Here is an 89,539-nt window from a genome sequence, read left to right as displayed (position 1 = left end):
CAGTGCTGCCATCACTAATCGTGACAGTAACAACGGTATCTTCGGTACTTGGGTTGCTGATGCTGACTGTATAAGTCGCTTCATTAGGAGTACCGTCAGCAGCCATTTCATTCAGACTTGCTGTACCAGTGATGCTTACTATTACTGGATAGTCAACGGCGATGGTCGCTTGGTTAGATTTCTCGCCCGTTTTATCAGACACCACATAGTCCACTGGCGTTGGATCCGCTGTAAAGCCTGACACTGGTGTGAAGATCACTTTGCCTGTACTGCCATCAACGGACCAAGTACCTTCGCCATCTACCACTACATTGGTGACTTCATTGCCTGTCACAGGGTCGATCAGCTTGACTGTCGTTGGGTCTAAGTCGTTTTCAGGGTCGCTGTCATTCGCTACCACGTCGATGATGACGGGCTGACCTGTTTCACCTTTAGCAACATCATCGGTAGCAACAGGCGGCTTGTTAACAGGAGGGGCTACTGGTGTTTTATCACTACTACTATTACTATTGCCAGCTATTAAACCGACCAGTCCTAGACCAGCAGCAGCCGGTATCCACCAAGGTATAATAGTAGCATACTCTTGGCCACCCAAAGCCTGCCCTTCTACCGCACCCTCTTCTAGCTGTGTTACATAATCATAGGTTTCGCCAGTATCTGGAATATAGTAATAGTACTCTCCATCTTCAGCGATTCCGAGCAAGGCACTATCTGTATTATCATAAAACCCTTCTATAATCAGGTCGCTTTCTTGACCTTCTTTTTCAAATGAGACATGCAAGTCGTTCTTGACACGTTTAGTAATAATATGGTTAGGCGCACGACCAATAGCAGTATCGTGAAACTCATAGTTCACTTTGTTCGTAGCAGTGATTACCGTAGGGACACCATCTTTGGTGACAACAGATATTTGGTCAATGGTCTGAGTAGCATCATTTATTTTTACGATGACAGTATTCATTGGGTTACCTTTTTTTAATGATAGCAGTACCATTTTAGATTTTATATGGCACGGTTTCAGTGGTTATGAAATTTATTTGATATTAATTATTTGGTCGCTCTTCAATAATGGCAATCACACGGCGATTAAGCTGACGGCCTTCTACAGTATTATTGCTGGCTCTTGGCTGTAACTCACCATAACCAATGGCATTCAGACGCTCAGGTGCAGTCCCAAATTGAGTGATTAACACTTCTTTTACAGCATCTACTCTACGTTGTGATAATACTTGGTTATATTTTTCACTAGCACGGCTATCAGTATGTCCCTCGATAGTAACTAACGTATTAGGATATTGCGCCATAAACTCTGCTACTTCAGAGATCTTAGAATAGTAGTCTGGTTTTACTATAGATTTGTCGGTGTCAAACAGTACTTCGAGTTCAATAGTCATTTTTTCAGTTAATACGGCTGGTTGTTCTACTACTGGTGCTGGCTGCGTTACTGGTGGTATTGCAATCACTGGTGTAGGACAGTTGGGGACGACACGACTAATTTGGTGCGTTTGATAGCGTTTGGTTGCTAATAATGGCAATGCACTCTCTGTTGTTATCTGATCCAGTGTTCCTTGTCCACTTTCGTCCATGTCTACGTAGAAGAAGTACGTTTGACCACTAGCTAATTGGTAATCTTTTTGCTCAGCGAGCAAGTTATTGTCTTTAAAGCCAGTGGCATGAGCGCTTAGTTGGTTTGTGCCTACACAAGAGTTGACGGCGGTGTAGTTACCAGGATGCAGGCTGACTTGAAATCTGTCGTTGATTGCGATGTTGGCACTGGTTTGCTCAGGATCATTATCATTTTTTCGGATGAATATCAGGCGAGTTTCGTCATTAGCCACTTGTTCTGCTAGCATCTTACTAATATCAGTATCTACTTGGTTATTCCATGCGACTTTGCCAACACGTCGGCTATCTCCATCGTTATCAATACTATTATTGCTAGTAGTAGCACAGGCAGATATACCAAAAAAAATCGTTGGTAGCATAATAGTAGTGATGGCCTTTTTAAATACCTTTTCCATAGTAGATTCCTAAATATAAGTTTATAAAATAATGGTCACTTTAAGATTTTAAATCTCTTAGTCGTGAGAATCACGTCAGAGTCTTATTATTATGAAGTTAGCCATTTCTGATTACAGAGCATACGAAATTTCAATGCTTATACTAAATTTTAGTCATGGACACAAAGCCAACATAAATAGCAGATACTCTTTGCTTTACTAAATATTTAGGGGCTGTCCTAGATAACTAGTTCAAACCCTGTTTAACCCATTGTTTTAATTGTAGTAATTGCGACTTTGGGTCACTGTGATTAAAACGCCACTCACATTCCTTTAAATAGAAGTGAAAATGCTCTTTTGGAACTCCGTTAAACTTACGTAGATGTCGTTTAGCTTGGTTCCAGAAGTTCTCTATACCATTAATGTGATTCTTGTCATTAACAAAGGTTTTAGAGTGGTTGATACGATAATGAGTAAACTCACTGACATCTAATGCGTTATAGCTTTTAAATGAGTCAGTATAAACAATGCTATCAGGCTTCACTTTTTCTCTTATGATGGGGATCAAAGTATCTGCTTTAGCATTGGGTATCATACAAGCGTAGACCTTGCCATTACGCTTTAATAGACCAAACACGGGCACTTTGCTACCAGCACCTCGCCCTCGCTTGCCTTTACGAGTGCCACCAAAGTATGATTCGTCTACTTCGATTTCGCCTTCAAATAGACCAGGGGCTTGACTATTCTCGTAAATAAGCACTCGTAGCCTATGAAAGTAATAACTGGCTGTCGCTTTATTAACACCAATTAGGCTTGCTGCTGTTCTCGCGGTAGAACCGGCAACAAATAACTCGATTAGTCTGCTTTGTTTATACCAACTTAGTTTACTCTTTCTCATAGTGCTATCCTAAATAATTTTACTTATCTAGGACAGCCCCAAAATTTATTTACTCAATGTCCTTAGCCAATCATCCAATCCCTCGATATCAAATGCTTGTGCGCCGTAACCCATATCAAGCAATTCATCAGGTAGATATTCATCAAATTTTTCGATCATTTTGTTAGGAACAGTTTTAGCAAGTTCAGTGGCAGTCGGTACTGGGCGCTGGGCGATCTTCTGTAAAAACGCATAGACTTGAGCAGAACTGGTTTTGAGTACGCAAATAACCCCAGCGTAACTCTCAACCGTAAATCCATGTTGTAACAGTAGCGCTACCAACGTATTAACCACGCTATCGCCGCGCCACATAAATATATAGCAACTGCCGTCTTTATTGACGAGTGATTGATGACTTAAGTCATATCTTTCAAACGTTTTGATACTGTCTAAAAACAACTGCTTTGCGACTGTATCGGCAAAGTCTATGTACTCACTACCAACTTGAATTCGGTAGTCTTTTTTGTTCAATATACCAATCATCTCTTGGCGAACTTTGTCATGTATGGACATACTGCTGTCACCAAATGTTGGTGGCTTACCGCCGCCTTTGACTTTGATGACATCAACGATTTTTTTCTCAACATCAACATCTTTGACCTGCCAGCGCTTACCGCCAAAAATAATATATTGGTCGGGCAATATCATGGTGTCAATGGGCAGTGTTCCCAGCGTCTTATTGCCAGCCACGATACGGTACTCTTCTGGAGTCTTAAACACGGCATAAAAAGTATAATGACTGACTATACGCTCACCCATCACGCCTAGTACGAGTTGATTGTTGCCCAATTGGGTCAGCAGTTGCGCTGCCCCCATTTGAATGAGCAACAATTTAAAGTGCGCAGGTTTCACCTTTTGAAAAGGACCTTGGTTGCACAGGAGCACGTATATTTGATCAGCACGAATGCCGCCCCATTGTCCAACTAGGGCAAGTACTTGATGCAATAATGTTGAAAAATGATATAAAGACGTGTTGGCAGGCTCAAACCACTTGTCGGTAATGAGTAGCCTTATCATCGCGAGAGATTGAATCAATTCAAGCCGCAAGTCATCGATTAGGCTACTGTCTTTATTGATTTCATGCTCGGTAATCAGCATTCTAAGTACCGCTGATCCGCCGCGTCTGCCTGAGCGTCCAAGTCGCTGGCGAAGGCTTGCAACCGAATGTGGGGCGGTGACTTGAATGACGGTGTCAACCTTACCAATATCAATACCAAGCTCTAAAGTCATGGTGCAAACGGCAGTGGTTGGCAGCGCCTCTTTTTGTAATCGACTCTCTAAGCTTTCTCTTAGCTCTTTTGAGAGCGAGCCGTGATGCGGAAAGAACTCATTAGGCACGGTGTTGTACTCACACAGATCACTCAGTCCTGCGGCAATCAGCTCGGTACGCGCGCGACTGTTAGCAAATACCAAATGATTGCCGCCGCGGCACAATCGATAGAGATCAGCGCAGACTTTTGTCTCAGCAGTGTCAAGAACATCGATACCTTCAAAGACGTGATATTCAGAATCCGCCTGTTCTTGATTCGTGTTAAGTGTTAATTGGCTGGGCTGAACATAGCCCTTTACCTGAACTTTGACACTAGCGCGGGCATTACTGTCTTCTATGATGGTGCAAGGCAGCGACTGGTTGGGTCTGAGTGACCGCGGTACGCTTTGCAGCTCTCCTAAGGTGGCACTCAATGCCACTCGTGGGATGGGCGAGGTGATACGATTGGTCACATGTTCAAGCCTTGTCAATAACGACAATAAGTGCTGACCGCGCGCGCCTCCCAAAAAAGCATGAAACTCATCAATCACAATATATTGTAAGTTGCTAAATGCTTGTTTGACCCAGCCCATATCACGCACAAGCAGCGACTCAAGCGATTCAGGCGTGATCAAAATAATACCGGATGGTGATTTTTTCTGTTGTCTCTTTTGACCTAAAGAGCTGTCAGCATGCCAAGGCGTCACTTGCAAATCAAGCAGCTCAGCCAAGCTTTCAAGCCTGCGATACTGATCGTTAATTAATGCTTTGAGTGGGCTGATATATAAGATACCGACGCCATTATCGCGCTTATCTGAGCGCATAAGCGCACTACAGGCAGGCAAGAAAAACGCTTCCGTTTTGCCCGCTGCCGTTGCCGCACTGATCAATACATCTGTATCACCTGATAAAATGGGCACTATCGCTTGGGCTTGAACGTCACGTAACCCTTGCCAGCCTTGATTAAATATCCAGCGCTGTACCTGATGATCAAGCTGAAAATGCGCGTCTCTCAAAAGTTATTTCTCTTATTGTTATGAGTATTATCGAAAGCTTATAGTTTAAAATCAGCCAATTCATCCTCTACATCCATCCCGCTCATATCGATATCCATATCAGACGGATGTTCTGGATCAATGGCGACCGCGCTTATGAGCTGATCCCAAGATACGTCTGGATTTTGATCAATGACGGCAAGCATATCCAAAAACGCCTTAATTGTATTGCGAGGTGTTCTGAAATAAGCGTCACCAATGGTTTGGCTACAATGCTGCAAAAAAGCTTGCAAGGACTCATCTGGTACTAAGTATTTGGTTTCATCGCCACCTGCATAAACGTGACGCAGATTTTTGAGCAAGATATATAACTCTTCTGGCGTAAGGCTCGCTAAGTGCAGCGCAGGGGACGTGTAATCAATCACGCCTGCCCGCTTGGCAAAGCTATTGTCTGCAAGCCGTGTTTGTAGCGCGTCATAGCTGTAGAGTCCTTTACGCGGATCAAGTAAAAATTCCGGCGTACCGCCCAGTAAAAAGCCCAAATGGGCGGCTGATCCTTGCAAGCAGTCGTTTAAAATACGTAGGATTTGCTCATAATTGGCTTGACGGGCTTGAGTGCTATTGAGTTTATATAAGTTGACCATCTCATCTAGATTGACTAATAAGCCTTGATAACCCGCTTGACGTACAAACAGACTCATAATCTTTAGCGCGTCATAAAATGAGGCGTCAGAGATGATCGTACGCACGCCCAGATCGCGTCTGGCATCGGTTTTGGTTGAGTACTCTGCCCGTAACCAACGAATGGCATTGGCTTTTAGCGCATCATCGCCTGATTCGTGACCTTGCCAATACGCTTCGATCACTTTAGCAAAGTCATAACCGCCCACCAGTTCTGTCAGCTCAGCCAACTTATCTTGAATCACCTCACCAATGGTTTCATCCGTGCTATCAGCGCGTTTGCGAGCTTCGGTAATAAAGCGCTCGACAACGCTTGCAAGCGCATTGCCGTCTGGTTTATTACGCGTCGATAGGTTACGCATGAGCTCAGAATATAAGTATCTTGCTTGCCCGCTTGATGCTTGAATGCGTCTGTCAGGTGATAAGTCAGCGTTTACTGTGACCAGCTTACGCTCAAGCGCAATCGCTCTTACCACACTCAAAAAAAAGGTTTTGCCTGACCCATACTCACCAATAATCAATCGAAAGGCGGAACCACCATCCGCCACGCGATCAATATCATCGATCAGCGCTTTGAGCTCATGAATACGCCCTACTTGAATATGCTGAATACCGACCTTTGGGGTCACCCCAGCCTTTAGCGATTGAATGATGGCATCGCGCTCTTTGGTTCTGATTTTTTTGCTTGTCATGGCTTATCCTTACGCTGTCATTACATTGTTATTATCGTTATTGTCAGAATTATCGTGACTGTCTGTCAGACCAGTGTTTTTAATTCATCGACGATTTCAAAATCAATTACAAGGTTATCATCATCGTCTAACACAGGCGCATCAACATTATCAAAAGCCCAGTCATTAATAGTCTCAATAGCCCCATTAATCATAAGGTTTAGTGACTCACACAAGACTTCAGCCTCTTCACGCTGCCAAACCTCTTTGCTAATAAGCTGCTGATAAAGCTGACTGTGCGTGGTATCTAACCCTTTTACTAAAGTATTATGAGCGGTGTCGTCATCTACAGGCACATCTGACAATACACCACTGTCTTCATCTGCGTCATCTGCTATGTCCTCATCTGCAAATATGCTTGCCAGCATGGCTTTGGCATCCCCAGTATCGCTCTCATAAGCAGCTAATAATTCTTTATCAAAAACAAACGGCTGATGTGAGCTGTCTTTAACAGCTGTACTTATAGCGTCACCCATAATATCTGCTTTTTGATTCAGCGCAGTTGTGGTTTTTGATAAATTTCTATTACTGGTGATGTGATGAATGTCACTAATAACGGCTTGCTTATCAAGACCTAACGCCTGATATAGCTTTTCAATTTGCTTAACTTGGTTTGGTTTTACCTGACCATCTGCTAAGGCAACGCTAATAATAAAATGGCTGATAAAGCTGACGTGATCCTCACTTAAAGCGCTAAGTTTTGATTTTAATCCTGCCATATTGGATGGCGTGTTTAATCGCCATAGTAGGTATGCCTTTAATGATGACTTCTCAATGCTTGACAGTGACTGGTCCTGTTCAGTAATTGTCAATAGCGTATCTACTTCTTGCTTATCAACATGACCATCTATAGTGGCAACCATTGCTCCTAATCTGAGCGCTAAGCTGATTTGATAAAAAGCGGCGCTTGGCTCAAAGTCATGACCGTGACCGCCGCGAAATATAACGACATACCCATCCGACTTTAGCTTAGCCTGATAATAACGCGGATCAGGTACGACACCAAAGCCTACCCGCTCGGCTAAATTAATAATACGCTCATGATGTTTTTTGGTTAATGACCGAGGCAACGCATGGGATGATGCAGGCGCGTTGGATGACCGCTCATGAATACAACGCCACAATGCATCAACTGTCGTCAGTCCTTCATTGTTTAAAACAATAGACTCCGCCCATAGTTTAAAGTCTTTTATGGCAGGATATTTATTTTGATAATCTGGTCGCTCAGTCAATACCTCTGGCAATAGCAATATGGCATCGATGTCCATTTTGTCGTTATTATCACGACCCAAATAGCGACTATAAGCATCTAACGCCTCGTTGCATTGCTCAGCAATAGCCGTCAATTTTTTAACCGGTGCTTTTAAAACACTGGCATCTTGCAAGTCATCAAGCGTTAGATCAACATAACCAATGGCACGACTGGCAGCATTATAGTTTAATTTTAATTTGGTTTTATTAGGGGCAACCATAAAACCTTTGGGATAGGCTTTTTGATATAAAACATCAAACAAGTCTTTGAACTCTGATGCGCAGCGCCTTGCAGGCGTTTTAAAATGATACTCATTAGAAAAAACCAGCCACTCCCACGCCAATGTCGTAGGAACAGGCTGTTTTAAAGTTACGATTTTTGCCAATTGCATTTTAAAGATGAGATTATGGCTGTTGGCAGGTGGCGGTGACACTTGGTTGGCTTGTAATCGTTCTTCGAATAGTGGTGAGCGCACCAGCGTCATAAACTCTAAAAGACGGGCGGAATAATTATAAAAAGAGGACTGCTCGCCATAAATCGTATGCAAACGATACACTTCATTATAGAGGCTAATGAACTCATCGTCAGAGACATTATCTTCACTGATACTTTCAATCACGCGGCGCTCAAGCCCGTTGAAGTAAATAAACACGTAACCGATGGGTATATTAGGATGGGTACGATCTGACGCCAACCAGTCTAAATAAATGCCGCGGCATGCGGGTGAAAGCTGCACGTAAGATGGCCAGTATCCAAGCGACTCATCACTATAAATGGTGGTCATGCTATGTATGAATTTCGGCGGACTGACTGATAAGCGCTCATCTATTAATGAGGGCTCAATACCATAGCCGACCAATGTATCAAGCTGCGCACCCACATAAATAAATCCCCGTTCAATTGTGCGACCATGAATCGTTATGGACTCGTACTGAGTGACCCAGCGTCCTTTTTTGAGGTTTTGATTTGAGGGTATAATTTGGTCATTTTGACGGCTTGTTAAGTCGTCTGATGAGAGGACAAACGTCGCTAGGTTATCGATATCATCTGAGTCACTGTTATCGTATTGGCTCGTACGACTTGACTGTTTTATATCAGGCGGCAAATCGATAAAAGTGGACTTTGTATCATTGTCCTTGGCATCGTATTTCTCTTTAAACCGTGCCATGACGTTATCAATGAAGTTTTTCATTATCTATGAAGCCCATTATAAAAAACAAAGAATCAAACTATAGTTTTAGTATTTTAAGAAACTCATGCTCTGTAATAATACTGATATCACTACCTTCTGCTATCAACGCCTCAGACTTGCGCTGTTTACTGCTTTTATCATGTCCATTTAGTACGGCTAAGTCGGGCGTTCCCACAACCAAGTAATCAAGCTTTTTGGACACACCTGCCTTAACATGGAATCCTTGCTTTGCAGCAATCTCAGTAATTTCGGCCCGCTTTATGGACAGCTCACCTGTAAAACAAATATTTAGTCCAAAAAACCGCCCCTCTTTATTGCCTGCTATCGCTCGATTTTGAGGGAATCGCGGCGGCGTATGTTTGTTTTTTGATTGAGATGAGGCGTCTTGTAACCACTCTGTAATGCAGGCGCTATTTTCTCTAAGAATCGTAGTTGTCACAAAACCGCATGCCTTAGCATCTTCTAAGGCGTCATGATGGTTAAAATCATATCGCCACTCGCGGCACACATTGGCAAGGTTATATACTGAATCCTTAAAGCGCTGACAAGTATCACGTACCATGCGTGAGGCGTCTACCCATTGCCAAGAAGGTAGCGGTAAATTATGATCATCTAAGCATTTGGTTATCGCTCTTTGATCAAAATCGGTGTAACTGACCACCATATTGTTCCCAACAAACTGAATGATATTGCCATAAATATCAAACATAGACGGCGCGTCTTTAACTTGCATGGTATCGATACCGTGAATGCCTGTATTTACTCGACTAAAGCTAGACGCTGGTCTGATAAGATGACAGTAAGTATCTACCAGCTTACCCTTGATATATTTCGCCATTCCTATTTGGCAAATAGAGCCGACATCTGAGTTAGCAGTTTCCACATCAATAGTCACGAAATTCATCATCTATCCTTGCACAAATGGTATGTAATATATCTGAATCGCTAATAACAGTAAACTAAAATTGACATCCCAACCTATCTGACTGATAAATATGAATAGAGCTCTATTGAAACTCTGACGATAGCCTTGCGACATCTTCTTGCTTCACAAGCGCTATACTTTAAAGGGTTAAAACTATATTTTAATATTTTCCGCATGATTCATGACACTAAAGATGAGTGCTAGAGCAATATAATTTGCTGTCAACTTATTACTTATATACACCATCATTCATATTTGAGTCTTTAAATGCTATAATAGCACTTAAACATCCAATTATGAGCGATTAACATAATATGCGATTTGATTTTTATACGCCAAGTGAGATAGCTGTCATTTTGGGTGAGCGCCTAAAAACGCAGCGATTGGTACTCAATCTAACCCAAGCTACTCTAGCAGAAAAAGCAGGTGTTGGTGTCAGTACAGTGGCTCGCATTGAGTCGGGACAAGGTGGCACGCTAGATAATGTAATCCGGCTTGCCATTGCACTTGGTATGATTAATCATTTTGCCGAATTGTTTGACATCAAACCTAGCAGTATTGAAGACATTATCGCTAAACAAAACCCACGCCTGCGAGCATCAAATAAAGCTAGCGAGTAACGCTATGTACCAACCAATATCTGTTATTAATGTCTATTATAAAGGCTTTGGATCCAAACGTCTTATCGGTCAGCTCACAATGGACGGACGCCGCCCTGTATTTGGCTATGATGCGGCGTGGATTGCTGATGGTTTAGAGATATCGCCTATCGAGATGCCACTACGCAGTGCGCTTTATTATGGCAGTCATGCGTCCAGTCATTATCTTTGCGGTCTGTTGTCAGATAGCTTGCCTGATGGTTGGGGCATGCTGCTGATGGATAGGTTTTTTCGGAAGGTTATGGACAAACCTATACAGCAAATTAATGTTTTAGATCGCTTGGCTTATATTGGCGATTCAGCCATGGGCGCCCTGAGCTTTGAACCTGAGCATGATTTATCTGATGCTATTGATATGCCGGAGCTGACTTTAGCGAAGCTTGCGGCTGCCAATCAAACCATTCTATCGGGTCAAGACAGTGACATATTGGCTGAGCTTATCGTTATTGGCGGCTCCCCTCAGGGCGCTAGACCAAAAGCGTTGGTTTTATATGATGAGGCAAGTGATTTTATCACTACTGATTTAACCCGCGCAAACCCACCGGCAACACCTTGGCTTATCAAGTTCCCTGCTCAGTCTGAGCACAAAAGCGTCTGTCTATTAGAAGCGCTTTACGCTGATATGGCAAAACAAGCAGGTCTTAACATGCCAGCGCATCACTATTTTGATATTAATAACGACTATGCCGCGTTTGGGGTTGAACGTTTTGACCGAATAGGCGATCAGCGCGTGCATACTCATACGCTGGCAGGCTTATTAGACATTGATTTTCGCATCCCATCGCTAGATTATCTGCAGTATTTGCGCTGTGTGCGTATGTTAACTGGGTCACAAGCCGCGGTAGAAGACGGTTTTAGACATGCGGTATTTAATGTGATTTTTAATAATAAAGACGACCATAGCAAAAACTTCTCTTTTATGATGGACAAAGCTGGCAGGTGGTCATTAGCGCCCGTTTATGATCTTGCTTATAACTCAGGAATGAATGGTTATCATCAAATGGATGTGATAGGTGAAGCGAAGCACCCTACTCGATCTGACTTACTGAAACTGGCTAAAGCAGCTGATATTAAGAAAAATAAAGCTCAAGCAATGATTGATCAAGTAGCATCAGTCGCTGAAGCGTTTTTAACTATCATTGACAACTATGATATTGAAAAAGAGTTATCAAATAAGGTCGCTTGTGATATAAAAGATAACATTGAGCGGATGGCAAGTTGATGGCGTTATATAAGTTGTTAAATTTGTTGTTAAAATTAATAAAACAAATCCTATAGACCTTATATTTTAAGGATTAAGGTGTATTAGTCGATGCGCTGTGGGCGCACCAATCTTAGTATACTAATCACTGTATTTAGACATCACCTCGCATTACCTCAAACCCTTTAGCTCGAACCCTTTATTTTAAAGAATTAAGAGCTCATAAATCTGAGCGCACGAACGCTATTGAACAACATCAGTTTCCACCACTGATATCTCTATTCATGACATGAATTATCAGCAAGCGCGTTTAAGATGCCACATGACACCGCTGGTGCACTACTGGCACATTTTTGCCGCAAAAACGTGAGATGTTGCTTTAACTGCATCAACTCTTTTATACGAACTTCCACCGCCTCAATATGCTCGTCCAACAACGCATCCACATCGCCGCAGTCTTTATCAGGTTCATTCCAATACTGCAGCAGCACCCTTACTTCATCTAACGCCATATCAAGCGCGCGACAGTGCAAAATAAATTGTAGATGCTCAATGTGTTCTTCATTATATAAACGATAATTGCCTGCACTGCGAGAAGGCTCGGGCAACAAACCCTCCTTTTCATAGTAACGAATGGTTTCCACTGTCGCTCCTGTGCGTTTGGCGAGCTCTCCGATTTTAATCAACATAATTGCCTCTTTAAAATTAAACATTAAACATTAAACATTAAAGTAACTATAAGGTTAAATATAGAGGAAATCAAATTTATCCAGTTGCATGTAAATGCCCTTGACTCTGAAGCCACTACAGGGTTCATAATAAGTTTATTGAAAGAATTCTCACAGCAAGACAAGTTATCAGGACAACGCATTAGGAAAAATAGTTATGCAATATCATATTGAAGGTATGGACTGTGCCAGCTGCGTCGGCAAAATCGAAACGGCGCTTTCCCGTATGCCTGACGTCTCTGACATACAGCTTAACTTCACCACCGAAAAGTTAACGCTAACACTAGCGCCTAATGGGTCTACGCAGTTTAGTGATGTCGAGAAAACCATCAAACGTCTTGGTTTTGGTATATCTGCTATGACAAATCAATCAACGGCATCAAATAGCAGCCGTCAATCAGTTATAGCGCAGCAGCGCTGGTGGCAAAGCCGTAAAGGCAAGCAAGTGGTTGGTGTTGGTATTTTGATGGGTGTTGCCTATGCGCTGTCGTTACTTTTTCCCGATTATGGTATGTGGGCATTTGCTGTTGCAGTCATTGTGGGTGTTTTCCCCTTTGCTCGCAAAGCTTTAGCCTTGGCGATGACTGGCACACCTTTTTCGATTGAGATGCTGATGTCGGTTGCGGCAATCGGTGCGCTTATCATTGGTGAGCCTGAAGAGGCAGCAGCAGTGGTTTTTTTATTCTCGGTCGGTGAGTTATTAGAGAGCGTGGCTGCTGATCGCGCGCGTGCTGGCATTAGAGCATTGGCGTCACTGGTTCCAAAAACTGCCATTTTATTAGATGCACAAGGTGGGCAGCGTGATGTTCCTGCAGACTCGTTGCAAATAGATGACTTAGTACTGGTGCGCCCTGGCGATAAGGTATCTGCCGATGGTGTTATTACTCAAGGCGCATCCAGCCTTGATGATTCGCCGGTCACCGGAGAGTCTATCCCTGTTGCCAAAACGATAGGCGACAAAGTGTTCGCAGGGTCGATCAATATGGAGGGCGCGATACAAGTCCGCGTAGAAAAAACAGCCGCCGATAATACTATTGCGCGTATTATTGATTTGGTGGAACAAGCACAAGCCTCCAAAGCACCCACTGCCCGCTTTATCGAAAAATTCAGTCGCTACTATACCCCAGCAGTAATGGCGATTGCCGCTTTAGTTATCATCATCCCACCGTTAGCGATGGGAGGAGAATGGGCAACTTGGCTATATCGCGGGCTAGCACTATTACTCATTGCCTGTCCTTGCGCACTCGTACTCTCAACACCAGCCGCTATCGCATCGGGTTTGGCTGTCGGCGCGCGTCGCGGTTTGCTTATCAAAGGCGGTAGCGCTCTTGAAATCATTGGTCGCGTCAATACCGTTGCTTTTGACAAGACTGGTACGTTAACTGAAGGCAAACCTCGCGTTACCGACGTTGTCGCCTTTACCCAACAGCATACGGATTCTCAAGGTGAAGATGCGATATTAGCGCTGTTTGCCAGTATCGAGTCCGCCTCTAGTCATCCGCTTGCAAAAGCCATCATTGATCACGCCAAAGCCGCTAACATTGCCATACCAGTCGCTTCCAAGGCTTATGCTACTGCTGGTAAAGCTGTGCATGCAACGGTAGCCGGGCGCTCCTTAGTCATCGGTTCTCCTGTTTATGCCGCTAATGAAACTTCAATAACCCCTAAACAAAATACCCAAATTGAAGCGCTACAAAATGAAGGGAAAACGGTTTCGGTACTGTTCGATGAGCAAAGCCATGAGGTGATAGGCTTGGTAGCGTTACGAGATGAGTTGCGAGAAGATGCGCAACAAGGTGTGGCACAACTTAAAGCGCTGGGCGTGCGCTCTGTTATGCTGACAGGCGACAACCGTCTAACTGCGCAGGCGCTTGCCAATCATTTAGATGTCGAATGGCAAGCAGAGCTGTTGCCCGAAGATAAACTGCGTCTGCTAAACGAGATGAAGGATAATCATAAAATAGCAATGATAGGCGATGGTATCAATGACGCGCCAGCGCTAGCGACTGCCGATGTCGGTATTGCGATGGGCGGTGGTACGGATGTCGCTATTGAAACGGCTGACGTAGCCTTGTTGAAAAGTCGCGTGACCGATGTCGCTCATTTGATTGCCCTGTCGCGCGCAACACTCTCTAATATTCATCAAAACGTGATTTTTGCGCTGGGATTGAAAGCTATATTCTTAATCACTACAGTACTCGGTATCACTGGTTTATGGATCGCGGTGTTGGCTGACACCGGCGCAACGGTGCTGGTCACGCTTAATGCTTTGCGATTATTACGCTTTAAAGGTGCTCCGTCACTTGATGAAAGGGAATAATTGCCAGGTTTTTAAACAATCACTCGCACCTTTTCTCAATGCAGCCATCATTAGTATTTAGAGGCACTACTAAGTATTAATTTATTTAGTAATCTACAGTGTAGCTCAAGCCGTAAGTTGTACCCGAGGCAGGCAGACGATTCAAGTCGCCATAGGTCGTTTGATGATAGATCGTTAGATAATCCTTATTGAGTAAGTTATAAACCCCGTAGTCTACTCGCCCTACTGGCATTTTGACTTGTTCCAAAACGTCTAGTGTCTGTAGTAGCATAATAAACTTGGACAGCGCATAAGAGGTTTATACTAACCTAAAGAGGAAAATAGTATAACCACCAAACGCAATCAATATACCCGAGAATTTAAACTTAAAGCCATCAGCTTAGTTGTTGACCACAAACGTAAAATACCTGACGTGGCCAATTCTTTAGGAATAGGTAAATCCACTCTACAGAAATGGCTGAGTCAGTACCGTCAAGAAATGACTGGCCAAGCACCTAAAGTCGGCAACGCCTTAACGGATGATCAGCGCGAGCTTCAAGAGCTGCGTAAGCAGGTTAAGCGGCTGACTATGGAGCGCGACATTCTAAATGAGGAGGGATAAAGCGAAGCACCGCTTCGCCCCGACGCAAGACGAGAGCTATGCTCGAGTGAGGCTTCCGCTCTGCTAGCCTTGGACAGCCTGAACGGCTATCGCTAATCAGTCAGCTTGCAGAGCAAGACAAACAGGTCAGTAAAAGCCTTCTGTGCAAACTGTTTGGCGTGATAAAAAGCAGTTACTACTATGGCATGCAGCCCAAGCCCATCAGTCTTGAAACCGTCAAGCACAAGGCATTAATTCGTCAAATATTTAACGACTCAAAGCACTCAGCAGGCGCTCGCAGCATTGCCGCCATAATAATGAATGAACACAACATCAAGCTATCACGATATATGGTAGGTAAACTTATGGCGCAGATGAGGCTTAAAAGCTGTCAATTGAAGACGCACAAATACAAGCACGCTGACGAGGCGCATAAAACGCATGACAATATCCTAGCTCGCAACTTTAGCCCAACAGCGCCCAATCAAGTCTGGACGGGGGATGTGACTTACATTCGTATCAAGGGTGGCTGGTGCTACCTAGCCGTTGTTTTAGATTTATATGCTCGGCGTATTGTTGGCTTTGCGGTGTCAGATTCGCCTGACAGTATGCTGACAACCAAAGCGCTGCAGATGGCATATCAGACGCGCTTACAGCCAATTGGAGTGCTGTTTCACTCCGATCAGGGAACCCATTACACCAGTAAGACATTCGCTGAATCCGTTGCCAGTTGTGAGGGCATGACGCAAAGTATGAGCCGTCGCGGAAACTGTTGGGATAATGCCCCAACCGAACGATTCTTTAGAAGCTTTAAAACAGAATGGATGCCCAAGGGCGGCTATGAAGATATTACTGAAGCTAAAAGCGCCATTATTGATTATATCTGGGGCTACTATCAAATCGTGAGACCGCACAGTTTTAATGATTATTTAACACCGCTAGAAAAAGAGAAGCGCTACTTTAATAAAAACCTCTTATCAGGTGTCCTAAATTAGTTGACCACTACATTCTTACTTTCTTGGTCATAGTAAACTCCTGTTAATACGCTTAGTTTACCAAGTTTATCTCTACGGTTTCTTCATCATAGCTCAGCTTATAAAGTGTTGAAATGCAATGGCTTAATAACTGATGAGTAGGATGAGGAATCCTTCTACTTTTTAGCATAAACTTTATCCATTACAAATAAAATCACAACTTCCTATTTATAAATACATTGACAGTCAGCCTTATTAACGTAATAATAATCTAGATGTTAATGATTATCAATAACGCTTAGGTGTTTTTAATTCATATCATCGATTACTAATTCTATCGCCTTGCTTGACTCGCAATACTTATTGATTAAACCTTTGTTATTTTTATCTCTATTCTCCGCTACCTTATATTTTCAGATGCCATTTACTTGACGGTTATATGAATGAACCATTATGTGATTTTTTGGCTTGGATGACCCTTTATGGCTGAAACGCTTACTCGTTACGACATCGATAAAACTCCATTAGCCTTTGCTGATAAAGCCATGTTTATTCATCATCTTAATGAAGAGCATCAAGATGAACTTGCGATGTTTATCAATGCCTTTACCCCTGCTTCAGTCGGCGAGTACGATATAGTATCGATAAAAGAGCTGTATCCCGACGGCCTTTTGCTAGATGTTATGACGATGAATCGGTATCAAAATAACTCTAATACGTTAAAAGATGGCAGTTCTACCGATAACAGCCTCGCTGAAAACCTTTCTAGTGTTAATCATCAATACTTTATCAACTTTTTTGTGCCTATTAGTAACGCTGAGACAATACATGAGCAATATATAGCATTATTGCAGGCATCCGCTACTAAGCTTGGTAAGCGTACGATCAAGCTTCAAGAACAGTACTTTAGCGTGATTGATGGTTATTATGTCAGTCCTAATATGTATCGACTGGTGGTCACAGCACCCGATAATATCCCACTCAATCATCCAGGCTACGCGTATTTATTTGAGTTAAATGCTGATGTTTTATCTACCATAAATGGTGAGTCAGAAAATAACGATAAACCTTTACAGCGCTACTACACCCTACGAAAAGCATGGCGAGATCCAATCCGCTCGTCTGTTCAAGCTTGGATAGATGTTTATATCCATGGCGACACGCCAGGTGGTAATTGGGCACGCTCTCTCGTCTGCGGTATGCCAATAAAAACGGTGCGCGATTATCCTGAGAAAATAGAACACCTCAGTGAGGGACAATGCTTATTAATTTGCGATGAAACCTCTCTACCTACCGTCGCCAATCTATTAGAAAACTGGCAAAATCCGTTGCCGCCCCTTGTCATTGCTATTACCGAAGATCCAGAAGACATCAGTTATTTACACACTCTCAATCTCTGTCAGCACTTAGGTCATGATGAGCGTTTTCTACAAGACAATCTACTTCATATCATTAAAACGCCAACAACCGATCTTTCTGAACAAATCATGAGCTTATTACATGCAAGATTAATAACATTACCTCTTAAGATTGGCAAGGTATGGGGCGCGCTTGAAGCGGCGGACATCAAGTCATTAAGACAACGATTAAAATCCACCCTTGCTTTATCTCGTCAAGATATGGTCATAAAAGTCTATTGGCGCGCTCAATAACTGCTTCAATTCCATAAATAAAATGAAAATCATTTGCATTAACCAGCTATTTTTCTTTAAAATGCCCCATTTACTTTCGACTGCTCACTATGATGCACATCAATAATCTAAGCCTAATTCGTCAAAAAAAAGTTTTGCTTCACCCGACTTCTTTTATCATCGAACCAAATAAACTGTATGCCCTCATTGGGCATAATGGTTCGGGAAAATCTAGCCTTATAAAAGCCATGGCAGGAGAAATGACGCCCACGCAAGGTGGCATTGAAATAGAACGTCAAGATTTGCGTAGCTTTTCCGCTAAAAGACTGGCCACGCATCTTGCCTACTTACCGCAAAATCTACCTGATGCGGGTGCTTTTACAGTCTATGAGCTTGTGATGTTGGGCAGATACCCTCATCAAAAATGGCTGCAAAAGCCGACTGCCAACGATCATCAACAAGTAGAAAAAGCCATCGCCCTCACTCAAGTTGACGCCTTTAGAAACCGCCAAGTATCAACGTTGTCAGGTGGTGAGCGAGCGCGCGTCTGGTTGGCGATGTGCCTTGCCCAGCAAACAAAGTATCTGCTATTGGATGAGCCATTAGCGGCGCTGGATGTGGTCTATCAAATAGAAGTGTTAAAACTGATTCGTCAATTGGTCGACGAGCAAGGCTTAGGTGTTGTCATTATCCTGCACGACCTAAATTTAGCAGCAAGGTTTTGTGATGAATTTATCGCTTTAAAACAAGGCAAGTTGTGCCATATGAGTGATGTAAAACGCACGATGGAAAAGGATGTACTGCGCTCGATATTTGGTGTCGATTTTACCCTACTAACCCATCCTACCACTACTCATAAAGTCGCAGTTATATGAAAGCGCTCACCTTTTCGTTCGGGCTATGTGTGGCATTATGCTCAAGTTTATTGTTAAGCAGTTGCCAGTCGTCTGACGCTACATCACAAGCGCCACAAGCAATGTCGCCTCAAGAAAGTCAAAAAACACCTAAAGTCATGACGCCTGATTGGGGTATTGCGGCGACGCTGACTGCCATGGGATACCCACCAGTTGCTATGGGTGATAAACCTTTCTATAGAGAATGGGTCGGTAAGCCTCTTATACCTGATACGACTCTCGACGTAGGAACACGCTATCAGCCCAACCCTGAAATGTTCTCTCAGTTAGATTTGGATTTGGTCATAGACAACGATTTTTATGCGCACCTGCGTCCTATGTACGGCGATTTGCCTATCCACTCTATTGAATTGACCAGTCCTAACAAAATTGCAAAGTGGGAGGACTTTATAGAACCAACGTTAGAATTGGGCCGATCTATCAACAAACCGCAAGCCGCACAAGATTATCTAGACACCAGTAAGAAACAAATCGCACAAGCGGGACAGACTTTCCACGCGCGTTATCCTCATATTAAAAAATTGGCTGTCGTGCAATTTGCCGATACCAATAATTTGCGTATGTTTTCTTATAACAGCTTGTTTCAACCTGCTTTAGAGACGATGGAACTACAGCTAGTGGCGTTGGCAGATGGCAATCAATGGGGGTTTACGCCCATTATGCTAGGAGATTTAGCGCAGCTTGATGACGATACTTGCCTTGTGGTCGTTGAACCTCTTAGTGACCTTCTCAAACTTGAATTAGAAGACAGCTTAGTGTGGCAGCGCTTGGGTTATTCCTTTGATCAAGCGCATGCATCTAGCAAAAAAGGCCGCTGTATCACCTTACTGCCTGCGACATGGAACAATAGTGGCGTGGCTTCTATGAATGTTTTAGCCGATCGCTTAACGAATGTCACTTTTGTAGGCAGTACCGATTTATGATAAATAAAAATAATTTTTTGTCTGCTAACCGTATTTATATGATGGTCGTTTTCTTAATGCTGCTAGCAGTAGTCAGCAGTTATGCAGTCGTACATCAGCTATGGTCTCTCACTTTTTTAGAATTGTTCACCCCCTCTTTTGACCTATCACTTTCGGACATGAGTATCCAGCTACAAATCCTACCGACTATGTTGGTAGCATTAACCGCTGGCGGTCTTTTAGGATTGGTCAGTGTGTTATTACAACAGCTGGTAAAAAATACACTGGCCTCAGACACGACATTGGCAGTCGGTAGCGGTGCAAACATGGCGCTGCTCATTGTCACGTTATTTCTGCCTAGTTTGGCATTAGGGGGAAGTTTTTGGGTCGCCTTTATTGGCGCGCTTGGTAGTATGGCGATTGTGTTTCTTATAGCTGCGCCTAGTCGCATGAATCCTTTGGTATTAGTGCTTGGTGGACTGGTGACAAATATTTTATTGGGCGCTATTACTGCTTTATTATTGATTTATTATGCTGAAGAAACATTAAACGTTATGGTTTGGGCGGCGGGTAGTCTCACGCAGAATAACTGGCAAGTATCTGTCATATTACTCATCGCTAGTGTGGTCGCCTTTATTAGCTTAATGCCCTTATTAAAGCCATTAGAAATAATGAGCTTAGATGATAGGCAAGCCAAAAGTTTGGGCGTTCCTATCAACCTCATTCGTGGATTGGTGGTGGGATTGGTGGCCCTACTGACCGCCCTTGTCGTCAGTCGCGTGGGCCCTATTGGTTTTATTGGCTTAGGGGCTGCCACACTGGTGAATGTGTTTTCGGTACGGCGTATTGGTTACCGCCTGCTTTTGGGTTATGTGTTTGGGGCGCTGTTGTTATGGATCACCAGTAATGCCACGACGCTATTACAACATTATTTAAGCCTAAATATTCCTGTTGATGCAATGACGGCCATCCTTGGTGCGCCATTGGTAATATGGTTAATTGTGAGCCAAAGTCGTCAACATACCGATGAGATTATTCCAACCTTGATTTCAGAACGCCGTGACACTCATTTAATAGGTTGGGGAATCGCCTTAATACTGTTGATCATAGGCGTACTTATCTTTACGGCGACTTCAAATGGCTGGCAGCTTAGTACGCTAAGACATTTAATTATTGACTTTAGATTGCCTCGCACGTTAAGCGCAGCCGCCACTGGCGTAATGCTAGCCACTGCTGGCGTGCTGCTACAAACCTTGACTCGCAATCCTATGGCTAGCCCTGAAGTACTCGGTATTAGCTCAGGCTCAGCAATAGGCGTGGTATTGGCCTTTGTTTTCCTACCCAGTTTTGGCTATACAGGTATTATATTATCAGGATTGTTGGGCGCTTTTATCGTCCTTAGTTTGATCTTATGGCTTGCCCGTCGAATCAATCCAGCTTATTTATTATTGGTTGGTGTGGCCATTGCCGCATTGATGGGCGGTTTATTAAGTCTGGTAAAAATATCTGGCGATCAACGGTTACAAGCGGTGTTAAGTTGGCTATCAGGTTCTACGTACCTTGCCAGTCCAGAAACGGCATGGATTTTAGTAGGGTTGGCTTTTATACTTTTCCTATTAAGCTTTATGGTGATCAAACCATTAGAAATATTGAGCCTAGGTAGCGGGATTGCCCGTGAGCTTGGGGTATCTTTGAGATTGTATCAAAGCTTGATACTCATTCTTGTAGCATTACTGAGTACGATATCAACGTTGGCAGTGGGTCCGCTCAGTTTTGTGGGTCTGATGATTCCTCACCTTGCCAGCACATTAGGCGCGGTGAAGCTCAAACGTCAAATTCAATTGTCTGCCATCTTAGGCGCAGGCTTAATGGTCATAGCGGACTGGATCGGGCGCTATCTTATATTTCCCTATGAGATACCTGCTGGCACCATCGCTGCTATCATTGGCGGCGCTTATTTTCTATATTTGATGCGGCGTATTAGAGCGTAACCTATATGGTTAATACTTCAATAACGACATGACAACATTATCGCTATTTAGGGCTTTGAAAATTTTTAAAATTAATAACGCGCCACTATTGTAATGAAAATGCTTATCATTATAATAGTGATTTAACTTACATATTGGTAACATTCATGCAACTGTCTCGCCTTTATTCTGCTCTATTTTGCCTCAAGGCAACTAACAGAGCACGTCACCCATTTTCAGTAAAATCACTGTCTATCTTTCATCTTTCTACTTCAGTGGTTTTACTTGCTGCAAGCCAAGCAGCGTGGGCACAAACCGATATAAATAATGACAGTCAATCAGATGTGCCAAGTGCGGTACTTGATACGATTGTAGTGACCAGTAGTGCGGATGCGTCAGCAGATGGATTGCCCGATGCTTACGAAGGTGGTCAAGTGGCGACCGGAAGTCGCGTAGGGATTTTAGGCAATCAAGACATCATGGATACGCCATTTTCTACCACTTCTTATACCAACGAGTATATTGCCAACCAACAAGCCCAAAGTGTGGGTGATCTGCTCAAAAAAGACCCAACCGTCCGCGTGGCCAGAGGTTTTGGTAACTTCCAAGAAGCTTACTTTATGCGCGGTTTCATCACCACATCAGATGATACGATGTTTAATGGCCTATATGGTATTTTGCCCCGACAGTATATCGCCACCGAATTATTTGAGCGTGTTGAAGTCCAACGCGGCGCATCTGCTATGCTAAATGGTGCAGCACCTAGTGGCGGCAATGCTGGTGGTACGATTAACCTATTACCAAAACGTGCTAGTAATGACCCGCTACGTCAATTGACGCTTGGTTATGGTCAAGGTGACCAAGGTAAAATTGCCGTCGACGTGAGTGACCGTTTTGGCACTGAGGATGCATTTGGCGTGCGCTTTAACGCCGCTTATCAAGATGGCGATAGTGCCATCGATAATGAGTCTTCAACATTAGGATTGGCAGCGCTGGGTCTAGATTATACAGGCGAGCAATACCGATTATCAGCAGATTTGGGCTGGCAAGACAACAAACTCAAAGAGACTCGCCCTAGTGTCAATCTTGGCGGTGTTGCTAGCGTTCCAAAAGCGCCAGACGGTTCAAAAAATTGGGCGCAGCCTTGGACGTACTCAGATGAAAAAGATGTCTTTGGTACCATTCGAGGAGAATATGATTTTAATGACAATCTCACCGCTTATGGTGCTTACGGCATACGAAGTGGCGAGGAAGAAAACTCACTAGCCACCTTAACCGTCAACAATGCTGATGGTGCGGGCACGATTTATCGTTTTGATAACTCTAGAGAAGATTTGGTGCAAAGTGCCGAGCTTGGTCTACGTGGTAAATTACAAACCGGTGAAGTGACTCATAACTTGGTGTTGGCCGCAAACCTCTATGATCAAGAAGAAAAAGGCGCATTCGCATATGATTTTGGCAATCAGCTAGCGACCAATTTTTACCGCCCTACCGACTACACGGAAGTCCCTTTTACAAGTACAACTACGTTTGGCAGCAACTTAGACGATCCAAAATTAACCAATGAAAAGCAACTCCAAAGCTTTGCGCTGGCTGACACCATATCGCTGTTCGATGACAAACTGAAAACCACGTTAGGGGTGCGTCATCAGAATATAAAAACGACTAGCTATGATGCCAATACCCAGGCAGAAACTGGTCATTACGATAAAAGTGAGTGGACACCAAGTATCGGTATTGTCTATCAACCGAACATGGACTGGTCGTTCTACGGTAACTACATCGAAAGCTTAGCACCAGGAAAAACGGCCCCTCAAACAAATAATAGTGCCCCTGTCACCAATGCGGGTCAAGCTTTGGACCCTTACGTGAGCGAACAAACTGAAATTGGCGTGAAATATGACAACGGACTTATTGGCAGTAGTTTAGCCGTGTACCGCACTGATGCCGCACGTGACTATATCGATGATTCAAACACCTTTATATCTGCTGGTAAAAACCGTCACCAAGGCGTAGAACTGACCGTATTTGGTAGCCCTAGCGAAAATACGCGCCTAAATGCTGGCGTGAGTTATTTAAGTGCCAAACAAAAAGATACCGGTAATGCGGCGCTAGATGGCAATAAAGTCATCGGTCTGCCTACCTTACAAAGCAATGTCAATCTAGAATATGATGTTGCGGCACTCGAAGGATTAACTTTAACAGGTGACATCATTCATACGGGCCCACGTTATGCTGATAATGCCAACACCTTAAAGGTTGACGGTTATACGACGCTAGATCTTGGTGCTCGCTATAAAACCATGCTAGCCGGACAAGATGTTACCTTAAAAGGCATGGTAACCAATGTCACAGGCGAAGATTATTGGCAGTCAGTCGGTGGCTATGCAGATGCTGGTTATTTAAATGCAGGCGAACCCACTGCGTTAAAAGTTTCAGCGACGTTTGACTTTTAAATTTGAACGCTAAGCCACGCCGCTTAAACTGTCGTTATAAAAACAGTTATGAGATTTAAACAAAAGGGATTAGGCACCACCTACTCCCTTTTATGCTATCTAAAAATATGCAAAATTCATTTTACTATTGAGTCAATATGTCCTCTCGCGCTACAGCTTCTCTATATCATATGATCTGGTCGCATTATCGGCTACCTTTTTTCAAAGTCATCTTACTTAACTTAGTCAATGCCGCTGTTAGTGTGGGTATTATTGCTTATATTAATCATACTTTTATCAGTCAGCCTGTTTTTAATACCTTATCATGGCAGAGCTTAGGCTATTTTTCAGCGTTAGTGGTTCTGCTATTGGTCACGACTTTTTTATCACAATATGCCCTAACCCGCTTGGGTCATAGATTTGTGTATGAGCTCAGAACCAAGCTGGTCAAACAAATCATCGATACTAACGTTCCGCAGATTGACAAGTTAGGAAACGCCCAACTACTCGCCAGCTTGTCTACCGATATCCAATCGATTACCGTCGCCTTTGTCCGTATGCCAGAGTTGGTTCAGGGGATTATTTTATCTAGCGGGGTTGCCTTATATTTGGGTTGGTTGTCATTGCCATTATTGCTGATCATCATGGTTTGGATTGTAATGACGATTTGGATAAGCACCATTTTGGTGAAGCACGTTTATAAGCATTTAACAGAATTAAGGGAGATTAATGATCTTTTGTATCAAGATTATCAATCTATTATCGAAGGGCGAAAAGAGCTTGCACTTAATCAGCACCGCGCGCAAAAGCTGTATACCAATGAGTTTTTGAGTCACGCCCAGTCCTATAAAGAGCGTGTTATTAAAGCGGATACCTTTCACTTATCAGCAGTGAATTGGTCGAACATTATGATGTTTGCAGCGATTGGCGTCGTCTTTGCGGTCTCAAACTATCTTAATATACCCATGAGCGTTGCCACCACTTTTTCTTTAACCATTCTATTTATGCAATCGCCGCTGCTACAAGCCGTTGGCGCTTATCCCACTTTACAAACGGCGCAAGTCGCGTTAGATAAAATACAGACGTTGGCGCTTGCTGATTATCAGCCAGCGTTTTTAACCAATATGGCAGCAAATGACTGGCAGACCATCTCACTGAACAATGTGAGCTATCGCTATCAAGGTATATCTGAAAATGAGACGCTTACTGATGACATTTTAAAAAATGTCAATCTCACCTTGAGGCGCGGCGAAGTGGTATTTTTGATAGGCTCTAATGGCAGCGGTAAATCTACCCTTGCAAAAATCATTACTGGTGTTTTTACGCCTACGACAGGTGCTGTGAAAGTAGATAAACAGATGATTGATTCGGATAACAATGCTGATTATCGGCAGCTATTTTCTGCCATTTTTAGCGATCAACATCTTTTTAAACAACTGATTGGCAGTCAAGACAGTGACCCTGATATGTCTTTAGTGACTGAGTGGCTGCATAAATTAAACCTGCAAGATAAAGTGACGGTAACTGACCATCGATTGTCTACCGACAAGCTGTCACAAGGACAACGCAAACGCTTGGCCATGCTGCTCGCTGTCGCCGAACAAAAGGACTTTCTGCTGCTCGATGAATGGGCCGCTGACCAAGACCCTGCTTTTCGCCGAGTATTTTATCAAGCGCTGATTCCTGAATTAAGAGCCATAGGCAAAACGCTGTTTATTATCAGTCATGACGACGGTTATTTTGAGCATGCTGACCGCTTGCTGATGATGAAAGGAGGAAAACTGACTGAGTTAAATGCAGAAGAACGCCAGCGCGCCAGTGCGGACGCCATCGCTATGCTAGAGTAATTGATGATAAATCATATCACTAAAATATCTGATACCAAAGCATAACCATGGTCAAGAAACACGTATATCAAGCAGGAGAAATTTAAGGGTGTTGTTTATTTCAATAGCTTTTGTACAAAGTGCGCCCGAGAAATTACCAAAAAATCCAACAACGCAATAGCCATAATTACAATGATTGCTGCTGGGAATATAATAGCCACAACAAGCAATGGAATGGCAAATGGCCACCATATGGAAAAATCTTGTCCACGTGCTGGTGGATTTAGTCCAGTGATTTCGTTGGTATTACGAGGACGACGTTGCCACCACATGACATAACCACTCACACAAATAGCAATCACAGATAAGCAAAACAGCACATTGGCTAAGACGCTCCATAATCCCAGCGTTCCCATATGAATAGCCGCACCCGCTGCCATAAATTTGCCTAAAGCATTGTAATCCTCAAAGCGGATATCAGCCAATATGTTGCCCGAATAGCGGTCGATATGTACCGTACGGTCAGCCGTTGGACTTTTCATATCGTAGCTCATAGAATCTTGGCTAATCGTCCATACGCCTGTCGCGCCTTGTGGTAGATTCAGCTGATAACGTCCTGCAAAGCCAATCTCACGCGCAAACCTATCTACCGTATCAATCATGATAGGAATATTAGGCGCGATACCGTTCTCACCTTTGGTTGTCCCTGACAGCGGCATTGGCGTCAGTTCTAGCACCCAAGGTACCTCTTTGGTACTGCCCGTATTTAATACACGACCATGGGTTGCTGCAGGCGTTGGTGTTGCTCCATGAACGTGCAGCGTGGCATCAGCGTTATTCATATCCGCATGATGCTGACTATGGTCAATCGAAAGTGGCATAGGCGCCACACCCCATTTTCCAGCGGGAAATTGACTCCATGCCTGCACGATTCGCTCACCCCAAATACCTGCCCAAGCCATACCTGAAATGCAAAAAAATAACAAGACAATGGATACCCAAGCGCCTAAGGTTGCGTGAATAGTACGAAAAAATGATCGCTTTTTCTTTAGGGTAGTATCGTTAGGAATCAACATCGCTTTGACAGATTTGCGTTTTTGCCACCACAAGTACCAACCCGTTAAAATCATCAAAATAGTTAATGAAGCGGTGGCTTCTTGAATAAAGTCACCCACCTTCCCTAACAACAAATCGCTATGAATACTATCAAAGGTATTGTACAAGCCCGTATTAATGGGCGTAATTTTAACAATATCAGCGGTGTACGGATTCACCGCCACCATATTGTCATGCCCATCTGATATCACTTGAAACAAGGCCACCGTCTCGTTATCACGAGGTGCGATATATTTAATCAGCGTGCTATTTGGTAAGGTTTTGAGGGCGTTTTTTGCCTGGTTGGCAATTGGGGCTTGAACCATAGACTGTGAAGGGGTAACCGTTAGACGGTCATTATCTCGGCCTGTTGTATTGGACATAAACAGCATGCCAAGTCCTGTACCCGCTAAAATAATCAAAAAAGGGGCAATAAACATACCTGCATAAAAATGCCATCTCCATACTGTAAAATAGCGTTGATTGTTAGGGGATTGACGTGTGTCTCTACTCATAAATATGACCTTTACCCATCTTTGGCTGCTCAATTAACGTCTATCAACGCATTGACAATAGTAATATAAAATAGCTGATTGTCAGATTCGACCCAAAATACTTTTAAGCCAATAACGTGATTTTAAAGATGGCAGCATCATACAAGAAAACTCATTAAAACATCGCGAATTATGGGAAATAATTGGCCTTATATGAGATTGTTTTTAACTTTTTATAATTTTTACAATTTTTATCAGTAATGATTTTGCCCCATTCATGCTTTATCTGTCCTTTATAAGCGCCGCCAATGACCGCCTTTAAGGCTTTTATAACAATCCTATTGTAATTTATTAATGATAATAATAATCATTAGTGTTATAATTATTTTCGTATTTAGCATCCACATCTTTTAACTCAAAACCCTCAACTACTTCTATCTGAAAGGAAATACGATGCCGTCTCTTTCACGTTCCGAATCTGCCCAAAAAAAACAATTAAGAATGGCAGTCAAGATTGGCTTATTAATGAGTATTAGCCATGCTGCATACGCTGAAGAAACGGCAAATAGTATTGAAAATGACCAAAATAAAAAAGAGAATATTGCTACGGTTAGTTCGACACCAGCGACGACCTTAGATACCATCACGATTTACGCTGACAGCTACCGTAGTACGGGTACTAAAACTGCATTAGACCCTAGTGATGCCCCAATGAGTTATACGAGAATCAATCAAGAACTATTACAAAAACGCCAACCAGACAGTGTCAACGCGGCCTTGCGTTATGAGCCCGGCGTGAGTACCGAGAGTCGCGGTACGGTATCTATTTTTGATGAATACAACATTCGCGGTTTTAAGACTTATTCCAATTTTTATGATGGATTGCGCCTCCCCTATGACGGCGCTTGGAACCTGATGCCGCAAGTAGACATTTATGCGACTGAAGCGGTAGAAGTGTTAAAAGGCCCAGCATCCTCTCTTTATGGCTACGCGGCTCCAGGTGGCATGGTCAATCAGGTCGCCAAAACGCCAAAAAGCACCCAAGAGTCTGAAGTACAGTTGCGCCTTGGCAATCAGAATCTCAAAGAAATGGCAGTCGATACGACCGGCCCTATCTCAGATACGCTCAATTATCGCTTGGTGGCATTAAAACGTAAAAAAGAGGGTCAGATGCAGACCACAGAAGAAGAGCGCACTTTAATTAATCCGTCACTTGAATGGCGACCGACAGAAGATGTCTCCGTTCTTGCCAATCTTTTTTATCAAGACGACCCAGAGATGGTGCCTTCCACCCCGCTGCCGGCTGCTGGGACAGTCTACAAGGCCAGCTATGGCAAGCTAGATAGTAATGCCTACGCAGGTGATGAGTGGAATCATTTTAGCAAAGAAGTACTAATGCCAAGTGTGACCGTCAACTGGGCTATCAATGACAAATTAACCTTTAAGCATATCCTACGCTATACCGATGCCGAAGCGCAGCAGCGCAATATGTACAATCAAGAAGGGTTTATCACGGGTAGCGACAAGATTTTAAATCGTGTGGCCTATACCACTGATGAAAAGATGAACAACTGGACCACAGACAATCAGCTGGCTTATCAGTTAGATACCGCCAATATCTCGCACAATTTATTATTCGGTGTGGAATATCAAGAAACAGACAGTAGCGCCACTTATTATGATGCTGGCGCAGATGGCACCCCAAACCTTGATTTGTCCAACCCCGATTTTTCACAAATCAATGCTGGCACACTACCATTAGATATTTATCGACAGAAACAAGACATCGAACAAAGCCAGCTGGGATTTTATGTACAAGATGAGATGCAGTGGCAAGATTTGACAGTGGTGGCAGGATTACGTCATGACAATTTTGACAGCACTACCGAGCAAACCGAAGCCTCTAAAGGTGCTGTTTATAGTAACAAAACGATTGACAATGACGCTTCAAAAACCAGTGGTCGCCTTGCTGCCATATATGACTTCGATAATGGCCTATCTCCTTATGCCAGCTACTCACAGTCGTTTCAGCCCGTTGTCGGTAGCAACTTCATTACCAATAAGGCATTTGAGCCAACCACCGCTGACCAGTTAGAAGTTGGTATCAAATATCTGTCCCCAGATCGCGCCACACAAGGAACGTTGGCGTTGTTTGATATCACCCAAAAAAACGTGGTGGTGGCAGATGAGATCAGTTATAGAAGTCAAACCCAAACGGGTGAAATTACCTCTAAAGGTTTCGAGGTTTCAGGCAGCCACATGCTAAGTGATTGGGTAGATATTGCTGCAAGCTACAGCTATACCGATGCTGAGATTACCAAAGATGAATTCAATCCTGACGTGGTAGGTAACACCCCAGCACAAACCGCTAAGCACAAAGCGACACTGTGGGCAGACTATTACGCCACAGATAAGCTTACCCTCAATGCAGGGGTTCGCTATGAAGACGGCATGCAACTTGATAAGCAAAATTCCGATGAGCTGCCAAGTGTGACATTGGTAGATATTGGTGGCAGCTATCAAGTCAATCCGATGCTCACTGTTGGCGCTAGTATCAACAACCTGTTTGATAAAACCTATGTCGGTACTTGTTACGATAGCAATAATTGTTGGATGGGACCTGAACGTCAAATATCAGTCAGTCTAAAGGCCAGCTTTTAAGCAATGTAGGACCTTGCATCAACCTAAAGGGCCTGCCTCAATATGGGCACGTAACGCCCAAGTGGGTGAGCAAATATTGGTAGGCGGCCTAGGGCCAAAGAAGCTGATTAGTAATGATTTGAGGGCTATTGGTTCTGATGCTTTCATTACTTCACTCGTAGGCTAGATTGTCATTTTCTAGACGTCGATTACTTTATCAACACGGGAATGTAAATATCATTTAATCTCTAAATATTATCAATAACTCAATTTTAATACTGATGCAAAAGATTACTAGCTACAACCTTAAAGGCTTGCCTTAACTTTATTAAATTCCGAAAAAGATATTGCTAGCCTATAGCAATATCCGCACTCTAAAAAACATCTAAACGATGCTTTAAAAACTAAGGCTTTCTGTTCTTCTTACGTTTTAACACTGCCCATCTTTATACTTTCTTTATACCCCACCGCGTTATCTTGACAACACTTTTATACCCCTCTCGGCATACTGTTGCTATTAATAAGTAAGCAATAAAGAAGTAATAAAAGATCAGTCTAACCATCACTGATCTTCATTATTCATGGTTCATTGTGCGTTTTTGGAGAGTGTCATGGAAGTTTTTGCAGGGTTTCTAGCCTTCGGTTTATTCATCTATTTGTTATATGTACTGATTAAACCGGAGGCATTTTAATGACAATATATGCGCTATCACAGCTGGTTATTTATCTAATCGTTCTATTTACTTTAGGATATTTTTTATCAGGTTACCTGCTGCAAAGGATGCAAGCCCCTGTTTCTCGGCTTGAATCCCGTATTTTTACGACGCTGGGTATGATCGGTCAAGATACCAAGGGCAAGCCTGCTTTTGGTATGAATTGGAAGCAGTACGCTGGCGCCATTGTACTGTTTAACCTCATTGGACTATTGGGGTTATTTGTTTTGCAGTTGGTGCAAGGACACTTGCCGCTAAACCCTGCCAATATGTCAGGCGTCACGTGGGACTTGGCGATGAATACCGCCATCAGTTTTATCACCAATACCAATTGGCAGGCTTATGGCGGCGAAAGTAGCATGAGCTACCTGACCCAAATGATGGGCATGTCGTTGCAAAACTTCTTATCAGCGGCAACCGGTATCGTGGTGGCTTTTGCCTTAATGCGTGGTCTGGTATTTAAAAAGAGCGCGCATTTGGGTAATGCTTGGATAGATTTATGGCGCTGTAATCTTTATATTTTGCTGCCGATAGCGGCAATTATAGCGGTGCTACTGATGAGCCAAGGCGTCATACAAACGCTGTCCATGTATACCGACGTGCAGACCTTACAAGGTGAATCGCAAACGATTGCTTTGGGGCCTGTTGCCTCGCAAGAAGCGATTAAGATGCTCGGTACCAACGGCGGTGGGTTTTTTAATGCCAACTCCGCTCATCCGTTTGAGAATCCCACGCCCTTTTCTAACTTTATCCAAATGTTGGCTATTTTCCTTATCCCAACGTCGCTTTGTTTTTGTCTTGGCAAAATAAGCGGCAACCTCAAACAAGGTATCGCAATCTTAAGTGCTATGACGGTCTTGTTTATAGCGATGTATTCTTTGACCGTCAGCAGCGAGCTTGCCGGCAACCCTTGGTTGGCGTCACAAGTTCAAGGCCTTACCGATGCCAGTGTGAGCGGCAACATGGAGGGCAAAGAAGTACGTTTCGGCATTGTTGCCACGTCACTGTTTGCCACGATTACCACTGCCGCTTCGTGCGGAGCGGTCAACGCCATGCATGATTCATTTACGCCCCTCGGTGGACTGAGCACCATGTTGCAAATGCAATTGGGCGAAGTGGTCTTTGGCGGTGTGGGCGCAGGTCTCTACGGTATGCTGCTATTTGCCATCTTGGCGGTATTTATATCGGGGCTGATGATTGGGCGTACTCCCGAATATCTTGGCAAAAAAATCGAACCGTTTGAGATGAAAATGGTGGTTTTGGGCTTATTGGCCGCGCCAACGATGGTGCTAGTAGGCACCGCTATCAGTGTAATGACGGCCAGTGGGCAAGCCGGTATCTTCAATCCTGGTGCTCATGGTTTTAGTGAAGTGCTCTATGCCTTTAGCTCGGCGGCCAATAATAATGGCTCTGCCTTTGCAGGCTTGGGTGCCAACTCTGTGTTTTATAACTCTATGCTTGGGCTTGCGATGTTGGTTGGTCGCTTTGGGGTCATCATTCCAGTACTGGCTTTAGCAGGATCGTTGGCCAAGAAACCCAGATTAGAGGTTAATAGCGGCACCTTGCCAACCACCACGCCATTATTTGTCGGGCTTTTGGTCGGCACAGTGCTGATGATTGGCGCCCTAACCTTTGTCCCTGCTTTAGCGCTCGGACCCATCATAGAGCAGATTTGGATGTTGGGAGGCTAGCCGATTAAGTATAGGCAAGCATTAGACGAGTCGTTATTTAGTTAGTTAATTTATTACTAATAACGTGACTCGCTACCCAATAGTGAATCGACCCATTTTATGATTACGTGAGGAATACAAAGCATGAGCGTTTTATCAGACCCTAATACACAGGCTGCAAATTTACAGTCTCAGCAAGACCCCAATCATTCAAACTTACCCGAAAAACCAGCGCAAGGCCTCCTTGATCCTGCTTTGATCAAGCCCGCCTTAAAAGACGCTTTACTTAAGCTTGATCCCAGAGTGCAATGGCGCAATCCGGTGATGTTTGTGGTTTATATCGGCTCGCTACTGACCAGCATCTTAGCGATTACGATGTTGATTCAAGGGCAAGCTGGCATTGTTTTTACCCTATCCATTACCTTTTGGCTATGGTTTACCCTACTGTTTGCAAACTTTGCAGAAGCGTTAGCCGAAGGACGTAGCAAAGCCCAAGCGGCCAGTCTCAAACAGGCGCGTCAGGATGTGCAAGCTCGCAGGCTTGCGGGCACTGACAGGCATTCTGTACCTACCATGATTCAGGCAACTGAGCTTAAGCAAGATGATATTGTTTTGGTCAATGCCGGCGAGATCATTCCTGCTGACGGCGAAGTCATAGAAGGTCTAGCCTCCGTTGACGAATCGGCAATCACCGGCGAGTCTGCACCGGTGATTCGTGAAAGTGGTGGCGATTTCAATGCGGTGACAGGTGGCACTAAGGTGTTATCTGACTGGTTAATGATACGTATTACCCAAGCTCCTGGACAAGGGTTCTTGGATCGTATGATTGCCTTGGTAGAAGGCGCCAAACGCACTAAAACGCCAAATGAGATAGCGTTGACGATTTTGTTGGTGGCGCTAACGCTAATATTTTTGCTGGTATGTGTGACCTTATTGCCTTTTTCACAGTTTGCCGTGCTGTCTTCGGGTAATGGCGAGCCGATATCGATTGTGGTCTTAGTGGCGCTGTTGGTCTGCTTGATACCGACTACGATTGGCGGTCTATTGTCAGCGATTGGCGTGGCGGGCATGAGCCGGATGATGCAGGCCAATGTCATCGCGACCTCTGGGCGCGCGGTAGAAGCGGCAGGCGACGTTGATGTTTTGCTACTTGATAAGACTGGCACGATTACCTATGGCAATCGACAAGCGTCACAATTTATACCCGCACACGGGGTGACAGAAAGTCAGCTTGCGGAAGTGGCGCTGATCAGCTCATTGACCGATGAGACACCAGAAGGTCGCAGTATCGTCAAGCTTGCCCAAAGCCGTTTTGATATTGATGAAAATACATGGAAAGCAAAGCCGTTTGACACCATCGAATTTACCGCGCAAACGCGCATGAGTGGCACCGATATTGATCAGCGCCATATCCGTAAGGGGGCGTTTGATGCCATCGTAAAATGGGTAGAAGCACAAGGCGGCATCTTACCCACCAATCTACAGCAACAAGTAGAGGAAGTCGCGCGCCGTGGCAGTACGCCGCTACTGGTCGCCGATAGCCAGCAGTTGCTTGGCGTCATCGAGCTTAAAGACGTGGTCAAATCCGGCATAAAAGAGCGCTTTGCCGAGCTGCGCAAGATGGGCATTACCACCGTGATGATTACTGGCGACAATCCTTTGACGGCGGCAGCTATTGCTGCCGAAGCAGGCGTCGACGATTTTATGGCGGAGGCAACCCCTGAGCAAAAGCTTGAGAGAATACGCAGCTATCAGCGTCAAGGTAAGCTAGTCGCCATGACCGGCGATGGCACCAATGACGCACCGGCACTGGCGCAAGCAGATGTGGCTGTTGCTATGAATAGCGGTACTCAAGCGGCTAAAGAAGCCGCTAACATGGTCGACTTGGACTCAAATCCGACCAAGCTGATTGAAGTGGTGCAAACCGGCAAGCAGATGCTCATGACTCGCGGCGCACTGACGACATTTAGCTTAGCAAACGATATCGCCAAGTACTTTGCCATTATTCCAGCCGCCTTTGCCAGCACCTACCCTGCGCTTGGGGTATTGGACATTATGCGACTAGGCAGCCCTCAAAGCGCGATTTTATCGGCTATTATCTTTAACGCATTGATTATTGTGTTTCTCATTCCACTGGCGCTGCGCGGCGTGACTTATAGACCTGATTCTGCCATCAATCTATTGCGCCGCAACTTGCTGATATACGGCTTGGGTGGACTCATTCTTCCCTTTGTCGGTATCAAAGTAATCGACATGCTCATTAATGCCTTGCACTTGGTATAACCAACGATACGGATGACGACTATGCAACCTAATAAATCTACGCCACTTAATAACTCTGTGCAATCTAACAACGCTATACCATCTGTTCCTATTGACTCTAAATACTACCAGGCGGATGAAAACAACCTTTCTGCATCGGACAATTCTATATTGGACAATAGTACTGCCCGTATGCCTATGCTCAAACCTGCGCTATCATTATTTATAGCCTTGGCACTTATTTTAGGTTTATGCTACCCCTTATTAATGACCGGCGTTGCCCAAGTGACCATGGCGGATAAAGCCAATGGTAGCTTGGTATTACACAATGGCAGCTTAGTGGGCTCTGCGCTTATCGGTCAGCGCTTTGATCGGCCAGAATATCTATGGACGCGTCCATCAGCAGCGGGAGACGGTTATGATGCCGCGCAATCTTCGGGGAGTAATTTGGGACCTTTAAATCCTGAATTAGTGATTGGTGTCGAGGCACAAGTACAACGACTAAAAGCCGCTGATCCACAAAACACCGCGCCTATCCCTCTTGATTTGGTCACGATGTCAGGCAGTGGTTTAGATCCGCACCTCTCACCGGCGGCAGCTGAATGGCAAGTCAGCAGAGTGGCGCGTATACGTGGCATCAGTGCCGAACAAGTCCAAACAGCCATCGATGAGCATACAGAAGCGCGACAATTCAATCTGTTCGGCGAACCGCGCGTGAACGTATTGGCGGTCAACTTAGCCTTAGATGAGATGACAGTCGTTAAATGAGTCAACCCATTAATCAGCAGTGAGCATCAGCATGAGTGAGCAGAGACCCAATCCAGAAGATTTACTGCAGCAGATAAAGCAGCAAGAAAATACGCGCAGCAGAGGTAAACTAAAAATCTTCTTTGGGTCATCAGCAGGCGTTGGCAAGACCTATGACATGCTCTCTGCCGCCCATCGAGACCAAGCACATGGACTGGATGTCTTAGTCGGCATCGTAGAAACTCATGGCCGCAGTGAGACAGCAGCGCTGCTCGACGGATTAACAATACTGCCGTTACGTCAGGTTGAGTATCGAGAGCAAACCTTGGCGGAGTTTGATATTGATGGGGCTTTGGCGCGGCATCCAGATATTTTATTGGTTGACGAGCTGGCGCATAGCAATATCCCAGGCTCCAGGCACCCAAAACGCTGGCATGACGTTGAAGAGTTATTAAAGGCAGGTATCAGCGTCTATACCACGGTTAATGTTCAGCATTTAGAAAGCCTGAATGATGTGGTGAATCAAATCACAGGGGTGGTAGTACAAGAAACCATTCCCGATTGGTTCTTTGATCAGGCCAATGAGGTGGTATTGGTCGACCTGCCAGCCGATGAGCTATTGGCTCGGCTGCATGATGGTAAGGTCTATATCCCCAGCCAAGCCAAGCATGCGACAGAAAACTTCTTTCGAAAAGGTAATCTGATTGCCCTACGTGAGCTAGCATTACGCCGAACTGCCGACCTAGTTGATGCCGATATGCGAGATTACCGCAATCAATCGCGTATTTCATCCATCTGGAATACCACCGATCAGTTATTAGTAGGCATCAGTACGCGCGCGCATAGCGAGCGCCTTATTCGTCATGCCGCTAGACTTGCCAGCCGCTTACACTCGCAGTGGTATGTCATCTATGTCGAAACACCGCGAAATGCCCATAAACTATCCAAAAATAAGCAAAGTACGTTAGAAGCATTGCGCTTAGCAGATGAGTTAGGCGCCAAGACAGAAATCATCAGCGCCATTAGTGTTGCTGAAGGCTTGGTCAGTTACGCCCATCAATTTAATATTGGTCGTATTATTATCGGCCAGAATTACTCTAGGTTTTATTATAATCAATCATTGGCCAAACAGATCTCAAAGCAGGATATCAATTTAGACTTGATACTCGTCAATCAAGCTAAACAGACAAAAAGTCCCCGTAGTAAGCGACAACTGCCTACTTGGGATATGACCACCCTAGCCTCTAAAGACAATCGTATCGGTTATCTGATGGCCGCTTTAGGTTGTACGCTCGTCACCGTCAGCCTAGTCGCCCTCACTCGCTGGTTTGATTTAGCCAATGTGGTGATGCTGTACTTGTTGGTCATTGTGTTCATCTCGGTTCGCTTTGGGCGCGCCCCTGGTATCTTTGCAGCGCTCTTAAGTGTCATCAGCTTTGACTTGTTTTTTGTGGACCCTAAGCTTTCTTTTAGTGTCAGCGATGTCCAGTACTTAGTCACCTTTGCGGTGATGATTGTCGTCTCATTGATTATCAATAACTTAGCGGTTGGACTGCGCTTTCAGGCGCAAAATGCCCGTAGACGTGAGCAACAAGCAATCTCTATGAGTCAGTTGGCACAAAGTCTCAGTGCGGCACGCAAAAACGAAGAAATTATCAACCAAGCCATTATTTGGCTGACCAAACATATTGCTAGTAAAGCGCTTATAGCGATGCCCAATGCTGACGGTAAATTGACAGTCGTCTCAGAATCGAGTATTCCTTCAGAGTTCAATTGGAATGTGACCCAATGGGTGTTTGATCATAAAGAAAGCGCGGGTCTATCGACACATACGCTGGCCGCCAATCCTATGCACTATCGGGCGCTTGCAACCTCAAGTCAAGTACTGGCGGTATTGGCACTGATGCCAACCGACATCGATAACTTTAATCAACCAGAACAACAACGTACCCTCGATGTCGCGATTGCCCAAATTACTTTGGCATTAGAGCGCGTTTATTACGCCAAAGTCGCACAAAACGCCCTTATCAAGGTTGAATCAGAACGTCTGCGCGGCTCGCTGTTATCCGCCTTATCTCACGATATTCGCACACCCATTACCGTGCTATCAGGATTGGCCGCTTGTCTTGCTAGCCAAAATTTAGCACCTGCTGAACACAAGCAGCTGGCTATCGATATCGAACAGCAAGCCAATGTCATTCAGCGTTTGGTCATCAATATCTTAGATTATGTGGCGCTGCAATCCGGCGGTATGAAACTCAACAAACAATGGGTAAGCTTGGAGGAGATTATCGGTAGTAATATACGCCAACTTGAACCGTATCTACAGAATCGACAAGTCAAGATAGACGTAGCCAGTGCTGTCGATTTTATTTATACCGATGAATTAATTTTGGCGCGGATTTTAAATAATCTGCTGACCAATGCCATTAATTATACTCCAGACAACGCAGCTATCACCATTCAAGCAACACTCACTAATCAGCACACTGCTCAAAATTTGCCAAATCATAAAGCTTTGCAAAATAATAAAACCGTGCAAAGCTACCAAATAACAGTAACCGACAACGGTCAAGGGCTGCCAGTAGGGATAGAAGCGCAAATATTTGAACGTTTTACCCGCGGTGATAGTGAAAGCAATACAACAGGACTCGGATTGGGGCTGGCGCTCAGTAGAGATTTGGTCCAGCACTTAGGCGGCACGCTAAGCGCGAGCAATATACAACCGCACGGTGCGCAATTTGTTATAGTGCTACCGTGGCAGCCTTTAGAAAATCTAGCTATATTTGGTGATAAATTTACATCAAATGTGACTCAGATAGAGACCAGCACAGTTGCAAACATAACTACAAATATAGCTAGCAGCTCAGAAAACTCATAAAATACGTTTATTCAACATTGTTAGAAGCTTGAGGCAGTTATTATTTCATTACTGCCGCAAGCTTCCTCTATAAGTAGTAAATCCCCTACTATGAAAACCATCTTAATCATTGAAGACGAAGCCCATATCGCCCGCTTTATCAAATCAGCGATGGAGCAAGAAGGCTATCAAGTCTACGCTGCCGATAGCTCGCAACGCGGGTTGATTGAAGCGGCCTCTCGCCGCCCAGACCTATTGATATTAGACTTAGGTCTTCCAGATGCGGATGGTTGTGATGTCATCTCAGATATTAGGACTTGGTCATCATTGCCCATTTTAGTCCTGTCAGCTCGCAGTGACGAGCAAGATAAAATCAAAGCTTTAAATTTAGGCGCCGATGATTATTTGGTAAAACCCTTTAGCATGGGTGAGCTAATCGCTAGGGTCAACGCCCAGATGCGCCGCTGGCAAGCCGGTTATGAGGCACCGGTTGTCTTAGTATTAGGCAATGTCAGTATTGATTTGGCACAACGGCAAGTCAATAAAAATGGCGAAGACATTCATTTAACGCCGATTGAATATCGCCTACTGACCGTACTGATTAAAAATGCTGAAAAGGTCATGACGCATCAGCAACTGCTAAATGAAGTATGGGGTAAAGGTCACAACCACCAAGAGCACTATGTGCGCATATTTATGTCAAATTTACGCCAAAAACTAGAAGACGACCCTTCCAGACCTAGTTATTTCTTCACTGAAATTGGAGTTGGTTATAAGCTGCATATTCCTAAAAGCTAATCTACAATGCAAATCTCAAAAAATATAAGGCTAAAAAACAGCAGCGTTAACTTTTATAAGAATAAAGTTAACGCTGCTATTTATAGGTACTTCTTAAGAACACCCTTCGACTAAATAGATTGCTTCTGGTGTGCCAATATCGATACTCTCTACCTCACCTTTTAATAGGCTTTGCTTGTCTGCTGTCCACTCTGTCGCCTTTACTTTATGCTCGTTAAGCGTTTGACCACCCTTAATGTGATATTCAATTTGTAGAGGTAATTTATCTTCTTTACGATCAAGCTTCATATTTTCAGCTTTTAAAGACTCTCCAAGCTCAGGTTCTTTTATCACCTTGAAGTTAACGTTAGCAATCAAGTTATAGTAGTCACCATCAACCGCGTATTTATCGACTTCATAAGTCAGCTTATTATCATGCGCTTGCATCACCTCTGCTACTGCATCGCCAACATGAATGTCTGTATAAAACGCTATGTTTGGATCCTGAATAGTGATCAGAGCAACTTTGTCATCAATAATCTGATACAGCACAGAAGCGCGTTTACCATACTCTTTATCCATATAGTTTAAGGTTGGATTACTGACGTAATAGCACTGCTCGTTGTCAGTTTTTTCTTTGGTCAGTCCCAGCTCGTTGAGTAATTCAGGGGTAATAACCTGCCCAAAACTAAGCTGTTGGTACCCTGAGGGATTAACAACTTTATGATTGGATATATTTTTTGTTTCGATAGCTTTTGCTTTATCCGTAGTAGCATTGATAGGCGGAGAGTTTATAGAGGTTGAATGTGTAGAAGTTTCATCACTCTTAGCCGTATTCTTATCTATATTATCCGTTTGAGCAGTCACGTCATCATTCGAATTTGAAGGCTGCGAGTCACAGCCTGTCATCAATGGCGCACTACTGAGCAATACAGTAGTGAGCAATACTGTCTTGATAGTTGGTAAAGACAACTCTTGGGTGACACTTAACATGGTAACTCTCCTGAATTGGGATTATCCATATGAATAAAGCGTAAGAGTCTATCAATACGCAACGGGCGTGCCCTGCGTGCTAAACGCAAAACTTTTATTGCTAAAATTACCGATCATCACCGCTTCAATGACAGGTTTGACGGTCTCATCGATTCCTTCAATTTCAATAATGAAGTTCGCGCCCGAACCGCCTTTATCTTCTTCTTTTTCAACGATATAATTTAACGTTGCCATAGCTGGCAGCTCAATTGGGCTTTTTAAATACGACTTGACCAGTTCACCATTGGTACCGTAATAATCTATTTTGTTGATATACAGCGATTTTTTTAAAGTCGTATTGCGCACGCTTAAGGTCGCTGACAGTAAAACCTTACGGTTATCCCTATCGGTATAAATATCTGAATAAATCGGCACGTAGAACATTTGTTTATAAGCGAACTGGCTGCGATCCACCTTCTTAGAGTGTTTCTCAAGCTCTTGAATGGGATCTTGATGCTTCTCTGAAAACATGACATTTGGGTCTTGGTTGGACCCATCACAGCCGCTGAATAACAGCATACTGGCAAGGCATAGTACGGATAGGCGGCACTTATTCATAACATTATCCTTATCGATTAGTGTACTTTGACCCCGACACTGCGTAAAAAGTTATTAATATGCTTATTAGCACCATACACCACCAGTACGTCGTTGTCTTGTAGCACTTGCTCTGGGGTCGCTAAGCCCTGAATACTGGGTTTTCTTTGTAGACGCCCAAAGCTGTCTTCATACTGCTCATAGTGCATCGTACTTAGCAGCTTAAGATTAAATTTCTGCTCCATTTGCAAATCCGCAATCGTCTTACCCACTAACATGATTGGAATGCTAATCTCAACAATACTAAAGTGCTCTGTCAAGCTAAACGAGTCAACGTAATAACGCAGCGATAGGCGTTTTGCCCAGCGCATCGCCGATTCCTTTTCAGGATGAAAAATATCATCAACCCCAATTGCCTGTAGTACTTTTTCGTGCAACGGGTTAATGCTACGACTAAAGAGGCGTTTGGCTTTTAACGTTTTAAATAACGCGGTTGCCATAATATTAGCGCCCTCGTTTTCTCCAATGGCTACCACCATGATGTCCGTATCCTTAATAGGCAGGCCATTAACCGTATACTCATCGGTGGCGTCCATACAGACAGTATGGGTGATGGCTTCTTTATACGCTTCCACCTTTTGCATACTGACATCAATCGCAATTACTTCATGCCCTTGGCTGGTCAGTGCTATCGCCAATGAAGAACCAAAGCTTCCCAAACCTGCAATAATATACTTCATAATATTCCTTATTATTTATGCAACCATAAAGGCAGTAATCTCCTTATGGTTTGCCAATGCATATCTCATTTATACTGGCTTAGTTAATCGTTATCTCTTCAGTGGGATATCGATAATTCGGTTGATACCTATTTTTTAGCAGGGCAATAAATATTGTCAACATGCCCACCCGCCCAACAAACATAATTACCGAGACAACCAGCTTGTTAAAGGTCGATAGCTCAGCGGTCAGATTCAAACTCAAACCAACGGTACTGTAAGCGGAAAAACACTCAAAAACCACTTTAATCAAATCAAGCTCAGGCTGATGATAACTTATCAAGGTAATGCCAAGCCCTATGACCAATAACGACAGCCACATGATTGAGAATGCTCGGCGAATAGAGATATCAGCAATCTCGCGTTGGAACACTTCAACCTTAGACTGACCACGCGCTAGGCTCAACGTGTTTAACACCGCAATAGCAAAGGTGCTGGTTTTTATACCACCGCCCGTAGAGTTTGGTGACGCCCCAATCCACATCAAAAAAATCGTCAGCATAATAGTTGGGAACGCCAGCGCATCCATATCTGCAATATTAAAGCCTGCCGTCCGCGGTGTAGCCGCCGTAAATAGTGCAGTGATCACCTTAGCGGAAAAACCCTGATGCTCCGCCAAAATACCATTGTACTCAAACAACATCACCCCAAGCAGACCAATCAACAATAAAGCGCCCGAGGTAATCAAAGTAATACGGCTATTGATGCTCAGCAGCCACGGCTGATAACCATAACGCGGATCATTTTGAAAAAGCGCCCTCTGAGCGCGGTGACGCAGATAGCGTAATAAATTGACAACAATGATAAAACCCATGCCGCCAAATAAGAATGTAGTGCCAATAATAAGCTGCAAAGGATAGTTAAAGCGCAGCGACTCATCATATAAACCTGCGCTGAATGTTGAAAAGCCTGCATTACAAAATGCAGAAATGGCATGGAAAATAGAAAAAAACAGCCGTTCAGAAAAATCCATCTCTGGCAAATCATAGATACTTATAAAAATCAAAATAGCCGCTAGTGCTTCAACCCCAAAAGTCACATATAAAATAGACTTAAGAGTAGCAACCATGTCACCCACTCTGCGCGACACATTCATCTCACTGATACTCAGCTGCGTCTCATAACTGACACCGCCCTTGAAAAAGTAACTAAAATAGGTCACAAAGGTCAGAATACCCAACCCTCCAATTTGAATCAGTCCGATGATAATCCACTGCCCAAAGGTGGTAAAACGGGTCGCTGTGTCTACCACAATCAGTCCTGTGACACAGACCGCGCTGGTAGCTGTAAACAGAGCATCGACAAAAGATATCGGCTCTGTAGTGGCATTGGGCATCATCAGCAATAATGCTCCAACCAGTACCACGGATAAAAAACTCAAGATAAAAAACTGACCCGGGTTTAAAAAAGCACGATTGAGGTTGAAATTATTGTCCGATATCTCACGGATAAAAGTAACAAAAACAGCAACCTTAATGGCAATAAAACCATCAACCGGCATCGACAGCCCTGAGCGCGCCAGCTCAATAAAGTGAAATGCCAATAACACAAAAATAGCCACACTGGTAAGTAAGTCAAAAACTGCGACCTTATTGACCGACAAGTGCGATTTTGAGCGAATATAGCGCCATACCGTCGTCGAAAAGCCCAGTAGAATGATTATCAAGTAAAAAATATGAAAAATATGCTGTAGCCATGTCGCGAGCGTAAAACCACTATCGACTAAGGCGATTCCAACGCCAATAGCGCTAATAATAATCGTGAACCTATTTAACAGCCGATACAGTAGGGCTGGATGCATAGTCTAATTCCATGAAAGGAGTAACGGTAATACTTATACGCCTTTTTTTCGCCATCTACTAAGAGTGTTTTTGAAATAATCGTAACCAGTTATGACATTTTTTACAGTCAGACATTGCCCACTCCTTAACCTCCTCTTGCTCCTTATTAAAACAAGAATCAGATCAATAGCAGTTCATTTAGCCTTAAAACAAAAAAGCTTTCAAACTATAAAAATACAGCTTGAAAGCTTTTTTGAGCACTTATCTTTAACGCCTCGTTATAACCGCGATCAATATAAAATATCACCTAAAGTATGGTTGTTTTAGCTTATAAAAAAACCGCTTTGTTTTCTACATATTTAAAATACTGTATCGGGTAAAGCTTGTCATAAGCCCAGTTATAAGAAAAGGTATAGACCAGATAAAACCCAACCAATGACGCATCCATAATAAAAGCTTGGAATAAAGTGATACCAAGATACCATAGGTAGATATAACATCAGTAGACCTCCCTCAAACAGCAGCACATGAAGTACTCGTATCATTGGAGTCTTAAAAGTACTGCTTGTAAACTTTATCAGACTTTTATCAAAAGCAATATTAAAACCATAGTTCCATATCGTCGCCATGATAGAACCTGTGATAGCAATGACACCGATATCTTTAATATCAAAACTAAAAAAGAAGCTCATAATGGGAATGGATAATAGTAGTGCAATCATTTCAAATCCAACAGCGTGACGAATACGATCTCTATGAGTTCGCATGATTAATCCTTATAGAATATACATTCATATTACTTAGTTGACTCTATTGTATCTGTTAAACTAATAGATCAAAGTTACTACCTATAGGAAAAACCGATACATGAACTTTTCTTTAGAGCAACTACAAGCCTTTGTCGCCACGGTAGAGACTGGGTCATTTTCAGCAGCGGGACGGCGGCTTGGCAAAGCACAATCTTCGGTGAGTGCCGCGGTGGCAAACTTAGAAATCGACTTGGACAACGTGTTATTTAGCCGAAATAGTCGCTATCCTGAATTGACGGAAGAAGGTGAACGGTTATTGGCGGAAGCCTATCTAATACTGGAGCGCTGTGAGCACTTCTTTGGGGTTGCTAAGAGCTTAAGTGAGGGAGTCGAAAGCCGATTGGTATTGGCCGTCGATGATCTTTATCCATCAGAATGGCTAGCAAGATTGCTTGATGAATTTGACAAGCTGTTTCCAACTGTAGAATTGGAGCTATTGCTGCCCATCATGGAAGATGTCAGCCGCTTAATTTTAGAAAAGCGCGCAGATTTAGGCATTATGTGGAGCCAAGAAGACTTACCTTCAGCGATTAGCTTTCATACGTTAGGCTGGATTCCTCTTAAAATGGTTTGTTCACCTGAACATGAGATGGCAAATAAAATTGTGAGCTGGGAGGAGTTAAAAAGATATCGTCAGCTCATTGTGGCGACGCGAAATGACAGTAAAGAAAAGTCCCGTCTACGGGTTGCTGCTGATGTGTGGTGGGTTGAGAGTCAGTGGGTGATTATTGAACTCGTCCAACGTAACCTTGGCTGGGCACTGGTGCCCGAGCATTTCATTGTAGATGGGCTAAAAGATGGCTCTTTGGTATCCCCAAAGCTGGATTTTGATAAGCACAGCTGGCCGGTGGCGGTTGAGCTGATTTGGCATAAAGAGAAGCCTTTAGGTAAGGCTGGTGCATGGTTAAAAAAGGCAGTCATTACTTTAGATCAGCACGCATAACGGCATTTTCCCATGACACCTAAAAAGATGACTTTTTATTTTGGCAGCCAGTTTTTTACGCTTCCTGCTTCATATGCCCATGAAAAACTGCATCGATTAGCTAATAGTTGCAGAGCGAATATGAGCAGTAGGAAATACAGCGCTAAAGGTTGAGCCTTTGCCTTCTGACGACTTAATCTGCAAAGTCGTGTCATATTGATATAACACATGCTTTACAATCGCTAGCCCTAACCCTGTACCACCTGTCGCTCGACTACGCCCGCTGTCTACTCGATAAAAACGCTCGGTCAACCGCGCGACATGCTCCGGCGCAATACCAATACCATCATCGCTGACGGCAAAGCGACAGCCTTCTGCCACTTTTGCCCAACTGATGACGATGTTACCGCCTTTCGGCGTATATTTAATGGCATTGATAACCAAATTGGATAACGCACTGTTCAAATACATCTCCGAGCCGTAGAGACCATCATAGGTATCTATCTGCAGGTGCAGCGTATGACCATATTCTTGGTTATACGCCTGCGCATCATCATAGACATGGGTGAGCAGCTTGGTCATATCAATATAATGCAGCTCATGTGTCTCTTCGATTTCAATTCGAGACAATAGCAATAAGTCATTGACCACTCTATTCATGCGCGCAGTCTGCTGTGTCATTAGCTCAAACCCGCGTCGCCATTGCCGCGGCACATCTTCTTGATCGGAGAAATTCTCTAGGTAACCCATCAGCACAGTCAGTGGCGTTCGCAATTCATGCGAGACATTGGCCACAAAGTCGCGGCGCATTTGCTCTAAGTGTTGTAAGCGGGTCACATCATAAATAATCAGCAGCTTTTCATCGCCAAAAGGCGTGAGCTCACATTTAAGATAACGGTTAGGATCTTGCCATGACTTCATATGTACACCATCATTGGGTGTCACCATGCTCTGATAGTATTGCCGAAACTCAGGAACGTTAATAAAGTCAAAAATACTTTTGCCATGATCCGCTGACTGCAACAATAATAAATCTTCGGCGGCCTGATTCCACCACTCCAAACCATCGTCACCATTGAGCAAGATAACTGCATCTCGTAATGCGCGTAAGGCACTTCTGATTTTTTGAAGCTGATCGGGAGAATTTTGCTGCAAGATTTGATGGTCCTGTTGTTTTTTACTTTTTTGCTCTTTATTTTGTTGTTCTTTATTTTGTTGAGCATTTTCTGGTTGGGCGTTTTTTTCAAGCATTGTTATGCACACCTCTTATCTTTATTGAACCAAACTAGAAAACCGATAACCTGTCCCGCGCACCGTTTGAATCAAGGTACTACAATCGTAAGGCTGGAGCAGTTTACGTAAACGCCTGATATGCACATCAATCGTGCGATCTTCGATATAGACATTACCGCCCCAGACCTGATCGAGCAATTGAGTGCGCGTATAAGCGCGCTCTGGATGACTCATAAAAAACGCCAGTAATCGATATTCTGTCGGCCCGATATCGATGACTTGATTGTCAGCGGTGATGCGTTGGCTTTTGGGATCGAGGCTAAGCTTACCTATTTCGATCGGCTTATCACTACTAAGCGCACGACCACGGCGTAATACCGCTTTGATTCTTGAAATCAATTCACGCGTTGAAAACGGCTTGGTCATATAGTCATCAGCGCCCGCATCAAGTCCATGAACCTTACTATCTTCCTCACTTTTTGCCGTTAGCATAATCACCGGTATCTCGCCCAGCATTTCATCACTTTTTAGCATGCGGCAAAAATCAATACCGCTTTTATCGCCTGGTAACATCCAATCGAGCAAAATCAGCGCAGGTCTGTGATCGACCACTTGCTGATGTGCCTCTGCGACGTCAGCCGCTTCTAAACTCTCAAAGCCCGCCATCTCTAGCGTCATTACCACCATCTCACGAATTGCAGGTTCATCTTCTACAATCAAAATCTGCTCACTGCGCATACCATAGCCTTATTATTAAATGACAAAGTTGAAAGTCAAAGTTAAAAGACAAAAACGTAGAAATAAATAAAACAATATTAAATGCCAATGCCTACCCATTAAACGGCTTAATTATGACAGTTTAATGACATTGAGTTTGAAATCCGCTTTTACGAAAACGCCTGCCCACATCATAACGACTTTTGCACAAGATATCAGCCGTCATTAGAAGCATTTCTACCCTTTATCACACGTCTATTTTAATTAAATGACTTTTTTCATAAAAATGTCTTATTTCATCAAACTGTCATATTTGCGCGGCACAATGGGCTCATCGACCACCAAGCGTCTTTGCAGTAAATCATTTTTAATAAAGCGTTATGAACAAAGCAGTATGAATAAAGCACCATTTATAAAACATCGAAATCAGCTCTGTTATTTATAAATATCCAATACTCAACTATGTTTACTTAATATCATTACTTTTTAGGAGAAATAATGCGTTATTCATTAATGGCTTTAGCCGTCGCGAGTACCTTGACCTTAGCTGCTTGTAATAAAAACTCCAATAGCAATGAAAGCAATGAGCCAGCTACTTCGGCGCAATCAGCCCCCGCCTCTACCGACAGCGCAAACGCTCAGTCGACAGACAATGTGTCGATGAATATCACCGGCGCAGGCGCCTCTTTCCCGCAGCCTATCTATGCTAAATGGTCAGATGCCTATCATAAAGCAACTGGCGGTCAAGTGAACTATCAGTCGATTGGTTCATCGGGTGGCATCAAACAAATCGTCGCAAAAACCGTTGATTTTGGCGCGTCCGATGCACCGATGACGCCAGCTGAATTAGAGGAAGCCGGTCTGATTCAATTCCCGACCGTTATTGGCGGCGTGGTACCTATCGTTAATATCGATGGCGTTGCGCCTGGTCAATTAAAGCTCGATGGAAAAATACTCGCTGACATCTATCTTGGCAAAATCAGCAAATGGAATGACCCTGCCATCGCAGCCATGAACCCTGATTTAACCCTTCCTGACGCCGCTATTACCACGGTATTCCGCTCAGACGGTTCGGGCACAACCTTTAACTTTACCGATTACCTAGCCAAAGTCTCAAACGACTGGAAAGACAGCGTTGGCGTCGATAAAACCGTGAAATGGCCAACCTCGGCAACCGGTGCTGGCGGTAAAGGTAACGAAGGCGTTTCAAGCTACGTAAATCGTATGAAAAACTCTATCGGCTATGTCGAATACGCCTATGCCAAGCAAAATGGTATGTCACACGTTGCCCTAAAAAATGCTGCCGGCAATGTCGTTCAACCATCTGCGCAAACATTCGCCGCCGCTGGTGACATCGATTGGTCAAAGCAAGAAGGCTTTTATAAAGTCATCACCAACTCTGAAACGGCTCAAGCATGGCCTATCGCTGCTGCGACATTTATCTTAGTCCATAAACAACCAAAAGACGCCAAGCAAGTGGCGGGCGTCCTTAACTTCTTTGACTGGGCTTATACCCAAGGCGATGATGATGCGATGAGCCTTGATTACGTGCCTTTTTCTGATACGGCCGTGGCTTTATTTAAAGCGAAATGGAACGAGGTGGTAGATAGCGAAGGTAAGCCTGTTTATACCCCAGCGCCATAAGTCGAGACCTAGTAAATCGAACACAAGCAAGTCAAGAATCAGCCAACTGATGCCGCCAAGCAAATACTGAAAAGCATGTTTGCTTGGTGACGTCTTAGCCATAATAAATTTAATGATACGTCGTTAGAGTAAACAGTTTATTACGGTAAGACGCTACAGCCAACACCAATAAGCGTCAACACAATAAAGCGTTAGATCGATAAACAATAGAGGCTTTTATGGCAGACCTAAAATCCCAACTGGCAAAACAAAAACGCTTTGACGCGGTATTTGTCAACGCCACCAAAGCATTTGCAATATTGGTACTCTTGTCGCTTGGCGGCATCATGCTGTCATTGATTGTCGGTGCGTGGCCAAGTATCACTAAGTTTGGTTTGGGGTTTTATACCAGCAATAACTGGGATACGGTAAATGATCAATACGGTGCGCTTGCACCCATTTATGGGACGGTGGTCACCTCTCTTATCGCTATCTGTATTGCCGTGCCAGTCAGCTTTGGGATTGCTATCTTTCTAACGGAACTTTGCCCCAATTTTTTGAAAAAGCCACTGGGAATTGCTATCGAGCTACTCGCAGGTATCCCTTCTATCATCTATGGCATGTGGGGCTTGTTTGTCTTTGCGCCGTTTTTTGGTGATCATATTCAGCCTTGGTTTATTGAACATATTGGTCCTCTGCCTATTATTGGCAAGATTTTTACCGGTGCGCCGATGGGATTGGGGATGTTTACCGCCTCGTTAATACTGGCGATTATGATTATTCCCTTTATTGCCGCCACCATGCGCGATGTTTTCTCTGTGGTGCCAGACCTGCTAAAAGAATCGGCTTACGGCATGGGCGCCACTACGTGGGAGGTGATGTTTAAAATCATCTTACCTTATACCAAAGCAGGTGTGGTTGGCGGCGTGATTTTGGGACTTGGTCGAGCGCTTGGCGAGACGATGGCCGTGACCTTCTTGATTGGTAATGCCTTTAATATCAGCCCAAGCCTATTTACGTCTGGGGTGACCATTACCTCAGCGCTGGCCAATGAGTTTGCCGAAGCGTCAAGTGAGTTGCATTTAGCGTCATTACTACATTTAGGCTTAATACTGTTTGTGATTACCTTTATCGTTCTATCAATATCTAAGCTGATGCTCATGCGTATTGACCAAAAAGCAGGTAATTAAACACCCTATTTTAATAGCCAACAAAGCCAATGAAATCAAGCTGAAACAAAATAAACATGTTATTTGCAGCCATAATTTGACCTAAGAAGGACAAACACTTCATGACTTTCGCACCAGTCACTACTCAAACGACCCAATCAAGCCGCCAGTCTTCTGTACGCTTTGAAGATCGCTACAACAAGCGTCTTTATAACAAGCGCCGTTTTATCAATAGACTTGGGCTTGGTTTCGCTTTATCAGCGCTTGTATTTGGTTTGTTTTGGCTGATTTGGATTTTGATTACACTGTTTATTGAAGGCTTTCAAGGTCTAATCGAGATGCCCATCTTTATGGCAGATACCCCGCCGCCGATGGGCGAAGGCGGTCTACGTAACGCCATTGTTGGCTCAGTGATGTTGGCTTTTTCGGGTTTGGCGATTGGTGCGCCAATCGGCATGATGGCGGGTATTTATTTAGCAGAGTTTTCACAGGGCAGTATGCTCGGTAAAGTCACCCGATTTTTAAATGATATTTTATTGTCGGCCCCATCTATCGTGATTGGTCTGTTTATTTATGCCCTGATGGTCAAAGGACAGAGCTTTTCGGGTTGGGCCGGGGCATTGGCATTGGCGCTGATTGTCATTCCTATTGTCGTGCGTACGACGGAAAACATGCTAAATCTTGTACCTAATACCCTGCGCGAAGCGGCTTACGCACTAGGTACACCAAAATGGAAGCTGGTCAGTACCGTGACGCTGAAGGCTGCCAAAGCCGGTCTGACTACTGGTGTGCTGCTCGCTTTTGCGCGTATTACCGGTGAGACCGCGCCCTTGCTATTTACCGCGCTAAACAACCAGTACTTTAGTACCGATATGAGTGAGCCAATGGCTAATTTACCCAATACGATTTATCAATTTGCCATGAGTCCTTATGACAACTGGCATACACTGGCTTGGGCGGCGGCGCTACTCATTACCGCGACAGTATTGCTATTAAATATAGCCGCGCGCTTTATCGGTGACAAACATCATAGTAGATAGGTTAAAGCGATTACACCTCTAAGAATATAGCCAAAAAACCCTTACTTAACAAGACTTTAAAAAAATGGAGACCATTATGACGGATGTACTAGAAAGAAAAGCAACTAAGCTAATGACCAATACCAACAGCACGCGCCGTTTACTGGATGATGTGCTGGCCAATCATGGTCAATATCAACAGCCAGATATTGGCCGTTTTATCAAGCAAACGATGGCAGATATGCCAGACGACATGCCACCTACCAAGATTGCCGTTCGCGATTTGGATTTTTATTATGGCGATTTCCAAGCATTAAAAAATATCAATATTGATATTGCAGAAAAAAAGGTTACCGCTTTTATTGGCCCATCAGGCTGCGGCAAATCAACGCTGCTACGTACCTTTAACCGTATGTACGACTTGTATTCGAGTATGCAGGCTAAAGGAGAAATCACCCTTGATGATCAAAATATTTTGACAAAAGATACCGATGTAAATTTGCTGCGAGCGCGTGTTGGTATGGTCTTCCAAAAGCCCACGCCCTTCCCGATGTCCATTTATGACAACGTCGCATTCGGCGTCCGTCTTTACGAAAATCTCAGCAAAGCAGAATTGGATGGGCGTGTCGAGTGGGCACTTAAAAAAGCGGCATTATGGCTGGAAGTCAAAGATAAACTCAAAGCGTCAGGCTTGTCACTATCGGGCGGTCAACAGCAGCGACTTTGTATCGCTCGCGCAGTAGCAACGAAGCCTGAGGTTTTGCTCTTAGATGAGCCAACCTCGGCACTCGACCCTATCTCTACGGGCGCGATTGAAGACTTGATTAGCGATTTAAAAAACGACTATACCATTGCTATCGTCACGCACAATATGCAGCAAGCCGCCCGCGTCTCCGACTACACCGCTTATATGTATTTGGGCGATATGGTAGAAATGGGCGAGACAAGCCAGATATTCAACAGTCCCGCGCAAAAAGCGACCAGAGATTATATTACTGGGCGTTATGGTTAAATCATCTGAGCATAAAGCTAGATAACTTTGTCCTTATTAAAAGCATTGAAATTGAAGTTCTCTCTTGACGATAAAATGGCTAAATAAAACGTCTTTATCATAACTCTAATCGGCGTAGTCTTAGTGCGTTTCCAATGACCGATACTGACGATAAGCTCATCGCTGCCGCCGCTATCATCGGGCTAAGCAATAGTCCAAAGGCTGGGTATAGCACGCCTGCGGCAATCGGTACGCCAATCGCGTTATAGACGAAAGCGAAAAATAAGTTTTGTCTGATATTGCGCATGGTCGCATGGCTGAGCTTATGGGCTTTGGCAATACCCATTAAGTCGCCTTTTAATAACGTCACCCCTGCGCTCTCCATGGCCACGTCCGTACCTGTACCCATAGCAATACCGACATTCGCCTGCGCCAGTGCTGGCGCGTCGTTGATGCCATCACCTGCCATCGCTACCAATTTACCGTGGTCTTGCATCTCTTTGACAATACGGTTTTTGTCCTCTGGTGACACATCGGCATGCACTTCATCAATGCCCAATTTATTGGCGACGGCCTGCGCAGTTTTTTCGTTATCGCCGGTTAGCATGACGACTTTTAGCCCTGCCTTGTGTAGCAGTTCTATGGCATCAGCAGTACTTGGCTTAATCGGATCAGCGACCGAAACCAAACCAGCTGCTTTACCATCTATAGCGACAAACATTACCGTTTCGCCGTCTTTTCTACGGACGTCGGCTTTAACGGATAGCTCCTGATCAAAACTGTTTAAGCGTTCCATCAGCTTTGAGTTACCGATGGCAACTTGTTTGCCGTTTACTACCGCTTGTACACCCTCGCCCGTGGTTGAATTAAAGTCATGGGCTTTAGGAATGGTCAGCGATTTATCCTGAGTAGCTCTCACGATAGCCTCTGCTAAAGGATGCTCGCTTGCGCTTTCTACCGCAGCAACCACTGCCAAAAACTCGTCTTCATTTTGACCTGCCAGCGCATCAATTGCGGTAAGTGCAGGTTTACCAGCGGTTAGCGTGCCTGTTTTATCGACAACGATGGTATCGACTTTTTCCATCGTCTCTAAGGCTTCAGCGTTTTTGATAAGAACGCCGTTTTGCGCGCCCATGCCCGTACCGACCATGATTGACATGGGCGTCGCCAGCCCAAGCGCACAGGGACAGGCGATGATAAGTACCGCAATCGCATTCACCATGGCATAAGCCATTGCTGGTTCAGGGCCAAATAACGCCCAGACGATAAAGGTGATGATAGAGGCGATAATGACAATAGGCACAAACCAGCCTGCCACTTGGTCAACCAAACGCTGTATGGGCGCGCGGCTACGCTGGGCATCGGCAACCATTTGTACGATTTTGGACAACACCGAATCTGCGCCAACATTGACCGCTTCAACCAATAACGTCCCTGTACCATTTACCGTGCCGCCAGTCACAGTATCGCCCTGCTCTTTAGATACTGGCATCGGCTCACCCGTTACCATGGATTCATCGACGCTACTACTGCCATCGATTACCGTGCCGTCTACGGGTAATTTCTCGCCAGGTCTGACGCGCAACTTATCGCCGCTGACGACTTCATCAAGTGAAACCTCTGTCTCTTCGCCGTTTTCATTGACGCGTCTTGCTGTCGGCGGAGCGAGCTCAAGCAACGCCCGAATGGCCCCTGACGTCTGACTTCTGGCTTTGAGCTCAAGCACTTGACCAAGCAGTACTAAAGTCGTGATTACCGCTGCTGCTTCGTAATAAACGCCGACTTGTCCAGCGCTATCTCTAAAGCTATCTGGGAATATACTGGGAAAGAAAGTTGCCACAATACTAAAACCGTAAGCTGCGCCGACGCCAAGCGCAATCAAGGTAAACATATTTAGATTGCGGCTTTTAATAGACTGCCAACCACGTACAAAAAAGGGTGCTGCGCCCCAAACGACAACGGGAGTCGCCAGTACCAATTGTATGATTTGACCAAGTTGCCCTGAGATATCAAACGAGCCAATTTGATCGAGATTTATCCCAACCATATCGCTCATGGTATAAATGAATAGCGGTAAGGTCAGCAGCGTACATATCCAAAAGCGCCGCGTCATATCGTCGAGCTCTTCGGTATCTTCTTCACCTATGGCGACCGTTTCTGGCTCGAGTGCCATACCGCAAATCGGACAGCCACTATTTCTAACGTCTCTGACCTCAGGATGCATCGGACAAGTATAAACCGTGCCATCGTAATCTTCGGGCACTTTGTCGTATTTACCGCCTTTGACCGACTTGACTTCAGCGCTGCTTTCGTTACTCCCGTGACAATGCGTCTGGTTGTGTTCATGGTTATGATTGTTTTCATGGTGATGATTTTGATGACTTTGATAATTGTCACTGTGGTTATGCTCCACGTGGCTTGCGCCATCTATCTCGTCTTCAGGCTGCAAAAACATACCGCATATCGGGCAATCACTTTTTTCAACATCTCTGACTTCAGGATGCATCGGGCAAATATAGACCGTACCGTTATAATTTTCTGGCACTTTATCGTATTTGCCACCTTTGATCGTTTTTTTATCAACCGTATGTTTCATAAAATCCTTCCTTGAAGACGCTAAGCGCAGATGACAAGCAAAGCTTCTGCTCACTTATCATCAACTCTTGGCTATATCATCAACCTTTAACCAATGTTTCTAACTTTTACTTATTACGTAGGTACTTAAGCAGCCCCATAATCGTCAGTATCAGCACTATAAAAATCAGTAGCATAAACAATCCATAAACGAGAGACCCGCCCTAGCCCATAGCGTGCATCATGAGAATCATTACAGGCTCTCCTTATTTCATTACTTTATAATTAGTCATCATAGAGCGATACAGGACAAAAGTCACCTTTTCAGCTATAGCTGGGCGTTGGCACTATCAATCTCAGCATATACCGCTGTGCTACCGTCTTTATTGATTTGCATCACTTGATAGGGTGAAAATTTATTTTGGTACTCCATACCAGGGCTACCCATTGGCATACCGGGTACGGCAAGGCCAATAGCATCGCTTGGTGGATTGGCTAGAAACTGGGCTATATATTTGGCAGGCACATGACCTTCGAATACATAACCATCGGTCGTGACTGCCGTGTGACAAGAGCGCATATTACTAGGGACGCCATAGCGCTCTTTAAAAACAGCTAAGTCGGCGACATCTTGTCCCGCCGCAGTCATACCGTGATGTTCGGCATGGCTAATCCACTCCTTACAGCAGCCACAATTGGCATCTTTATAAACCGTCGCAGAGACGTTTCTCAGCGCATCACTGTTACTGCTAGAGCTCGTCGACTCAGTTTTAGACGTTTGGACTTTTGAATTCTGGCTGTCTGTTGCCGTCTCTACAGGCGCTGTGGTTGCAGCAGTGGTATTGGTGTCGTTACAAGCAAATAACGACGATGTCACTGTCAGTAGGATAAGCGCACCAAACAATTTATGCTGCTTAAAAGTTAAGTTATGGTTATCAGGTTTCATACATACCCTCTCGTCATTTATTGTTTAATGTCGCATGTGATATTTATAATCAAAAAGAGCTGTCTTTCATTTTTAAATTTGGAGCAATACGTTAAGCGTTTGACCCGATATCACGACACTATCATCATACATGCATGATACATGAATCCTTCTGACTAACAGATGACGTTAAGATTACAATATTGTCATTCTCCCACTTTGAAATTTTCACAGATAATTTATTTGACAATTTTTAAGAAAAAACAAAAGGGCAGTACTAGCGCGTGTCTTCATTTTAAAAATGGTGATAAAAATGAGATAAATTGCAGTCAAACAAGGAAAATAGCGCCGTTAATATCGGGATATTACCTAGCTATTTGATGAAGTTTGGCAAAATTTAGCCATTTTTAGCCCATTTAGATGTCCATCGATTGAATTGAAGACACGCCCTAAAAACAATCTGCAAATAACAATATTTAAAGCAGCGGCTATAACAGTGCTCTTGATAAGAAAAGCGATGAGATCTTGCATAGGATATAGAGAAAGGATTGAGGACTGCGTCACTGCTTATCCTCCATTAATAGAATAAGCAGCGATTATTTATATAGACTGGACTTTATCTCTTATACACCCCCAGCCCCTTTATTTGACGTCTCATTATCTTCGACCAATATTGCCGCCGCGCTTTTTTTGAGCGTCGCCCACTGCTCATCATCGACATAAATGCCTTCTTTCCAAGCGCGCTGATGGGTTTCAAACAATTCATCCGTCGAAATCTTACGATCAAAATGCTGAATATCCTGCTCAATATCAAAGTTAGCCGTCGATAATTCAATCACCATATCATTGGTATCGTAGTTGTCCTGCGCCTCATTAAAAAAATACAAATCAGGATAAACAAACCTTTTATCTAAAGTGAATACCGTATGCTTAGGAGCGCTACCATTATCCCATTTAGCGAGACATGCAAACCCTTTTGAGGCCAGTTTTGCAAGCTCGCTGTAGGCTAGCCAGCGGTTATGACAGTTTTTTAGATAGATTTTAAAATGCTCGCGATCGCCCATTTTTTCAAGCGCATAGTCCATCACCGCAGGCAGATGACAAACCAGACTGCTACCATGCAAATCTAAAATAACCTCACCCTCAGCTTGATGCACAATATCGATGGGCATATCACGCTCAGATAAAATAAACGGACTGGCATTATTAAAATGCAAAATACCATTAAGCCCCGCCATTTGTAGCTCTGCCACCATAGAGGCGATCAGGTCTGCCTCGCCTACTTCACGCTGCAACCCTAAAAAGGCTTTATTGACCATGGTCACGATTTCATTGTGCGATACAATCATGTCTTGATACTCCTTATTGGGCGGCTAATGGTAAAGTTGATAAGTCATGTGTTTTTGGCAAAAGAGGAAATAGCCACTCATCGCTATCTACTTCATCGAATAATGGCGCGCCTTGGAACAGGGTCACGCGTACCCAACGATCTGAACGCGGATCAAACTTGGTGGCCCCAAACATGGACAATTTACAGCGCAATAAATGCATCGGTAGTGCGGTTTTTTGCAAGACATTAATCTGAATGTCACCCATCTTTTTATGACCCAACGTCCAGACGCGTCGGGCGATGGTGCGGTATTTTGGCTGGGTTAAAATGAATTCAGACAATAGCTGCTGAGAATTAGCTTGTTTTAGTGCTAAATACAGGGTATTCGCTTGGCGGCCGATATCTAACAAAAATTCTTTATCATCGCCATGCTCTTGGCCGCGCACGCCCATTCTCGGCTCTTCTTTATCTTCAGAGCGATACCAAAACCAATAGACATTCTCTTCGGCAGAAAAATCAATACTAATCGCCCACTGATAACGCGCTTCCAATACTTCAATTAAGTCTTGAACCACTTTACCACTAGGCAATGACATGGTTTCATCAGCATTTACTTGGCCGGCAAATCCATCCACACGCTCAGGATATAGCTCCATCATACAAGAGATAATAACCTCTTGGCTCTCAAAACTGAGATAATCGTTGCGCTGTAAAAAATCCGCCCACGTGGTACATTTTTTCAGCTCAGATGTCAGCTTGCTTTGTAATTGGGTTAGCTCCGTCACAATCGTATGGTTAAGCAGAATTTGTGGCTCGTTAATAGTCACCACTTCTGAGAAATGCTGAATAGCGCGATTCATCAAGGTTGAAAATTGCGCTATTTTATTATCATCGGCTTCAAAGTCGATATCGCAAACCAATACCGCTTGCAGTGCCGCTTCACGCGTACTTAACCATTGATCTACCACACAAGGATGATTGATCAAATAAGGCGCCATACCAAGACCGGTGGCATTACCGATACCTAAGTAGCGTTTAATCTCTGGATGTAGGCTGACAGCCTTATTACCACCTCTTTTCTTCGCCAAATAATCCACACAATCAAGACTAAATTCTCGGATAAGATACACCGCACACATCTGCGCGCGAAAAGATTGGTTAAAATCTTCACTATGATCCAGAGGTTTGAAATCGTAAATACCAAACTTACCATTGCCATAAACCGCGGTGGTGCGCAAGATATAACCGACTTTGGCTAGTACTTCTAAATCAGGCTGTTTGCCATCGGCAAGTGCGCTGACAACATGATCAAAGACGCGCACGCTTTTATTAGCACGAGCCAGCACCATGACCATGTTTGAGTTGCGACCGGCTTCTTGTAGTGGCACATTAACTTTTAGATTTGCTAATAGCTCATCGCCGATTTCGCCGTAAACCAAAGCAAAGGTCACATCCCACTTTTGCGCAATCACGCGGTCATTACGCTCTTCATCAGCGATTTGATTGCAAAATACCACCAAATGATAAATATGCTCCGGCGTTTGCAAACGATAAATCACTTGTCCGTAGCCGTCATCATCTAAATCCCAAAGATGTTTGCTGAGCGTCCAATTTTCTTGATCGATTTTACGCAATAGCGTGCGTACAAAGCTGATCCGCGTTTGGTGCATCGCGCCCAGTCTTTCAGAGTGCATCACCACATTGGGGGTACGAAAGCTGACCGCGTCTAGCTTGGCATTTTTCAGCATTTCGCTGTTTGGCAAAGTATGTTCCATATAACTATCACCTTAAATATATCTCAAGCTCATCACTTATCGGGCAACTTTAAAGACTCATTATTATTTATGACTTTAATGTGCAAATAAGTTATGCGCTTTATTAATGATGCATTCAATCGATTTCTTTCACAATCTCTTGATTAGCAAGTTTTTCTTCCGCAATTTTATGAGCCGTCTCAACACGGTTAGGACGATAAAGGTCTTGGTCGCGTGCCATTTGTTGCGCAATTTTGGGACCATTCCATAACGACGGTAGGAGAATGAAGGATACCGGCACCGCGGTAATGACAATAAAAGACTGCAAAGCTGTGACGCCACCTGCGCCAAGTGATATTAATGCAATCGCCGTGACGCCCATCATAATGCCCCAAAAGGTACGAATCATAGCGTTGGGCTCGCGCTCACCACTGATAACGACACTAATGGTATAAGTCATAGAGTCGCCAGTCGTGACAATAAATATCATGGTCAAAATGATAAACAGTAATGACGTAATCAGCGGAAATGGGAGCTGCTGCGTGACTGCAAGCAAGGCGCCGGGCAGATTAAAACCTTCAAAAGCCGTACTCACACTACCAGGATTGGCAATCTCAAACGCCAGACCCGAGCCACCAATCACCGTGAACCAAAAACAAGTGACAAGCGGCGCGACGATACAAACGGTGGTAATCAACTCTCGAATCGTACGACCACGAGAGATACGAGCAATAAAGATGGCCATCATCGGACCATAACCCAAGAACCAACCCCAAAAGAATACTGTCCAACCACCAAGCCAGCCTTCATCGCCGCGATATGTTGCCATCGGAATAAAGTTATGTACCATGGTACCAACGCCTTGGATATAACCATTGACAATAAACTTGGAAGGGCCAAACATCAAAATAAATACCATGAGGGCAAAAGCCAATATCACGTTAAAGCGGCTTAGCAGCTGCATACCGCGAGCAAGACCACTAATGGCTGAGATGGTATAAAGGGCTATGGCAAATATGATGATAATCAGCTGGGTGACAAAGGTATCAGGAATACCAAACAGCGTATTAAGAGCATAACTGGTCTGCAACCCTAAAAAACCAATAGGACCAATCGTACCGGCAGCAACCGCCACGATACAGCAAGCATCGATAATCGCGCCCGTTTGACCCGTGAGTACGCGCTCGCCAAACATAGGATACAAAAGCGTACGAGGTTTGAGCGGCAAGCCTTTGTCATAATGCAGATGCATCACCACAATGGCGGTCAAGCTACCGACAATCGACCATGCCAAAAAACCCCAGTGCATAAAGGATTGCGAAAGTGCATTAATACTTCTTTGTTGGATATCAGCAGATTCGCCGTAAAGAGGCGGTGCCGACACAAAATGAGCAATAGGTTCAGCGGCTGCCCAAAATACCCCGCCGCCCGCAAGCAGTGTACAAAATAGAATCGCCATCCATTTAAAGCTATCCATTTCAGGCTTAGGCAGATTACCTAAAATGACCCGTCCTGTGCGACCCGCCCCAACTGCTAAAGCGATCACAAAAGTAGCTAACAATAAGATTTGCCAAAACGGCCCAAAGACTTTAGCCGACCAGACAAAACCTATATTGACTATTTCTGCTAGGCGCTCTTCGGCAAAAATTGCCATCAGCACAAAGGCAATGATAAAGCCGCCGCTGTACCAAAACGCTGGATTATTGAGCCCCAAGGTATCAGATGAGTCTTGGTTCAAATCCTCATGTACTTTTACAGTATTATGCGAGCGTCCATGCTCATTATTTCGGTTAAGTCCCTTTAAGTAGGCCATGATGTGGCTCCATATGATAATCTTGCGTCATTTAAATTAGCGTTACATCTAAATTGTGTTATTGCACCTGTCCATACTTTAATGTTTCTGGTTTACATGCTATTTGATGTTATATAACACCCAATATCGCGTGAGCACTTAGGTTAAAGGTTTGATGCCAGCCTCAAGAAAATTAAACCAATTTTGACCGATAATCTTGCCAGCGTCTGTGTCATTAAAACCATGTTTGAGCAAACCTTTGTAGATATTCTCCATACCATCCTTGCCCGCAAACCATGGCAAGGTGTCCGGCCAGCCTGAATTGTTGGCATTACCTTCACCATAATCCATGGCCTTTGACCAACGTCCATTGCGCATCCATTCAAGCACCGCTTGCGGCTGGTTTAAGCACAAATCACTGCCAATGGCTAAATGCTCTACGCCGTATTTATCAGCACAATCAGCAATCATGCGACAAAAATCATCAAGCGTACAGTTGCTACCATTCGGCAAATGGAACGGATATAAGCTAAAACCCAACAGACCGCCTGCTTGGGTTAAGGCGCTAATGACCGTATCGGATTTATTACGTAAGGCATCATGGGCTGTGGTTGGATTGGCGTGGCTGATACAAATTGGACGGCTCGATATCTCAATAGCCTCAAGCGTTGATTGCTCAGCGCTATGTGACATATCGATAATCATGCCGACGCGATTCATCTCTTTGATGGCTTGTTGACCAAAACGCGTCACACCGCTATCGTTTTGCTCATAACAGCCGGTCGCTAGCAAGCTTTGGTTGTTATAAGTTAGTTGCATAATCAGCAATCCCAAACGGCGCATGACGCTAATTAAGCCAATCTCATCATCAATAGGTGAGCAGTTTTGCGCGCCAAAAAAGATACCGACTTTGCCTTGTTCCTTTGCAGTCTTAATATCAGCGACCGAATAAACGGGCAAAATCAAATCGCTATTTTGCTCAAAACGCCTATGCCATTCGCTAAAGCGCGTCAGAGTTTGGCGCGCATCTTCATGATAGACCAAGGTCGCATGTACCGCGTTGATACCGCCAGCTTGTAGCATCTTAAAGTAGTCTCGATCCCAGTGGCTATACTGTAATCCGTCAATGACGATATGGTCTTGGTACATATCAAATTCCCTTTTTATACTTTTTAAAATGGTGTCGATATAAAATAAAGCAGTGCCATAAATACCGACACATAACTGGTATAAATTTTTTTCGCTTGCTGTTCGCCATGCTCGCAGAGGCTACAAAAAACTTATCCCAGCCATACTTCCTTTTACGCTAGAGCTACTAAGTGACCAACTCTATAGTGATTTTGCTTAGTACGCTTTTTGATAAGCCGTCTTGACGATGGTATAAAACTCTTTGGCATATTGGCCTTGCTCACGCGGACCAAAGCTCGACTCTTTACGACCACCGAACGGCACATGATAATCGGTACCTGCTGTCGCCAGATTGACCATCACGCAGCCCGCTTGCACTTGTTCTTTAAACAGCGCGCTGTTACGCAAGCTTTGGGTAATAATGCCGCCGGTTAAGCCAAAACGCGTGTCATTGGTCATGGCAATGGCTTCTTCTAAATCTTTGACACGCATGACGCAAGCGAGCGGCGCAAATACTTCTTCTTGGTTGATATCCCAGCTATTATCAGTATCGGTAAACAAGGTTGGCGACATATAATAGCCGTCATGGGGCATCTCTAGACGCTCGCCACCAAAGGCTAAATTGGCACCAGCCTGCTTGGCTTTTTCAATCCAATCCATGTTAGACGCTAGCTGCTTGTCATCAACGATAGGACCCATAAAGATACCGTCATCCAGCGCATGACCGACTTTTAAGGTTTTCATTTTTGCAATCACGCCATCGACGAACGCATCATGAATACCGTCCATCACAATCAAACGCGAAGATGCGGTACATTTCTGACCTGAGCCACCAAACGCGCCAGCAACCGCCGCATCAATAGCCACTTGCAAATCGGCATCATCAGCGATAACCAGGGCATTTTTACTGCCCATCTCAAGTTGGCAACGCACAAAGTTAGGCGCCGTTGCCGCCGCAACTTTACGGCCGGTTTCTACTGAACCGGTAAAGCTGACTGCATCGATATCTTTTGAATTGATAAGCGCATCGCCAACTGATGAGCCGCCACCGAGCACTAAGTTAAACGTACCTTCTGGCAAGCCTTGACGGTGAATGATTTCTGCCAACGCTACAGCACTGGCTGGCGTTAAATTCGCAGGCTTCCAAATCACGCTATTACCAAAGGCAAGGGCTGGGGCGATTTTCCATACCGCGGTCGCCGTTGGAAAGTTCCAAGGTGAAATAATAGCAACGACACCGACAGCTTCGCGGGTGATTTCAACTTTGACACCAGGGCGGACTGAATCAGCAAGGTCGCCCATTTGGCGCAGCACTTCGGCGGCATAATAATGGAAGAACTGCCCCGCGCGATAAATCTCACCGCGACCTTCCGCAAACGGCTTGCCTTCTTCGCGTGATAATAAAGTACCCAGCTCATCACAGCGCGCAATCATCTCATCGCCAATCGCTTGCAGGATAGCTTGCTTTTTTTCCATCGCGACCGCTTCCCACTTTGGCTGGGCACGGCGTGCGGCAGCGATAGCATCTTGTACTTGATTACTGCTGGCTTGAGAAAACTCACCAATCGTTTCTGTGATATCAGAGGGGTTAATATTAGCAATGGTATCGCTACCTGCCTGCCATTCACCGTTGATATAAAGCGATTTTTTTGGGTCTTGTTTGAGCGCTTGAGTTGACATAACAACATCCTTTATAAAGAGTTTGGGTGCGTTTATTTAAAAACATACAATGAAATTGAGTGATAAAAACCGTCTAACGCTTATAAATTAGCGTTTAATCTTAAGGCACAGCCGCGTAAACGACCAACTCGACCAGCATTTCTTCTCGTGCCAAGCCTGAGATGACTAAAGCTGCGCGGTTGGGGTAAGGCGCCTTGAAATATTCTGCATAGACTTGGTTAACGGTTTTTAGATAGTCGCGGTCAGTGACATAAATGAGCACTTGTAATACCGCATCCATACTACTGTTAGCACATTCTAAGGTGTGCTTTAAATTATCAAGGGTTTGACGGGTTTGCGCTTCGATACCACCTGCGACTACCTCACCGTTTCCATCAATAGGAATTTGCGCGGTGTATAACGTGCCATTATTGGTGATTGCCCACTCAAGTGGCGATTTTGAGGCATAAAGTGCGGTATGAACCGCTTGTTTGGTTGAGTGAGTGCTCATTTTTTCAATCCTTTTCTTAGATGGCTTTATCAATCCTTTATTTCTAATCCTTATGCTACCCATTTACATACGATAAATCTAACTAATTAAATATTAAATATGATAGATTTAATCTATCACTTAGATTTGTATTGATTTAACGGTTTGTGACGTTATGAAAGTGCATAAAATTAAACAGTCAGCAGCGCTTATAAAGGTAGCCAACATTATGAAATTACAACAATTACGTCATTTTTTAATCGTGGTAGAAGAAGGCGGTTTTCGTGCAGCTGCCAGTCGCGCCAATCGCTCGCAAGCGGCTATATCTGCATCGATAAAAGAGCTAGAAAAGACATTGAACCAAAGCTTATTTGAAGTTGGCAATAAAGCGACATTGACGCCGTTTGGCGAAAGCTGTGTGCCCAAAATTCAGCAGTTCCTGAGCATTTATCAAACGTTGGAAGATGATTTGCAAGCGATTGCAGCTGGAGAAAAAGGTAAGATTAGGATTGCAAGCGTACCATCACTGGTCACAAAGCTGCTGCCAAGCGTTTTGGTTGCTTATTCTAAAAAATATCCTGATATCGAAATTGTCTTGATAGACGATAATGCGGTGGGGGTGGCGAATCGCTTACTGACGGGTGAAGTAGATTTGGCATTGGGCAATTGCACCAGTATCGACCAAACTGACATTGATTTTACGCCGCTTATATCAGACCCTATTGGCGTGGTTTGCTTAAAAAGTAATGAGTTAAACCATATAAACAAAAACGGCGAGTCAAACCAAACGTCAGGATTACATTGGCAACAACTGATGTCGCAGCCCTTTATTTATAATGGCACTTGTAGATTACTTGAAAACACGCCTGCTGAAGCCCTAAATCGTAAAGCGCGCTATACAGTAGAAAATATTACCTCCTTGTTTTCCTTATTAAGGAATGATTTGGGCATCACTACCCTACCAAAACTGGCTTTCCCAGCTAATGAGCCTGAGCTGGTTTGGATAAAGTTGCTGGAACCATCTTTAGACAGACAAATCGGCATCTTTAAACGGGCGGACAAAACCATCTCTGTGGCTGCTCAAGCTTTTTATGAGCTATGCATTGACTATGTACAAAATCATTACCTGATGTAATCTATGAAAAATGACAGATGCTATTTTTTATAGATAAAAATGCAAAATTACTGCTACCCGCCATTTAATAACCTTGTAATTGCCTAGAGCAAAAGCTAAAAACTGAGCGTTTAAGCTCCTGCCCTAAACAATTAAACCATCACTATTAAATTATTGTCATGAAACCATCTGATTAACTTGCAGCAAATTTATGATTAACGCAACTCATCAACGACCGCCAGCATAGCGACCAACGAGGCTTCCCCTAATTTAATAGAACGCTCAGGTGACCAACCTGTATCTTCAAAAGGTAAATTGGCATTCTCTTTAAATGGCATCTCTAAGGTATTGGCAAGGCAATCAAAACGCTCGGCTACCCAGTGGGTGGCAATCGTCATATTTGCTGTGCCCGGCGCATCAATGTCATAACCAAATTCAGACTGAAAATCGGCACTGGCCAATGTTAAGACTTCTGAGAATTTATCACGTAGATGGGCAAGGCGGTCGTTATAGCTTGGCGTGCCCTGCGAGCCGGCAAGGAACACATAAGGCAGCGCTTCATCGCCATGCACGTCATAAAACAAGTCCACACCCGTTTCTTCCATTTTATTGATGACATGAAATACTTCAGGGCTTTTTTCTAAGCTTGGGTTTGCCCATTCACGGTTTAGATTCGTCCCTACCGCATTGGTACGCAGATGCCCGCGCACACTGCCATCAGGATTCATATTCGGTACGATATAAAAATTGGCTTTTTCCAATAACAACTTAGCCGTGGCATTATCCTCGTCTAACAAACTGTTCAATAGCCCCTCAACCAGCCATTCAGCCATTGTCTCGCCCGGATGCTGGCGCGCCGTAATCCAGATACTGCGCTTCTTGCTATCACCATTACCTACTTTTACTAAGGTTAAGTCGCGTTTATCAAGCGTTTCGCCCAAATGCTCCAAACACGCGAGCGGATGCACTTGCACCGCCGCTAACAAGTCTTGATGACGCTCATAGCTATAGGGAGCGAAATACGCAATTTGAATACTTTCGCACGCAAGCTCTGCCGTTATCGTTAACTTACCATCCTTATAAGAGGTTGGCAGACGGAACCAATACTCGCGATCATAGGAAGCCACCGCTTGATAATCCTCCCAGCCTGCAAGGTAGGAGGCCTTCCCTGCATTCATAATATTGAGTACGTACTGCTCGCCAACTTCGCCTGATAAACGAAAGTTAAACCACTGAAAAAACTCTCCGCCCACGTCTGGACGAATCGCCAATTGAATGTTGGTTTGATCTTCTGCATTGATAACCTCAATATTACCGGCATCGAAATTTGCGCTGATATGCATAATTTTTTCCTAATGATTTTTGTAAATTAAAAGACAGATACTAAAAAAACTTATACTAAATACCATATTTTGTCCATCGTAGTAAGATGGACTTTATGGCAAACTTATGAGGAAGCTTAATTGCTAAGCTTCGTTAATAATTTTTATTTACTTAACTTTAATGACTTAGCCTTGATTGCTTAGTTTTAATTGCTTAGCTTCGATTAAACAATACCCGTTTTAGAGCATCATATAACTGACACGTTAAAATAAGGATAACATGTGACTTCAGGAAGAAGCGTCCCAGCAAATAGCGCCCTTATCAGATGTCCTATATACGTTGCGCCAAATCACTTCGCTGATTATCTCTCTCATCAGCAGCGCTACTGCTTGTTTTTAGATATCGACGGCACGCTTGCTGATTTCACCTTGAACCCGAAAGACAGCTTTATCCCCGCTACCACTTTAACACTTTTACAAAACATACAAGATTATAGCGTCAAAATCGCTGCTGTTACTGGGCGCAGTCTAGCCGAAGCAAAGCAAATGCTGGCGCCGCTACGCTTACCCATCGCCGCAACGCATGGACTAGAAATAGACTTTGAAGATAACGAATCTAATAATAATATGAGCGTTTCATCCGTCGACAGCGCTGAGCTTGCTGTTATAAAACAAGCGCTTATCCGCTCTTGCTTGCGCTATGACGATTTTATCATAGAAGACAAGCCCTACTCCGTTGCCCTACATTATCGTCAAAATCCCGCCTTAGCCGATATCGCTTATCGCATTATAACCACAATCGTAAAAAACCATGGCGATTGGATAGTAAAACAAGGTAAATATGTCTGGGAAATCGCGCCCAAAGACGCCGATAAAGGCAGTGCGATTTTGACCTTACTAAAAAAATTTCAGGCTAACAATAGGCTTTGTCCTATCTTTATTGGCGACGACATCACCGATGAAACAGGATTTATGGCAGTACAAGGTGACAAGCACATGACAGAAAGAAGTCGCTTTATACAAAATAACGAACCACGAGAGGATTCTAAACCACCCATAAAAGGTATGGGTATGAAAGTAGGTTATGACGGCACTGAGCCAACGTGTGCGCATTATTATGTCAATAATATTTTTGAGGTCACGGTATTGCTTGAGAGCTTTTTGAAGTTTTGCCAACAGCGCCCAACCTTATCTCCCAAATTATCTGGTTTAACAGAGCAAGAGCAAGTGGCACCGCCGCTAATAGACACTAACCGACGCCCATTAAAAAATACAGCGAGACCACTGACATGAGCCGCTTAATTGTCTTATCTAACCGCGTAAAGATGCCCGATAACCACCCTATGGCGGGCGGGCTTGCTGTCGCATTGCAAGACGTTTTAATCGGCAAATCAGTCGTCTGGATGGGCTGGAATGGCGAAGTCGTCAATGACAACAACGCCAATAATACCGACGCCGCCAATACATTTAGCAGTATTCAACATCGCTTTATGGCGAGCAGCAAGGCAAAAACCCGCGCCACACAAATCACTTATGTGACCACCGCATTTACCACCCAGCAATATCAGCATTTCTACTGCGGTTTTGCCAATAATGTATTGTGGCCTCTACTGCATGAGCAAACAGCGCTTATCAGCCAAGCTGCAGATGATTATGCGGGCTATCAGGCGGTCAATCGTTTATTTGCGCGCCAATTAAAAAGTATTATCCAGCCTGACGATGTCATCTGGGTCCATGATTATCATTTTTTAAGTGTGGCGTATCATTGCCGAAAGCTTGGTATAAACAATCGCATTGGGCTTTTTTTACACATTCCCTTTGTGGCGCTGGATTTTTGGCAACAGCTTAAGCAAAGCGCTGAGCTCATTCATCATCTGGCGCATTATGATGTGCTCGGTACCCAAACCCAGCAAGGATGCACCAATTGCGTTGACGTTTTTCAGCATTATTTAAAAGACAGGTTGTCAGAAAATCGTTTGAACGAAGAGAGAGCGGAAAAAGAAAGTGTAGATAAAGAAGACGTGCTAGCAAACGGTTTAGCAGAAAACAGCGATGTCGGACTTACCCCCATCAATATCTTACAAAAAAACCAACCTTTTACTCATACTTACCGCTCATTTGGGACAGCATTAACGCTTAATTTAGACTTTAAACCTCAGCATTGTTTATTGATTAACGCCTATCCGATCGGTATTAATGTCGCAAGAATCCAGCAGCAGGTCAGTCAATTAGCCTCGTCTTTACCTGCACATTTGGCGCACCATAATGTATATAAAAAAACCGACAAGACGACGACACAACAAATTATCGCGGTAGATAGAATTGATTATTCAAAAGGCTTATTAAGACGTTTTTCAGCCTATCGTGACTTTCTAGAGCATTATCCAAGCTATCAAAATCAGCTGCAATTATTACAAATCGCTTGTCCTAGTCGCTTAGATTTGCCAACTTACCAACGGCTTTATCAGGAAGTTAAACGAACAGTCAGCGAGATAAATCAGCAATTTTCAACTGACAACGGTGCTTGGCAAGCGATTAAATATAGCGAAAACGTCTTAAATCATGAACCCTTGATGGCCGCATTTTGGCAAAGTGATATCGGCTGGGTCAACTCCTTAAAAGACGGTATGAATCTGGTTGCTAAAGAATATATCGCCGCGCAAAATCCTGATAATCCGGGCGTGCTCATGCTCTCGCGTTACGCAGGAGCCGCTGAGCAAATGCAAGCGGCGGTCATTGTCGATCCGCATCAGCCTACGAGTATGATAGAGGGGTTAAGGACGGCTTTGACGATGCCATTAAAAGAGCGGCAGTTACGCTATCAAGCATTGCTACAAGGGCTACATCAAGATGATTTATACGCTTGGCAGCAACGCTTTTTAGACGATTTGTATTTAGATGGCCGATATGATAATAAAAAACGGTCAGCAGATGATGGCGCTTTTGGTGCCATTCAAATGTCTGATTCATAATAATTAGGAGACTGTATGCAAGTGCCCGATGCCAAAAACGCTGTATTAATAAATATAAAATCTGCTATAGAAGAAGTTATACAAGCAGAAAACCAAACTATCGGCAGTTTGGCTATGACCGATAAATTGCGCCGTGAAATATTAACGATTTTAGTTCGCTATAGCGACCACATTCCCCACCCTGCTAGTGGTGCTGGGGCTGTTTCCAGTGCTGAAAATGTTATAAGCGAAGGCGATACGACGAACGCTCAAAATAATAAACAAGCAAGCAAGCCAAATCAGTCTAACACCTTGATTCGATGGCAAGTCTTGGCTTATGTGTCGAGCCTAGATTTAACACTTGCGAAATGGTTTGAATCGTATTTGGATGCGTTAAGTATTTTGCATGAAGTCGGCTACGATAAAGCGCCTCAAGGCTTATGGGCGGTTTGGGCAGCAGAAGGACACCCCGACCCGATACGTCATACAGAGGGCAAAATCAGCGGTAGCAAGGCATGGTGCTCGGGCGCCAACCTCGTGGATTATGGGTTGATGACTTATCGCGATGAGCAGGGACAAGCGCAACTATTGATGGTGGATATGCACCAATCTGGTATTGATATTGATAATAACGCTTGGCAAGCGATTGGCATGCAAGCCACTGATACGGCAACCATACAGTTCCATGAGGTAGACGCCGATAACGTTGGTGCGCCAAATACGTATCTAGAACGGGTAGGATTTTGGCATGGCGCGGCAGGCGTTGCGGCTTGCTGGTACGGTGCGGCCGCTTGCATTGCCAATTATTTAATAACCGCTTATCAGCATAAACCCAATGACTATAAAGCCATGTATTTGGGTCAAATCAGCACAGCATTGGCCGTTACTCAGCAGTATTTTTATCATGTTGCTGACTTAATAGAGAGTAAGCCGCAGCAAAACCATGAACTTGCTATCCGTCAATTACGCGCCAATGTTGAGCAAGTAGCGCGCCAAGTGATGGAAACAGTCGGACAAGCATTAGGGGCAGCGCCATTTTGTGGTAATGCCCATTTTGCGAGGTTAACCGCAGATTTGGCGGTATTTATTCGTCAAAGTCATGGTGCCTTTGATTTACAAAAAATCGGCGAGCTATCTAGCGCTTTAGACCGCGCCGCAATCAGCGATTTGACAGACAGGCAGGACAATATATGGCAACTGTAAACCCCAAAGTAAATGTGGCACGAGACTTTATTGACCATCATGTGCATCAGGCAGAAAATAATACGCAAGCCTTAACAGACCATAATGTGATGTCGGCGCACTCAGCACCCTTAGCGCACTTAGTCAAGCCTGAGCATCCGATTGTCGGTGACCGCGTCATTGAAGGCGATGGTACCAGCACCGATGCTTGGCAAAACTGGCAGGGACTGCACGATTTACCTCGACTAGATATAGCAAAAAACTTCCCGCCACAGCAGCGTATTTGCGTATTTGCGCCGCATCCTGACGATGAGATATTGGGCTGCGGCGGATTGCTGCAACGACTGGCAGCCAACGGTAATCCTATCGTCCTTGTGCACGTGACCAACGGTACACAAAGTCACCCAGACTCGCAAATTTATCCGCCGCGCCTGCTTGATACTATCCGTCCGCAAGAGAGCTTAGCGGCATTAGAAGTGTTAGGCATTGCTCAGCAGGTGACCTGTATGTCTTTAGCGCTAACCGATGGTGACGTTTTTGCTGAGCGGGCACAGTTTCACCAAAAATTAGCAGCAATTATTCAACCTGATGATATTTTAATCACGCCTTTTGTACATGATGGTCATCCCGATCATGAAGCAACAGGACAAGTAGTCGCCGCTTTCGCTAAGCAACACCAACTCGCCTGTTATCAAGTGTTGATTTGGGCATGGCATTGGGCAAAACCTGCCGATAGTCGTATTCCTTGGCACTGCACGCTCAGGGTGGACTTAACGCCCGAGCAGTTACAGCGCAAAACCGAGGCTATCGCCTGTTTCAAAAGCCAAATAACCGTTGATGAAAGTACAGGCAACCCGCCTATTTTATCGGCTCAAACCATCGCTAGAATCAGCCAACCTTGGGAAGTTTATTTATATGAGCCACAATCTTAAATTGACACCGCCAATGCATGAGGTCGGTAATTTGCAGGTATCTACAACCGACTTACATACTGTTCATACTGATTTGTCGAATGGTAAAAAAGAGACGACAGCCACTGCTTATTCAGAAAGCTATTTTGATGCGTTATATAACGACAATAGCGATCCGTGGCAGTATCAGACCCGCTGGTATGAAAAGCGTAAACGCGATATGTGTCTAGCGGTGTTGCCACAAGCAAAATATACCAGCGCTATTGAATTAGGGTGTGGTAATGGCGTGTTCAGTGCTCTACTTGCCAACCGTTGTCAGACCTTGGTCAGTATTGACGGTAATAAACAGGCGGTGCAACTGTCTAAGCAGCGTTTGGCAGAGGTCGGACATGTAAAGGTTATACAGGGTGTCATTCCTGAAATATTACCGATTGCGAAATCGCATTTTGATTTAATTGTGATTAGTGAAATTTTATATTACTTATCGCCAAATGATATTGATACCGTCATCGCTTGGATTCAGCAAAATCTTGCGGTAGGTGGCACGTTACTATGCTGCCATTGGCGCTATGACATCGATGGCTTTACCATGACGGGTGAAACGGTACACCAACGTCTGCACCACGCATTTAATAGAATAAGTAATGAGGTAAACTCTGCGCAAATACAGCAAGTTGATAGTCAACACCCTACCTTTACCCATCAAAGTAAAGTCGTCGATAGCGATTTTTTATTGGATGTGTGGCAACGTTCGGTAGAAACGGTGGCTATGCAAGAAAACTTGGTTTAACGTTAAATCCGCCGAATAAAATGCATGAATACTACAAATATCGCTATCGTCATTCCTGCTCATAACGAAGCGCTGACCATCTCTAAATGCTTGGCATCGGTGCAGACTGCCATTGAGCAGCTGCCCTCTACCATTACCGCCACTGTGCTCGTGGTGCTCGACAGTTGTAGCGATGACACACTCACATTGGTCAAGCACGCTGGTGTGGATTATTTATGCTGTGATTACCGGTGCGTGGGGCAAGTGCGAGATTTGGGCATTCGTCATGCGATTGCCTCTGGCGCGACTTGGCTTGCCTGTACCGACGCTGATTCGCTTGTCACAGCAGATTGGCTAACGCAGCAAATCGCTCATATTAATCATCAGCCGACTGCTATGATATGCGGCGTTGTGAGCGTTGATGACTGGGCGCATTTAACGCCCCAAACCCGCAAAGACTATATCGCTCACTATCAAGATAAGATGGGACATCGCCATATTCATGGGGCAAATTTGAGCTTTAGTAGTGCAGCGTATCTCGCTGTTGGCGGTTTTGCTGCCCTGCCTTGCCATGAAGATGTCGATTTGGTTAAAAAATTTGAGAAGCAAAATTTTGCTATCACTTGGAGCAATCGCGTTCGGGTCATTACTAGCAGCCGCTTACAAGCGCGAGCGGCAGAAGGGTTTGCCGCATTTTTAGCAAACTTAGAAACCAGCAATTCACAGTAATTAATTTTAAAAAGTGCGACAGATTTTATGAAAATAGTGCATTTATGACACGGGATATACCTTGCTAACACAATGAATCTATCGCTAAGGTTTGGGTAACACTCTACACATCGGGGCTACAGACAAGGCAATTATCCATGTTTATATTAGATTTGTCAGCTAAGGATTTATGCCTGCTGATAACCCATAAGTGAGAAATATAACAAAGTAAATTGATGGGTTCTAAAAAAATTAATGTAATCTAATAATAGGAAAAGGAATACCACTATGAATGAACATACGCTCAAAGGTGATTGGAACCAACTTAAAGGCTCAGTAAAACAGAAATGGGCCGACTTGACCGATGACGATCTCACGCACATCGAAGGCAGCCGCGATAAATTGGTTGGCCGCGTCCAAGAACGTTATGGCCATAGTAAAGAAGATGCCGAACGTGAAGTTGACGATTGGCGCAGCAGTAATAACTACTAATCTTAGATTTTAAGATTAATTTTAAGATTTAAATATCATTTAAGACTTATTAGTTATTGATGATAAAGCGTATTGGGCATGGTGGGTTTTTACCTATAAGTGTCTAATGCGCTTTTATCGTTTATAAGGTTCATTATATTTTAAACAATTTATAGCCGATTATGATTTAACACTACCCTCTTCGTCACCTTTCCCTTACTTCTCTTTTCCTTTTCTTAACCCTTGTCATTTTTTCCTAAAAATTTTTTGAGATTATTAAATCAATATATCTCAAAAATTTCGCTACTCGTCCAGTAACACAAACCTCTTCTAAATCGTGTTTTACGTACTGACAGCCATAAAATCGGCTGTATAAATTACGTAGTATTACACTCTTAAATATTTACCAACACTTAACAGTCTTAAGGTTACCGAGTTTTATATTACTATTTAACGGGTAATCAAAAAGACAACAATAACTACTACATTATAACTATTAATACATTCGTTTTTCGCCTGTATCTTTCACTCATGCTTTTTTCTCCTATTCTCGTCCGTCGTATGTGCCTAAGGATAAGCCATGACAATTCATAAAAAGAATCTTTTAGCTTCTGCGTCTCTCAGCTTTCAGTTAATGACACGTTCTGAGCCACCAGAACTGGTGATTGCGACTATCCAATCTTTGCTGGCTGTTAAAGAGGCGACTGATGAGATACTTATTATTGATAACAACAATACAGACACCTCACTATATCAGCCTTTGGCCGCTTTTTGCGCCAGTCTAGATCCAGCCCTTAATGTCCGCTTTTATCATATTGATGCGGTAGAAGGCTTTAAGGCAGGCGCGTTAAACTTGGCGTTGGGGCTTATGAATCCAGATTGCTCACACATTGTGGTGGTCGATAGTGACTATCAAGCTTTGCCCCACGCCAGAGATTCGATTGCCAATGCTATTAAGCAATATCCAAACCATACGCTTTTGCAGTTTCCACAGTTTTACCGCAGTGCTGGGCAAGTGGACACGCACAGCGAGCTTAACCATTATTTTAATCATCATTTATACCGCCCCTTTAATCGTAAGCGTGCTCTATCAACAGGCACTTATGCAGTGATACGCCGCGCAGATCTTTTGAGCTTAGGCGGTTGGTCAGGTGTCTCGATTACCGAAGATGCGCAAATGGGCGTCTTGATGCATAAGAAAGGGTTTCGAAGTCAGTTCATACCAGAAGTCATTGCGACAGGTCTCTTACCTACTTCGTTAAATGATTTGATGTGTCAGCGTCGGCGCTGGATTTATGGCAATATGCAGGTGTTAAGCAACTATTTTTCAATAGCCTTGCCCACTAAAACCCAAGATACGAAAAGTCTGGGTAAACGTTTAGCGTATACGCGCGCGCATCTCTCGCAGCTCAGTGCTTGGATAAACTTTACGGGTTTATTTATATTTTTGCAGCTAGCGACCTTATTTATCCTTGGCTACGCACTTCTAAAGTTTCAATTCTCGGACATCACGCCTAACATGCCCCTACTCACGCCTTTATACTTGGTCTATGCCAGCTATGGCGTTTTTATCATAAGGCGATTATGGGCATATTTACAGGATAAAGCGCCACTGAACAAACAACTCCATCAAAACCATCAATCTAGTATCAAAATGCGTGTCAGAGCATGGCTGATGCATCTGAACTTTTGGGAACTTGGCGCGCTATCGTGGTTGCCTGTGTTATGGGGTAGCGAAAAACCCTTTGTCTGCACGCCAAAGCAAGAATACATTCGTACTCAAAGCTCATTACGTCGTGCAAATGTGGTGGCGTTACCCAAGCTTATTTTGCTACTCAACATCATCACTGCCGTTATAGTGGCACCGTTTTCGCCGCTTTATTCTCCGCTATTGTTTATCTGTGCTTTGATCATTTGTACATTAAAAATCGGCGCAGCGAAAGTGGCATTTGATAACTTTAGGGTTCTTGAGAAAAATCCGTCCACCATTAGCATTAAGTCTAAACCTACGGTTGCCTTGGCTACTAGTCAGCCTCGCAAACCCACCAAAAAGCTAAAACCACTGCAACCTGAAATGCATACGACATTTGAAGACAAAAAGATTATTAATTCTTAATGGTTGGCTTTAGGCATTGATTTTATTAAATCCTTTTTTACTTATTTACCATAATCGCTCGTTTTACTTTGAGGTACTTATGCCCGTTGCTGACCCTGTTAATTTTATAGAGGCTATTGATAATACTGCTGAACGCCCTGCCCTGTTAGTGGAGAAACCTTTACGCATTGCGATGATTGCTCATTGTTTATATCCTATTGCGCAGCCCTTTGCTGGCGGGCTTGAGATGATTACCCAGCTTATATGTGATGAGCTTGTCGCCCAAGGTCACGAGGTTTTGCTTTATGCGCATCAAGACAGTCAAACGCAGGCCCGCCTCGTCCCGATGCTAACCCGAGAAGCATTTGATAAGATGGTCTATCGGAATGAGCATGAGACTTTAGGCATGAGCCGCGAGGAGATGTATCAGTATCTGGTCTATCAGGATGTGCTACGCGATATCATCGAGCGCGATGAACATGGTGAGATTGACATCGTGCATAATCACAGCCTGCATCATATCCCGATGATGACCGGTCAAGCGTTTGGCTCGCGGTTCTTTACTACCTTTCATACGCCTATTTTCCCGCAATTGCGTTTGGCGCTATTGACCTTGCGCCACGGTACAACCACCCAGTTTACTGCTATCAGCAAACACCAACAGCAGCTATTTTCTGAGTTTGTGCCATCAGAAGTGGTTTATAACGGCATTGATGTAAAATCCTTTGATGCTAATATTACATCTACGGATGATTTTACCCGTGAAAATGGTGAAATTTATTTTTGGTTTGGACGTATTTGCCCCGAAAAAGGCACACATTTGGCCATGCAATACTGTATGGAAGCTGGGAAGAAACTCATCATTGCTGGCCCTAAAAGCAATGAAGCGTATTTTGATGAGCAAGTTGCCCCACTCTTGGCTCAAGATGGTGAAAATGGCGCGCAAAAACTGTTTGATTATGTCGGTCATGTCACCAAAGACGAGGTAAATCGCTACCTCTGTCAAGCGACTGCCATGCTATTTACCAGCACATGGGATGAACCGTATGGTTTAACACTGGCTGAGAGCCTAGCCTGCGGTACGCCAGTGATTGGCTTTGATGTCGGTGCTAGCGCTGAGATTGTTACACCAAATACTGGCGTTATCGTCGCTAAGGAAGATAAAGACGCTTTTATCAGAGGCTTTACTAAGATTAAAAGCATCTCACGTCAAGCCTGCCGAGAACGCGCCTTACAGTTTTGTTCCGTAGCAGCCATGGTAGCAGGCTATTTAGCCTTGTATAAAGCAGCAGTAACAGAAAGTGAGCAGAAAAAAGGCATTGAAGCTCCAACAGATGCACATTTAAAACTGAATTCATTTAACCACAAAAAGGGCAAAGACAATAAAGCAGAGCCGATAATCGGTTCAAGCAGTGGCTTAAATAACATAATGGAGCGAGGATAATGCGGCTTGGTTATTATGCCCATCATCACGGCTCAGGGCATTGCCGCCAAATCGATAAACTTGCTGCCTTATTACCCGCTGAAGCAAGACAGCAATTAACGGTATTTACCAGTTTAACGTCCGATACTTATACGTTTTCGGCTATAGATGAAGCGCAAGTTGTACGACTACCCGCCGAAGATGAACGTGCAGATGATGTACTCGCTGGGCGCGCAGGGCAATATTGGCAACCAGCCAGCCTGCACTATTCGCCCGTGGGTAATAGCGATATTCAGCAGCGCAGCCATAAAATACTGGATACCATCCATCAGCGGCACATTGATTTAATGGTTGTTGATGTCAGCGTTGAAGTCGCAATGCTATGCCGCGCCGCCAGTGTTCCTTACCTTTATGTCAGACTGCCAGGTATTCGCGATGATGAGCCGCATCTAAACGCTTTCGCTGGTGCGCTTGCTTTACTTGCCCCTTATCCTCGCACATTAGAATCTGCGATGACACCTGATTGGCTGGCTAAAAAAACCCTCTATCTTGATTTTATCAACACGGAGCAAAGGAATGCGCAAACTTACCGAGATTTTATAAAAGACTTAATACAGCTTACTACTGATGAAGAAGCGCTTTCTTCGATGTTAGAGGGTAAAAATACGCCAACTATCGTTACCGTCATTAAAGGCTATGGTGGGCATCAAGCCATTGATGCAAAACTGCCCGAGCTGCGGCAGCTTTTGCCATATGCCTTTATTATATCGCTTGGCCCTATCGACGAGGATAAACGGCATTATGTTGATATCGCGGCCGAAGTGAGTGATGTGACGCCATTCATCGAACACAGCGATTATTTGCTAATGGCGTGCGGTCTAAATGCCGTCGCCCAAGCCTATGATTATGCGACGCCACTGGTCGTCCTACCTGACGACCGTCCCCACCAAGAGCAAGAGGTAATGGCAGAGGCGTTGATAGCCCAAGGACGCGCCTTAAGTTGGCAGCAATTTAACGCCTTAATGACTGCAAATGGCATACATAAGCTAAGTGGAGAAACGGCTAACCAATCCACTCAAACCCATTCCTTATCAAAGCCTGTTAGTGCAACACTTAAGCAAAAATCAATACCTACAGCCCAAGCGTTTATGCAGAGTACGGCCGAGTATCGAACGTCTAAAGCTTGGTTTGAACAATGGTTGCTGCCGCAGCTTACATTAAAGCCTGAACGTTAAATGCAATAGTTATCAATAACGTCGTAGTAAAAACATAAAAGCCAAATTAATACGAGAGGTGCTGACAAACAATGACCGTAAAACCCACCACCAATCCTAATGCGGTTTCTGAGCATGTGCCGGTAACGGTGATTACGACTTGTTATGGACGCAATCGTCACCTGTATAATCTGCTCAGTAGCCTTGCGAATGGCAGCGTTAAGCCCGACGAAGTTATTATTGTCAATGATGATGCCGACCCTAAACGTCTGGCTGATTTTGCTTTAAACATTGTCAAGATTCCTACGACTGTAGATTTAGTGGACAGAGCAGACCATCAAACGTTAGAAAAATCGGACAAAACCGAATTTGATATCGGTCATAATCGCAATATTGGCGCCGCGCGTGCTACCCATGAGACGCTGATATTTTTGGACGTTGATTGCATCGTAGCGCCGAGCTTTATTGAACAACTAAGCACAAAATTAAACCAGTATCCAAACGCCCTACTTATGGGACAACCGCGCTATCTGACGCGACCTTTATCAAACGAGGAAAGCTTAGAGTTGCAAAAGGGCGCGCTGACTAATGATTACTTGAATCGTTTGTCTGTTTATAATCCTTATCGTGATAACTTCGATGCGAAACAATCGATTTCTACTGAGTCAGCACCGACAGCTATTAAAAAAACAAATGACTACGGCGCTTTTTGGAGTTTATGCTTTGCTATTAAACGTGAACAGTTTGAGCAAATAGGTGGTTTTGATACGCAGTACACCGGTTATGGCGCAGAAGATACCGACTTTGCCTTTGCTGCCCGTCAGTTAGATATTGCTTTTTATCTGACTGCCGACCTTATTTATCATCAGCAGCACGCTGTCTATCGCCCGCCTCTCAATCACTTAGAAAGTATTATCATCAATGCCAATCGTTTTTATCAAAAATGGCAATGCTGGCCGATGGGCGGCTGGCTTGAGCAGTTCTCTGAAACGGGCTTAATTGATTGGACGAACGAGCAATCAAATTCAATTACGCTGTTACGACAACCTAGCAGTAAAGAGATAGAGCTGGCTTATTGTGCCGATGCCGCCTACGTTTAGAGGGCATTTGTTACAACAGCCAATGCTCGAACAGATATATCCATACTTAGGGTGTGTTCTCATTTAAAAAATGGTGATAAAAATGAGACAAATTGCCGTCAAACAAAGACAATAATGCCGTTAATATCGAGATATTACCCAGCTATTTGACGAAGTTTGGCAAAATTTAACCATTTTTAGCCCATTTAGATGTCCAGCGCTTGAGTTGAGGACATGCCCTAATACTGGCGTATGATCTCCACCTCTGGCGGCGGCAAACTCATTTCATGGCGCTCAAATTCCCAATTATGCCCTTGCCAAAAGTGCGCCGTTTTATCGTTGTCATTAAAACCTATCATTAATAATTGCAGCGGTAGCGGTGCTTTTTGCAGAAGCTGCACATGCTCTCGCGCCGCTAGCAACAAGCGATACAACAAAAATCCTGAAGAAGGGGCTGAAGAGTGAATATCTATAAAGTAAGGATAGTCGTCAACGACCGGATGGCGCTCCGATAACACGCTATGATGCGCCGCATCCTGCAACAACACTTGCACCGCCGGTGGTAACGTCAGTATGCGATCATCATCAATCGGGTCATCATCGGGACTTGGGTCATCACTGGGCAAAGGAAATTGATAAGGCTGATTACTCAGTAAAATACCTAATGGTGCCGCTTTTGCCATGCGCTTCATCACCGCGACATTGTTGCTCCTCGGTGGCAAACCAAAATGCAGTTTACTATCCCCAATTTGGCGAAAAAACAACAATTTAGGCAGGCTACTGGCTAGCGGATGGTTGGCAAAAAACTCAGCGTGGATGAAATGGTTAAATAATACCAAAACATCATCCGAACGTAATAACTGCTTAAGTTTATCAGTGCTAATAGAAGGGTTGTTGGCGATAAAGACGATTCGTTTATTTTGCTTTAACGCGTTTTGGATGTTGAGTGGCAAGGCCGTAAATGCAGCGGCTTCTTTGCTTATTTTATTCAAATTATCCTCATAATTATGGGCGGTTGATTATGATGTTAATAGCTTGTTATTGAACCAAATTTTCAAAAATTCAAGTCTGTATAAATGAGTTACTTTCCTCCTTAATATACCTTACTTTTTCATAGATAAAAGCCTATCTAACAATAATATTTATTCGCCTGCCTTGGATGCTGCTCTACGATTCACCCTATAAAACCATTAACCATCCTTTTATATAAAGAACACCTATCATTAAAATATTAAATCAACATTTTTATTTATATATTGATAATAATTATCATTTGTAATATTATTCGCATCCATAGTTACACCCATTTTACGCTATGTTGCTATTTCCTATATTTAAACACCTATTCTTTTATTGATCATTTATTGAGGTTTTTATGCGCTTATCCCGTCTTAGCCAAGCAGTGGCACTTATCAGCGCGACTTTGATGCTAACTGCTTGTGGCAATGATTCTGATGACACCACAATCATTGATGGAACGCCGCCACTTTTGACCACTGATAGCAATTTTACCGATGGCTATAGCGCGGTGGCGGCAATATTTGTTTCTGGGCAAGTGCAAGATAGCAGTGGCATCAAATCGTTGACATATAAGCGCAACGAAGAGCCAGTGCAAAGCTTAGACTTTGATACAAACGGGGATTTTGACGCGCGTATTTTATTGGCATTGGGTAGCAATAAAATCACTTTAGAAGCCACAGATAATAACGGCAACATCATGCGCTCGACCAAAACTGTCTATCTGGGCGATACTGTCGCGGCGGGTGGCTCACATACGGCTGCTCTGCGCGATGGACAACTGTATGGTTGGGGGCGCAATAATTTTGGGCAAACGGGTCTGGGAATGACGACAAAAATTGCCGACGTCATGGGTCATCCAGCTACCCCCATGCTGATGCACAGTGCGCCAAAAGATCTGGTGTCTATTAAATTTAATCAAAATCATTCGCTGGCGCTAGATGCTAAAGGTCAGGTTTATAGTTGGGGCGAAGATATTTCTGGGCAATTAGGACGCGGTAAGACTGGTCGCAACACTTGTAGTAAGACCGAAGACTGCCGCCTAGATATTGATGCTATCGCTGGTATTGATAATGCGCTGATGGTAGCGGCAGGTTACAATCATAACTTAGTACTGACCAAAGACGGCAGCGTCTGGGCGTTTGGTGCCAACACCCAAGGACAGCTTGGTAATGCGACAACGATAGAGAGCAGCACCCCGGTTAAGGTTGATTTTTCAGCAGCCGCTGACATCGGGCATATCGTGCAAGTGGTGGCCAGTGCCAATAGCTCGTACGCCTTAGATGATAAAGGTCAAGTTTGGGGCTGGGGCAGCGACGCCTATGCCAATCTAGGTCGCGGGCAAGAATGTAACAAAGCCAATAACTGTATCAATGTTAATGCAAGGCCGATTCGTATTGATGTTCTGAGCGGCAATACCAATGCCCATACCAATGTTGACGTCAATACTACTAACGCTATTGTCCCTACTCCTCAGCTTGCCTCTGACCCAAGCATTGGCACTGAAAAAGTGACCCAACTTGCCGCTGGACGCGACCATGTATTGGCGCTAACCAATAAGGAAGCGGTCTACGCTTGGGGGCTTAATGCCAGTAGCCAAATAGGTTATAACGGTAAGCATTTCAAAGGCACTCAAAGCGCTTGGAAAAGCACCATTGTTAAGCCAACCAAACTTCCATGGTTTACTGATAAAAATATTCGCCGTATCTATGCCAATGGCAATGCCAGCTATGCGCTGCTGGACGATGTGCCATCGAACAATGGAACAACAGAAAATGGCTCAGCGACAGACGGTATCCTTTATGCGTGGGGTATGTTTGGGGAAACAAATAGCGCAGGCAAAACTGTCTATAAGGATTTAGATGAGCCGACCAATAAATTACCTAACTTAAAAAATATCGACAATATGGCGATGGGCGTCATGCACTTGATCGCCCATGAAAAACCTCTGCAGCAAAATACCAATACTAATACCAATACCTCGCATAGAGACGGTCAACTCTTTACATGGGGTTGGAGCTTTGAGGGCTCACTCGGTAATAAAGACACTACCCACGTTTGGATGTATAACACTCCTATGCCAGTCAATTTACCAAGCCAGCTATAAACGCGACTTATCTTTAACATGAGTATGCAATAGCAAATGTAGTGAACAAGGGCAGCCAAATTCATGTTGCCCTTGTTAAATTATGGTTTTGTTAATTTCTGCTTACTCATCTTTGGTATTTTTTTTCATAATTTAATAAATGATATTTTTAGCCATTTTAGGTCTTACCATGTCTCTACTGCCTCATTCACCAAATCACTGCTCACCAAACCTTTCAAATCCTCTCTCTACTCTTTTATTCCCTGTCATACGCCGTGCGCTATTTTGTTTAACGGTAACTTTACTACTAAGCGCTTGTGGCGGCTCAGACGCTTCAGATAACTCAAACAATGACAGCTCTAACACCCCGAATTTACCTAGCCAGCCTACGCCGCCAACTTCACCTGACAACCCAGACAGCCCGAACAATCCTGCAACTGATAGCAACTGGCTACCAGCCGGTGGCAACGCGACCATCGCTGCCGATATCTCAAGGCCATTTTTACAGATTATGCCTAATCTGCCAAGCAGTGCCTTGGGCGGCGTATCGCCAGGTCGTGAGCTCTTTATCACCGAATGGACACCAGCCAATCAAGGGCGCGTGCTCTTTGATGGCGTTGGACCCTTATTTAACGCCAATGCCTGTACCCAGTGCCATAGTGCTGAAGGACGCAAACCCATTTATGCGGCAAATGGTGAGCTAAGTGACGCCATATTATTTAGGCTCGGCAACAAACAAGGGCTTGCGCACACTTATTACGGCGAGCAAATGCAACATCAAAGTATCGATACCAGCATCGCAGCCGAAGGTAAAATGCGCTACACCATCACAGCGAGTAATGGCAACCAACCTACCGGTATCCAGTTTGACTTTAGCGCCACCGACCCCAATCAGCCGCTGGGAGATACCGCTATCAGTGGGCGTATCTCACCGCAATTGGTCGGCATGGGTTTGCTCGACTTGATTCCTGAGGCGGATATCATTGCGGCAGCTGACCCTGACGATAACAATAACGACGGCATCAGTGGGCGCGTACATTGGGTACAGGATGGCAAACAGCGGCGCATTGGCCGCTTTGGTTGGAAGGCGATTAACTCAAGCCTGCGTACCCAAAACGCCAATGCCATGTCACAAGATATGGGTTTGACCACTTCCGTATTTATGGATCCCAATTGCACAGCCAATCAGCCGATTTGTTGGACAGCGCCCAATGGCGGCACGCCTGAGGTTTCAGACAGCAGCTTGGATGCGGTGACCGATTTTATGACTGCCTTGGCAGTGCCTGAGCGCCGAGTGGCTGATTTATCGACCTTTAATAAAGGCGCGCAGCTGTTCACCCAATTGGGCTGTGCGAGCTGTCATACGCCAAAACAAAAAACGGGCACGAGTGTGCGCTTTTCGCTGCTCGCCCAGCAAACCATTTACCCTTATACCGATTTATTGCTGCACGATATGGGCAAAGGCTTAGATGACGGCGTCAAAGAAAAGAATGCCGAAAGTCATGAGTGGCGTACACCGCCATTGTGGGGCATTGGTATTGTCGCACGTGACCCAGAAGCACGGTTTTTGCATGATGGTCGCGCCAGCAGTTTGACAGAAGCAATACTTTGGCATGGCGGTGAAGCAGAAAGCGCCAAGACACGCTTTAGACAATTACCTGCCACGCAACAACAAACGCTGCTAAGCTTTTTAAACAGCATTTAATAGTAATGATGACAAGGTAAAATGAAAAAGACCGCTCAATCGAGTGGTCTTTTTTATGACGTAAATGTTAATAGCATAAATTTTGTTGCCATACTCATTTTATGATAAAAAGATTATTGCAAATAGCCGTTTTTAGCCATGATGTTTGGCGGCAACTCGGTTTCACCCAAGGCTTCTAGCAAATTAATCTCGATATTCCTGGATAAAGCGGTCAGCGGTAATTGGTTGGCAGCCAGCCCAAAAGGCTCTTCCAACTCTTCACTGAGCGCATCCAAACCAAAAAAGGTATAAGCAATAACGCCGCAAATCAAAGGCGTCACCCAGCCTAAAGAAGAAACCAGACCAAAAGGCAGCATAAAGCAGTACAAATACGTCGTGCGATACACCAGTAACGTATAAGCAAACGGCAATGGCGTGCTATGAATACGCTCACAGGCGGATAATACCACCGTCATCGAATTGATGCGCTCGTCCATATTTTGCAGCATAAGATCTGACGTCAAGCGCTGCTGCCGACAATAGCCAAGCTCCTTACCAAGCAGACGCAGCAGATAATCCGGCAAATTTTGCGCCTGCTTCATGCTGGTATGATGCATAGGTTCGACAAAGCGCTCAACATCTTGCCAAGGCGCACTGTCACGTAGTCGATGACGCAGCGCATGGGTAAAAGCGATGCTCAGATACACCAATCGGCGCTGGCTATCGCGCCCTTTCTCACCCTCATCATCTATATAAGACAGCACTTGACGAGTAAAGCTGCGCGTATCATAGACCAATTGCCCCCATAGCCCTCGAGCTTCCCACCAGCGTTGATAACTGGCGTTATTGCGAAAACCTAAAAACAGCGATAAGGCAATCCCAAGCAAGGTAAACGGCGCGACGCTATAAGAAGAAAAAGAGCTGGGAAACCCATGCTGGATATTGGTAATAAAGGCACTAATTAAGCTAATGAGCAAAATCTGCGGATAGACCTTGGGCAGAATGGAGCCACGCAAGGTAAAAAGCAGTTTGATGGCGCTTGGCTTTTGCTTGACGATCATTTTAACGTCCTAACGAATGGTGCTTATAGAGTAAAACTGGCGTTTTTGCAGGACGAAATGATAACAGACTAAGGAGGTATGAACAGTAAAAACACCTATTAATCCTGTTTTAATTGGCTAGTAGTTCTTATCGCCCATTTATTCAATAAATTTCTGCAAAATCATCGGTTGTTATAATGATGTAAGAATGACAGGTACAAGGATACACGGCAGCTGTCAGCGCTTAAAAATTCGATTATAGTAGGCAGGTAATAATTATTTAAATAAAGAAAACTCAAATAAATCGAGGAAATACACCATGAAAAAATTAGGATTAGTTATCGCGGTATCGGTAGGCTTAAGCGCTTGTGCAGGCGGCATGAACGGTGGCACCACGCCGGGCAATTCAAACAATATTGTCACTCAATATCCCGTTGAAGCGGCCATTCTCAATATTTACACCAAAGCCCGCAGTCAAAGCTTGGTGGCAAACGTTGGCAATCAAACCGCCTCTGCTGACATCAAAGTCACGCCCAAAGGCAGCATGGTATTTAACAATAAACAAGTCCAAGGCGCTGAAGTAAATACCATTAATAAAGTCAACAATCAAGTCACTGATCAATCAGTCGCCATTAATTACTTTACCCTTAATCCATTGGTATTCCATGGTTTCACTGACAGCTCAGGTAAATACTCGATCTCTAATCAGACCACAACCATTCCCAAAATGGCAACGGTTGGTTCATCAAGCAAATTGATTACTGAAGATGTCTATGCCGATAGAAGCATGCGCAAAAAAATAGGCACTTATAATCAAGATTGGTCTTTAACCAGAGACAGCAATAATACCGCGTGGTTTTGTATAGAAACCTCGGCTAACTTACTACTCAGTAACGATCCTAATGGTAGCTCGTCAGAATGTTATAAAATCAATGCGCGCGGCGATATTTTAGACAGTAAAGTAACCATTAGCCAGCCGTCTACAAACGGCACAAAAACCATTACCTTTACTAGTCGATAGTTTTTATCAGCTGATGGCTGTTATAAGCTGACAGCCATCAATTTGTCAATTATTTAGGATTTACATGGATCAAATGAGTGAATGGGTACTCGGCATCATGGCAAAGTTTGGCTACTTTGGCATTATATTTGCCATGTTTGCTGAAAACGTTTTCCCGCCTATTCCATCTGAGGTTATCATGCCCGCTGCTGGCTTCGCCGCTTCTAAAGGCGATATGAGCATTGTCTTGGTCATTTTAACTGGGACGCTTGGCGCGGTACTGGGTGCGCTACCCTTATACTATTTGGGTCATAAATTCGATGAGCCGCGCTTGGTCGAGTTCACTGAAAAGTACGGCAAATACGTGTTTATAAAACCTACTGACATCACCGATGCCAATGCATGGTTTGACAAACATGGCAAAATGGCAGTGTTTTTTGGGCGTATGGTGCCGGGCGTGCGTTCGCTAATTTCCATCCCTGCCGGTATGAATAAAATGGCGTTATTACCGTTTTTGGTGCTAACCGCTTTAGGCGCCAGCATTTGGACCGCGATATTGGCACTAGCTGGGTATTACTTGGGTCAAAACTATGACGCTGTCGCAGGCGTGTTAGCCCCCTATTCTAAGGTCATCTGTGTATCAATCGTGGTTGTTATTATCGGTTTACTCATCAAGCGGCGCTTGTCTTATCGAAAAAATAGCAATAATGACAAAAATTCCGATCAGCGTTGAATATAAACTGCTTATTACTCTTACAATACTACCCCAACTTAATATAATAGCTAAGTTTAATAACCACTTAGCTTTACTAGGGCGTGTCATCAATTAGCATAGATATTTCAGAATAAGCTATACTTAGATCGTATTTAGGAATTTGAGCTCAATGACTATGACAAGACGACATGCCCTACGTGATGACCAATGGGAGAGAATTAAAGACATTCTACCTGGTAAACCAAGTGACGTTGGTATTACTGCAAAGGATAACCGCTTGTTCGTAGAAGCGGTTCTGTACCGTTACAAGACCGGCATACCTTGGCGTGACCTACCTGAACGCTTTGGCGACTTCAGAGTGATTCATACTCGTTTTAGTCGCTGGTCAAAAAAAGGCGTATGGAAGCAGGTTTTTAATCAACTCTCTGAACAATCCGATGACGAATATGCCATGCTAGATGCCACGATTGTTAAAGCCCACCAGCACAGTGCTGGAAAAAAAGGGATCAAGCCATTGGACGCAGCAAAGGTGGACTGACGACTAAAATACATACTCGAACAGATGCATTAGGCAATCCTACTGGCTTTTATCTAACAGGTGGGGCAGCTCATGACCTGTGTGGCTCAGATGAATTGCTTGATGTCAGTATTAGCCAAACGTGGCTTGCCGATAAAGCTTACGATGCTGATGCCCGCGTTATTGAACCGATTAAAGCAGTGCAAGGTAATGCAGTTATACCATCTAAGTGTCATCGGCTGCAGCCAAGAGACTTCGATAAAGAGCTTTATAAAGCGAGGCACCTAATAGAGAACTTCTTTGCCAAGATTAAGCAGTATCGTGCGATTGCCACTCGCTATGATAAGTTAGCCAGTCATTTCCTTAGTGCCATTCACTTAGTTTCTTGTGTCGTTTGGCTTAATTGATGACACGCCCTAATTTCGAGCAGAATTTTCAAATCCTAAAAAACCTATCTCAGCGTTTAAATCTTAATTCTTAAAGTCTTTACTCCTCTCTTTTCTAGTGCATCAAATCTTAAGAACACCTAATTAAATTTATAACTCATCAGTATAAAAAGCATGAACAAATATTGCTCAAATAATTCGCTTATTTATAAACATTCATTTAAAATACATCTTATGGAAGCCAATTTAGAAGCTCACCGCTTTTATAATTTTATTGTCAAATCTTATCATTCTATAGTGATTTTTGCTTTTTCCAACTATTACCGCTAGGATGATAATAACCGATATAAATCGAGCTTTGTTAAATGAGCCACTTATTTTCAATTTTTGGAGAGCCTTATGCGTCTTTTTAACTCTACAACCTCTCAGCCTCAAGCCCTCAGCTATTCTAAACTTGCCTTAGCTTGTCTTCTTGCTCTTGGTACGGTAGGAATGGTCGGTTGTGATAAATCAACCCCTGATAAGGCCACAGCAACCAGCGCGGAAACCACTCAAACCACAAAAGACAGCAAAGCGCCAACCACCAAAAATGGCGAGCTCCCAGTGATTGATGCGGTTATCACCCATGCGCCTGAAGTACCACCACCCATCGATCGTGACTATGCGGCAAAAGTCATCGTAAAAATGGAAACTGTAGAAAAAACCATGCGTCTAGCAGATGGCGTTGAGTACAACTTCTGGACATTTGGCGGTCAGGTACCAGGACAATTTATTCGCGTACGTCAAGGCGATGAAATTGAGTTCCATTTATCAAACCACCCTGATTCAAAAATGCCGCACAATATTGACTTACATGCGGTGACAGGTCCAGGGGGCGGCGCTGCTTCTTCGTTTACCTCTCCTGGTTATACCTCAGAGTTTAACTTTAAAGCCTTAAAGCCAGGCCTATATGTCTATCACTGTGCGGTAGCGCCCGTCGGTATGCACATCGCAAACGGTATGTATGGTCTGATTTTGGTTGAGCCAGAAGGCGGTTTACCAAAGGTTGATCGTGAGTTTTATGTCATGCAGGGCGATTTTTATACCAAAGGCAACTATGGCGATAAAGGACTGCAGCCTTTTGATATGGAAAAAGCGGTAAAAGAGCAGCCAGATTACGTGTTATTTAACGGTTCAGTTGGGGCGCTCACCGGTGAAAACTCATTGAAAGCCAACGTCGGTGAAACGGTTCGTCTATTCGTTGGTAACGGTGGTCCTAACTTGGTGTCCTCATTCCACGTGATTGGTGAGATATTTGACAAGGTCAATATGGAAGGCGGTAGCGCTGAAAACCATAATGTTCAAACCACCCTTATCCCTGCAGGGGGCGCCGCGATTACCCAGTTCAAAGTAGATGTCCCAGGCGAGCTTGTAATGGTTGACCACTCTATTTTCCGGGCATTTAACAAAGGTGCGCTTGGTATCATCGATGTCAAAGGTGCAGAGGACAAGAAAATATATTCAGGAAAAGTGCGTGAAGACGTCTACTTACCTGAAGGCTCAGCGGCACAAAGTCTTGGTAAAACCAATGCTCCTGCGCCAGTCGTGACCGCTGCCAACAAGCAAGAAAGAATTAAAATGGGTGAGTCTATTTACGCTAGTAACTGCGCGGCTTGTCACCAATTAAATGGTGCTGGTATACCAAAAGCCTTCCCACCATTGGCCAAGTCTGACTACCTCAACCAAGACCCAAAACGCGCCGTCGATGCTATCTTGCATGGCTTAACGGGTAAAATTACCGTCAACGGCGAGGAGTACGACAGTGTCATGCCAGCTGTTGCCCTAGATGATGAAAAAATCGCCAACGTCGTTACTTATATTATTAACAGTTGGGGCAATAAAGGTGGTGAAGTGACGCCAGAAGAGGTCAAAGCTGCTCGTAAATAACCTAGAAAGCTACGCTAGTTAATAGGGTTGCAATTAGACTGTTCGATGAAAAAACTCTCATTGAACAGTCATTTTCAATACAGTATCTGATTGAACAAGCGTTTGGCACCGTCCTTTTTTTGGCTTACTAGGAGATTAGTTATGTTATGGACTTACATTACTAACACTCGCAAAAGCAACACTCGCAGCATTGAGATTCAAAAAAACAACACTCTAAATATGAACGCTCGGAATATTGTGCATACAACCGCTCGCCCGCTCGCACTGTTATTGGTCGTTAGTGCTCTGAGCGTCACAACCGACTT

68 protein-coding genes and 2 pseudogenes (1 of these 70 only partly in view) are annotated in these 89,539 nt (G+C 44.1%); 42 read left to right on the top strand and 28 right to left on the bottom strand.

Annotated features, from left to right (window positions below):
- The 7 genes from IQ457_RS03470 to IQ457_RS03440 form a co-directional block, all read right to left on the bottom strand.
- The coding region (locus tag IQ457_RS03470) for an Ig-like domain-containing protein (RefSeq protein ID WP_242465336.1) at positions 1-961 on the bottom strand (961 nt) is incomplete at its 3' end.
- 82 nt (positions 962-1,043) lie between these two features.
- Complete coding sequence (locus tag IQ457_RS03465; RefSeq protein ID WP_200662086.1) at positions 1,044-2,021, bottom strand: OmpA family protein; 978 nt, start codon at positions 2,019-2,021, stop codon at positions 1,044-1,046.
- A gap of 226 nt (positions 2,022-2,247) precedes the next feature.
- Positions 2,248-2,898, bottom strand: a complete 651-nt coding sequence (locus IQ457_RS03460; RefSeq protein ID WP_200662085.1) for an IS1595 family transposase — start codon at positions 2,896-2,898, stop codon at positions 2,248-2,250.
- A 45-nt stretch (positions 2,899-2,943) separates the two neighbouring features.
- On the bottom strand, positions 2,944-5,202 hold the full coding sequence (locus IQ457_RS03455) for a DEAD/DEAH box helicase (protein ID WP_198337081.1): 2,259 nt from the start codon (positions 5,200-5,202) through the stop codon (positions 2,944-2,946).
- A gap of 38 nt (positions 5,203-5,240) precedes the next feature.
- The gene (locus tag IQ457_RS03450; protein ID WP_200662084.1) at positions 5,241-6,554 is read right to left on the bottom strand and encodes an ATP-binding protein; all 1,314 of its coding nucleotides are present in this window, start codon (positions 6,552-6,554) and stop codon (positions 5,241-5,243) included.
- Positions 6,555-6,619: 65 nt separating this feature from the next.
- A complete protein-coding gene (locus tag IQ457_RS03445; protein ID WP_200662083.1) occupies positions 6,620-9,037 on the bottom strand; it encodes a tellurite resistance TerB family protein in 2,418 nt (805 codons plus the stop codon).
- A 37-nt stretch (positions 9,038-9,074) separates the two neighbouring features.
- The gene (locus IQ457_RS03440) at positions 9,075-9,944 is read right to left on the bottom strand and encodes an exonuclease domain-containing protein (protein ID WP_207161681.1); all 870 of its coding nucleotides are present in this window, start codon (positions 9,942-9,944) and stop codon (positions 9,075-9,077) included.
- 332 nt (positions 9,945-10,276) lie between these two features.
- Here IQ457_RS03440 and IQ457_RS03435 point away from each other — a divergent pair, with 332 nt between their 5' ends.
- Both IQ457_RS03435 and IQ457_RS03430 read left to right on the top strand, forming a co-directional pair.
- Positions 10,277-10,582 carry a helix-turn-helix domain-containing protein gene (locus IQ457_RS03435; protein ID WP_192520902.1) on the top strand — a complete coding sequence of 102 codons (306 nt, stop codon included), beginning with the start codon at positions 10,277-10,279 and terminating at the stop codon, positions 10,580-10,582.
- Between the two features lie 4 nt (positions 10,583-10,586).
- Entirely contained in the window at positions 10,587-11,843 is a 1,257-nt protein-coding gene (locus IQ457_RS03430; protein WP_200662081.1) for a type II toxin-antitoxin system HipA family toxin, read from the top strand.
- A gap of 257 nt (positions 11,844-12,100) precedes the next feature.
- On the opposite strand, the gene cadR is transcribed toward IQ457_RS03430, so the two are convergent.
- Complete coding sequence (cadR, locus tag IQ457_RS03425; RefSeq protein ID WP_207161680.1) at positions 12,101-12,511, bottom strand: Cd(II)/Pb(II)-responsive transcriptional regulator; 411 nt, start codon at positions 12,509-12,511, stop codon at positions 12,101-12,103.
- A gap of 196 nt (positions 12,512-12,707) precedes the next feature.
- Between cadR and IQ457_RS03420 the strand changes: the two genes are divergently transcribed.
- Positions 12,708-14,870 carry a heavy metal translocating P-type ATPase gene (locus tag IQ457_RS03420; RefSeq protein ID WP_200662080.1) on the top strand — a complete coding sequence of 721 codons (2,163 nt, stop codon included), beginning with the start codon at positions 12,708-12,710 and terminating at the stop codon, positions 14,868-14,870.
- A gap of 85 nt (positions 14,871-14,955) precedes the next feature.
- On the opposite strand, the gene IQ457_RS03415 is transcribed toward IQ457_RS03420, so the two are convergent.
- Positions 14,956-15,141, bottom strand: a complete 186-nt coding sequence (locus IQ457_RS03415) for a hypothetical protein (RefSeq protein WP_200662109.1) — start codon at positions 15,139-15,141, stop codon at positions 14,956-14,958.
- Between the two features lie 54 nt (positions 15,142-15,195).
- Here IQ457_RS03415 and IQ457_RS03410 point away from each other — a divergent pair, with 54 nt between their 5' ends.
- From IQ457_RS03410 to IQ457_RS03375, 8 genes are all read left to right on the top strand, one after another.
- Positions 15,196-15,471, top strand: coding sequence for a transposase (locus IQ457_RS03410; RefSeq protein WP_200662107.1), 276 nt, complete (start codon positions 15,196-15,198; stop codon positions 15,469-15,471).
- 95 nt (positions 15,472-15,566) lie between these two features.
- Positions 15,567-16,445 carry an IS3 family transposase gene (locus tag IQ457_RS03405; protein WP_200662106.1) on the top strand — a complete coding sequence of 293 codons (879 nt, stop codon included), beginning with the start codon at positions 15,567-15,569 and terminating at the stop codon, positions 16,443-16,445.
- Positions 16,446-16,906: 461 nt separating this feature from the next.
- Positions 16,907-18,076, top strand: coding sequence for a siderophore-interacting protein (locus IQ457_RS03400; protein WP_200662079.1), 1,170 nt, complete (start codon positions 16,907-16,909; stop codon positions 18,074-18,076).
- An 89-nt stretch (positions 18,077-18,165) separates the two neighbouring features.
- The gene (locus tag IQ457_RS03395; RefSeq protein WP_200662078.1) at positions 18,166-18,930 is read left to right on the top strand and encodes an ABC transporter ATP-binding protein; all 765 of its coding nucleotides are present in this window, start codon (positions 18,166-18,168) and stop codon (positions 18,928-18,930) included.
- Positions 18,927-19,892, top strand: a complete 966-nt coding sequence (locus IQ457_RS03390) for an ABC transporter substrate-binding protein (protein WP_200662077.1) — start codon at positions 18,927-18,929, stop codon at positions 19,890-19,892. The genes IQ457_RS03395 and IQ457_RS03390 overlap by 4 nt, the downstream gene beginning before the upstream one ends.
- Positions 19,889-21,862: a Fe(3+)-hydroxamate ABC transporter permease FhuB gene (fhuB, locus tag IQ457_RS03385; RefSeq protein ID WP_200662076.1), complete on the top strand. Its 1,974-nt coding sequence runs from the start codon at positions 19,889-19,891 to the stop codon at positions 21,860-21,862. The genes IQ457_RS03390 and fhuB overlap by 4 nt, the downstream gene beginning before the upstream one ends.
- 146 nt (positions 21,863-22,008) lie before the next feature.
- The gene (locus IQ457_RS03380) at positions 22,009-24,297 is read left to right on the top strand and encodes a TonB-dependent receptor (protein WP_200662075.1); all 2,289 of its coding nucleotides are present in this window, start codon (positions 22,009-22,011) and stop codon (positions 24,295-24,297) included.
- Between the two features lie 137 nt (positions 24,298-24,434).
- Positions 24,435-26,123, top strand: coding sequence for a multidrug ABC transporter permease/ATP-binding protein (locus IQ457_RS03375; protein ID WP_200662074.1), 1,689 nt, complete (start codon positions 24,435-24,437; stop codon positions 26,121-26,123).
- A 95-nt stretch (positions 26,124-26,218) separates the two neighbouring features.
- Here IQ457_RS03375 and IQ457_RS03370 read toward each other — a convergent pair whose 3' ends face one another.
- On the bottom strand, positions 26,219-27,712 hold the full coding sequence (locus tag IQ457_RS03370) for a PepSY-associated TM helix domain-containing protein (RefSeq protein ID WP_200662073.1): 1,494 nt from the start codon (positions 27,710-27,712) through the stop codon (positions 26,219-26,221).
- A 432-nt stretch (positions 27,713-28,144) separates the two neighbouring features.
- On the opposite strand from IQ457_RS03370, the gene IQ457_RS03365 reads away from it, so the two are divergent.
- From IQ457_RS03365 to IQ457_RS03330, 7 genes are all read left to right on the top strand, one after another.
- Positions 28,145-30,352 (top strand): TonB-dependent siderophore receptor, encoded by a 2,208-nt coding sequence (locus IQ457_RS03365; RefSeq protein ID WP_200662072.1) that lies wholly within the window; start codon positions 28,145-28,147, stop codon positions 30,350-30,352.
- A gap of 560 nt (positions 30,353-30,912) precedes the next feature.
- A complete protein-coding gene (gene kdpF, locus IQ457_RS13710; RefSeq protein ID WP_081501593.1) occupies positions 30,913-31,023 on the top strand; it encodes a K(+)-transporting ATPase subunit F in 111 nt (36 codons plus the stop codon).
- The gene (gene kdpA, locus IQ457_RS03350; RefSeq protein ID WP_200662071.1) at positions 31,023-32,735 is read left to right on the top strand and encodes a potassium-transporting ATPase subunit KdpA; all 1,713 of its coding nucleotides are present in this window, start codon (positions 31,023-31,025) and stop codon (positions 32,733-32,735) included. Before kdpF ends, kdpA begins: the two co-directional genes overlap by 1 nt.
- 123 nt (positions 32,736-32,858) lie before the next feature.
- The gene (gene kdpB, locus IQ457_RS03345; protein ID WP_200662070.1) at positions 32,859-34,997 is read left to right on the top strand and encodes a potassium-transporting ATPase subunit KdpB; all 2,139 of its coding nucleotides are present in this window, start codon (positions 32,859-32,861) and stop codon (positions 34,995-34,997) included.
- A gap of 21 nt (positions 34,998-35,018) precedes the next feature.
- A complete protein-coding gene (gene kdpC, locus IQ457_RS03340; RefSeq protein WP_200662069.1) occupies positions 35,019-35,744 on the top strand; it encodes a potassium-transporting ATPase subunit KdpC in 726 nt (241 codons plus the stop codon).
- Between the two features lie 31 nt (positions 35,745-35,775).
- Positions 35,776-38,604, top strand: coding sequence for a DUF4118 domain-containing protein (locus IQ457_RS03335; protein ID WP_200662068.1), 2,829 nt, complete (start codon positions 35,776-35,778; stop codon positions 38,602-38,604).
- 90 nt (positions 38,605-38,694) lie between these two features.
- On the top strand, positions 38,695-39,381 hold the full coding sequence (locus IQ457_RS03330) for a response regulator (protein ID WP_200662067.1): 687 nt from the start codon (positions 38,695-38,697) through the stop codon (positions 39,379-39,381).
- 93 nt (positions 39,382-39,474) lie between these two features.
- Here IQ457_RS03330 and IQ457_RS03325 read toward each other — a convergent pair whose 3' ends face one another.
- From IQ457_RS03325 to IQ457_RS03305, 5 genes and pseudogenes are all read right to left on the bottom strand, one after another.
- Positions 39,475-40,353, bottom strand: coding sequence for a hypothetical protein (locus IQ457_RS03325; protein WP_200662066.1), 879 nt, complete (start codon positions 40,351-40,353; stop codon positions 39,475-39,477).
- Positions 40,354-40,404: 51 nt separating this feature from the next.
- Complete coding sequence (locus tag IQ457_RS03320) at positions 40,405-40,950, bottom strand: DUF3124 domain-containing protein (protein ID WP_200662065.1); 546 nt, start codon at positions 40,948-40,950, stop codon at positions 40,405-40,407.
- A gap of 17 nt (positions 40,951-40,967) precedes the next feature.
- A complete protein-coding gene (locus IQ457_RS03315) occupies positions 40,968-41,669 on the bottom strand; it encodes a potassium channel family protein (RefSeq protein WP_200662064.1) in 702 nt (233 codons plus the stop codon).
- Between the two features lie 79 nt (positions 41,670-41,748).
- A complete protein-coding gene (locus IQ457_RS03310) occupies positions 41,749-43,509 on the bottom strand; it encodes a TrkH family potassium uptake protein (RefSeq protein ID WP_200662063.1) in 1,761 nt (586 codons plus the stop codon).
- Between the two features lie 308 nt (positions 43,510-43,817).
- Positions 43,818-44,211, bottom strand: a pseudogene (locus IQ457_RS03305) (PACE efflux transporter).
- A gap of 145 nt (positions 44,212-44,356) precedes the next feature.
- Here IQ457_RS03305 and IQ457_RS03300 point away from each other — a divergent pair.
- The gene (locus tag IQ457_RS03300) at positions 44,357-45,241 is read left to right on the top strand and encodes a LysR family transcriptional regulator (protein WP_200662062.1); all 885 of its coding nucleotides are present in this window, start codon (positions 44,357-44,359) and stop codon (positions 45,239-45,241) included.
- Between the two features lie 96 nt (positions 45,242-45,337).
- Here the strand turns inward: IQ457_RS03300 and phoR are convergent, their stop codons facing one another.
- Positions 45,338-46,471 carry a phosphate regulon sensor histidine kinase PhoR gene (gene phoR / locus IQ457_RS03295; RefSeq protein ID WP_200662061.1) on the bottom strand — a complete coding sequence of 378 codons (1,134 nt, stop codon included), beginning with the start codon at positions 46,469-46,471 and terminating at the stop codon, positions 45,338-45,340.
- 21 nt (positions 46,472-46,492) lie between these two features.
- Positions 46,493-47,191: a phosphate regulon transcriptional regulator PhoB gene (gene phoB / locus IQ457_RS03290; RefSeq protein ID WP_200662060.1), complete on the bottom strand. Its 699-nt coding sequence runs from the start codon at positions 47,189-47,191 to the stop codon at positions 46,493-46,495.
- Positions 47,192-47,668: 477 nt separating this feature from the next.
- Here phoB and pstS point away from each other — a divergent pair, with 477 nt between their 5' ends.
- The 4 genes from pstS (at position 47,669) to pstB (ending at position 51,993) form a co-directional block, all read left to right on the top strand.
- Positions 47,669-48,814, top strand: coding sequence for a phosphate ABC transporter substrate-binding protein PstS (gene pstS, locus IQ457_RS03285; RefSeq protein ID WP_200662059.1), 1,146 nt, complete (start codon positions 47,669-47,671; stop codon positions 48,812-48,814).
- A gap of 218 nt (positions 48,815-49,032) precedes the next feature.
- Positions 49,033-49,983, top strand: coding sequence for a phosphate ABC transporter permease subunit PstC (gene pstC, locus IQ457_RS03280; protein WP_200662058.1), 951 nt, complete (start codon positions 49,033-49,035; stop codon positions 49,981-49,983).
- Between the two features lie 101 nt (positions 49,984-50,084).
- Positions 50,085-51,002 carry a phosphate ABC transporter permease PstA gene (gene pstA / locus IQ457_RS03275; RefSeq protein WP_200662057.1) on the top strand — a complete coding sequence of 306 codons (918 nt, stop codon included), beginning with the start codon at positions 50,085-50,087 and terminating at the stop codon, positions 51,000-51,002.
- A 112-nt stretch (positions 51,003-51,114) separates the two neighbouring features.
- Positions 51,115-51,993, top strand: coding sequence for a phosphate ABC transporter ATP-binding protein PstB (gene pstB, locus IQ457_RS03270; RefSeq protein WP_446737526.1), 879 nt, complete (start codon positions 51,115-51,117; stop codon positions 51,991-51,993).
- Between the two features lie 97 nt (positions 51,994-52,090).
- Here pstB and IQ457_RS03265 read toward each other — a convergent pair whose 3' ends face one another.
- From IQ457_RS03265 to IQ457_RS03230, 8 genes are all read right to left on the bottom strand, one after another.
- Positions 52,091-54,568, bottom strand: a complete 2,478-nt coding sequence (locus tag IQ457_RS03265) for a copper-transporting P-type ATPase (RefSeq protein ID WP_200662055.1) — start codon at positions 54,566-54,568, stop codon at positions 52,091-52,093.
- A gap of 306 nt (positions 54,569-54,874) precedes the next feature.
- Entirely contained in the window at positions 54,875-55,492 is a 618-nt protein-coding gene (locus tag IQ457_RS03260) for a DUF411 domain-containing protein (protein WP_200662054.1), read from the bottom strand.
- Positions 55,493-56,094: 602 nt separating this feature from the next.
- Complete coding sequence (locus tag IQ457_RS03255) at positions 56,095-56,820, bottom strand: DUF3726 domain-containing protein (RefSeq protein WP_200662053.1); 726 nt, start codon at positions 56,818-56,820, stop codon at positions 56,095-56,097.
- Between the two features lie 13 nt (positions 56,821-56,833).
- Positions 56,834-58,576 (bottom strand): hypothetical protein, encoded by a 1,743-nt coding sequence (locus IQ457_RS03250; RefSeq protein WP_200662052.1) that lies wholly within the window; start codon positions 58,574-58,576, stop codon positions 56,834-56,836.
- Between the two features lie 115 nt (positions 58,577-58,691).
- Positions 58,692-60,368, bottom strand: coding sequence for a BCCT family transporter (locus tag IQ457_RS03245; RefSeq protein ID WP_200662051.1), 1,677 nt, complete (start codon positions 60,366-60,368; stop codon positions 58,692-58,694).
- A 138-nt stretch (positions 60,369-60,506) separates the two neighbouring features.
- On the bottom strand, positions 60,507-61,496 hold the full coding sequence (locus IQ457_RS03240; protein ID WP_200662050.1) for a membrane dipeptidase: 990 nt from the start codon (positions 61,494-61,496) through the stop codon (positions 60,507-60,509).
- Between the two features lie 195 nt (positions 61,497-61,691).
- Positions 61,692-63,155 carry an aldehyde dehydrogenase family protein gene (locus IQ457_RS03235; protein WP_200662049.1) on the bottom strand — a complete coding sequence of 488 codons (1,464 nt, stop codon included), beginning with the start codon at positions 63,153-63,155 and terminating at the stop codon, positions 61,692-61,694.
- Between the two features lie 100 nt (positions 63,156-63,255).
- Positions 63,256-63,645, bottom strand: coding sequence for a RidA family protein (locus IQ457_RS03230; RefSeq protein ID WP_068404883.1), 390 nt, complete (start codon positions 63,643-63,645; stop codon positions 63,256-63,258).
- Between the two features lie 208 nt (positions 63,646-63,853).
- Between IQ457_RS03230 and IQ457_RS03225 the strand changes: the two genes are divergently transcribed.
- Positions 63,854-64,759 (top strand): LysR family transcriptional regulator, encoded by a 906-nt coding sequence (locus tag IQ457_RS03225; protein ID WP_200662048.1) that lies wholly within the window; start codon positions 63,854-63,856, stop codon positions 64,757-64,759.
- Positions 64,760-64,953: 194 nt separating this feature from the next.
- On the opposite strand, the gene IQ457_RS03220 is transcribed toward IQ457_RS03225, so the two are convergent.
- Positions 64,954-66,081, bottom strand: a complete 1,128-nt coding sequence (locus IQ457_RS03220; protein WP_200662047.1) for a M14 family metallopeptidase — start codon at positions 66,079-66,081, stop codon at positions 64,954-64,956.
- A gap of 261 nt (positions 66,082-66,342) precedes the next feature.
- On the opposite strand from IQ457_RS03220, the gene otsB reads away from it, so the two are divergent.
- From otsB to IQ457_RS03165, 11 genes are all read left to right on the top strand, one after another.
- Complete coding sequence (otsB, locus tag IQ457_RS03215) at positions 66,343-67,353, top strand: trehalose-phosphatase (protein ID WP_200662046.1); 1,011 nt, start codon at positions 66,343-66,345, stop codon at positions 67,351-67,353.
- Positions 67,350-69,032 carry an alpha,alpha-trehalose-phosphate synthase (UDP-forming) gene (locus IQ457_RS03210; protein WP_200662045.1) on the top strand — a complete coding sequence of 561 codons (1,683 nt, stop codon included), beginning with the start codon at positions 67,350-67,352 and terminating at the stop codon, positions 69,030-69,032. Before otsB ends, IQ457_RS03210 begins: the two co-directional genes overlap by 4 nt.
- A 48-nt stretch (positions 69,033-69,080) precedes the next feature.
- On the top strand, positions 69,081-70,214 hold the full coding sequence (locus IQ457_RS03205; protein ID WP_446737525.1) for an acyl-CoA dehydrogenase: 1,134 nt from the start codon (positions 69,081-69,083) through the stop codon (positions 70,212-70,214).
- Between the two features lie 89 nt (positions 70,215-70,303).
- Positions 70,304-71,125, top strand: coding sequence for a PIG-L deacetylase family protein (locus tag IQ457_RS03200; RefSeq protein ID WP_200662105.1), 822 nt, complete (start codon positions 70,304-70,306; stop codon positions 71,123-71,125).
- On the top strand, positions 71,109-71,894 hold the full coding sequence (locus IQ457_RS03195; RefSeq protein WP_228706517.1) for a class I SAM-dependent DNA methyltransferase: 786 nt from the start codon (positions 71,109-71,111) through the stop codon (positions 71,892-71,894). The genes IQ457_RS03200 and IQ457_RS03195 overlap by 17 nt, the downstream gene beginning before the upstream one ends.
- Positions 71,895-71,918: 24 nt before the next feature.
- The gene (locus tag IQ457_RS03190) at positions 71,919-72,602 is read left to right on the top strand and encodes a glycosyltransferase (protein ID WP_200662043.1); all 684 of its coding nucleotides are present in this window, start codon (positions 71,919-71,921) and stop codon (positions 72,600-72,602) included.
- Between the two features lie 267 nt (positions 72,603-72,869).
- Positions 72,870-73,073: a CsbD family protein gene (locus IQ457_RS03185; RefSeq protein ID WP_068404893.1), complete on the top strand. Its 204-nt coding sequence runs from the start codon at positions 72,870-72,872 to the stop codon at positions 73,071-73,073.
- A 559-nt stretch (positions 73,074-73,632) separates the two neighbouring features.
- Positions 73,633-75,168 carry a glycosyltransferase family 2 protein gene (locus tag IQ457_RS03180; RefSeq protein WP_200662042.1) on the top strand — a complete coding sequence of 512 codons (1,536 nt, stop codon included), beginning with the start codon at positions 73,633-73,635 and terminating at the stop codon, positions 75,166-75,168.
- Positions 75,169-75,247: 79 nt separating this feature from the next.
- A complete protein-coding gene (locus IQ457_RS03175) occupies positions 75,248-76,591 on the top strand; it encodes a glycosyltransferase (RefSeq protein WP_200662041.1) in 1,344 nt (447 codons plus the stop codon).
- Entirely contained in the window at positions 76,591-77,805 is a 1,215-nt protein-coding gene (locus IQ457_RS03170) for a hypothetical protein (RefSeq protein WP_200662040.1), read from the top strand. Before IQ457_RS03175 ends, IQ457_RS03170 begins: the two co-directional genes overlap by 1 nt.
- A 71-nt stretch (positions 77,806-77,876) precedes the next feature.
- The gene (locus IQ457_RS03165; RefSeq protein WP_200662039.1) at positions 77,877-78,884 is read left to right on the top strand and encodes a glycosyltransferase family 2 protein; all 1,008 of its coding nucleotides are present in this window, start codon (positions 77,877-77,879) and stop codon (positions 78,882-78,884) included.
- Positions 78,885-79,102: 218 nt separating this feature from the next.
- Here the strand turns inward: IQ457_RS03165 and IQ457_RS03160 are convergent, their stop codons facing one another.
- Positions 79,103-79,855, bottom strand: a complete 753-nt coding sequence (locus tag IQ457_RS03160; protein ID WP_200662038.1) for a hypothetical protein — start codon at positions 79,853-79,855, stop codon at positions 79,103-79,105.
- Positions 79,856-80,238: 383 nt separating this feature from the next.
- On the opposite strand from IQ457_RS03160, the gene IQ457_RS03155 reads away from it, so the two are divergent.
- The gene (locus IQ457_RS03155; RefSeq protein ID WP_200662037.1) at positions 80,239-81,987 is read left to right on the top strand and encodes an RCC1 domain-containing protein; all 1,749 of its coding nucleotides are present in this window, start codon (positions 80,239-80,241) and stop codon (positions 81,985-81,987) included.
- 169 nt (positions 81,988-82,156) lie between these two features.
- Positions 82,157-83,671 (top strand): di-heme oxidoredictase family protein, encoded by a 1,515-nt coding sequence (locus tag IQ457_RS03150; protein WP_200662036.1) that lies wholly within the window; start codon positions 82,157-82,159, stop codon positions 83,669-83,671.
- 113 nt (positions 83,672-83,784) lie between these two features.
- Here IQ457_RS03150 and IQ457_RS03145 read toward each other — a convergent pair whose 3' ends face one another.
- Positions 83,785-84,711 (bottom strand): bestrophin family protein, encoded by a 927-nt coding sequence (locus tag IQ457_RS03145; protein WP_200662035.1) that lies wholly within the window; start codon positions 84,709-84,711, stop codon positions 83,785-83,787.
- A 298-nt stretch (positions 84,712-85,009) separates the two neighbouring features.
- Between IQ457_RS03145 and IQ457_RS03140 the strand changes: the two genes are divergently transcribed.
- From IQ457_RS03140 to IQ457_RS03120, 5 genes and pseudogenes are all read left to right on the top strand, one after another.
- Positions 85,010-85,711 (top strand): hypothetical protein, encoded by a 702-nt coding sequence (locus tag IQ457_RS03140; protein WP_200662034.1) that lies wholly within the window; start codon positions 85,010-85,012, stop codon positions 85,709-85,711.
- 64 nt (positions 85,712-85,775) lie between these two features.
- Entirely contained in the window at positions 85,776-86,423 is a 648-nt protein-coding gene (locus tag IQ457_RS03135) for a DedA family protein (RefSeq protein WP_200662033.1), read from the top strand.
- A gap of 157 nt (positions 86,424-86,580) precedes the next feature.
- Positions 86,581-87,329 (top strand): annotated as a pseudogene (locus IQ457_RS03130) (IS5 family transposase).
- A 378-nt stretch (positions 87,330-87,707) separates the two neighbouring features.
- Complete coding sequence (gene nirK, locus IQ457_RS03125; RefSeq protein ID WP_242465334.1) at positions 87,708-89,234, top strand: copper-containing nitrite reductase; 1,527 nt, start codon at positions 87,708-87,710, stop codon at positions 89,232-89,234.
- Positions 89,235-89,375: 141 nt separating this feature from the next.
- On the top strand, positions 89,376-89,539 hold the 5' portion of the coding sequence (locus IQ457_RS03120; protein WP_242465333.1) for a formylglycine-generating enzyme family protein. Its footprint extends 739 nt past the window's final position; only the first 164 of its 903 coding nucleotides appear in the window; its start codon is at positions 89,376-89,378; its stop codon lies off the right edge, out of view.

The sequence above is a fragment of the Psychrobacter sp. M9-54-1 genome (assembly GCF_016613355.1).
Taxonomy (GTDB): Bacteria; Pseudomonadota; Gammaproteobacteria; order Pseudomonadales; family Moraxellaceae; genus Psychrobacter; species Psychrobacter faecalis.
This window is presented reverse-complemented; position numbering and strand designations above follow the sequence as displayed.

What these genes read in the sequence shown, in the direction of transcription:
- IQ457_RS03465 (WP_200662086.1), bottom strand. Translation starts at nt 2,021, where the DNA reads ATGGAAAAGGTATTTAAAAAGGCCATCACTACTATTATGCTACCAACG.
- IQ457_RS03460 (WP_200662085.1), bottom strand. Translation starts at nt 2,898, where the DNA reads ATGAGAAAGAGTAAACTAAGTTGGTATAAACAAAGCAGACTAATCGAG.
- IQ457_RS03450 (WP_200662084.1), bottom strand. Translation starts at nt 6,554, where the DNA reads ATGACAAGCAAAAAAATCAGAACCAAAGAGCGCGATGCCATCATTCAA.
- IQ457_RS03445 (WP_200662083.1), bottom strand. Translation starts at nt 9,037, where the DNA reads ATGAAAAACTTCATTGATAACGTCATGGCACGGTTTAAAGAGAAATAC.
- IQ457_RS03440 (WP_207161681.1), bottom strand. Translation starts at nt 9,944, where the DNA reads ATGATGAATTTCGTGACTATTGATGTGGAAACTGCTAACTCAGATGTC.
- IQ457_RS03435 (WP_192520902.1), top strand. Translation starts at nt 10,277, where the DNA reads ATGCGATTTGATTTTTATACGCCAAGTGAGATAGCTGTCATTTTGGGT.
- IQ457_RS03430 (WP_200662081.1), top strand. Translation starts at nt 10,587, where the DNA reads ATGTACCAACCAATATCTGTTATTAATGTCTATTATAAAGGCTTTGGA.
- cadR (WP_207161680.1), bottom strand. Translation starts at nt 12,511, where the DNA reads ATGTTGATTAAAATCGGAGAGCTCGCCAAACGCACAGGAGCGACAGTG.
- IQ457_RS03420 (WP_200662080.1), top strand. Translation starts at nt 12,708, where the DNA reads ATGCAATATCATATTGAAGGTATGGACTGTGCCAGCTGCGTCGGCAAA.
- IQ457_RS03415 (WP_200662109.1), bottom strand. Translation starts at nt 15,141, where the DNA reads ATGCTACTACAGACACTAGACGTTTTGGAACAAGTCAAAATGCCAGTA.
- IQ457_RS03400 (WP_200662079.1), top strand. Translation starts at nt 16,907, where the DNA reads ATGGCTGAAACGCTTACTCGTTACGACATCGATAAAACTCCATTAGCC.
- IQ457_RS03395 (WP_200662078.1), top strand. Translation starts at nt 18,166, where the DNA reads ATGATGCACATCAATAATCTAAGCCTAATTCGTCAAAAAAAAGTTTTG.
- IQ457_RS03390 (WP_200662077.1), top strand. Translation starts at nt 18,927, where the DNA reads ATGAAAGCGCTCACCTTTTCGTTCGGGCTATGTGTGGCATTATGCTCA.
- fhuB (WP_200662076.1), top strand. Translation starts at nt 19,889, where the DNA reads ATGATAAATAAAAATAATTTTTTGTCTGCTAACCGTATTTATATGATG.
- IQ457_RS03380 (WP_200662075.1), top strand. Translation starts at nt 22,009, where the DNA reads ATGCAACTGTCTCGCCTTTATTCTGCTCTATTTTGCCTCAAGGCAACT.
- IQ457_RS03375 (WP_200662074.1), top strand. Translation starts at nt 24,435, where the DNA reads ATGTCCTCTCGCGCTACAGCTTCTCTATATCATATGATCTGGTCGCAT.
- IQ457_RS03370 (WP_200662073.1), bottom strand. Translation starts at nt 27,712, where the DNA reads ATGAGTAGAGACACACGTCAATCCCCTAACAATCAACGCTATTTTACA.
- IQ457_RS03365 (WP_200662072.1), top strand. Translation starts at nt 28,145, where the DNA reads ATGCCGTCTCTTTCACGTTCCGAATCTGCCCAAAAAAAACAATTAAGA.
- kdpF (WP_081501593.1), top strand. Translation starts at nt 30,913, where the DNA reads ATGGTTCATTGTGCGTTTTTGGAGAGTGTCATGGAAGTTTTTGCAGGG.
- kdpA (WP_200662071.1), top strand. Translation starts at nt 31,023, where the DNA reads ATGACAATATATGCGCTATCACAGCTGGTTATTTATCTAATCGTTCTA.
- kdpB (WP_200662070.1), top strand. Translation starts at nt 32,859, where the DNA reads ATGAGCGTTTTATCAGACCCTAATACACAGGCTGCAAATTTACAGTCT.
- kdpC (WP_200662069.1), top strand. Translation starts at nt 35,019, where the DNA reads ATGCAACCTAATAAATCTACGCCACTTAATAACTCTGTGCAATCTAAC.
- IQ457_RS03335 (WP_200662068.1), top strand. Translation starts at nt 35,776, where the DNA reads ATGAGTGAGCAGAGACCCAATCCAGAAGATTTACTGCAGCAGATAAAG.
- IQ457_RS03330 (WP_200662067.1), top strand. Translation starts at nt 38,695, where the DNA reads ATGAAAACCATCTTAATCATTGAAGACGAAGCCCATATCGCCCGCTTT.
- IQ457_RS03325 (WP_200662066.1), bottom strand. Translation starts at nt 40,353, where the DNA reads ATGTTAAGTGTCACCCAAGAGTTGTCTTTACCAACTATCAAGACAGTA.
- IQ457_RS03320 (WP_200662065.1), bottom strand. Translation starts at nt 40,950, where the DNA reads ATGAATAAGTGCCGCCTATCCGTACTATGCCTTGCCAGTATGCTGTTA.
- IQ457_RS03315 (WP_200662064.1), bottom strand. Translation starts at nt 41,669, where the DNA reads ATGAAGTATATTATTGCAGGTTTGGGAAGCTTTGGTTCTTCATTGGCG.
- IQ457_RS03310 (WP_200662063.1), bottom strand. Translation starts at nt 43,509, where the DNA reads ATGCATCCAGCCCTACTGTATCGGCTGTTAAATAGGTTCACGATTATT.
- IQ457_RS03300 (WP_200662062.1), top strand. Translation starts at nt 44,357, where the DNA reads ATGAACTTTTCTTTAGAGCAACTACAAGCCTTTGTCGCCACGGTAGAG.
- phoR (WP_200662061.1), bottom strand. Translation starts at nt 46,471, where the DNA reads ATGCTTGAAAAAAACGCCCAACCAGAAAATGCTCAACAAAATAAAGAA.
- phoB (WP_200662060.1), bottom strand. Translation starts at nt 47,191, where the DNA reads ATGCGCAGTGAGCAGATTTTGATTGTAGAAGATGAACCTGCAATTCGT.
- pstS (WP_200662059.1), top strand. Translation starts at nt 47,669, where the DNA reads ATGCGTTATTCATTAATGGCTTTAGCCGTCGCGAGTACCTTGACCTTA.
- pstC (WP_200662058.1), top strand. Translation starts at nt 49,033, where the DNA reads ATGGCAGACCTAAAATCCCAACTGGCAAAACAAAAACGCTTTGACGCG.
- pstA (WP_200662057.1), top strand. Translation starts at nt 50,085, where the DNA reads ATGACTTTCGCACCAGTCACTACTCAAACGACCCAATCAAGCCGCCAG.
- pstB (WP_446737526.1), top strand. Translation starts at nt 51,115, where the DNA reads ATGACCAATACCAACAGCACGCGCCGTTTACTGGATGATGTGCTGGCC.
- IQ457_RS03265 (WP_200662055.1), bottom strand. Translation starts at nt 54,568, where the DNA reads ATGAAACATACGGTTGATAAAAAAACGATCAAAGGTGGCAAATACGAT.
- IQ457_RS03260 (WP_200662054.1), bottom strand. Translation starts at nt 55,492, where the DNA reads ATGAAACCTGATAACCATAACTTAACTTTTAAGCAGCATAAATTGTTT.
- IQ457_RS03255 (WP_200662053.1), bottom strand. Translation starts at nt 56,820, where the DNA reads ATGATTGTATCGCACAATGAAATCGTGACCATGGTCAATAAAGCCTTT.
- IQ457_RS03250 (WP_200662052.1), bottom strand. Translation starts at nt 58,576, where the DNA reads ATGGAACATACTTTGCCAAACAGCGAAATGCTGAAAAATGCCAAGCTA.
- IQ457_RS03245 (WP_200662051.1), bottom strand. Translation starts at nt 60,368, where the DNA reads ATGGCCTACTTAAAGGGACTTAACCGAAATAATGAGCATGGACGCTCG.
- IQ457_RS03240 (WP_200662050.1), bottom strand. Translation starts at nt 61,496, where the DNA reads ATGTACCAAGACCATATCGTCATTGACGGATTACAGTATAGCCACTGG.
- IQ457_RS03235 (WP_200662049.1), bottom strand. Translation starts at nt 63,155, where the DNA reads ATGTCAACTCAAGCGCTCAAACAAGACCCAAAAAAATCGCTTTATATC.
- IQ457_RS03230 (WP_068404883.1), bottom strand. Translation starts at nt 63,645, where the DNA reads ATGAGCACTCACTCAACCAAACAAGCGGTTCATACCGCACTTTATGCC.
- IQ457_RS03225 (WP_200662048.1), top strand. Translation starts at nt 63,854, where the DNA reads ATGAAATTACAACAATTACGTCATTTTTTAATCGTGGTAGAAGAAGGC.
- IQ457_RS03220 (WP_200662047.1), bottom strand. Translation starts at nt 66,081, where the DNA reads ATGCATATCAGCGCAAATTTCGATGCCGGTAATATTGAGGTTATCAAT.
- IQ457_RS03210 (WP_200662045.1), top strand. Translation starts at nt 67,350, where the DNA reads ATGAGCCGCTTAATTGTCTTATCTAACCGCGTAAAGATGCCCGATAAC.
- IQ457_RS03200 (WP_200662105.1), top strand. Translation starts at nt 70,304, where the DNA reads ATGTCGGCGCACTCAGCACCCTTAGCGCACTTAGTCAAGCCTGAGCAT.
- IQ457_RS03195 (WP_228706517.1), top strand. Translation starts at nt 71,109, where the DNA reads ATGAGCCACAATCTTAAATTGACACCGCCAATGCATGAGGTCGGTAAT.
- IQ457_RS03190 (WP_200662043.1), top strand. Translation starts at nt 71,919, where the DNA reads ATGAATACTACAAATATCGCTATCGTCATTCCTGCTCATAACGAAGCG.
- IQ457_RS03185 (WP_068404893.1), top strand. Translation starts at nt 72,870, where the DNA reads ATGAATGAACATACGCTCAAAGGTGATTGGAACCAACTTAAAGGCTCA.
- IQ457_RS03180 (WP_200662042.1), top strand. Translation starts at nt 73,633, where the DNA reads ATGACAATTCATAAAAAGAATCTTTTAGCTTCTGCGTCTCTCAGCTTT.
- IQ457_RS03175 (WP_200662041.1), top strand. Translation starts at nt 75,248, where the DNA reads ATGCCCGTTGCTGACCCTGTTAATTTTATAGAGGCTATTGATAATACT.
- IQ457_RS03170 (WP_200662040.1), top strand. Translation starts at nt 76,591, where the DNA reads ATGCGGCTTGGTTATTATGCCCATCATCACGGCTCAGGGCATTGCCGC.
- IQ457_RS03165 (WP_200662039.1), top strand. Translation starts at nt 77,877, where the DNA reads ATGACCGTAAAACCCACCACCAATCCTAATGCGGTTTCTGAGCATGTG.
- IQ457_RS03155 (WP_200662037.1), top strand. Translation starts at nt 80,239, where the DNA reads ATGCGCTTATCCCGTCTTAGCCAAGCAGTGGCACTTATCAGCGCGACT.
- IQ457_RS03150 (WP_200662036.1), top strand. Translation starts at nt 82,157, where the DNA reads ATGTCTCTACTGCCTCATTCACCAAATCACTGCTCACCAAACCTTTCA.
- IQ457_RS03145 (WP_200662035.1), bottom strand. Translation starts at nt 84,711, where the DNA reads ATGATCGTCAAGCAAAAGCCAAGCGCCATCAAACTGCTTTTTACCTTG.
- IQ457_RS03140 (WP_200662034.1), top strand. Translation starts at nt 85,010, where the DNA reads ATGAAAAAATTAGGATTAGTTATCGCGGTATCGGTAGGCTTAAGCGCT.
- IQ457_RS03135 (WP_200662033.1), top strand. Translation starts at nt 85,776, where the DNA reads ATGGATCAAATGAGTGAATGGGTACTCGGCATCATGGCAAAGTTTGGC.
- nirK (WP_242465334.1), top strand. Translation starts at nt 87,708, where the DNA reads ATGCGTCTTTTTAACTCTACAACCTCTCAGCCTCAAGCCCTCAGCTAT.